Origin of the sequence: Mesorhizobium shangrilense (assembly GCF_040537815.1) — a bacterium.
GTDB lineage: Bacteria > Pseudomonadota > Alphaproteobacteria > Rhizobiales > Rhizobiaceae > Mesorhizobium > Mesorhizobium shangrilense.
This window is the reverse complement of the sequence record NZ_JBEWSZ010000001.1, coordinates 888,193-1,000,533: the sequence shown is the minus strand read 5'-3', so window position 1 is coordinate 1,000,533 and position 112,341 is coordinate 888,193. Positions and strand designations below refer to the sequence as shown.

Below are 112,341 nucleotides of genomic sequence, written 5' to 3'. Positions count from 1 at the left end.
CGTATCGGCCTTCGGCGATGACCCGTTCTCGCATGACCAGATCGGATTCTTCGCCCAGAACGGTATCGGCATCGGCGCCAGCCCGATCATCGCTGGCGCGCGTCCCGGCCTTTACGCCATCTCCCTGACCGGTGCCGAACGCTCCTTCACCTACTGGCGCGGCGATGCGGCCGCCAGGCAGCTTGCCTCCGACCCTGCCGCCCTGGCGAAAAGCCTGCAAAACCAGTCGGTTGTCTACTTTTCCGGAATCACCCTGGCAATTCTGGACGACACCGCGCGCAAGACCTTGCTTGCGGCTATCGCGATCGCGCGCGGCGCGGGCAGTCGGATCGCATTCGACCCCAACTACCGGCCACGGCTCTGGCGCAATCGCGAAGACGCGCAAGCCGCGATCCTCGAAGCGCTTGCCGTCACCGACATCGCGCTGCCGACCTTTCCCGACGAGCAGATGCTGTTTGGCGATACGACACCGGAGGCGACGGCGGAGCGGCTGGGACGGACCGTTGGCGAGATCGTCGTCAAGAATGGCGAGGAACCGGCGCTTGTCGTTTCAAACGGTGCGACCAAGCGCGTGCCGGCTGTCCATGTCGCCGCACCAGTCGACACGACGGGCGCCGGCGATTCCTTCAATGGCGGCTATCTCGCTGCCCGGCTGGCCGGCCACGCGCCGACCGAAGCCGCTGCACATGCGCATCGCGTCGCTGCCGCTGTCGTGCAGGTACGCGGCGCGTTGGCACCGTTCGAGGTTTTGCGCAACGCGTTTGCGGGATAGGTCGAAAGACCGACTTAAGGCAGCCTGAACCGGTATTCCGTCACCTGATGATAGATCGCGCCAGGCCATAGCGTCGCCTGTGGGAAATACGGACGGTTGGGTGCGTCCGGCCAGACCTGCGCTTCCAGGCAGAGGCCGGAGAACGCCCCGTAACGGCGCCCACCCAGCCCCAGGGAAACCGGCGCCACATACTGGCCAGTATAGAGCTGGACACCGGGCTCAGTGGTCCAGACCTCCATCTCGACGCCTGAGCTTGCGCCCTGCGCCCACGCCGCCTGCCTGAGCGGGCCGCGCGTTGGCGCCAGGCAGAAATTCTGGTCGTAAGGGAGCTGTTCGCCCTCGTTTTCCATGCGTATCGGCCGAGCCTGGCGAAAATCGAAGGCCGTACCGTCGACGGGCTTCACGACGCCGGTCGGGATCATGTCGCCGTCCACCGGCAGATAGGCGCCGGCATTCAGCATCAGCCGATGGTCGAGGATATCGCCCGCACCACCGTCATCCAGGTTGAAATAGGAGTGCTGGGCGAGATTGCACAGCGTCGGCTCCTCGCAGGTCGCCGTCAGCTCGACGCTGAGCGTGCCCGGGATCTTCAACCGATAGGTGCAGGTCACCTCGAGCGCGCCCGGAAATCCCATCGAGCCGTCAGGGTCATGCAACGTCAGCGTGACAAAATCCCGGCCGTGCAGAGAAACCGCCCAAGCCCGGCGGGAATAGCCCTGCGAGCCGCCATGCAGCGTATGCTTGTCGAGGAAATTGCGTTCGGTCTGGTAGCGATTGCCGGCAATCGTGAAGCGGCCGTCGCGGATGCGGTTGGCGAAGCGCCCGACAACCGCTCCGAAGAAGGCCGTGTCCGTTTCGTAGGCCTGGAAACGGTCGTAGCCGAGCACCAGCGGCGCATCATGGCCAGTCAGGCGCAGATCCTGGATAATCGCGCCCAGCCCGATGATGCTGGCGGTGAGGCCGCCGCCCTTGATGGTGAAGCGGCGGACGTCCTCGCCCGCCTGCGTCGTCCCGAAAACCTCGCCGTCCTTCATTGCCATGCCCGCAAACGCCAGTCGTTGATGGATGCCTGCCTGACCTTGCGGACCGGCTGGAGAATCAGAGGCCGAGGCCGCCAATGCAAACATACTTGGTGTCGAGGTAATCCTCGATACCCTGATGTCCGCCTTCCTTGCCGAGACCCGATTCCTTGACGCCGCCGAACGGCGCCTCGGGCGTGGTGATGAGGCCTTCATTGACGCCGACCATACCGTATTTCAGCCCTTCCATCACACGGAAGGCGCGGCCGAGGTCGCCGGTGTAGAAATAGCAGGCGAGACCGAATTCGGTGTCGTTGGCGAGTGCGATGGCCTCTTCCTCGGTCTCGAACTTGAACACGGGGGCTACTGGGCCAAAGATCTCTTCCTTCATGAAGCGCATCTTGGGCGTCGCGTTGGCAATGACCGTCGGCTGGAAGAACGAGCCGCCCAGCGCATGACGCTTGCCGCCAGCGACGACCTTGCCGCCCTTGGCGGTGGCGTCGGCGATCAGCTCCTCGACCTTCTCGACCGCCTTCTCGTCGATCAGCGGTCCCTGCTGCACGCCGTCCTCGAGGCCGGAACCGACCTTCAGCCCGTTACTGGCAGCGGCAAGCTTTTCGACGAACTTGTCGTAGACGCCGGCCTGAACCAGGAAGCGGTTGGTGCAGACGCAGGTCTGGCCGGAATTGCGGTACTTGGCGGTGATGGCGCCGGCTACGGCCCGCTCGAGATCAGCATCGTCGAAGACGATGAACGGGGCGTTGCCGCCAAGTTCCATCGAGACCTTCTTCACGGTGACGGACGACTTCTGGATGAGGATCTTGCCGACCTCGGTCGAGCCGGTGAAGGTGATCTTCGACACCAGCGGATTGGAGCAGATCTCGTCGCCGATCTCGCCGGCGGCACCGGTCAGGATGTTGATGACGCCCTTCGGGAAGCCGACTTCCTCGGCAAGCGCGCCCCAGGCGAGGCCGGAATAAGGCGTCTGCGAAGCCGGCTTGACCACTGCGGTGCAACCGGCGGCGAGTGCCGGACCGAGCTTGCGGGCCAGCATCGAGGACGGGAAATTCCACGGCGTGATGGCAGCGATGACGCCAACCGGCTCCTTGGTCACCAGGATGCGGCGGTCGGCCCACGGCGACGGAACGACGTCGCCATAGGTGCGGCGGCCCTCTTCGGCGAACCACAGGATGTAGGCCGCGGCCGAGCCGATCTCGCCTTTCGATTCAAACAGCGACTTGCCCTGCTCGATGGTGAGCAGTTCGGCCAGCACATCCTGGTTGTCCATGATCGCGTCATGCAGCTTGCGCAGCAGCTTCGAACGGTCGAGCGCGGTGGTCTTGCGCCATGACTTGAAGGCAGCGTCGGCGGCTTCGATGGCGCGGCGGGTCTCGGCCTTGCCCGACCTCGGCACTGTGCCGATCTTGAGACCAGTGGCCGGGTTGTTGACGTCGACGGTCTGGCCGCTGTCGGCCTGCACCCACTCGCCGTTGATGAGATTGGCCTGCCGCATGAAATGGCTGGTTTTCTGAAGCATGGTCTAGCCTCCGTTCGGCGCACTTACGGGCCGGTCTGTGGATTTCTTGTGAACGTCCTGACGGTACTGATGCCGGTACGTCAGATCGTGAGCCACTGCTCTTTACCGAGGGCAAGCCCGGCAAGCAATTGCAAGATGGCATATAGGCTTTGGGCCAGGGAAAAACTACCCGAACACGTATCCGACAACGGCCAGCCAGAAGGCGGTGGTGAAGGCCGCGCAAGCGGTGGCGATGGTCATCTGGTTCGACGCCAGCGCCTGGCCTGTGTTGAACTGCACGGCAATGAGGTAGGAATTGATGCCCGACGGCAGCGCCGCCACCACAACCGCCACCTTGGCCGTCAGAGGCGGCAGCCCGAACAGCCAGACAAGGACGAGAACCAGCGCCGGCATCAGGAACAGTTTCAGCACTGAGAGCGCCAGCGCCGGCCGGATGTTGCCGGAAATGCCGAAACGGCGCAGGCTGAGCCCCATCGCGAACAGCGCCACCGGACCAGCGGTACTGGCCAGCGCGTCGACCAGCCGAGAGACAAGCCCCGGCAGCGGCGTTCCGCTGATGCGCCATGCGAGGCCGGCCAGGATGCCGATGATCAGCGGATTGACGAGCAGTTTCCGCAGGAAACTCCTGGCGACGCGCAGGGGATGCATTGGTTCATTGCCGCCACGGCCAAACATCTCGAACAGGACAATCGAGGCCATCATCATGATCGGCAGGTGCACGGACACCAGCAGCGACAGCACCTCGAACCCGTTCGGCCCGAATATGCCAAGGATGAACGGGGCGCCGAGCAGGACGATATTGGAATAGGACGAGGACACGCCGCCAACGATCCCGGCGCGCGCATCGCGTCCAAAGATCCGTGTGGTGACCAGATGGCCGGCGGCCCATGTGAGCGCCACCGCGATGAAATAGGCTGACCACAACGACCACGGCGCCACGCCATGAAAATCGGCGTCGACCATGGTCTGGAACAGCAGCAGCGGCATCGCCACGCTGACCGCGAAGTCGGATATTCCCTCTCCGCTCGCCGGCTTCAGATAGCCGGTGAGCCCGGCGAGGTAGCCAAGCGCGACAAGGCTGAAGACGAAAAGGACTGTTTCAGTCAGCGGAGACATTTCCCTGGTGATAGGCGAGCCCTGATTGCAGCGCAATCGCCCCGCGCTGCGATCAGGCCTTGAAGCATGCTTGTCGCACGTGCCCCGGTCACTAGCTCACGCGGCCGTGCCTTGTCTTTCGGCAAACTTTACCGTCCCTATATACCGGTCTTCAGCAACCGCCTGCTGGCGACCTTTAAAGGATACTTGATGATTCGATTCGCCCTGGCGCTGTTCCTGCTTGTCATTCCCGCTTCTGCTCATGCGACCGACGCCGGCTGGGCGCTGCTGCGCGATGGCGGGCATGTCGTACTGCTTCGTCATGCGATGGTCACCGGCACCACCGATCCCGCGAATTTCGACATCGCCAACTGTTCCACCCAGATCAATCTGTCGGCGCGCGGCAAGCAGCAGGCGAGCAAGATCGGCGCACTGTTCGCCGCCCGCGCGGCGCCCGTCTCCCGCGTCTTGTCCAGCCGCTATTGCCGGTGCCTGGACACCGCCCGCACCGCCTTCGAGGCCGAGCCGGAACTCTTTGCGCCGCTCGACCTGCTGTCGACCGACGAGACGGAGAAGGCCGCACAGATCGCGGCGATCATGAAGGAGATCCGCGCCTATTCCGGCTCCGACAATCTGGTCATGGTCACGCATCTGGAAGACATCGTCGCGCTCACCGGCATCTCGCCGCGCGAAGGCGAAGCGGTGGTCGTCGAGCCGCAGGGCGAGGGCTTGCGCGTCCTCGGCCGCGTGACATTTTGACGACATCCGCAGCGCCCCTCCGCTGGCAACGCCATCATTTTGGCCGATTGCACCCCTGTATCCCATTCCCGCGCGGCGCATTCGGTCTTTTCCTGCCGGGAAAAACCGATTAGACAGCGCGCAACCACATGCGGACAGATTCCGCCCGCAAATGAAGGAAAAGCCCCTTGTCCACCACGTTCGACAAAGTCGCCAAGATCATTGCCGACACCAGCGAGATCGATATCGACACCATCACGCCCGAGAGCCACACGATCGACGATCTGGGCATCGACAGCCTCGACTTCCTCGACATCGTCTTTGCCATCGACAAGGAATTCGGCATCAAGGTGCCGCTGGAAAAGTGGACGCAGGAAGTCAATGACGGCAAGGCCTCCACCGACGACTATTTCGTCATGAAGAACCTGTGCGCCAAGATCGACGCGCTGGTCGCGGCCAAGACCGCCTGATGTGGTGCAAGCCGCGCAACCTTGACGCGCCCTGCAGCCTGACCCACAACGGCCGCCCATGAGCCCTCACGACGTCGTCATCACCGGCATTGGCCTTGTCTCTTCGCTGGGAGAGGGTCCGGATGCGCACTGGCAGAAACTCGCCCAGCCAGGTCTGAGCCCCGTGCTCGAATCCGGGCGGTTCGCGCCTTACACCGTCCACCCGCTGCCGGAGATCGACTGGAACCTGCAGATCGCCAAGCGCGGCGATCAGCGGCAGATGGAAACCTGGCAGCGGCTCGGCACCTATGCCGCCGGGCTCGCGCTGGACGATGCCGGCATCAAGGGCAATGACGAGCTCTGCACGACCATGGATATGGTCGTGGCCGCCGGCGGCGGCGAGCGCGACGAGACGGTCGACGCCGATATTCTGGCCGCTTCGGAAAGCCGCAACGACCGCGACGTGCTGCTCAACGAGAAGCTGACCACCGAACTGCGGCCAACCCTGTTCCTGGCCCAGCTTTCCAATCTGCTCGCTGGCAACATCTCCATCGTCCACAAGGTGACGGGATCGTCGCGCACCTTCATGGGAGAGGAAGGTGCGGGTGTCTCTGCCGTCGAGACGGCTGCCGCGCGCATCCGCTCGGGCCAGTCGACGCATATCCTCGTTGGCGGTGCCTTCCAGACTGAACATTCCGACATGCTGCTCGGCTATGAGCTGGCCGGCTATCTGCATCGTGGCCCATGGAAGCCGGTCTGGCAAAGACAGGGCGCGGAAGGCGGTGGCGTGGTGTCGGGATCCGGCGGCGCGTTCCTGGTGCTGGAGCAGCGCGAACACGCGACAAGCCGTGGACGGAAAATCTATGCCGAGCTGGGGTCGGTCGTCTCTGGCCGCGCCAGACGGCGGCGGGGCGAACTCGACGCGGAGATTGCCACGCTGCTCAGCCAAGCCGCGTTGCCGAACGGCAATTTGCTGGCTCTATCAGGTGCATCGGGCGCCCACGCGGCAACCACCGCCGAGAAGGCAGCGCTCGACGCCAATCCGGCGATCACCACGCGCGGCTTCTCGACGCTGACCGGACACATGAAGGAAGCGCAGTTTCCATTCGCCGTGGCGCTGGCGGCACTCGCTGTCGACCGCAAGGCCGCCTACCCAGTTTTTGACGCCGCAGTCGAAAAGCCGTTTGAAGGCATTCCGAAAAGTGTTCTTGCAACGGCGATCGGCTATCACCAATTCGAGGGCATGGCGCTCGTCAACGCCGCGTAAGGCGGCGTCGAAATTTCCGTGCCGCAACGATAAACGGTCGAGGGCTACCGCATGGCCAAACTGAATGATCACATGGGCAGGCCGATCGTCGCCGTCACCGGCATCGGCGTTGTGACCTCGCTTGGCGTCGGCAAGACCGACAATTGGGCGGCGCTGACATCAGGCAAATCCGGCATCCATCCGATCACCCGCTTTCCGGTCGACCACCTGAACACCCGCATCTCCGGCATGGTCGACTTCCTGCCGTCCAGTTCGAAGGGCGCCAGCCCCCTCACCTATGAGCTGGCCGAAACCGCCGCGCGTGAAGCCGTAGCGGAATCCGGTCTCGACTCCGGTGATTTCGGTGGCCCGCTCTTCCTTGCCTCGCCACCGGTCGAGCTCGACTGGCACGAACGCTTCTCGCTCTACAATTCCGACAGCCAGGACTCCGGCGCCGAAAGGCTGCTGCGGGTGGCGCGCGGGCTGAAGGAACTCGACATCTTCGAAACCACTCAGTTCGGCACGATCGCCGACCGCCTCGCCGACCTTTTCGGCACGCGCGGCCTGCCGATCACGCTGTCGACCGCCTGCGCCTCCGGCGCCACCGCGATCCAGCTCGGCGTCGAGGCGATCCGGCGCGGCGAATGCGACCGGGCGCTGTCGATCGGCGCCGACGGCTCTGCAACCGCCGAGGCGCTGATCCGTTTCTCGCTGTTGTCGGCGCTGTCGACCCACAATGACAATCCCGAGAAGGCGTCAAAACCGTTCTCCAAGGACCGCGACGGCTTCGTGCTGGCCGAAGGCTCCGGCGCGCTTGTGCTGGAATCGCTCGAGGCTGCCCTTGCACGCGGCGCGACCGTTCTCGGCATCCTCAGCGGCTGCGGTGAGAAAGCCGACGATTTCCATCGCACCCGGTCGAAGCCGGACGGTTCGCCGGCGATCGCCGCGGTTCGGGCCGCCCTTGCCGATGCTGGCCTGAGCGAGGTCGAGATCGACTACGTCAATGCCCACGGCACCTCGACGCCTGAAAACGACAAGATGGAGCATCTGTCGCTGTCGACCGTGTTCGGCGACCGCATCGGCTCGATGCCGATCTCGTCGAACAAGTCGATGATCGGCCACACACTGTCGGCTGCCGGCGCTGTCGAGGCCGCGTTCTCGCTGATGACGATGCGCGAAAGCGTTATTCCGCCGACCATCAACTACGACAATCCCGATCCCGCGATCGTGCTTGACGTGGTGCCCAACAAGAAGCGCAATGCCGAGGTTCGCAGCGTGCTTTCGAACTCCTTCGGCTTTGGCGGCCAGAACACTTGCCTTGTCATGGCGCGGGAACCGGTCTAAGCGAGCCCCTTCCGCTCAACAGAACCGACAGGCTCCATGCGCGCATTGCAACTTATCGAGGATCGCCGTTTAGCGACGGTGGACCTGCCGCCTCCCCCGCCGCCGTCGCTCGGCGAAGTGACCCTGCGCATCAAGGCCGTGGCGCTCAACCACATCGACGTGTGGGGCTGGCGCGGCATGGCCTTCGCCAAACGCAAGCTGCCGCTCGTTGTCGGCGCGGAAGCCTCCGGCGAAGTCGAAGCGGTCGGCCCCGGCGTTTCCAATCTCGTCCCCGGGCAGCTTGTGTCGATTTACGGAGCGCGCACCTGCGGGCTCTGCCGCGCCTGCCGTGAAGGCCGTGACAATCTCTGCGAGCATGTTTCTGGCGTGCACGGCTTCCATCTCGACGGCTTTGCCCAGGAAAAGATCAACCTGCCGGCGCGCCTGCTGGTGCCCGCTCCGCCCGGTGTAACGGATATCGGCGCGGCCGTGGCACCCGTGACCTTCGGCACGGTGGAGCACATGCTCTTCGACAATGCCAAGCTTCAACCGGGCGAAACGATCCTCATCCATGCCGGCGGCTCCGGCATCGGCTCCGCCGCGATTCAATTGGCGAAGCGGATGGGCTGCGCCATCATCACCACGGTTGGTTCGAACGACAAGATCGACAAGGCCAAGGCGCTAGGCGCCGACCATGTCATCAACTACCGCGATGACCGCTTCGAAGGCATCGTGCGCAAGCTGACGAAGAAGAAAGGGGTCGACGTGGTGTTCGAGCATGTTGGCACCGACACCTTTGCCGCCTCGATGCTGTGCCTGAAGCGTGGCGGACGCCTGGTCACCTGCGGTTCGACCTCGGGCGTGTCGACGCAGATCAACCTGATGCAGCTGTTCCAGCAGCAGTTGAAGCTGCTGGGATCCTTCGGCTGCCGCATGGAGAACATGGCCAATGCCATGCAGAAGATGGCGGCCGGCATCGTTGCTCCCGTTATCGATACCGAAGTCGGCTTTGACGACATCGACACGGCGCTGAAGCGCATGGAAGGCCGCGACGTGTTCGGCAAGATCATCCTGCGCGTCTAGGACCGGCCTTGACCAACATGTTCAAGAAGGCCCGCCGCGACCTGGCGTTTCGCTACGGCAGGCAGCTTCGCCAGCTCAACTACTGGCTGGTGGCGCGGGCTGCGATGCTGATTATCTCGGTGCTGCGCCTGCTGCCCGCCGACAGCGCGCTCAATTTTGCCGACCGGATCGCCCGGCGCATTGGCCCATGGGTGGGCCGCCATGACGTCGCCCTCGACAATCTGCGCAAGGCTTATCCTGAAAAGAGCGACGGCGAGATCCAGGCGATCGCATCGGACATGTGGGGCAACATGGCCCGCCTTGCCGCTGAATACATCTTTCTCGACGCCCTGTTCGACTATGACCCGGCCGCGACGAAGCCGGGCCGTGTCGAGGTCAAGGGTATCGAGCATTTCGTCGAGATCGCCGGCGAGCAGAAGCCGCATATCGTCTTCACCGGGCATCTCGGCAATTTCGAACTGCTGCCGGTGGCTGCCGCCACCTTCGGCATGAACATCACGGCGCTGTTTCGCCCACCCAACAACCCCTACCTCGCCGACTACATCCTCTCGACGCGGCGCTCGACAATGGGATCGCTGCTGCCATCTTCGACCGGCGCCTCCTTCGCGCTGGCGGGTGTGTTGGAAAACGGCGGCAATATCGGCGTCCTCGTCGACCAGAAATTCTCGAACGGTCTCGATACGACATTCTTCGGCCGTCCCTGCCAGAGCAACCGGGTGCTGGCCACCCTTGCCCGTCACTACGAGTGCGACGTCTACCCGGCGCGCTGCGTGAGGCTTCCAGGCAACCGTTTTCGGCTCGAGATCGAAGACAAGCTGTCATTGCCGCGCACAAGCAGCGGCAGCGTCGACGTCCACGCCACCACCCAGCTTCTCAACGACGTCGTCGAGCGCTGGGTGCGCGAGGATCCAGGCCAGTGGATGTGGTTCCACAAGAGGTGGGAAATTACTGGCGGCCGGCGCAAGCGGCGGGCCGAGGCAACCGAAGCAGGCTAAGTCAGCCGCGTCGTCTTGGCAGCCATCTTTTCCTGCCACTCACGCAATAACCCATGCATCAAATCAAAACGCCGCGAAGATCCCTCTTCGCGGCGTTTTGCATCCCCGCCTAAGCCTTCATCACCCAGCAAATGGCAGAATAAAGTTTGGCCGATACGTGTCCATCGTGGCGCCGTTGCGATCTTCATCAATCAACGTGTCCGAACCGAAGCTTGCCCGCAGCCCAATCACGTATTTGTGGATGTTAATGCTTCCGCTGCTGCCGCTAAAGGTCTCATGATCCAACTGGTAGCGTCCAAACACTGAAAGCGGCGTCCCGGAAAACCGGTACATGGCCTGGAGCGCGCCGCTGACGGTGTTGAGATGCTCGCCGGATATGGACAGGTTCGAAAAGCCCAGTTCCGCATCGAAACGAAGGTTGTCCCGGGCAAAGTAGCGAACGACGCCACGACCGCCCCAGTCGTCAAAATGGTCGGAGGAGCCGTTAGCGCGCAACTGCCCGTAATACACTTGGCCATAAAGGGTCACATTGCCCAGGTAGACTTGGGCTTCGGGGCCGGCCGTAAAGTTATAGATGCTTTCGCCGCCGATCCCGTCGCCGCCATAGCCGGTGATCGTCGCGAAGCCGCCCAGCGCATAGGCGCTCGGATCACGCCAATAGGCATGGACGGCGCCGCCATAGCCGTAAAGATTCTGACCCTGAAGCCAGAGAGAATCGACCATTGCGTCGGTCTGGATGTTCCAGCGGGGATCTATAGGGAAATTCACGCGGCCCGCGCCGCCTGCGGTGGTCGCCGTTGCATGGTCGCCAGGGACAGTCAGATACAATCCACCAAGGTAAGCCTCGACATAGCCGGAAATGTGCGGGGCGGCGATGGGCTGGTCCATGACGATCGGAGATACCGCGTCCGCAGCGAAGGCCGAGGTGGCTGTTGCCGCGATCGCCGCGCCCATAAGCAGTCTGTACATTAGAATCCCCTCAGGTTGCCTATCCGGGATGTACCACCAATAAGTGTTCAAGCAAGCCACCGGCGGGATCAGGCCAGGCGCAGCGCTGTGGTTTTCGGTACCATTGGGATATTCCTGCAACATTTCGGGTATCGGCAGACCCCGAAGGATACAGCGACGCCGATGAGCGCCTGAGCTCCTGGCAGAGCCCAAGTCGCTGGCTGTCTTGGTTCGTAATGAGGATCAGCGTATTGCCGAAACGGCCATCAAATCAAAACGCCGCGAAGACCCCCCTTCGCGGCGTTTTGCATCCCCCGGCTAAGGCCGTCGTCCCCCGGCAAATGTTAGAATGAAGTCTGGCCGATACATGCGCGCCAAAGCAAGCATCAACAGCTTCAAACCAGGCGCAGGGCCCTTGTTTTCGGTACCATTGCGCTATTCCTGCAACATTTCGACCCTCGATACAGCCGGAAGGGCACAGCAACAGTGCCCACAGCCCCGATTGGGACGGCAGTTTTTGACCGTCTTAGTTTGTGATGAGGATCCGCGTATTGCCGAAGCCGGCTTCCCGCACCATCGAATAGAAGGTCGCGGCATTGGCCGTCTGCAGTCGCACGCAGCCATGCGAAGCCGGGCGCCCCAACTGCCTGACCGCGCCGGTGCCGTGGATGGCGTAACCGCCGTGGAAGAACACGGAGTAAGGCATCGGCGACATCTCGTATTTGCGCGAGTACCACATCCGCTCCGTCCGTTGCGGCCGATACGTGCCGCGCGGCGTGAAATACCCCTTGCGGGCGGTGGATACGTTCCAGCGGTAAAGCACTTCGCCGTACCTGCTCACAGTCATCGTCTGTGATGACACATCGATGTTTGCAACCAGGCTGGCGGCCCAGCCTTGAACTGACGAGCCGAACAGCATCGCGACAAGCATTGCCGCCATGAGAACTGTCTTCTTCATGCGATCAAACCCCTTTGATTGCCCCTGCCTGCATGTTTTCACGTCGTTTTTCATTTTTTAAGAGGCAGATACGTGAAATAGCACACAGTTCTTGACGAATTGGGCAATCCAAAGCGGCGAATTTGAACGATTTCCCGCGATAGTTGCCGCAACGACACGCCGCACGGGCGTTGTCGGGAGCGGGCTTGCCAAACCAGGGCGATCACTGCTCAATCCTCCAGATGAACGAACGACTCCTCAAGGCAGTGGACGACCGGGTCGATGACCTCGTCGCACTGACCGCCGACCTGATCCGCTTTCCGACCATCAATCCGCCCGGCGAAGCCTATCGCCTATGCGCTGAGTACATCGGCGCGCGCCTGAAGAAGCAGGGTTTCGAAATCGAATTCATCCGCGCCGAAGGCACGCCCGGCGATACCGACCGCTATCCGCGCGTCAACGTCGTCGCCCGCTTCGACGGCCGCTCGCCCGGCGCCTGCGTGCATTTCAACTCGCATATCGACGTGGTCGAAGCCGGCGAAGGCTGGACCGTCGACCCCTTTGCCGGCGTCGTGAAGGACGGCAGGGTCTATGGCCGCGGCGCCTGCGACATGAAGGGCGGCCTCGCCGCCTCGATCATCGCCGCCGAAGCCTTCATGGAGGCCTATCCCGATTTTCCCGGCGCCATCGAGATTTCCGGCACGGTCGACGAGGAGTCCGGCGGCTTCGGCGGTGTCGCCCATCTGGCGAAACTCGGCTATTTCTCCGCCCCCAGGATCGATCATGTCATCATTCCCGAACCACTCAATAAGGACCGGATCTGCCTTGGCCATCGCGGCGTCTGGTGGGCGGAGATCGAGACCAAGGGCGAGATCGCGCATGGCTCCATGCCGTTCCTCGGCGACAATGCGGTGCGCCATATGGGCGCGGTGCTGCAGGCTTTCGAGGATGAGTTATTCCCGGCGCTCGATCGCAAGATGACGCGCATGCCCGTCGTGCCGGAAGGCGCCAGGCGTTCGACCATGAACATCAATTCCATCCATGGCGGCCAAACGGAGGATTTCCGGCCCGGCCTGCCCTCGCCCAACGTGCCCGATGCCTGCCGGCTGACCATCGACCGCCGCTTCCTCCTCGAGGAGGACCTCGGCACCGTCAAGAGCGAGGTGACTGACATACTCGATCGGCTGAAGCGCGAGCGCAAAAAGTTCGACTACGAGATCCGCGACATCATGGAAGTGCTGCCGCTGATGACGGAGCGCGATGCGCCGGTGGTGAAGGCGGTGGCCAAGGGCATCATGGAGATATTCGATCGCGAACCCGATTATGTGATTTCGCCCGGCACCTACGACCAGAAGCACATCGCCCGCATCGGCCACATCTATGACTGCATCGCCTACGGTCCGGGCATTCTCGACCTCGCCCACAGGCCCGACGAGTGGGTAGGCATCACCGACATGGTGGAATCGGCGAAGGTGATGGCGATCGGGCTCAACGTGCTGCTGCGAGGCAAGATCGCCGGGTGATACGGGCGACGACGACAACCGCTGGCGGAAAAAACATTCCTCCTTGCGATGCCGGACAGCACGAAACGCGATTTACTCCGCTGAAAAATCACGCTTCTATCCGCCGGGTTCGAGCCTATGGGGAGTTGCACGATGAAATTGTGGAAGATCATTCTGGCCGCCGCCGCCTTGTCACTGGCCGCCGGAACCTCGGCGTTCGCCACGCGAGCCGACCTGGTCATCGGCATTCCGCTCGAACCCCCGCATCTCGACCCGACCGCGGGTGCAGCCGCGGCGATCAAGGAGGTTCTCTATGCCAATGTGTTCGAGGGCCTGACCCGGATCGGACCGAACAGCGAAGTGCTGCCGGACCTGGCGGAAAGCTGGACCATTTCCGACGACGGCAAGGTCTACACCTTCAAGCTGCACACCGGCGTGAAATTCCATGACGGCGCCGACTTCAGCGCCGACGACGTGAAATTCTCGCTCGACCGCGCCCGCGCCGACAACTCGGTCAATGCGCAAAAGGGCCTGTTCGCCGCCATCGACACCGTCGAGGTGATTGATCCCGCGACTGTGAAGGTCACGCTCAAGCACCCGCAAGGCTCCTTCCTCTACAATATGGGCTGGGGCGACGCGGTGATGGTATCGCCCAAATCGGCGGACACCAACAAGGAGAAACCGATCGGTACCGGCCCGTTCAAGTTCCAGAACTGGGTCAAGGGGTCGTCGATCACGCTGGTGAAGTCCGACCATTACTGGGGTGCTCCGGTGTTCCTCGACAAGGTCGAGTTCCGCATTGTGCCCGATGCCGCCGCCTACGTGCCGGCCCTGCTTTCCGGCGACATCCAGGCCTTCCCCTTCTTCGATCCCGACAGCGTCGCGCAGATCAAGGACGATCCGCGCTTCAAGGTGGTGGTCGGCGCGACCGAAGGCGAAACCATCCTGTCGATCAACAACAAGAAGCCGCCATTCGACAAGCTGCAGGTTCGGCAGGCGATTTCCTACGCGCTCGATCGCAAGGCGATCATTGACGGCGCCTCGGCTGGGCTCGGTCTGCCGATCGGCTCGCACATGTCGCCGACCAACAAATATTATGTCGACCTCACGGGCCGGTATCCGCACGATGTCGCCAAGGCCAAGGCACTGTTGAAGGAGGCAGGCCTGGAAAACGGCTTCAGCGCGACGCTGAAACTGCCACCTCCCTCCTACGCACGGCTTGGCGGCGAGATCATCGCCTCGGAGCTTCGTGACGTCGGCATCAACCTGGAGATCATCCCGGTCGAATGGGCGCAGTGGCTGGATCAGGTGTTCACCAAGAAGGACTACGACCTGACCATCGTCTCGCACACAGAGCCCAACGACATCGATATCTATTCGCGCAAGGACTACTATTTCAATTACCAGAACCCGGCCTTCAACAAAGTCATCGCCGACCTGGACCTCAGCTCCGACGAGGCCAAGCGCAAGGAGCTTTACGCGCAGGCGCAGAAGATCCTGGCCGATGATGCCGTGGTCGGCTTCCTCTACGAACTGCCGAAGGTCGGCGTCTGGGATGCCAAGCTGCAGGGACTGTGGGAAAACGCGCCGATCCAGGCCAATGATTTGACGAAGGTGAAGTGGGCGGATTGAGGCAGTTGGCCCAAAGGCGACGCTTGCGCTCCTTCGCGCCCCCCTCTGTCCTGCCGGACATCTCCCCCATGAGGGGGGAGATCGGCAGTTTCAGCGCTTGCGACACAGCTTCGACAATTGGCGAAAGCAGCGGCGAGAGCGCAATCTCCCCCCTTGAGGGGGAGATGTCCGGCAGGACAGAGGGGGGCGTGACAGAACGCTGCCTTTGCCCGGTCATCGCACTTGGCAAAGCAGCGGTCCTTCCGCGATGACCGCCTATCTCCTCAAGCGCCTCGTTATCGCCGCGCTCACCCTGGTGCTGGCCTCCATGGTGGTGTTCGCCGTGCTGGAGATCCTTCCGGGAGATCCGGCGCGGCTGATGCTGGGCATGAATGCCAGCGCCGACCAGGTCGAGCTGCTGCGCGACCAGATGGGCCTCAACGCGCCCCTCATCCACCGTTACCTGCACTGGGCCGGCGGTTTGCTGAGCCTGGATTTCGGCCGCTCCTACACCTATTCGGTGCCGGTCATCGATCTCGTGCGCGAACGGCTCGTCGTCTCGCTGCCGCTGGCGCTGATCGCGCTCGCGCTCTCCACCATCATCGCCATTCCCGTCGGCCTGTTCTCCGCCGGCCGGCGTGGCCGGATCGGCGACACGATGACGATGGGCGCCGCGCAACTTGGCGTCGCCGTGCCGAACTTCTGGTTCGCGCTGATGCTGATCTATCTTTTCGCTGTCTGGCTGCGGCTGGTGCCGGCGGGTGGCTTTCCCGGCTGGAGCGCCGGGGCATGGCCGGCGCTGAAGGCACTGCTGCTGCCGGCGGTCGCGCTTGCACTGCCGCAGGCCGCGATTCTTGCCCGAGTGACCCGCTCGGCGCTGATCGAGGTGCTGAACGAGGATTATATCCGCACCGCCCGCGCCAAGGGCCTGCCCTACCGCGCCGTTCTTTGGAGCCATGCGCTGCGCAACGCGATGATCCCCGTGCTGACCATTCTTGGCCTGCAGTTCGCCTTCCTGCTTGCCGGCACCATCATCATCGAAAATGTCTTCTACCTGCCCGGGCTCGGCCGGCTGGTGTTCCAGGCGATCACCCAGCGTGACCTGATCGTGGTCGAAAGCGTCGTCATGCTGCTGGTTGCCGCGGTCATCGCCGTCAACCTGCTCGTCGACCTTTCCTACGCGGTCGTTGATCCGCGACTGAGAAGCCGCCAATGACACTGCACATCGACATCCCCGAGGAGACCTTCAGCGGCATCCTGGCCAAGGCATTCAAGAATACCGCGTTCGTTGCCGGCTTCGTCATCACCCTGCTGGTCCTGGCAATGGCTGTGGTCTCGTATGTCTGGACGCCATACGACGTCACCAGGCTGATCATCGCCGACAAGACGCAGGCGCCTTCGCTCGCGCACTGGTTCGGCACCGACCATTTCGGTCGTGACATCCTGTCGATGATCATGGTCGGCGCCCGCAACTCGATCGCCGTGGCGTTGGTCGCCGTCGGCATCGGCATGGGCGTCGGCGTGCCTCTCGGCGCCTTTGCCGCCGCGCGTGGCGGTCTTGTCGACGAAGCGCTGATGCGCATCAACGATCTCGTCTTCGCCTTCCCTGCCCTGCTCTCGGCCATCATGATCACCGCCATCTTCGGGCCGGGCGCGGTCAATGCGATCATTGCCATCGGCATCTTCAACATACCGGTGTTCGCGCGTGTCGCCCGCGCGGGCGCACTGGCGATCTGGCCACGCGAATTCATCCTTGCCGCGCGAGCCGCCGGCAAGGGCAGGACGCTCATCACCATCGATCATGTGCTGCCCAACATCGCCACGCTGTTGCTGGTACAGGGAACCATCCAGTTCGCGCTGGGCATTCTGGCCGAGGCCGGGCTTTCTTATGTGGGCCTAGGTGCCCAGCCGCCGATGCCGAGTTGGGGCCGCATGCTGTTCGACGCGCAGACACGCATGGTCATGGCGCCGTGGATGGCGATCTTTCCCGGCATGGCGATCGTCATCACCGTTCTCGGGCTGAATCTGCTGGGCGACGGCATCGCCGATATCATCGATCCGAAATCGCGGCGGCAGCGATGAGCCTGCTGGAAATCCAGGACCTGTCGCTCACCATCGGCGACACGCCGATCCTGAAGGGGATCGAACTTTCCGTGGCGCCCGGCGAAGTGATGGGGCTGGTCGGCGAATCCGGTTCCGGAAAATCGATGACCGCGCTGACGCTGATGCGGCTTCTGCCCCATGCCGCGCGCGCTAGCGGGCGCGTTACATTCGACGGGATCGACATACTTGCCGCGACCGAGGACCAGATGTGCGCGCTGCGCGGCGACGACATCGGCATGATCTTCCAGGAGCCGATGACGGCGCTCAATCCGGTCAAGACCATCGGAGAGCAGGTTGCCGAAGGCATACGCTGGCACACCAAGGCAAGCCGCGCCAGCGCCGAGGACCGCGCGCGAAAAATGCTCGACCGCGTCGGCCTGCCCGAAGCGCAATTCCCGCTGTCGCGCTACCCGCATGAACTGTCCGGCGGCCAGCGCCAGCGCGTCGTCATCGCCATCGCCTGTGCGTTGAAGCCGAAGCTGCTGATCGCCGATGAGCCGACCACGGCGCTGGACGTGGTGCTGCAGGCGCAGATCCTCGACCTCCTGCGCGACCTTGTCGCCGAAAACCATATGGGGCTGCTGCTGATCTCGCATGACCTGGCGGTCGTGACTGAAATGGCGGATCGCATCACCATCCTGCGTCGCGGCGAAGTGATGGAGGCAGGCGACACGGCGCGTACCCTGTCGGAACAACTTCATCCCTATACGCGCCAGCTGGCGCAGGCCTCGATGCATGTGCCGGCGCGCGCCCGGCCGCACAATGCCGGATCGACAACGCCTTTGCTGGACGTCGAAGGCGTCACGCGGGATTATCCTGGCCGACGCACATCCCTGTTCAGGCGCGCGGTGCCGATCCGCGCTGTCGACGACGTTTCCCTGTCGATAGCGCCGGGCCAATCGGTGGCGCTGGTCGGACGTTCCGGTTGCGGCAAGTCAACGCTTGCCCGCATCATCCTGGCGCTGGACCGGCCGACGTCCGGAGCGATCCACTTCAAAGGCCAGGGCATCACCGGCAAGAACGAGGCCGAACTCAAGCCGGCGCGGCGCGACATGCAGGTGGTGTTCCAGGATCCTTACGGCTCCTTCGACCCACGCCAGAAAGTCGAGAAACTGGTCTCCGAGCCACTGCACGTCCTGGACAGGAAGCCGACAAAGGCCGAACGCTGCGAAATGGTGGCGCATGCCCTCCACGAGGTCGGCCTCGACGTCTCCGACATGGACAAATATCCGCATGAATTCTCAGGCGGCCAGCGCCAGCGCCTGTCGATCGCCCGCGCCATCATCACGCGCCCGAAACTTGTCGTCGCCGACGAGCCGGTCTCCGCGCTCGACGTCTCGATCCGCGCCCAGATCCTCGACCTGTTCGCCGAGCTCAACCAGAAGCTCGGCATCGCCTATCTGTTCATCACCCATGACCTGACGGTCGCGCGCGCCATCACCGACGAGGTGCTGGTCATGCATGACGGCAAGATCGTCGAGCGCGGCAAGACCAACGAGGTGCTCGACCACCCGCAATCCGAGGCGGCCAAGGCGCTGGTCGCCGCCGCCCCCGATTTGCGCCGGGCTGTTGCGCGCCGAATGCAGGAACAGGGCTGAGCAGGGCTACTCGTTAGGCTTCACGACATCGACCGGGCTGATCTCCAGCAGGTCGAGCGTGCGGCGCAGGAGACGCACCTCGCTTTCGGCAAGCTGCGAATCCGCCTTGGCGATTTCCACCATGTGGCGGGCGAGCAGCTTGCGCCGCTCGATATCGAGCTCGCGAAACAGCGCGATGGCCTGCGAAGCATTGGTCTCGTAGCCGAAGTCGTTGAGATACTCGATGACCGCGTCGATGCTGGATTCGGGAATGTCGAAGGCGTCCTTGCAGATGCGCCTGAAGACATCCATTTCGCTTTCACTGACGGAACCGTCGGCAAGGATCATGCGAAACAGCATCAGCAATTCCGCCGACAGCACCGGATCGTCAGCCACCTTGCGCACGCCGGCGTCGCCGTCGAAGATCGAGCGTATCTGGTCCAGCAATGCGATCGCCATAAAGGTCCCTTTCGATTCGTCTGATGCATGTCGCTCAAAAGTGCGTAGCGGTTTTGAGACAACGACATGCATAAAAGCAAAGAATCCAAGCGCGCCGCCTGATTCCGTTCAGACGCGACGCGCTTGGAATAGGTAGCGCGGAATCGGCCTTGCGCAAACGGGGTCGGCGTGGTCGAACGCCTTCTGCCCTCAACGTCCGAACGCTCCCATCGATCCCATGTTCGATCTCGCCTCCCAGACCGTCGTCATGCTCGCCTTCGCGGCCTTTACCGCCGGCTTTGTCGATTCGATCGCCGGTGGCGGTGGCTTGATCACAGTGCCGGCGCTGCTGCTGGCCGGCTTCACCCCAGTCCAGGCGCTGGCCACCAACAAGCTGCAGGGCATGTTCGGTTCCGGCTCGGCGACAGTCCACTATGCTTCGAAGGGTCACGTCGACCTGCGCCGCCAACTTCCCTCGGCGCTGCTGGCCCTCATAGGAAGCGCGATCGGAGCCTTGCTGGCAACGATCGTGCCCGGCGATCTCCTGCGGGCTCTCCTGCCCATCGTCCTGATCGCCATCGCCATCTACTTCGCCGTCAAGCCCAACATGAACGACGTCGACCGCGCCGAGCGGCTCTCGCCGTTCCTGTTCGGGTTGACCATTGTACCGGTTGTGGGTTTCTACGACGGGCTGTTCGGACCGGGGGCCGGCTCCTTCTACATGCTCGCATTCGTTGCGCTGGCCGGCTACGGCGTGCTGAAGGCAACGGCGCACACCAAGCTGCTCAACTTCGCCTCCAACATCGGCGGCTTCATCGTCTTCGCGGCCTTTGGCGTTGTCTACTGGAAGATCGGCCTGATGATGGGTGTCGCCCAATTCCTCGGCGCCCGTCTCGGCGCGAGCCTTGCCATGCGCATTGGCGCGAAACTGATCAAGCCGCTGCTGGTAATCGTCTGCCTGGCATTGGCGGTCAAGCTGCTGGCCGATCCGACCAACCCATTGCGCGCTCTGATTGCTGGTATGTGAATGCGCCCCTGATAGAATGTGAGCGTACGAATCATGTCAGTCGGCGGTCTGACATGAGCTGATGGGGATCAGTTTCATCTATTGCATTGTGCCGGCTTCACCGCCGAGCACTCCAATCTCAGGCAACTCGGAGCGCCCGGCCAAAAGCCGGGCGCTTTTGATTCTGGTCGATGGTCTGCTAGATTCCAGATCATGCCAAGCGAGATGCAACGCCAGAAGGAACAGGACCGGTCCATCGCCGGTCGCTTCGAGATGCTGCGGCGGGTTCCTGACTCGAGGCTTGCGGGCGTTGTTACCGACATCTGCTTCTATCGCGAAACGGCGCCCGGCCATTTCCGCAACACCGAATACGCATCGCTGACGGTGCCGCTGGTGATCAGCTTTGCGGAGCCCTTCGCCATCGGGCTCGGCAAGAACCCCGGTGACAATGATCGCTTTGCCAGTTTTGCCGCCGGCCTCTATGCCGGACCGGTTGTGATCGAATCCTTCGGCGGCGCCTGCTGCGTCCAGGTCAATTTCACGCCGCTAGGCGCACGCCGTTTCTTCAGCCGGCCAATGAGCGAACTGACCGACAGCATGGTTGTGCTGGATGACGTACTCGGCACTGAGGGGATGGCGCTGCGCGAAAGGCTTGGCAATACGCCGGACTGGACGGCGCGTTTCGATCTGGCCGAAGCCTTCGTCACCAGTCGGCTAGCCAAAGCCAAGGAAATGCCGGCCGAAATTGCCTGGGCCTATGACAGCATCATCGCGTCTGGTGGCCGCACGCGCATTTCATCGATTGCCGACAATCTGGGCTGGAGCCGCAAACATCTCGCCGTCAGCTTTTCCGATGCGATCGGTGTCGGCCCCAAGACGCTGTCACGCATCGTCCGCTTCAACCGTGCGCTTGGCCTGTCGAGGCAGCAGTCAAGTGACTGGGCGGATATCGCCGCCGATTGCGGCTATGCCGACCAGGCGCATCTGGTGCGCGAATTCCGCGACCTCGCTGGCGAGACGCCAACCGCGCTCACGGTCCGGGCATAGATCGCCAGGTAACATTTCTTCAAGACGCCGGAACGGCCGTCGCTCAGAGTGGGTCATCGACCAACCAGATGAAGGAGGCAGTCATGCCCACAACCACCGAACCGCCCCGGCTCTACCCTGCGCTGCGCTACCGGAACGCGGCAAAAATGATCGACTGGCTCGGCGAAGCCTTTGGTTTCAGCGTGCGCGCCAATTATGGCGAAGGCAACGTCGTTCATCACGCCGAACTGGTCCTCGGCTCATCGATGATCATGCTGGGCACGATGCGCGACGACGACTACGGCAAGATGGTCGGCGAGCCCGGCACAGGCGGCGGCAAGTCGATCTACATTGCCGTCGAGGACGCCGACGCCGCCTATGCCCGCGCCAAGAAAGCCGGCGCCGTGATCATCCAGGAACTGGTCGACCGCGACTATGGCAGCCGCGAGTTCATCTGCCGCGACCCTGAAGGCAATGTCTGGTCCTTCGGCACTTATTGGCCGAAGGCGAGTGAGAACGCCTGAACCGACCGCACGGCACAAGGGGCTAGGATTGGCTGAAGCATCCCCAACTTCGTCATCCCTGGGCGAAGCAGGAGCGAAGCTCCGTCGCGGAGACCCTGGGATGACGAAGCGGTGGGCGATCTTGCTAAGCGCAAACGTATGTAGTTCGTCGACGCAAGTATCCAGCCGTCAAAACTTCTATACCGACGCTACCTGGCCAGGCCAAATATCGCGTCGCAGTCGAGATGAACCTCCAGCTCGGCGGCGACGTCGTCCAGCGCCCGTTCGACCTCGGCGCGGTAGTCGAGGCCACCGCCTTTGACGCCCAGGCTTTCGAGGAATTTGCCGCGAAAGGCGTCGGCGGAAAACAGGCCGTGCATATAGGTGCCCAGCACCTTGCCATCGGCGGAGGTCGCGCCGTCATCGGCGCCGTTGATGACAGCGGAAGGCCGAAGCGTGTCCGGGCCGGTGGTGCGGCCGAGGTGGATCTCGTAGCCTTCCAGCGGCAGGTCGAATGGCACTGAGCGCGCTGTGACGTTGCGCACGGTCTTCTCCGGCTCCATCACCGTTTCGATGTCGAGCAGGCCGAGCCCCTCGGCTTCGGTAACGCTGCCCTCGATGCCCTGCGGATCGCGCACGATCCGGCCCAGCATCTGGAAGCCGCCGCAGATACCGACGACATGGCCGCCGCGCTTGCGGTGTGCCAGCAAGTCTCGATCCCAGCCGTTCTCTCGAAACTTTATGAGGTCGCCGATCGTCGACTTGGAGCCGGGAATGACCACCAGTCCGGCATCTCCCGGCAGCGGCTTCCCGGGCGGCACGAACACCACCTCGACTTGCGGCTCGGCCTTGAGCGGGTCGAGATCGTCGAAATTGGCGATGCGGCCGAGCATCGGCACCGCCACCTTAAGTGCTCGCTTCTCGCCGGACGCCAACCGTTCGAGCACCACGGAATCCTCCGAAGGCAGCCGTGCCGCCGCCTTCAGCCAAGGCACGACGCCAAAACAGCGCCAGGCGGTGAAACGCTCGATCGCTTTGATGCCGTCATCGAACAGCGAGACGTCGCCCCGGAACTTGTTGATGAGATAGCCCACGATCATACGCCGGTCCTCCTCCGGGAGGATCAGATACGTGCCGGCGACCGAGGCGATGACGCCGCCGCGATCTATGTCGCCGACCAGCACCACCGGCACATTGGCCCGCGTCGCAAAGCCCATATTGGCGATGTCGTGGCTGCGCAGGTTGATCTCGGCTGGCGAGCCGGCGCCCTCGACGATGACGAGGTCGGCACCCTCGCCGACCTTCGCCCAAGAATCCAGCACGGCATCCATCAGCCGCCCCTTCAGCGCCTGATAGTCGCGCGCACGCGCCTCGCCAAACACCTTGCCCTGTACGATGACCTGCGCGCCGACATCCGTTTGCGGCTTGAGCAGCACCGGGTTCATGTGGACGGTCGGCGCCACGCCGCAGGCGATCGCCTGCAGCCATTGCGCGCGGCCGATCTCGCCGCCGCCATGGTTGTTGTCGCCGGGGATGTCGGCGACTGCGGCGTTGTTCGACATGTTCTGCGGCTTGAACGGCCGTACCTTGAGCCCGCGCTTTTTCGCGGCGCGACACAGGCCCGCGACCAGCACCGTCTTGCCGACATCGGAACCGGTGCCCTGTAGCATGATGGCCCTGGCCATTATGCCCTGCCCTGCGCGACGGTTCCGGTGATCGTCGATTTCGCGGCAAGCGGCCCACCGCGCCAGATATAGACAGCCAGCAGCGGCTCCCGTCCGGTGCGCATGGCGTGGTTGACGTTCGAGGCGTGGTGGACGACCTCTCCGGCCTCGCGAACGCGGAAATCGCCCTCGCCCATGCGCCACTCGGTGCCGCCGGTCAGTGGAATGTAGATTTCCTCGGCGACGTGATGATGGTCGGGATAGACGATGTCAGGTCCAAGGATGAGCAGACCGGCGGCGACTTCGGCATTGGCAAAGTGACCGCGCATGCCCATCACTTCCAGCCAGCCATAATTGTCGATGAACGCCTTGCCGAAATCCGCTTCGCTGTAGGTCTGGCCCCAGCGGAGATCGCCACGGTGGTCCGCTACAAATCGCACCAGCGGCTTCGCATCCTCCGGCGCCAGGTCGACAACGCGATCGAGATGGCTGACGCAGGCAAGCGGATGCGGCTCAAGCGCGCGAGCCGGCATATCCCAGGCGATTCGCGCCACGGCATCGCGCACCAACGCGCTGTCGACACCAGCGAGATAGTCGTGGAACGTCTCGAGCAGTTCGTTGAAATTTGTCGTCATGGTCTCTTCCGGGCATCCATCCGCGCACAGCCGCTCCGCGGAAGGTCGGGTTGCGCGGCGGCATCATTGGTCTAGATTGGTGCCCGCGCAAAGCCAAAAACGACGGGCCAGCAGACTGGCTGGCCTCAGACATCAGGGAGCACGCCATGGACGCCGCGGTCGATGCGAGCACCAGCCAGTTCGAACTCAATGAGGAGCAGCGCGCCATACAGGAAATGGCCGAAGCGTTCGCCGCCGACCGTGTCGCGCCGAATGCGCTCGACTGGGATCGCAGGAAACACTTTCCTGCCGATGTAATCCGCGAAACCGGGCCGCTCGGCCTCGGCGGCATCTATGTCCGCGACGATGTCGGCGGCTCGGCGCTCGGCCGGCTGGACGCCGTGTTGATCTTCGAGGCGCTTTCCCGCGCCGACCCGGCCTTTTCGTCCTTCATCTCGATCCACAACATGGTGGCGTCGATGATCGATCGTTTTGGCAATGACGAGCAGCGCCGACGCTTCCTGCCGAAACTGACCTCGATGGAATGGCTGGCCAGCTATTGCCTGACCGAGCCGGGTTCGGGCTCCGACGCCGCCGCATTGAAGACGCGCGCTGTGAAGAGCGGCGGCGACTATGTGCTGAACGGCACCAAGCAGTTCATCTCCGGCGCCGGCGACAGCGATGTCTACGCCGTCATGGTGCGCACCGGCGCCGACGGACCGAAGGGCATTTCCACCATCGTCGTGCCGAAGGACGCGCCCGGCCTTTCCTTCGGCGCCAATGAACACAAGATGGGCTGGCACATGCAGTCGACCCGCCAGGTCATCTTCGAGGACTGCAAGGTGCCCGCTGAAAACCTGCTCTCGACCGAGGGCGCCGGCTTCGGCATCGCCATGGCGGGGCTGGACGGCGGCCGGCTGAACATCGCTGCCTGTTCGCTGGGCGGCGCGCAATCGGCGCTCGACAAGGCGCTGTCCTACACGGCCGAGCGCAAGGCTTTCGGCTCGAAGATCAACCAGTTCCAGGCGCTGCAGTTCAGGCTCGCCGACATGGAGACAGAGCTGCAGGCGGCGCGCATCTTCCTCTATGCTGCCGCCTCAAAACTTGACCGCAAGGCGCCGGATGCCGGCAAATGGTCGGCCATGGCCAAGCGCTTTGTCACCGACACCGGCTTCAACGTCGCCAATGACGCGCTGCAACTGCTCGGCGGTTATGGCTACCTGCACGACTACGGCATCGAGAAACTGGTCCGGGATTTGCGCGTCCACCAGATTCTCGAAGGCACCAACGAGATCATGCGCGTCATCATCGCACGCGCCCTGATCGGCCGCTGAAGCCAGAAATTCCGGGAGAGAGACAATGACGACGATCGCCTTCATCGGCCTCGGCAATATGGGCAATCCAATGGCCGCCAACCTCGTCAAGGCGGGCCATACGGTGCACGGCTTCGACCTTATGCCTGAGAATCTGGCGGTCGCGCGCGACCAAGGCGTCGTCGTCATGGCCAACGCACTTGCAGCCGTGAAGGACGCCGATGTCGTCATCACCATGCTGCCGGCCGGCAAGCACGTGCTCTCTGTCTATGAGGATATCGCGCCCAAGGCGAAAAAAGGCGCGCTGTTCATCGACTCGTCGACAATCGACGTCGAATCGGCGCGCAAGGCGCACGCCGTCGCCAGCAAGCATGGGTTGCTGTCGATCGACGCGCCGGTTTCGGGCGGCACCGGCGGCGCGACCGCCGGCACGCTGACCTTCATGGCCGGCGGCTCGAAGGATGCTTTCGCCAGGGCCGAGCCGATCCTCAAGCCGATGGCCGGCCGCATCGTGCATTGCGGCGACGACGGCGCCGGCCAGGCTGCGAAAATCTGCAACAACATGATCCTCGGCATTTCGATGATCGGCGTCGCCGAAGCCTTCGTGCTGGCGGAAAAGCTCGGCCTCTCGCATCAGGCGCTGTTCGATGTCGCTTCGACCTCGTCGGGCCAATGCTGGTCGCTGACCACCTATTGCCCGGTGCCCGGCCCGGTGCCGACCTCGCCCGCCAACAAGGACTACAGACCGGGCTTTGCAGCGGCCTTGATGCTGAAGGATTTGAAGCTGGCGCAGGAAGCGGCGCAAGGCGCGGGCGCGGTGACGCCACTTGGGGCCGAGGCGGCGCAGCTCTATGCCCTGTTCAACGCCCAGGGACATGGCGGCGCCGATTTCTCCGGGATAATTAATTTTCTGCGCGGGAACCCAGCGTAACCAACGGATTTGACGGACTTTTTCCGGGTCCTTCCGGCAGAAAGACCGCAAATTTAGATTTGCTTAAGCTCTCGATAACCCCCCGGTAACGATGTCCCTATAAAACGGATGGCGAGGCGGACATATCGCATCCGCCCGGCGCTCCGGATCAGGTCTCGCGTACCGGAGCCCGTAAGTTTCGCCAAGTGTTCGAGTAGCGAAGCGCCATGCGTATCTGGCAAAGCCGCGTTCCCGCTGGAGCGCGGTTTTTGCATTTCCGCCACCTATACTGCCGCGCCTGGCCTATATCCCGATTGCCGCATTCGGAACCGGCACATGATCTTCGTTGATCAGGACGATCGGGGCATCGACGCCGTCCACCCTGACAACAAGCAGGCGCGTGCTCCATTTGCCAGCGGTGCGGACGGCGTTTGAGAATACGGTGCCTTTGCCTTTGCTGCCATGGATCGGAATGCTGAACTGAGCGTCACCGGAGCCGTTCACGTTGACGTTGATATGGCCGCCGACCCAGAAATTATCTGCCAGATCATCACCTATGGCGGCCTTGACCCGATCGTCGGCCCGGACGGCGTCCATGGTCATGTGATAGGCGTCGCTGCCTTTCAGGATGTAGGGAACGCTGCCGACCGTGGCCGCGCAGCCCCCGATCCCGACCACCCAGACGACCAGTCCGGCAATTGCCCAATTGCGTTGCGTCTTGCGGAACTGCTCGGCATCGCGCCACGCACGGTTCCGCCAGGCCCAGCGGCTCCCGCGTGAGCCCAGCACGATGATCATGATGATGTTGACGACGGGTATCAACGCGAGCAGCGCGATGAAGGTGCTGTTGCCGACACCCCAGATCCAGTTGAGGAAGAAAGCGCCCCAGTTTCAGCGGTCAAGCTCGGCCGGAATTTCGGCGGGCTCGTTGAGCGGTTGTCCGGCCATGATGTCCCCCAGCGGCGAATGTGCCTTGGCGGGGTTCTAGCGCATGACCACGAAAAACTGGAATCGGTTTTTATTCTATCGACCTTGGTTTTCAGGTCTTTGTCGACAGCCGGCGAAAATTCGCTTTCACGGCAACGCTTGCCGGCTTCAGCGCGGCGTTGAAGGATCGCTCCGCCGCAATACCGTTGAACAGCGACGGCGTGCGTCCGGAAAACACTTCCGGCCAGAAGCGCGATGCCGAATGAAGCAGCGACATCTGCGCCGCGAATGCGCCTTCGGCCATCGCGACGGTCTTCTCGTTCACCGCGCGGGCGGTCTCCGTGCCCCACGGCCGGCTACTGCCTGCATCCATGGCCATCATCGGCAGGCGCATCATCGCCACCAGCGGCGCCAGCATCAGGTCACCGCCGATGCTGGCTGCTTCTTGCACGCGTCGGCTCTTGCCGGTCTTTCTCATGGAAACGAACCCCTTGTCGCAGCCGATATGGCCACTGCGTATCACACTACGCGCGGAAGACAGCATCGTTCCCAGTTGCGACAGTATGGGACTCAAGACCGGGCGTCCTGACGGAGAACGCCCGGTCGAGGTTCACTGTCTAGCGCTTGCGCAGATCCGCCTGCGCCAGGTCGAGCGCCTTGGAGATGCGATCGCAGGCCATGTCGATCGTGTCGCGGGTCCAGATCAGCGGCGGCGACAGGATCATCGTGTCGCCGGTGGCGCGCAGCATCATGCCCTGCGCGATCGCATGATCACGCACGACGACCGCCGCGCTGCCCGACGGCAGGAAACGCTCTTTCGTCGCCTTGTCCTTGACGATCTCGATCGCCCCCATCAGACCGATCGAACGGACCTCGCCGACCAAGTCATGCCCGGCGATACGCTCCTGCAATGCATGGGCGAAATACGGACCGGTGTCGTCCCGGACGCGGTCGACCAGCCCTTCCCGCTCGATGATCTCGAGGTTCTTCAGCGCCACGGCACAGGCCACCGGGTGTCCGGAATAGGTGTAGCCGTGGTTGAACTCGCCGCCCTTCTCGACCAGCGTCCGAGCGATGCGGTCACCGACCAGCAGCGCCGACAGCGGCTGGTAGCCGGAGGTCAGCGCCTTGGCCGTGGTGATGGTGTCCGCCTCGACGCCGAAGGTCTGCGCCGCGAACCATTCGCCGGTGCGGCCGTAACCGGTGATGACTTCGTCCAGCATCAGCAGGACATCATATTTGCGGCAGATGCGCTGCACTTCCGGCCAGTAGCTCAACGGCGGTATCTTCACCCCGCCTGCCCCCATCACCGGCTCGCCGATGAAGGCGGCAACCTTGTCGGCGCCGGCTTCCAGGATAGCATCCTCGACGGCCTTTGCCGCGCGCAGGCCGAAATCATGATCGCTCTCGCCCGGTAGAGCCAGCTCATAGGCGTAGGGCATCATCACATGGACGATGTTGGGGACCTCGCCGCCGAGCTGCTTGTGCATGGAATCCATGCCGCCGAGGGAAGTGCCAGCAACCGTCGAGCCGTGATAGCCCATCTTGCGCGAGATGATGCGGTTCTTTTCCGCCTTGCCTTCCAGTGCCCAGTAGTGGCGGACCAGACGCAGCGCCGTGTCGTTCGCCTCTGAGCCGGAGGAACCATAAAACACCTGGTTGATGTTCTTCGGCGCGATCTCGGCCAGTTTCTTGGACAACAGTACCGGTGTCGGGGTCGAGCATTTGAAGAAGGAGTTGTAGTAGGGCAGCTCCTTCATCTGCGCGTAGGCGGCGTCGGCCAGTTCGTCGCGGCCATAGCCGATGTTGACGCACCACAGGCCGGCCATGCCGTCGAGGATTTCAGCCCCTTCGGAATCGTAGATGAACGGGCCGTTGGCGTGGGTGATGATGCGCGAGCCGGCTTCACGCAGTTCCTTGTGGTCGGTGAACGGGTGGAGATGGTGCGCGGCGTCGATCTGCTGAAGCTGCTTCAGCGAATAGTTCTGATAGGTCATGGAAATCTTTCCTCTTGGAATCAATCCGGCTGAGCCGGGGCGGATTCGTCAGAGGCAGGCGGGAGGCGAATAGCCGATGCGGGCGCACAGCCGCAGAAGCTCGGCGCGCAGCGTCCGCGGTGACGGTGTCACCGCGACCCTAAACGTCCGAGCCCCAATGAGGCTGGCCAATACCACGACAGGAGCCATGAGGACCACCTTAGAGCAAAGGACGCTCGAGGTGAACATCCTTTGCTCGAATCGTCTGCGTCACGAGCTCAAGTTTTTGCGGTCAGCGCCCTCTGCAGGAATACATACTTCATCGCGGTCTGCGCCGCCTGCGGTCGGCGGTCGCCGCGTCCGCCATGTCCGCCCTCGGTCTCCTCGAAGAACAGCGTCTTGTCATGCCCGGCTTCCTGCAGGCGGGCGGCCATCTTGCGCGCATGACCGGGATGCACCCGGTCATCAGCGGTCGATGTCGTCAGCAGAACCGGCGGATAGTCGGCATCGGCATTGACATGCTGGTAGGGCGAATAGGCGGAAAGCCACTTCGCGTCTTCCGGTTTTGAAGGATCGCCATACTCAGCCATCCAGGAGGCCCCTGGCGGCAATTCGGTGTAGCGCAGCATGTCGAGCAGCGGCACCTCGATGATAACAGCGCCGAAAAGCTCGGGATGCTGCGTCAGCGAAGCACCGGTCAGCAGACCGCCATTCGAACCACCCTGGATGCCAAGCGAAGCCGCCGTGGCAATGCCGCGTTTCACGACATCCTGCGCGACCGCCGCGAAATCGTCGAACGCGTTCTGGCGCTTGCCCTTGAGCGCGGCCTGATGCCAGGCCGGGCCGAACTCGCCGCCGCCGCGAATGCAGGCCTGCACATAGGCATTGCCCTTCTCCAGCCACAGCCTGCCGCGCACACCGGCATAGCCGGGCAGCAGCGGCACTTCGAAGCCGCCATAACCATAGAGCAGCGTCGGCACCGGGCCTTTCTGGTCGCGCCGCCGGACGACGAAGTACGGGATCATCGTGCCGTCCTTCGAGCGCGCCTCGAACTGCTCGGAGATCAGCGGCGAGGCATCGAAACGCGCCGGCTGCGACTTTACGGTGGCCAGCGTCTCGCCATTGTCATCCGACCAGATGATCGAGCTTGGCGTCAGGAAATCGGTGAACGAGAACGAAACGCTGGAGCCGAAATGTTCGGCATGGCTGATGCCGACATTGCCGTTTTCGGGCAACGCGACCGGCCGCAGCGACCAGGCGTCGTCCTTGCGCTCGCAGACGATGACCTTGCCGCGCACATTGTCCATCATGTTGATGAACAGCCGGTCCTGGGTTCGCGCAAGGCCGGCGATCGAGACGCGATATGCCGGCGCGAACAGGGTTTCGATGGCGCCTAGCTCACCGGTTTCGATCCAATTCACGAAATCGAGCGAATAAAGCCCGTCGGGCTGGCACGCCGTGCCATCCGGCGCCGTCCATGGAGTGCGCACCCCAAACACCAGCTGGTCCTTGAACAGCGCCGTGTCGGTGACGTCGTCGGGCAGTGGAATGCGCCTGTTTTCGCCTGACGGGAGATGCAGGAAACTGTGCGACGCGAAGAAATCGAGCGTTCGCGCCAGGAACACATGGCGCCTGTCGCCATCGAACTCGACCCCGGCACCGACGGCAAGATCCTCTTTCTGTGCCTCGAAGATCGACGTGGCGTCTTCCAGCTTCGTGCCACGCTTCCACAGCTTGATGACGCGCGGATAACCGGACTGCGTCTTGTCATCCTCCTCGAAGGCCGCCGAGACGATGACCGTGTCCTCGTCCAGCCAGCCAAAACCCGACTTCGAGGCAGGAGCGCGAAACCCATTCTCGACAAACGCCTTTGTCTCGATGTCGAATTCGCGCATCTCGCTGGCATCGCCGCCGTCCGGCGACATCGACAGCAGGCACCGGTTGAAGTCCGGATAGAGCCGGCTGGCACCGCTGAACACCCACTTTATCCCCTCCTTCGACGCAAGCTGGTCGAAGTCGATGATCGTTTCCCAATCGGGCTTTTCGGTCTTGTAGGAAGCAACCGTCGTGCGGCGCCACAGGCCAAGCGCATTGGTCTTGTCCTGCCAGAAATTATAGACATGGCCCTTGAGCGCGGCTCCGACGGCGATGTTGTCTTCGGCCGTCATCAGGTCCAGCGCCGTCTCGAACGACGCCTGATAGGACGGATCGCCCTGCAACTGACCGACCGTGACCTCGTTCTGGCGATGCACCCAGTCGAGCGACGGCGTGGCTGTCCTGTCCTCCAGCCAGAGGAACGGGTCTTCAATGCTGGATTCTGGCTTGGCGATGGGCTTGGTCATGGAATCTCCGATAGGCAAGGCTTCGGCATGCAACATCGACATGCCCGGTCCGATATTCAATAGCCGCGGCACCTCGGCCGAGGAATCAGGCTTTCCTGCGACCAACCACACTCGCAACCGCCAGCGCCAGGCACAGCAGGCCAAGCGTGAGCGGCAGGCCACCGGCGCCCAGCACATCCATCGTGCTTCCCGTCAGTGGCGGCACAGAAATGCCGCCGACGCCCCACATCAGCGCGAAGGCGGCGTTGCCTGCGATCAATGTCGAACCGGTGAAACGGTCGCCGAGCTCGATGATCGACATCGTGTAGATGCCGTAGGATACCGCTCCCCAGACAAAGACCATCGGCCAGATCAGCGGTGTTTCGATCAGAACCGGCAGGAGAGCGCATCCGAGCACCGTAATTGCTATGCAGATCAGCCGTACAAGCCGCGCCGTCAGCCTTTCCGCCAACAAACCGAGCGGCACCTGCATGGCGATATTGCCGGCAATCATCACCGAAAGCAGTGCCGACATACGGGTCTCGGTGATGCCGTAATGCGTGCCATAGACCGGCAACAGTGCCAGCACCCCTTGTTCGAAACCGGCGGCAACCACGACCGAAAACAATAAAAGCCAGGCCAGCGGAACGAACCCCAGGACGGAAACCCGGTGTCCTGCCTCGCCCACCTTGGGCAAGCGCGGCAGCACCGAGACCAGGCAGATGCCGCAGAGCACGAAGGCGGAAATGCCGACAAGAAATGGCGGCCAGCCCTCGGTGCCGACGGCGAGCAGGCAAAGCGGTCCTGCCGCGAAACCGGCTGAAATGATCGTCGAATAGACGCCCATCAGGCGACCGCGCCGCGCCGGCGGCGCCAGCGCGATCACCCATATTTCGCTGAGCACGTAGAGCGGATTGGTCACCATCCCGATCAGGAAGCGCAGGGGAAACCACAGATAGACATTCTGCGTCCAGCCGATCAGCGCCAGCACGATTGCCGAAAGCACCGCACAGGTGAGCGCCGTTCGCCCTGCCCCGAACCGCCGCGCCAATGCCGGGATCAGCGGCGACGAGACGATGAAGCCGATCGGCGTCATCGCCGCCGACAGTCCGATCATGGCGGGCGATTCGCCCTGGCGCTGCAGGATGAAGCTCAACAGCGGATAGGAGAGCCCCTGTGCGATGGCGAACACCGACACCGTCGCGATCACGCCGGTGATCGCGGCCCATTGCATTCCCGCCTCGCTGTCGCTCGAACCGGCCGCTACCATCTCGTCATCCACTGTGAATTGCCGCTCTCCCTCGGCGAATCATCCAGCTATCTCTAGGATTTAGAGAACGAAAGGGCCGCGCGGCGAAATCCGCTTGCGCCACGGGCTCAGGACTTGCGTCGCACCGAAGACCGGTAAAGCGCGAAGACCACCAGGAGCACATCGAGCCCGACGATCACCGCGGGCAGGCCGAGCGGGCCGATCGCCTGCATGAGCGCGCCGGCGGTTGGCGGTCCGACAATGCCGCCGGCGCCCCACATCAGGGCGAACGCCGCATTGCCGGAGACAAGTGCCGATCCCTTGAACCGGCTGCCCAGCTCGACCAGCGCCATCGTGTAGACGCCGTAGCCGACCGCGCCCATGACCAGCAGCACGACCCATATCAACGGCGTCGTGATCAGCAAGGGCAGCAGGACTGCGCAGACGGCTGTCGCGACCGCGCAGGCGATGATCATCGCCCGGCCGCCAAAACGCTCCGCCAGCAGGCCGAGCGGGATCTGCAGGAAGATGTTGCCCAGCGACAGCACCATGACCAGCGCGGCGAGTACCGCTTCAGGCAGACCATAGCCGGAGCCGAAGACCGGGATCAGCGCATAGGTGCTCTGCTGGACTGCGGCTGAAACCAGCACCGCGAACAGCAGCGCCGGCGCCAGCCTGGCGAAGCCGACAATGCCGCCGGAGGGCTGGCCATCGTCCTCGAAGCCGGCAAGGCTCGCCGAGACAGCGCGCAGGATCACCGCGCAGAGCACGAACCCGGCGATCCCGACGATGAAGGGAACCCATCCCGACGTCCCGACCGCGGTCAAGACCAGCGGCCCTGTCGCGTATCCGACCCCCAGCACGGAATTGAAGATGCCCATGACCCTGCCGCGCCGCGAGGGCGGCGCCAGTGACAACGCCCAGACCTCGCCAAGGATATAGAGCGGATTGATGATGACGCCGACAATGAAGCGGATGACGAACCACGCGACCCAGTCCTGCAGATAGCCGATGGCGAAGAAACAGAGCGCGCCGATCAGCGAGCAGCTGACGGCCAGCGTGCGGGCGCCGACGAGCCGGACCGCGGCCGGCACCAATGACGCCGAAAGAACCAGGCCGAGCGGCATCATCGCGGCGGAAAGACCGATCAGTGCCGGCGACATGCCCTGCTTCTGCATCAGCAGCGTGAACAGCGGCGAGCTCAGGCCTTGTGCCGCGCCGAACATGGCCAGCGCCGCTGTAACGCCGGCAAGGGCCGCCCATTGCAAGGGTGGTTCGGCTGTGTCGGTGGAAGAGGTCATTGCTGCTCGCGGTTGGAGATCGCAACAACCTACAGATCGAAAGCTGCCTGCGTAAGTTTCAGCACCGTCAAATCGGCGATCCAGCCACCTGCCCCACGGGCATGTCGCTTCCCTCGCCCTAGTGGTCGCCGCCTCCGCAATGGCCGGACAGCCGCCGGTCCATTATGCCGCCCACTATCGCATCGTACGAGGACCATCATGACCGCCGCCCTACAACCTGCAGAACCGGCACTGGCACCCGACCGCGCCCGCCGTGGCGGCCGCGCCGGAAAGCGCGCCGGCGGCTCGTCCGCATTCGAACAGCCGGCTTTCCGCCAGCTGAAAAACCCGCTCGCGCCGACCAAGCTGGTCTCGGAAGACGAGTTGGAATCGATCCACCTCGCCTCCTTGCGCGTGCTGCGCGAAATCGGCGTCGACGTGCTGCATGACGAGGCTCGCCGCATCATGAAGGCGCATGGCGCCGATGTGCGCGAGGGCAGCGAACGCGTGCGCTTCGACAGCGACATGATCCTCGAACTGGTCTCGCACTGCCCGTCCGAATTCACCATGCATGCCCGCAACCCCGCGCACAATGTGCGCTTCGGCGGCAACAACCTGATCATCTCGATGATGGCTTCGGCGCCCAACTGCTCCGACATCGATCGCGGCCGCCGGCCGGGCAACCAAGCGGACTACCGCAACTTCCTGCGCCTGGCGCAGATGCACAACATCCTGAACTGCACCGGCGGCTATCCGGTCGAGCCGACCGACATCCACCCGTCCGTCCGCCACCTCGAATGCATCCGTGACCTGGCGACGCTGACCGACAAGGTGTTCCACATTTATTCGCTGGGCAAAGAGCGCAACGTCGACGGCATCGAGATCACCCGCATCGCGCGCGGCATCAGCCACGAGCAGCTGCTGGAAGAGCCGTCCGTCTTCACCATCATCAACACCAACTCGCCGCTCAAGCTCGACGTGCCGATGATGGAAGGCATCATCCAGATGTCGAGCAAGGGCCAGGTCGTCATCGTCACGCCCTTCACCCTGTCGGGCGCCATGGCGCCTGTCACCATCGCCGGCGCGCTGGTGCAGCAGAATGCCGAGGCGCTGTCCGGCATCGCCTTTGCCCAGATGGTCAGGAAAGGCGCGCCGGTCGGCTATGGCGGCTTCACCTCCAATGTCGACATGAAATCTGGTTCCCCGGCCTTCGGCACGCCCGAGTATATGAAGGCGCAGCTCGTCGGCGGCCAGCTCGCCCGCCGTTACAACATCCCCTACCGCACCTCCAACACCTGCGCCGCCAACACGGTCGACGCGCAGGCGGCTTATGAGAGCGTGTTCTCGCTATGGGGCGCCGTGCAAGGCGGCGGCAATCTGATGATGCACGCCGCCGGCTGGCTCGAAGGTGGCCTGCGCTGCTCCTACGAAAAGACCATCCTGGACATCGACCTGCTGCAGATGGTGGCGGAGTTCCTCACCCCGCTGGACCTGTCCGAGGAGGCGCTCGGTTTCGACGCCATCCAGTCGGTCGGCCCCGGCGGACATTTCTTCGGCACCCAGCACACGCAGGACCGCTACAAGACCGCCTTCTATTCGCCGATCCTCTCCGACTGGCGCAATTTCGAGACCTGGGCGGAAGCCGGATCGCCGACGGCGATGGAAAAGGCCAACAAGATTTGGAAGGAACGGCTGGCCTCCTACGAAGAGCCCTACATGGACCCGGCCATCCGCGAAGAACTCAACGCCTTTGTCCAAAAGCGCACGGCCGAAGGCGGCGCGCCGACCGATTTTTGATCGTCCGTGTTGGCGATGAACGGTCGACCCCCACTCCGTCGAGCTTCGCTCGACACCTCTCCCCCGGTCGACGGGGTAGAGGAAGCGCGCGAGCCTATCCCGGCTGGCGCCCTTCCTCTCCCTCCGGAGGGGGGAGAGGTGGCGCCGCGAAGCAGCGACGGAGTGAGGGAAGCCGCTCATCAAACCCGCAGTCGCCGCAAAACAGGCACGACCCAGCGCGCGCGAAACCTTAGGCAAGCGGGCAATCAGGCGGAAGCATTGCTTTGGCTTGAACTGAAGGCACGCAAGCTTGGCGGCCATAGCTTCACACGTCAGCTTTCGATCGGCCCATTTTTCGCGGACTTCGCTTGCCGCGAAAATTGGGTTGTCGTTGAAGTCGACGGCTCACAACACGCCAACAGTTCCCATGATCGCCGCCGCGATGATTTCATGCACGCCCAGGGCTATTCGATCCTGCGTCTCTGGAGCCATGACGTCCTGGAACATCGTAGTTCCGTCTGTGAAACCATCCTTGCCGCGCTTGATGGCAGGCTGACCGAAAACATCGCCGTATCCGACCTCCGCTTTGTTTTCACACCGCGCTCTCTCGATTCAATCCCTTCAAAAACGGACCTATCTTCATGAAATCCCACGTAAAAGCGGTTGTTATCGGCGGCGGCGTCGTTGGCTGCTCGGTTCTCTACCACCTGGCCAAGGCCGGCTGGACCGACATCATGCTGATCGAGCGCTCGGAGCTCACATCCGGCTCGTCCTGGCATGCTGCCGGCGGCTTCCATACGCTGAACGGCGACCCCAACGTCGCCAAGCTGCAGGCCTACACGGTGCAGCTCTACAAGGAGATCGAGGAGATTTCCGGCCAGTCCTGCTCGCTGCACCTGACCGGCGGCGTGATGATGGCCGATACGCCGGAGCGTATGGACTTCCTGCGCCTTGCCCACGCCAAGGGTCGCTATCTTGGCATGGACACCGAGTTGATCACGCCGTCCGAAGCCAAGGCGATGTTCCCGCTGATGGACGAAACCAATTTCGTCGGCGCCATGTGGGATCCGGTCGAGGGCCATCTTGATCCGTCCGGCACCACCATCGCCTATTCCAAGGCGGCGAAAAAGCTCGGCGCCGAGATCGTGCTGCGCAACCGCGTCGTCGAACTGACGCAGGAAGTCGACGGCACCTGGAACGTCGTCACCGAACAAGGCACGGTGAAAGCCGAGCATGTCGTCAACTGCGGTGGTCTGTGGGCGCGCGAGATCGGTCGCATGGTCGGCGTCGAACTGCCGGTGCTGGCCATGGAGCACATGTATCTGCTCACCGAGCCGATGCCGGAGGTCGAGGAATTCAACAAGTCGACCGGCCGCGAGATGATCGGCGTGCTCGATTTCAAGGGCGAGATCTACACCCGCCAGGAGCGCAACGGCATCCTGCTCGGCACCTATGAAAAGGCCTGCAAGCCGTGGTCGCCGGTCAACACGCCGTGGGATTTCGGCCATGAGTTGCTGCCGCCGGACCTTGACCGCATCGCGCCGTCGCTGGAAATCGGCTTCAAGCATTTCCCCGGCATCGAGAAGGCCGGCATCAAGCAGATCATCAACGGCCCCTTCACCTTCGCGCTCGACGGCAATCCGCTGGTCGGCCCGGTGCAGGGCCTGACGAATTTCTGGTGCGCCTGCGCCGTCATGGCCGGCTTCAGCCAGGGCGGCGGCGTCGGCCTCGCTCTGTCCAACTGGATGGTTCACGGCGATCCGGGCTTCGACGTCTGGGGCATGGATGTCACCCGCTTTGGCGAATATGCCGGCCTGCGCTACACCAACGCCAAGGTGCGCGAAAACTACTCGCGCCGCTTCTCGATCCGCTTCCCCAATGAGGAACTGCCGGCCGCTCGCCCGGCGCAGACGACGCCGCTCTACGACACGATGCTCGCCAACAATGCCGTCATGGGCGACTCGTGGGGTCTTGAAACCCCGCTGTGGTTCGCTCCGAAGGGCACGGAGCCGAAGGATATCGTCTCCTTCCACCGCTCCAACGACTTCGGTCCGATCGGCGAGGAAGTACGCGCCACGCGCGAGCGCGTCGGCGTCACCGAGATCGCCAACTTCGCCAAATACGAAGTGTCGGGACCGGCAGCGGAGGATTTCCTCAACCGGCTGATGACCAACCGCATGCCGAAGACCGGCCGCATCGTACTGACCCCGATGCTCAACGAATTCGGCAAGCTGATCGGCGACTTCACCATCGCCAAGGCCGGCGAGGACCGCTTCATGATCTGGGGCTCTTCCGCCGCGCAGAAATACCACATGCGCTGGTTCGAGAAGCACCTGCCCAAGGACGGTTCGGTGCGCATCCATCGCTTCGACCAGACCCTGGTCGGTCTCTCGATCGCTGGGCCGAAATCGCGTGACCTCTTGCAGAAGCTGGTCGACGTCGACATCTCGACCAAGGCGTTCCGTTTCATGGACTTCCGCGAGATGGCGGTCGGCGGCGCGCCCTGCTTGGTCAATCGCATCACCTATACCGGCGATCTCGGCTACGAGATCTGGATGGCGCCGGCCTACCAGCGCCTCGTCTACAAGGCGATAAAGGACGCCGGCGGGGAATTCGGCCTCGTCGATTTCGGCATGCGCGCGCTGCTGTCGATGCGCCTGGAAAAGAACTTCCCGACCTGGTTCCGCGAATTGCGGCCGATCTACGGGCCGTTCGAAGGCGCGATGGACCGCTTCATCAAGCTCGAGAAGAACGACTTCATCGGTCGTGAAGCAGCCGCCAAGGAACAGGCCGAAGGGCCAAAGCTGCGCCGCGTCTCCTTCATCGTCGACGCGGACGGCGCCGACGTGATGGGCGACGAGCCGATCTGGGCCAAGGTCAGCAAGGACTACGGCACGGTGGAAAAGCCGCATGGCTACGGCGCCCCGCGCTTCGACAAGGCCGGCAAGGAGATACGCGGTTCCAAGGCTGCTGAAGGCGCTTCCGCCGTACGCGGCATCGTCGACGGCGACTGGCGCGTGGTCGGCTGGGTCACATCGGGCGGCTATGCCCACTATGTGCAGAAGTCGATGGCGCAGGGCTACGTGCCGGCAGCGCTGGCCGAGGACGAAAGCGCTGGCTTGTTCGAGATCGAGATCCTCGGGCATCGCCGTCCAGCCCGCATCAATGTCGAGGCGCCGTTCGACCCGAGCGGCGAGAAAATGCGGACCTGAGGTTCGACGATGGACAGCGCGGCGCCCAAGGGCAGCTTCGGCCGCCACCGCAAGATCATGCCGTTCGAGCCAGGCTCGACCGAGGCGCTGCGCGAAGCCTCCCGTGAGAAGGCGGCTTCAATCAACCAGCATGTGCTGGGCTATGGCGCCCAGGCTGAAACCGAATGGGCGGCGGCAGGCATTGCCGCCCCCGATCTGCCGGCGATGCGCAAATATCGGCTCGACCGCATCCGCGCCGAGTTGAAGCGCCGCGGCTATGCCGGCGCCCTGCTCTACGATCCCGTCAACATCCGCTACGCGACCGACAGCACCAACATGCAGCTGTGGGTGGCGCACAACCCGACGCGGCATTGTTTCGTCGCCACCGAAGGCCCGGTGGTGCTGTTCGACTATTTTTCCTGCGAGCACCTGTCCGATCATTCCGGCGTCGTCGACGAGGTGCGTCCGGCCATATCGTGGATGTACCTCTATGGCGGCGAACTGACCGACCAGAAAGTCCGTCGCTGGGCCGCCGGCATCGCCGACCTGGTCAGGGAACATGGCGGCGGCAACAACCGCATCGCCGTCGACCACATCAATCCGGAAGGCGTCGAGGAACTGGCGCGCCTGGGTGTTTCCATCGGCAATGGCGAAGCGGTGATGGAAAGCGCCCGACTGATCAAGTCACCAGACGAGATCCTTGCCATGCGCCGGTCCATCGTCGCCTGCGAGGCGGCGATGGGCGAGATGGAACAGGCGTTGAAGCCTGGCATCTCCGAGAACGAATTGTGGGCCGAACTGCATCGCGGCAACATTGCGCGCGGCGGCGAATGGATCGAGACGCGGCTGCTGGCGTCGGGACCACGCACCAATCCGTGGTTCCAGGAATGTTCGTCGCGCGTCATCGAAGCCGGCGACCTCGTCGCCTTCGACACCGACCTGATCGGCCCCTACGGATTCTGCGCCGACCTGTCGCGCACATGGCTGTGCGGCGATACAAAGCCGACCAACGAACAGCGCGACCTGTTCCGGATCGCGGCCGACCAGATCATCAACAACACTGAATTGATGCAGCCGGGCATCTCGTTTCGCGACCTTGTCGAACGCTCCGCGGTGCCGCCGGGAGACTGTTTCCCGACGCGCTACGGCGTGCTCTATCACGGCGTTGGGCTGGCCGACGAGTACCCGACCCTGCCACATGCCAGCGACTGGACATCAGACACGCCGGACGGGGTAATCGAACCCGGCATGGTGCTATGCGTGGAAAGCTATATCGGACGGCTTGGCGGGCGCGAAGGCGTCAAGATCGAGGAGCAGATCCTCATCACCGAAGCCGGCAACGAGCAGCTTTCAACCTACCCGTTGGATGCGCGGCTGCTCGGCTAATCCGGCGAGTGCTTCGCGCATCGCGAGGACCGTCTTTTCAGGCGTCGTCCTGGCGGTGATGAATGGCAGGCCCTTGCGCCGTGCCGTCCAGCCGACGATCGCTACCTTGCGCGCCGCCGGTTCGAAACGCTGCGCAAGCGCCCAGCTTTCGCAGTCGATCGCGGCTATATCCGCCTTGCCCTCGGCGACAGCGACGATCGAGCCGCGATGGCCTCCGCTCTGGCTGCGTGACGCAAAGATGTCCAGGCTTTCGCCTTGCGCTTCAAGGTCGCGCGTCAGCCCAATGGTGCCCGACATCGAATCGAGGCTGTTGAAGGTGAAGCGCTTGCCACGGATCAGATCAAGCGGGAGGAAGGCCTTGCCGTCGGCGGGCGATCGAGCCTCCGGACCCTCGCCTGTGCGCATCACCAGCGCGCTGGAATAGAGTTCGCCTTGCCCGCCCTCGTAGGCGTCATAGCTTGGTTGACCCACGACCTGGACGTGTTTGGACAAGCCGAGTTCCATCGGCCCCCAGCAGGTCTGCGCAAACAACAGCGCCGGGTGCAGCCAAAGCTTGTGATAATCGAGTTCGTCGGGCGGCAACGTCGCCGGATCGGGCGCGATCAGCTTGCCATTGGTATCGTGGATACCACCGGGCACCGGTGGCAGGTCGCCATTGCGCCGCACAATGGTTTCCGGCGCATTGATGCCCCGTTGCCTAAAGGCGTCGCGCAGCCGCACCCATTGGGCGTCGACTTCATCGTGCACCTCAGGCCAGTCATACATCGGCAACGCCGCAACCAATTCGCTCATGCCAATCCCAGACCGTTACATGGAAGAGTTGAAGGGAGTCACCGACCAAGGCCAGCCTAGCAGGCCGGGCCTGCCTGCCGCAAAAGCTTATTCCTTGGGCGGCTCAGCGGGAACCGGCGCGGTACCCAGCCCATTGACGTTGCGCGCCCTGATGCGCGGCTTGAATGCCCTGCCCGGCTCCGGCGCACGCCGCAGCACCGGGTGGACGAGCGGCTCTTTTGCCCTGAAGGCATAGGATTTGATCAGCGCGAAATAGTTCGGATAGGCATAGCCATTGTTCATCCGCAACCACTCCTCACGACGGTCGCGGAACAGCTTCGGCAGATTGTACCAAGCCACGGTCGGGCTCTTGTGGTGGACGAAATGCAGATTGTTGTTGAGGAACAGGAAGGACAGCGGCGAGCGCTCGATGATCACCGTGCGGCCTTCCGGATGTTCCGACCACTGATGCTCGGCGAAAGTGCGGATCGCAATCAGCGACTGACCGAGCCACACCGGCACCAGAATGTAGAGCCACAGCGGGATGCCGAAGCCGAACTGCACGATCGGGACAACGACCGCAAGGCCGATCGCATGCAGCAGCCAGGCTTTGCGAATAACCTTGTCGCCGGCCATCGCATGCTTGGCTTCGTCGATGAAGAAGCCGATGCACGATAGCCAGGGACCAAGGAAGAAACGGCCTGCCATCGTGTTGTTGATCTTCAGCAGGAACTTCATCGTCGGCGGCAGGTCTTCATGCTGCCACAGCGCCTGATAATAGCTTTCGGGATCATCCAGCGGATCGGTCAGCCGCTCGTCGGCATGGTGGCGCAAGTGCAGCGTCTTGAAGCGGCGGAACGGCCAGACCAGACCGGTCGGCAGGAACACGAAAGTCTCATTGATCACCGCATTGCGTGTCGGATGGCCATGCAGCACTTCGTGCATGATCGATGACTGCAACGCCAGGATGAAGCCGAGGATGGCGAGAGCCAGGATGGGATAGGACGGCCAGAGCAGGAAGCCGGTGGCGAGCCATGTTCCGTAACAGAAGAAAGCGAGGAATACGGTCGGCCACTCGATGGCTGGTGTGCTGCTTCGTCTGATACTCTTGCCTGCCATGCTATCGACCACTGTCCTCAGTCGCCGGAACCCCAATTGGTTCCTGACAGCATTGTGTCAGGAGAAGTGATTCCACTCAACGAGACAAAGTGTACAAAATGTTGCGATTGCGCATTTTTGACCGCACATGTTACACATTGTAAACAGCCTTAGAGATTCATTTACGCCTAAGCCGCCCTGTCGACTGGCTCTGGCGCAAGTTTTTCCTCAGGATTCGCGGAGAACAGCGATGGACAAACGGGATCTGTCAGCAATCTTCCGGGAGCGTCTGAAGCTGCTCCTGACACGCTCCGACCTCAACCAGTCGGCATTCGCCACTGCTGTCGGCATCGATCGGTCGGCACTGTCGCAACTGCTCTCCGGCGCCTCGACACGCTTGCCGCGCGCCGAAACGCTGCTCAATATCGCCGCCGAGTTCAAGGTGTCGCTGGACTGGCTGCTTGGTCTCAGCCAGGACGAAGGCCTGACCGGTGAAATCCGCGAGAGCCTGGAGATCGAGGAAGCGCCGGACGGCTTCGACCGCACGTTGCTGGCCAAATGGTTCGCTGAAGCCGCGGGCACCAAGATCCGCTATGTCCCGGCCGGCATTCCCGACCTTCTGCGAACGCACGCGCTCGTCGACTACGAAGCCAACATCACCAACAGGAGCCGCCAGGCGCAGGCCATCGAGACCCAATACCGCATCGAATACAACCGGCGCCCGGAAACCGACATGGAAGTCTGCATGCCGCGCCATACGCTGGAGATCTTTGCCCGTGGCCTCGGCGTCTGGGATCGTTTTCCCGAGGCCGACCGCAAGCAGCAACTCGCCCATATGGCGACACTGCTCGACGACCTCTACCCGACCTTCCGACTGTTTCTCTATGACGGCCGCATGCGATATTCGATCCCGCTCACCATCTTCGGCCCTTATCGGGCAGCCATCTATGTCGGCGACATGTATGTGGTGCTGAACGCCACCCAGCCGATCCAGGCCCTGACCCGCCATTTCGACAATCTGATCCGCGTCGCCGATGTCAACCCGCACGAGGCCGCCGCCTTCGCGCGCAATCTGGCTGGCATGTCGTTCCCATCAGGCTCTGTCTGATCGACGGCGGTCGTGCTCATTCAACCGCCCTTGGCCATCGACATGGGTCGAGGTCCAGCCAATTTCATTTCCAAGGACAGCCCATGCCAGACCCGCGCCGCATCGTCGTTCCTCCACAATCGGGCCGCTCCTTCCGCGTCTCGCGCGGAGACCTCGTTCGCATCGTCGACCCCAAGGGACAGCAGGTTTCGGATCTCTGGGCCTTCACCACCGAACCGACGCTGGACTGGCTCAGCACCTCGCAGACCCGCGACATCACCGAGCGGCTGTTTCCTGGCACCGGCGACCATTTCTACAGCGCCGCCGCCAAGCCGATGCTGACACTGGTCGAGGATGCCTCACCGGGCCCGCATGACATGCTTTACCCCGCTTGCGACAGCGCGCTCTACGAGCGGGCCGGCTTTCCCAACCACCCGAACTGCCGGGACAATCTGATGCAGGCGCTGGCCGCCGAGGGCATATCGCTGCCCTTCGCTCCCGATCCGGTCGATCTCTTCCAGAACTCCCTGCCGCAGCCGGACGGCAGGCTGGTGGTCGAGGCGTCGATCAATCCGCCCGGCGGCTCCGTGACGTTGCGCGCCGAACAGGACCTGCTGTTGGTGGTTACCGCCTGCTCGGTCGATTACTACCCGACCAATGGTGGAGTCTGCACCGAGATCGAGGTCGAGATCACCGCCGGATCGTGAGGAACGGCGGTCGCACCCATACTTGAAAGGCCGCAATTTCATTGACTGCACATAAAGACTTCTTTATATCCTTATCTAACTCCGAAACATGAAAGCCAATTCGATGACGACGACCAACCCCATTGACGCGCTGCTGGCTGAAAAGGGCGTGCTGCTGGCCGATGGCGCCACCGGCACCAACCTGTTCGCCATGGGGCTGGAAGCCGGCGAGGCGCCCGAACTGCTGAACGAGACGGCGCCCGACACGATCTCCAGCCTGCACCAGAATTTCGTCGATGCCGGCGCCGACATCATCCTGACCAACTCCTTCGGTGGCACCCGCCACCGGCTGAAACTGCACCATGCGCAGGACCGCGTGCATGCGCTGAACAAGCGCGCCGCCGAGATCGCGCGGGCTGTCGCCGACAAGGCCGGCCGCAAGGTGATCGTCGCCGGCTCGGTCGGCCCGACGGGTGAACTTCTGGTGCCGCTCGGCGCCATGACCTATGACGAGGCGGTCGACGCCTTTGCGGAGCAGATCGAGGGTCTCAAGGAAGGTGGCGCCGAAGTCGCCTGGATCGAGACCATGTCGGCGCCGGACGAAATTCGTGCTGCGGCCGAAGCCGCCATCCGCGTCGGCCTGCCCTACACCTATACCGGTTCCTTCGACACCGCCGGCCGCACCATGATGGGGTTGCTGCCCAAGGATATCCACGGCGTCGTTGATGGCCTGTCAGAGGCCCCGCTCGGCGTCGGCGCCAATTGCGGCGTCGGTGCCTCCGACATCCTGGCATCGCTGCTCGACATGACCGAGGCGAAGCCGCAGGCAACCGTGATCGTCAAGGGCAATTGCGGCATTCCCGAATTCCGCGGCACCGAGATCCACTATTCCGGCACGCCGGAACTGATGGCTGATTATGTGCGGCTCGCGGTCGATGCCGGCGCGAAAATCGTCGGTGGCTGCTGCGGCACCTCGTTCCAGCACCTTGCCGCCATGCGCAAGGCGCTTGACGCGCACAAGAAGTCTCAGCGCCCGACGGTTGCCGCGATCGTCGAGCGCATCGGCCCGATGCGCAACAAGGTGGCGACGGAAAACACGGCCGAGACCAGCGAAGCCCGTCGCGAGCGTCGTCGCAGCCGCGCCTGAAGCGATATCTTTTCCGGTCAACCGTTGTTGTCGGCGTAGCTTGACTGCGCCGACCTGAAATCGACGACGTTGTCGCCGCGCATCGTCATCAGCGCGCCTGATGAAACCGGATCGCTTATCTGCTCCAGCATGATGCGGAAGCGGTCGTTGGTCAGCGCCGACATGGCGGTGTGCCGCGCCTGCTGGACGTCGTCGCTGATGCGCCTGGATTCGGCTGATGGAACCCTCGAAGCGTCCCGCGCCGACGGTGTCGAGTTGGCGATAGTACTGATCCGCAATTCCGGCTCCCTCAAGCCCCGTAGACATGGCCGGTGTAACAAGTGGGAGTTGCGATCCGGTACCGCAAATCTCTCGCAATTTAACGATCCCCGCACATAGGTCTAAACCTACGCTACCACCTTTGTCGGAGGCGGCTAAATCAAAGGCGGAAACAGTTTCCGCAGGAATCCGTTGAACCAGGCGGCTTGCCCGGCATCATGCAGACTCATGAGACGGTCCTGCTCCTCGCGCGTCTGTGCGCCCGGCTTGTCATAGTTCGCGCCAGGGCGGGTCTGCACGCGCCTGAAACCGATCGGCGTGGCTTCCGCGTGGAACTGCAGGCCGTAGACCTTGTCGCCGATACGGAAAGCCTGGTTGGGAAACAGGTCGCTCGAGGCAAGGTGCTGGGCGCCTTCCGGCAATTCGAAGCCATGCCAGTGTGACTGCGTCACATGGATCGGCACGGACAGGAAATCTGCCGCTCCCACGGTCGGATAGAGTGGATAATAGCCAAATTCATGCATGCCGCTCGCCGGCGGACCGACATGCGCACCGCGATGCCAGGCGATCTGCTGGGCGCCCTGGCAGATACCGAGCAACGGGATATCCGAATTCATGCAGAAGTCGATAAATCGGTACTCATCCAGCAAGAATGGATGCCGCAACGTATCGTAGACGTTGTACATGCCGCCATAGACGACGCCGCCCGCGACACCGTCATCCGCATCCAGCGCCTCTCCGGCATAGGCTCGACGCAAGACCGGCTCGTAGCCGTTTTGCCGGAGATAGGTGAACACGCGGTCGTCAGCAGGCTCGTCGCTGTGGCGCAGCAGAACAATACGTTTCTTCATGGCTCTGCCCTTTCCCGGCAGAATGGTTGGCGCAAGATCGCGGCGCAACGAAAAAAGGCCGGCAAGGAAAAGATCCCTCGCCGGCCTGCCTCATCCGCCCGCTGGTCGGCTTCCCCTGTCAGAACGATCCCGCCTGAAAGAAGCCGCCCGTCATCACCGTTACTTGTTGTCGCCCAGCGCCGAGGCCAGCCGTACAAGCGACAGGAACTCGGACCTGTACCCGAACGGGTCGGCGCCCCGGGCGGCATTGGCGATCTGCATGATCTTGTCGTAGCCGAACTTCGCGGTCGCATCCTCGTCGCGCAGTTTCTGGCCAAAGGCCGCGACCGCGACCGAGAAACGCTGGTCGGTGCTGGCCTGGTCGAAGGACGATACCTCATTGGCTGATGTCACCGGCGTGGTGATCAGCTTCGAGACGTCTTCATTGGGCAGCTTGTAGCGGATCTTGACGAAGGCATATTCGTCGGCATTGGCCACGCCGCCATTGTCCACCGACGCCTGGCCATAGCGTAGCGGATCGACCTGCTCGCCGCCGCTGCCCTTGGGCGTGATCTCGTAGATGGCGGTGACCGAATGACCGGAGCCGATATCGCCGGCATCGACACGATCGTTGTTGAAATCCTCGCGCTTCAACGCGCGCGTCTCGTAGCCGATCAGCCGGTATTCCGAGACCTTTTGCGGGTTGAACTCGACCTGGATCTTCACATCCTTGGCGATGGGAAACAGCGTCGAGGACGCATCCTCGACCAGCACCTTCTCGGCCTCGGCCAGCGTGTCGATATAGGCGGCGGTGCCATTGCCGTTCTGGGCGATGGTCTGCATCATCTGGTCGTTCAGATTGTCGTGGCCGAAGCCGAACACCGACAGGAACACGCCGGTCTGGCGCTCCTTTTCGATCAGGCGCCTCAGATCGTCATCGTCCGACTGGCCGACATTGAAATCGCCATCGGTAGCCAGCATCACGCGATTGACGCCATCCTTGATGAAGGATTGCTGGGCAAGCTTGTAGGCTTGCCTGATGCCGGCTTCGCCGGCCGTCGATCCGCCCGGCTGCAGGCTGCCGATCGCCGCCAGGATCTTGTCCTTCTCGGCAACCTTGGTCGGCATCAGCACCGTACCGGCCTCTCCGGCATAAGTGACGATGGAAACCGTGTCATCGGGCTGCAGCCTGTTGACCAGCAGGCGGAAGGCCGACCGCAGCAGCGGCAGCTTGTCCGGCTCATCCATCGAGCCCGAAACGTCGATCAGGAAGACCAGATTGGCCTTGGGCTGCTCGGCCGGCTTGATGTCGAATCCCTTGATGGCGACATGCATCAGCTTGGTGTGTTCGTTCCACGGCGTCGGCATGACGCTGACGGTCGAGTTGAACGGCGTCAACGCGGACTCCGGTCCCTTCCAGTCATAGGGGAAATAATTGATCATCTCCTCGACGCGGACCGTATCGGCCTGCGGTACGGACCCTTCCTTCAGCGAACGCCGCACGAAGGAATAGGAGGCGGTGTCGACGTCGATCGAGAAGGTCGAGACCGGATCCTCGAGTGCCGCATGCACCGGATTGGTCTTGAAATCCTCGACGCGATTGCGGTTTTCCGCTTGGGGCGGCACTTGATCGACCAGAGCTGGCGCGGGCTGCCGCATCATCAGCTTCGACTCGGCGGACATGCGGGCGACTGGCGACATTCCGGGCATGCTCCTGGCGCCATCCAGCGCGAATTCATCCGCTGGGGCTGGCGCAGGAGGTGCAACATTCAACGTTGTCCTTCCAGCGTTGGCGGCATCCTGGTTGGGAACGCTCGCCGCCGATTCCTGCGCTGCACCAACAGCAACGGGCGCTTCGGACTTCGGCGGCACGGCCGGCGCCTCGGCTGCATCGCGGCTTTCCATGTCCACCTTCTTGTCCTTCGTCGGGGCGTTGGCCGCAAGCGGCTCATTGATCGCCGGGGCCTCAGGCGCCTGCTTGGCCAGCGGCCTCAACGTAGCCGGCTTGTCGGCAAGTGTTTCCGTGATCTTCTCGCTCCCGCCCAATATTGGTGGCTGTTCCCGCAGCAGGTGAAAAGTGGCGTATCCGGCGATAGGCAAGGCGACGAGCCCGGCAATGGCCGGCGTGGCAATCAATTTCTTTTGCATGATTTCGCTCCAGAGCTTTTGTGCTCGCTCTGTGAGACGAAGTCCCGAGATCGATCCTTGGGGCGCGGTGGAAGTTTTTTCATTTAGGTCGTAGGCGCGCAAGGCAGCCTCGAAGGCGCGTGCCTTCGCGCTCTCGCCCGGCGCGGGCGCCGCGATATCACGCAGTTTTCCGAGTTCGTTGTCGTCGACCATGGTCACACTTCCCCGGTTGAGCGCATGAGCGTCTTCAACCGTTTCTTCGCTTCATGGATGTGCCAGGAAACCGTCGCCTCCGAGATTGTCATCACCTCGGCCGCCGCCGCGTGACTGAGCCCTTCGCCGTAGACAAGCAGCACCGCATCGCGCTGCTTGTCCGGCAGCATCCGCACCGCCGCCCAAAGCGCCTCGGCCGGATCTTCCACCTCGATCGAAGCTTCGCCCGAGATCAGCGCATGAACGCCATAGGCCTCGGTCTTGACCGCCTCACGGGCGGTCTTGCGCATTCTGTCGCGCACGGCATTCAGCGTCATGGCGTAGAGCCATGTCGTGAACGCGCCGCCGCCATGATAGTCGCGGATCGCACGGCCAAGCCGGACGCAGACGTCCTGGGCAACGTCTTCCGCGTCGGCCTTCCTTCCGCACCAGCGGTAGGCGGCGCGATAGACGAAGTCGTAGTGACGCTCCAGCAATATGCCGAAGGCCCCCCTGTCTCCGCCCTTCGCCCGCCCGATCAGTTCGGCGTCGGAGGCTGCGCTTTCATCCAGCATCATCGCCATCATTGTCTCTTTGACGAAGGCTAGTGGCGATTCCTTGGGGCGATGGAAAGAAAAAGTTCGAACTGATCCGCGATAGCGGCCAATGGGGCCTCATTGGCCTGGACAGACAAGACGCACCGTGACCGTGTTCTTGCCACTGAGAGACATGCCGCCCTGAGCGACAATTTTGGCGAAGGGCATGGTTCTGACGTCCTGCGACACATCCGAATCGTTGGCCAGGCGTTCCTCGGCAAAGACTTCGCCGCTGCCGACCTCACCCTTCGGGCGCATCGACATGCCGTGCCCACCCATGCATCGAACCTTGACATCGCCAGGCTTACCCGTGGACCTGTTTCGGAGGCTCATGGGGAAACCATCCGTGTCCAGAACCATGTCGATATCGTCGTTCAGCTGGCCGCTCGATTTGCAGGTCATGCCGCCGACTTTCATGTTCTTGATCTTGCCGGACCGCTTGCCTTTTCCGTTCAACGTCCAGCTGTCGGATCCCGGCGAGCTCTTGCCCTCCATCTTCACCGACGGCGTGACATAGGAATAGGTGACATCGAATTGCGGACCGGTAAAGCGAGGTTCCATCTTCGCCTCGACAGTCATGGTGCCCTCATCGACGACGCGCTTCAGCACTGCCCGCATGGCCTTGGCCTGCTCTGCGTAGCGTTCCGCCTCCTCGGCGGCGATAAGGCTTGGCAGCCTGTCCCAATAAACGGATGCCGTTTCTCTCGAACAGCGCTCGCGATGCGCCGCTTCATGGGCAAGCGTGATGTCCGCTATGTCCTTGCATGGCGAGCCGGCCCGCAATTTCTCCAGTTCCTCGGGCTTCTGCTCACAGCTGCCAAACCGCATGTCGACGGTCGCCGGGCCGGTGTAGCCATGCGCCGGGCTGTAAGGCAGCTTGAATTTGATCATGATTTCGGTGCGTTTCAAGGACGAGCGATGGCCGATATTGACGTCCGAATCGGGATCGATCGGGTTCTTGTGCGCCTCGATCAGCGGATCCTCCACCGCCTTCAGCTTTTTTGCCATATCCGAGAAGAATTGAGCTTCATATTCCGCATTCTTCAGTTCCTCTTGAATGCTCTGCAAATCCTGGCAGGAACATTGCTTTTGCTCGGCAATGGCTGGCATCGCCGGGCAACCCGTCAACAGTGCAAGGGCCAAAGCCCTGCCAGTGGTGAAAAACCGCATCTCGCCTCCTGATTGCATCGACGTCGCCGATATTCAGGAGGTGTGTTTCGAGATTGTGTCGCCTGGCCGCACAGCAAGGCGTCGTTCCGGATACAGCGCGGGTCGGCGTCTTGCTGGAAGGGAATGTTGTCCGCCGCGGCATGGCGGACGCATTAAGTTGACTGTCCCGCCACCCAGTCGAACGGCCACGCCTGTCGAGTTGGGTGTCGAAAAACGAGGGGCCTTCACGGCAGGCGCCAAAAAGAGGACCTGTTGCCGGCAAGCATGGCCCTGGCAATTCCGGCTCGAGTCGGGTCTCTGGTTCTCTTGCTAGGGCATGATCCCGAAAGGTGGGAACCGGTTTTCTCGGACAAACGGTTTTCATTTGTCCAGGGATCACGCTCCAACAAAGAGATGGCCGCGGCCAGAACGTTGAACATGTCGACACCGGAAACACCATCCGCCCCTAGCTGCTCACAGCTGTTCTGGGTTTTCACACGCATCGCCCTGACGAGTTTCGGCGGCGGATTGAGCGGCTGGCTGTTGCGGGAGTTTGTTCAAAACCGCAAATGGATGACGCAGGAAGAATTCCTCAACGGGCTTTCCATTTCCCAGGCGCTCCCTGGTGTGAACGTCAAGAACATGGCTGTCTGGATCGGCTACCGGCTTCTTGGCTGGCGTGGCGCCATTATTGGCTTTGTCGGCATCATCGTCCCGCCCGCCATCGTCATTGTTCTGCTGGAAGCGGTATTCTCCTCGTTGTCGGGGTATCCGCTGACGCATGTGGCATTGACCGGAGCCGCAGCGGCCGCTGTTGGCCTTTCGCTGTCGATGGGCATCACGGCCGCGCGAGCGGTGCCTCGAAACGCCATTCCCATGATAATCATGGCCGGCACATTCGTTGCCGTCGCAATCCTGCACTGGCCGCTTTTCTGGGTCGTTCTCGTCGCTGGGTTCGTGAGCGTGGCCTATGCCTATGTTAAGGGGCGAGTCGATGAGTGAAACCCCGCACACCTCGTTGCTGCTGGGCTTGCTGGCGGTATTTGCTCCGCTCTCCCTCGTCACCATTGGTGGCGGACAGAGCGCCATTGCCGATATCAACCGGCAGGTTGTCGACGTCCATCAATGGATGAGCCAGTCACAATTTGTCGACGCCTTCGCCATCTCGCGCATGGCCCCAGGGCCGGGATCCCTGTTGGTCACGTTGATTGGATGGCAAGTCGCGGGCTTCTGGGGCGCCATCGTTTCAACCCTGGCAATTTTTGGCCCGACGACCTTTCTGATCTACGCGGTTGCCCACATGTGGTCCCGCAATGGCGGCGCGCGCTGGAAGCGAGCGCTAGAGACAGGGCTCCGGCCAGTCGCTGCCGGCATGATCCTTGCGGCGACCTACGTGCTGCTGCAGGCCATCGACGGCGGCTGGTTCGCACGCGCCGTGGCATTTGCATCGACAGCAACACTTCTTTTCACCAAGGTGAATCCGCTTCTTTTGATCGGCGCAGGCGTGGCTATTTTCGTCGGGCTTCATGCAATGAGCCTTGTCTAGGCAATCGTCCTAGACGGCCTGCCCGGCCACCCAGCCAGATGACCATGCCCACTGGAAATTATAGCCGCCGAGCCAGCCGGTGACATCAACGACCTCGCCGATGAAGAACAGGCCGGGCACGGATTTCGCCTGCATCGTCTTCTGGTCGAGCGCGTTCGTATCGACCCCGCCAAGCGTCACCTCGGCGGTGCGGTAGCCCTCCGATCCGGCAGGCTTGATGCGCCAGTCATTGACGGCGGCATCGACGGTTTTCATCTGAGCGTCGGTCATATCAGCGAGATTGCCATTGATTCCGGTGCGCTCGGCCACAGCCTGCGCAAGACGCTTCGGCAGGTGGTTTGCCAGCACCGTCTGAACTGCTTGCCGTCCGTTGAGACGCCTGGCGTCGCGAAGCAGCTCGGCCACATCCGTTCCCGGCAGCATGGCGATGCGGATCTCGTCGCCCTCGCGCCAGTAGGACGATATCTGCAGGATGGCGGGCCCGCTGACGCCGCGATGCGTGAACAGCATCGCTTCCGAAAACCGCGTCTTGCCGCAGGAAACTTCGGCGTCGACGGCATTGCCGGCCAGCGGCGCAAGCCGTTCCAGCGTCCTTGCGTCGAATGTCAGCGGCACCAGCGCAGGGCGCGTTTCGACAACGGCAACGCCAAACCGGTCGGCAATCTCATAGCCGAAACCTGTCGCCCCCATCTTGGGAATGGACTTGCCGCCGCAAGCCACGACCACGGATTGGCAGGAGACCGTGCCGGTCGACAGCGTCACGACGAACCCGTCCGCGCTCCTGCTGATGTCCTCGACGCTGGTCGACAGTGCCAGTTGCACGCCCCTGCCCTGCATTTCGCCGACCAGCATGTCGATGATCTGGCGCGCCGAGCCATCGCAGAACAGCTGCCCCAGCGTCTTCTCGTGATAGGCGATGCGGTGACGTTCGACGAGCGCGATGAAATCGCGCTGCGTGTAACGGCTGAGCGCCGAGATGCAGAAATGCGGATTCCCTGAAAGAAAGTTCTTCGGGCTCGCATGGGTGTTGGTGAAGTTGCAGCGGCCGCCGCCGGAGATGCGGATTTTTTCGCCGGGCATCGCCGCGTGATCGAGGATCAGCACCGAGCGGGCGCGCTTGGCGGCCTCCACGGCGCACATCATTCCAGCGGCGCCGGCGCCGATGATCACGACATCATAGGATTGCATCAGGCTATTCGTTCCCGCTCGACCCGCTCACCTTGGGGCCGCGCCACTTGGCTGCCTGATACCGCGAACGGACCAGACAGCCAACAGGCAAGAATAGCCTGACGAAGGCTCAGGCGAGCGTCTCGGCGAAAAGCGTCGTCAGCCGTTCCCAGTGGCGCTCGGCGCCAGCAGCGTCATAGACACCGTGATCGGACACGCACCAGCCATGCGCCATGCCGACATAGTTCTCGATGGCGTGGTCGATCTCCGCAACGCGCAATGCCTCGGCCAGCCGCGTCGACTGTTCCGGCGGGAAGCTCCTGTCGACACCCGCCATGCCGATATAGACGCGCGCCTTGATGGCAGCAGCCTTGTGATGTGGGCTGTCGGCGGCATCGCTGGCGAGATTGCCGCCATGGAAGCTGGCGGCTGCCTTTATCCTGTCGGGATATACAGCGGCGGCGTTGAGAGCCCGTGCGCCGCCCATGCAGTAGCCGACGGTGCCGATCGGTCCGGTAACACCTTCAGCGGCCAGCGCATCGAGGAAAGCGCCGCTGTCGCTGATGGTCATCTCCTGCGTCGTGCCGCCTACCATGGCCATGAGCGCCGCCTTGCTCTTTTCCTCGGTGAATGCCGTCTTGGCGTCGAACGGGCCGTAGGCGCCAAATCGATAGAAAAGATCGGGAACCAGCACCGCGTAGCCGTCGCCGGCCAGCCGTTCCGCCATGGCATCGAGCGCGGGTCGCGGGCCAAAGGCGTCCATGTAGAGAATGACACCGGCCTTGGCCGAGGAGGCGGCAGCCGGGCGGAATAGCCCCGCCTTTGCCACGCCATCCTTGGTTTTGATCTGAATGTCCTGCTTGGCCATAGTCCGCTCCGTTAATTTGTCGTGCGATACATATCCGCGTCGGCAGGTTGGGCAAGGCGTTACCGGAACGCCATGGTCAACATTTCGTGCGGCGTTTGTTCGACGACCAGGGACCCAAGAAGGTCGCCTCAGCCCTGGCCATCAGTGCGCACGGTCCGCGCGCCGACATGCAATGCACGGCCGGCGCCAAATCCCATGATGGCCACGCCAACTCCGAGCGCGACAAACAGGAAGGCTGTCCCCGAAAAGCTGCCGGTCCAGCCACGGATCAGCCCGACCAGCAGCGGGCCGAATGCCGCCAGCACATAGCCCACGCCCTGCGCCATGCCCGAGAGATGCGCCGCGACATGCGAATCCGGCGAACGCAGCACGATCAAGGTCATCGCGGCCGCGATCAGACCGCCTTGCCCGATGCCTTGCAGGACGGCCCAGAAAAGCACGGTCGAGGTCGGTGCGAACAGAATGCCGAGCAGCGCGATCACCGCCACGATGACGAGCGCCACGTTGATGACGCGCTGATCCTTGAGGCGCACCGCGAAGGCTGGCACCGCAAGGCAAGTGACGACCTGCGTCATCACCGAGACCGAAACGATGGCGCCGGCGGTGGCGCCATCGAAGCCGCGCTCGCGCAGGATCGGCGCCAGCCAGCCGAAGATGCAATAGGCAAGTGCTGACTGCAGCCCCATGAACAGCGTCACCTGCCAGGCCAGGCGATCGCGCCAGAGGCCGACGACGCGGAAGCCGCGATGGCTCACCTGCTGTCGGCTGCCCAGCGCCTGCGGTATCCAGATCAGCAATACGACCAGTACCGGAACCGCCCAGGCCGCCAGCGCCCCCGACCATGAACCCGTGACAAGATGCTCGATCGGCAGCGTGAGGCCGGCGGCGGCGGCAGAACCGGCGCACAGGGCCATCGTGTACAGCCCGGTCATCAAGGCGACCTTGTCGGCGAAATCGCGCTTCACCAGGCCCGGCAGCAGCACATTGCCGATGGCGATGGCGGCGCCGGCAAGGAAAGTGGCCACAAACAGCAGCGGAACCGATTCGAACAACCGCAATCCTGTCCCCAGTGCCAGCAGCACGAGTGCCCCAAGCAAGGTGCGTTCGGCGCCAAAACGCTGGGCAAGCCCGGGCGCAAACGGCGCAAACAGACCCAGGCACAAAACCGGCAGCGTCGTCAGCAGGCTGGCGCCCGTCGCCGAAAGCCCGGTTGCCTGCATCACCTCGGGCAGCAGCACCGACAGACTGGAGAACAGCGACCGCAAATTGAAGGCGATCAACACAAGGCTGGCACCAAGCACGATGCGCGCGGCGCGGCTGCGCAGTTCAGGTGGCCGCGGCGCAGGCAGGCTGTCGGCCTCCGCATCGATGAGTTCCAGACCTGTGGTGGCCTTGGATGACGCCTTTGGGACGGGCTGGTGAAACGGCTGGTTCATGGGGAAAGCAGTCTTTCGAGTTGGGCAAGCACCGGCGCCATGAAAGCGCGCACGGCGCCAACCGCACGATCGGGATCGCGCGAGGCGATGGCGTCGACGATCGCGGCATGCGCCAACTGATCGGGTTCGGGCAAATCGCCATCGAGGGTGGCATGGATGGTTTCGGTGATCGCGGCAGTGAAGAAGTCGTAGAGTTCCATCATCGCCTTGTTGCCGGAGGCCGCGACAACCGACTTGTGGAAGGCGAGGTCGCGACGGATGAAGGCTTCGCTTCCGTCGTCCGCTATTGAGCCGCGCACGGCAAGCAACTGCCTCATAAGGTCGAGGTCGGCAGACGTGTGGCGCAAGGCGGCCAGCCGAGCAGCCTCCAGATCCAGCGCTGCCCGCGCCTCCCATTGATCGCGCAGCCCGGTGCGTTTGACGCGGTCGAGCGCGGCCGACGAATCGACGGTGGAGCGCACGTAAGTGCCCGAGCCCTGGCGCGTGTCCAGAAACCCTTGCGAGACCAGCACCCGTACCGCTTCACGCACCGTGCCGCGACTGACCGACAAAAGCTCGGCAAGTCCTGCCTCATTGGGAATACGCTCGCCCACGCCCCAGCGCCCACCGATGATTTCGGCACGCAGGCTGTCGGCGGCGCTGTCGGTGAGATTGGTTCTGAGGGCTGGCTGCATCGACAAACTCATCAAGTCATCTGATGACTTTGAATAAGCCCGCTTCTGCTTGCAGTCAAGCTGCCGGTCAGGAACGCGGCAGACTCGACCCCGCAAAACTATCGGGGACAAGGAGATTCGATCAGCCGACCATCGGCGCAAAGCTTGCCATGTGAAAGGCCTGCACCTCGGCCGGATAGCGGTAGGCAGTGCCGTACGGACAGGCGTTGCGATCGAGGCAGCCACCGCTGCGGCACGGTTCGCCAGTGGCCCCACGCACATGCGCCAGGCACGACTGATAGGCGAATCCTTCCGCCGAATAGGCATCGACCGGACAGGCTTTCATGCAGGGTTTTCCAACACATGCGTCGCAAAGATGAATCGCTGCCTGAGGCACCTCGATCGGCAACTCGTCCTCGAACAGCAACGCGCCACGATAGGCATGCCAGAGCCCATAGCGCGGATGCATGAGGATGCCCAACGGCGACGGTTTCAGACCCTCCGCCCGCATCGCCCATTGCTGGAACGGCAGATATGGCTTGTCGGACGGAGACACCGCACGCGCGCCAAACGCATCGGCCACGGCGCCGATAACCTGCCGCGACCACGTATCGAGTGGATTGGCTACTGCCTGTGGCTGCTTTTCGCGCCAACGCAGGAAATGCGGCCATGGCGCCGCCCCCGCCTGCCCCACGAGCAGGGCGGATTTGGCCAAAGCGCCCGACAGGCCGATTGGCGACGCATCGCCTGCGGTGAAATTGAAGCCGCCGCGAACAATGAGCCCGTCAGCGGAAAGCGCCGCGGCGATGGCTTCAACGCTGCCGGACGTCATTCCTTCTTGACCGGATCGGAGAAAGCACTCCGCCAGACTTCCTTGTGGATGATGTTGGCGACTTTAGCCCCGCCTGACTCGGGCTCCTTTCAAGTGAAGGCGTCGGGCATCGATCCCTTCTTCTTGGCGATGAACTCTTTCAGGGCTTCGTCGATGCTCGGATCGAGATGCGGTGCCTCATAGCTTTCCAGCCAGCGGCGGGCGAGGTCGTTGGCGCGCTGCGGTGCGGTCTTCTCGCCTTCGGCCAGCCACTGCTCGTAGGAATTGTTGTCGGCGATGTTGGAGCGGTAGAACGCCGTCTGGAAATTGGCCTGGGTGTGGTCGCAACCAAGATAGTGGCTGCCCGGACCAACCTGGCGGATGGCATCCATGGCCTGGCCATTTTCCGACAGGTCGACGCCCTCGCAGAATTTCTGCTGCATGCCGAGCTGGTCGATATCCATCATGAATTTCTCATAGCAGGACGCCAGCCCACCCTCCAGCCAACCGGCCGAATGCAGCACGAAATTGGTGCCGGCGAGGATGGTCGAGTTCAGCGTGTTGGCGCTTTCATAAGCGGCCTGTGCATCAGGGACCTTCGAAGCGCAGAGCGAGCCACCGGTACGGAACGGCAGGCCGAGACGGCGCGCAAGCTGGGCGGCGCCGTAGGAGACCAGCGAAGGCTCGGGCGTGCCGAAGGTCGGCGCGCCCGACTGCATCGAGATCGACGAGGCAAAGGTGCCGAACAGCACCGGCGCGCCCGGCCGGATCAACTGCGTGAACGACGCGCCGGCCAGCACTTCGGCCAGGACCTGCGTCAGCGTGCCGGCGACCGTCACCGGGCTCATCGCGCCGGCCAGGATGAACGGCGTGACGATGCAGGCCTGGTTGTGGCGCGCATAGACTTTCAGCGCGCCGAGCATGGTCTCGTCGAACACCATCGGCGAATTGGCGTTGATCAGGCTGGTCAGCACCGTGTTGTTTTCGACGAAATCATCGCCGAACAGGATCTTGGCCATGGCGACCGTGTCCTCGGCGCGCTCCGGCGCGGTCACCGAACCCATGAACGGCTTGTCCGAATATTTTATGTGGCTGTAGATCATGTCGAGATGGCGCTTGTTGACCGGCACGTCGACCGGCTCGCACACCGTGCCACCCGAATGATGGATCGACGGCGCCATATAGGCGAGCTTCACGAAATTCTGGAAATCCTCGATCGTCGCGTAACGGCGGTTGCCGTCGAGGTCGCGCACGAAGGGAGGACCATAGACCGGCGCGAACACCGTGGCGTTGCCGCCGATCTGCACCGAGCGTTCGGAATTGCGGGCATGCTGGGTGTAGACGGACGGCGCCGTCTTGAGCAGCGAGCGGCAGAGCCCCTTGGGGAAGTGCACGCGCTCGCCCTTGACGTCGGCGCCTGCCTCTTTCCACAGCTGCAGCGCTTCCGCATCGTCGCGGAAGATGATGCCGGTCTCCTCGAGCACCGTGTCCGTGTTCTTCTCGATCAGCGCCAGGCCTTCCTCGTCCAGCACCTCGTAGACGTTGATCTTGCGCTTGATGTAGGTGAGCTGTGTGCCGGGACCGCCGCCGGAGCGCGCGGCCCTGCGAGCAGCCGCACCGCCGCTGGCAGCGCGCCCTCGCCGCGCGTTTGACGCTTCCTGGTCGATTGCCGCGTGATCGCTCATGGTGGTTCTTCCCTGAATCTGTTCTTGTCTGAAATCCGCCGCGGCCGCCGATCGCCGCTCCTCCCCGGATCGTAGCCATGCACCCTATTCGAAACGGCCCGCCAGCGCCAACGGCTGTCGCAAAATCGACAAGAAAAGCAATAGATTTTCCAGTCGCTTTCCTTTTGCGGGAAGTCGCAAATCAGCTATGGATACACGCCCCCAGCGGGTTAGGTATGAACGCGAATATTTTGTGCCTTGCGACACAGTCGCGATGCCGGCAGGAGCTTGATACAAATGGCCGACGACGAGATCATCCTTTCCGAACTCTCCGACGACGAGTTGGTGCAGCAGATGCACGACGATCTCTATGACGGGCTGAAGGAAGAGATCGAGGAAGGCACCAACATACTCCTCGAGCGCGGCTGGGTACCTTACAAGGTACTGACCGAAGCGCTGGTCGAAGGCATGCGCATCGTCGGCGAGGATTTTCGCGACGGCATCCTGTTCGTCCCCGAAGTGCTGCTGTCCGCCAACGCGATGAAGGCCGGCATGTTCATCCTGCGTCCGCTGCTTGCCGCCACCGGCGCGCCGAAGCAGGGCAAGATGGTCATCGGCACTGTCAAGGGCGACATCCACGACATCGGCAAGAACCTCGTCGGCATGATGATGGAAGGCGCCGGCTTCGACGTCATCGATCTCGGCATCAACAATGCGGTCGAAAAATATCTCGATGCGATCGAGCAGCATCAGCCCGACATCATCGGCATGTCGGCACTGCTGACCACGACCATGCCCTACATGAAGGTCGTCATCGACACGATGAAGGAAAAGGGCATCCGCGACGACTATGTCGTTCTGGTCGGCGGCGCGCCGCTGAACGAGGAATTCGGCAAGGCCGTTGGCGCCGACGCCTATTGCCGCGATGCCGCGGTGGCGGTGGAAACCGCCAAGGACTTCATGAAGCGCAAGCACAACGTGCGCGCTTCCGCCTGAACCAAGGCATCAGGATGGACCGACAAGAAAAGCCGCGCCTTGCAGCGCGGCTTTTTTGTTCCCAGATGAAGGACGAGGCTGCCGATCAGTTGGCGACAGTGTCTTTGACCGCCCTTGCCGTTGATTTGACATCCTTGCCGACACCCCGAATGGTGTTGGCGCAGGCCGTGAGTGCAAGCGCGCAGGCAAGGATGGCCATCGGCGCAATGCGTAGCAGTTTCATGGACGGTGTCTCCCTCGACAGGTAAATTGGCCCCGCAATGAAAGCCGGCTCGACTTGGTCAAGACGCAAAAAACGAAACCGAATCAAACAGACAGGTTGCTCATCATCGCCTGCGGGATGATTGCGCGCGAGGTATTGGCCGTCAAGGAACAGCTCGGGCTGAATCACCTCGAACTGACCTGTTTGCCGGCAGAGTTTCATTTCTATCCCGACCGCATCGCCCCCGCCATGGACAAGGCGATCGAGAAGGCCAAGGCGGAGGGTTACGAGCACATCTTCGTCGGCTATGCCGATTGCGGCACCGGCGGCCGGCTCGACCGGATCTGCGAGAAGCACGGCGTCGAGCGCATGGCGGGTCCGCATTGCTTTGCCTTCTACCAAGGCATGGATGAATACGCGAAGGTCGCCGACGACGACATGATGTCGTTCTACATGACAGACTTCCTGTGCCGCCAGTTCGACGCTTTCTTCATGAAGCCGCTCGGCCTCGACAAGCACCCCGAGCTGATCAAGGACTATTTCGGCAACTACGAGAAGCTGATCTATCTGGCCCAGACCAACGATCCTGAGCTCGACAAGGTCGCCGAAAGCGCGGCGAAAATGCTCGGCCTCGCCTACGAGCGCCGCGCGACCGGCTTTGGCGACCTGACGCCGGGGCTGGCGCAAGCAGCGGCTCGCGCCTGAGCGCAGAATCAGTCAGCGCTGTTCCACCGCAAGTCCGGCAAGCACATCGGCGAAGCTCGTCTTGCAGACGAAACCCAGCCTCTTCCTCGCCCGCGACGCGTCGTAGACCCGATCAATCGAGGAAAACATCGTCCAGCCCCTTTGGGCATACAGGGCGGGGAATTCAGGAAAATAGCGTGTGACGACGGATGGCGCGTCGGCTATCAGCGCCGCGCAATCGTCAGGCCGGAACGGCGTCGGCGCGCAGACAATGAAAATGTCGAAGCCGAGCTGCGGCGCCTTCTCCAATGCGGCGGCATGAGCCTCAGCCGCATCCTCCACAGTCAATCTTCGGAACAGCAATTCGTTCGCCTTGGTGTTGGCATCCGACTGTTCGATTGTATCAGCCATGTCATCGGCTTCGGGAAAGAAGCGGGCCGTGCGCAGCACCACCACCGGCAGGCGATGCTGGATATGATACAGGCGGCAGAGATGTTCGGCTGAAAGCTTGGTGACGCCATAGATATTGCGCGGCTCGGGCGACATGTCCTCGGTTAGCCAGGCGGCTTTACGCGCGCCGCCCTGAAAGCCGGCGCGAATAGCCTGGGATATCATCAGCGACGTTGTCGAGGTGAAGACGAAACGATCGACACCACATGCCACCGCGGCGTCGAGCAGGTTCAGTGTCCCCTGAACGTTCGTCGCGACGAAATCCGTATTCTCACAATGTTCGATGTTCGGTTTGTGCAGCGCGCCACTGTGGATGATCGCCTCGATCCGCTTGTCGCGCACGGTCTGCACGACAAGTTCACGATCCGCGATCGAGCCGACAATATGGGTCGCGGTCGATGGGACAGGATCGATGCCGATCACCTCGTGACCAAGGCCGCGCAGCCGCGGCTCGAGCGCGCTGCCCAACCAGCCCGACGATCCCGTGAGCAAGATTCGCATCGTCTACACCATGATTTTTGACCCGTGGGCTGTTAAGCACGGATGATGGGCCGCCGCGAACCGGTAAATTGTGCGCCAGGCCGGCAAACACGCTGCTCCAGCCACGTGCTGACAGTCCAAAACAAGTCACGCAGGAGAAATATCCCGATGTTTGTTCGTCCGTTGCTTCTATCCCTGTGCCTCGGCATCTGTGCGGCGCTCCCCGCACTTGCCGATGGCGAAATCCAGAAGCTGATCACGCCCGCCGACAAGGCGCGGCTCGACAAATATGACGAGACGCGCAAGGCGGCTCTTGCCGAGGCGAAGGCCGGCAATCCCGTGGACGTCAAGCAACTCGACGCCTTGCTGGCGAAGCCGCTGATGTCCTTCTCCGACAAGGACCTGACCGGCAACTGGAAGTGCCGCACCATCAAGGCCGGCGGACTGTCCCCGCTCGTCATCTACGGCTGGTTCAAATGCAAGGTCACCGACGACGGTTCGGGCTGGAGGCTGGAAAAGGTCAGCGGCTCGCAGCGCACCAAGGGCCGCTTCTTCGACGACGGCGAAAAGCGGGCGATCTATCTTGGCTCCGCCTATGTCAACAACGACCCGGCAAAGCCCTATGGCAGCGGCCCGCAAAGCGATCAGGTCGGCTACGCCTTCCGCAGCGGCGCCAGCGAATGGCGCATCGAATTCCCCGCGCCCTATTACGAATCGAAGCTCGACATCGTCGAGTTCAAGCGCTGAAGGGCCGCACTTCTGGTCATCAACATTTAACCGAGTCGACAGAGAATTGAGCCGGGAGTGCGCGGACAGGTGGCGCGCCGGGCAAGAAAGCGCGCCATGGCTTCAGCGATTGAGAAGAGAGCCGCGATCGTTGTGGTCACCGAAGGCGGCCCGCATATCTGGGCCATCGTCAACGCCATAGCCGATCGGCTGGGGCCCGTCAGCGTCATCCTCGAAACGCCTGAATCTAAAAAGCAATTGCTGGTCAGGCGCGCCCGCCGTCAGGGCTGGGTGTCAGTGATCGGGCAGCTTGGAACGATGGTGCTGACCCGGCTCGGCAAGCGCTTCCTTGCCGGGCACGCGGCACGCATGATCGCCGAACAGAAGCTGCGGACCGAGCCGCAAACCGGGCAATCGATCATCCAAATTGCCTCGGCCAATTCCGCGGAATGCCTGCAGGCGATCGACGGCATCGGCCCGGGCGTCGTGCTGCTCGCCGGTTGCCGGCTGCTGTCCAGGGAAATCCTGGCGAAAATGCCCTGCCCGGTTCTCAACTACCATGCCGGCATCGCTCCGAAATATCGCGGCATGAATGGCGGCTATTGGGCGCTGGCGAGCGGAGACGCTGAGAATTTCGGCTCAACCGTGCATCTGGTCGATGCTGGCGTCGACACAGGTGGCGTGCTGCGGCAGGCGCGCGGCAAGCCGCAACCCGGTGATACAATTTCCAGCCATGCGCTGCGGCAGGCGGCGTTTTCGCGCGACATCTGTATCGATGCCGTCACCGACGCGCTGGCAGGCCGTCTCACCACAATCGATCCCCGCCTGCCCTCAAAGCAATGGTATCATCCGACGGTCTGGTTCTACCTCTGGACCGGGATCAAACGCGGCGTCTGGTAGCACAGGATTTGCCCAGGCGACCGGTCGATACTCCGCCTCCGTTGCAAGCTTTTCGCCGAGCTCGACCTGCCGGCTGACGGGCCTGTTCGCACTGTCAGGACCGAAGATTCCGCGCTTTCATTTTGCGACATCCAAATGCGTCGCTTTTGAATGCGCGGGCGTCGTCCCATAACAAGCGGGCCATCGGCGCATACGGCAATGCTCGAAACCACGAGGAGTAAGAATTCATGGCCGATCTGATCGTCGTCTACTGGCGCGACATTCCCGCCCAGGTCATCGTCAAGAAGGGCCGGCAGAACGCCAAGCGCGAACTGCCGCTGCGCTTCACCGAGGCCATCGACATGTGCGCCATGCGTACCGGCGCGGGCGGCACGGACGACTATCTGGCCGAGTGGCGCAAGGCCGATCCCATCCCGGTCGGCGATGATCTCGAAGCCGAGGTCGAGAAGGCCTTTCAGGATCTCGACACGAAATACGACCGTGAGCGGCTGGTCGCTCTGGTGAAGGCGGGCGGCAAAGAAAATGTCTGAGACTCAGCCGGCGGTTACCCAGGCCACTCTGGTCAAGAAGGCAGCGCCGAAATCCGACTACAAGCCGGCCGACGTGTCGCCGCAGCGGCGCGTGCAGCGCTCTTTCGCGATCCGGCTGTGGTCGATCAGGCATTCGCGTCTGCTGGAATGGTTCTATGCCAAATTCGCCGACATGTTCCTGTTGCTCCACCCCCTGTGGAAAGGCATCGGCTATGGCCGTGTCGAAGCTCCGGTGAAGTTCGTCGAGAAGCGCGTCAAGGGCTTCATGTTCGACTGCCGCATGTGCGGCCAGTGCATCCTGTCCTCGACCGGCATGTCGTGCCCGATGAACTGCCCCAAGCAGTTGCGCAACGGCCCTTGCGGCGGCGTGCGCGCCAACGGCAATTGCGAAGTCGAGCCTGATATGCCCTGCGTCTGGGTCAAGGCCTGGGAAGGTTCGCAGAACATGGTCAACAGCGACAAGATCCTGACCGTGCAGAAGCCGGTCGACCAGTCGCTGCGCGAAACCTCGGCCTGGCTGCGGGTGACCGCTCAGTCTGCAGCCGCCCGCGAGGCGGCCCAGGCTCCCAAGACCGGAGCATCGGCATGATCGGCCACCAACGCGACGAGAACCCGGCCGGCATCCATCTGCCGCTCGATCCCCTGCCCGGCCATACCTCGCGCGGCCGGCTCGAGCGCGTGCTGCGGCGCGGCGAATTCGCTGTCACCACCGAGCTTAATCCGCCCGACAGCGCTGATCCCGAAGATGTCTACAACCGTGCAAAAATCTTTGACGGCTGGGTCGACGCCATCAACGCGGTCGATGCCTCCGGCGCCAACTGCCACATGTCGTCGGTCGGCATCTGTGCGCTTCTGACTCGCATGGGTTATGCGCCGATCATGCAGATCGCCTGCCGCGACAAGAACCGCATCGCCATCCAGGGCGACGTTCTGGGAGGGGCTGCGATGGGCGTTGCCAACATGCTGTGCCTGACCGGCGATGGCGTGCAAGCCGGCGACCAGCCCGGCGCCAAGCCGGTGTTCGACCTCGATTCCATGTCGCTGCTCGAAACCTGCCGCATCATGCGTGACAACGGCAAGTTCCTGTCCGGCCGCAAGCTCACCACGCCGCCGCAACTGTTCCTGGGTGCGGCCGTCAACCCGTTCGCGCCGCCCTTCGATTTTCGCCCGATCCATCTCGGCAAGAAGATCGCCGCCGGCGCCCAGTTCGTGCAGACGCAGTACTGTTTCGACGTGCCCATGTTCAAAACCTTCATGCAGAAGGCGCGTGACCTCGGCCACACCGAAAAGGTGTTCATCCTCGTTGGCGTCGGGCCACTCGCCTCCGCCAAGACGGCCAAATGGATCCGCTCCAACGTGCCGGGCATCCATATCCCCGACGCTGTCATCAAGCGGCTGGAAGGCGCCCAGGACCAGAAGAAGGAAGGCAAGCAGCTCTGCATCGACATCATCAACGAGGTGAAGGAAATCGCCGGCGTTTCAGGCATCCATGTGATGGCCTACCGCCAGGAAGAATTCGTCGCCGAGATCGTCGATGAATCGGGCGTGCTGAGGGGCCGCCAGCCGTGGAAGCGCGAAATCCGCCGCGACGACCAGATGGTTGCCGACCGGCTCGACCGCATACTGCACGACGAGATTACAGAAACGCAGGTGGACATGGTGAAGACCGCGCATTGACGGCGCGGACGACCACCCATTCGCTTGAATGAGAACAGACAACGATATAAAGAAATCTTTATATCCCGACGGAGAAATTTCATGACCCGGACCATCGTTGCCTCGGCGACACGAGAAATCATCATCGGCTTCGACCAGCCCTTCTGCGTGATCGGCGAGCGCATCAACCCGACCGGCCGCAAGAAGTTGGCCGCCGAGATGATCGCCGGCAATTTCGACACAGTGATCAGGGACGCGCTGGAACAGGCCGCCTGCGGCGCGACCATGCTCGACGTCAACGCCGGCGTCACCTCGGTCAACCCGAATGAGACCGAGCCGGGCCTGCTGGTTCAGACATTGGAAATCGTGCAGGGACTGGTCGACCTGCCGCTGTCGATCGACTCGTCCGTGACGGCCGCGATCGAAGCGGCGCTGAAGGTCGCCAAGGGCCGCCCGCTGGTCAACTCCGTCACCGGCGAGGAAGAAAAGCTCGAAGCCATCCTGCCGCTGGTCAAGAAATACAATGTTCCGGTCGTCGCCATTTCCAACGACGAGACCGGCATTTCGATGGATCCGGACGTGCGCTTCGCCGTCGCCAAGAAGATCGTGCAGCGCTGCGCCGATTTCGGCATCCCCGCGCATGACGTCGTCGTCGATCCGCTGGTCATGCCGATCGGCGCGCTGGGCGATGCCGGCCGCCAGGTGTTCGCGCTGCTGCGCCGGCTGCGCGAAGAGCTGAAGGTCAACACCACCTGCGGCCTCTCCAACATCTCGTTCGGCCTGCCGCACCGCCATGGCATCAACGCCGCCTTCATCCCGATGGTGATCGGCGCCGGCATGACCTCGGCGATCATGAACCCGGTACGTCCGCAGGAGATGGAAGCCGTGCGCGGCGCCAATGTGCTCAACGGCACCGATGAGAACTGCACCAACTGGATCAGGACCTACAAGGACTACAAGCCGGCCGAAGGCGGCCAGGCGGTCGCGGCTCCGACCGCGGTCAACGCACCGGGCGAAGGCGCCAACAATGGCGGCCGCCGCCGTGGTGGACGTGAAGCACGGATGGGTCGGGGGTAAGCGCGCAATCGTGAAATCTTCCGCCAACCTCACTGGTCCGATCGTGCTGTTGATGCCGTCGGACCGGTGTGTGTTGCGGTCAGGTCGGCATGCTGTGCGGTCAGGCCATGCCCAGAATGGTGTCGAAGACAGCCATTCCCGCCCACGAGCCGAAAATGCCGGTCACGCCGCCGACGATGAAGTCGTCGTCGGCCGCCGGCCAGAACCCGTGCAGCAGCAAGATGCCGGCAATTGCTCCGACGATGCCGGACGCCAGATATTGCGGATTTCGCAGCCATGGGCCCCTCAGCAGGCGTACCATGGTGAAAGTCGTGAGTATGGCGGACAGGAGGAGATCGGACATGATTGGCCTCTGGACCAGAAGACACTCCGCCCAATAGTGAAACGATCCGTTAAACGGCATCGACAATTGTTATCGAGACCTGCAGCATGAATTCTCCCGCCAACATCACCGATCCGCTCGTGCTGTTCATGCCGTCGGGCAAGCGCGGGCGGTTCCCGGTCGGCACGCCGGTGCTGGATGCCGCGCGCCAGCTTGGCGTCTATGTCGAGAGCGTGTGCGGCGGACGCGCCACCTGCGGACGCTGCCAGATCGAGGTGCAGGAAGGCAATTTCGCCAAACACAAGATTGTCTCCTCCAACGAGCACATTTCGCCCAAGGGCCCGAAGGAAGAGCGCTACGAGCGCGTGCGCGGCCTGCCCGAGCGGCGCCGCCTGTCCTGCTCGGCGCAGATCCTCGGCGACCTCGTCATCGACGTGCCGCAGGACACCGTCATCAACGCGCAGACCATCCGCAAGGATGCCGACACCAGGGTGATCGCGCGCGATGCGGCCATCCGTATGTGCTACGTCGAGATCGAAGAGCCCGACATGCACAAGCCGCTGGGCGATCTCGACCGCCTGAAGATCGCCTTGATGAAGGACTGGAACCTCAAGAGCCTGGACTTCGACTTCTATCTGCTGCCGCAGGTTCAGGGCATTTTGCGCAAGGGCAACTGGACCGCCACCGCCGCCATCTACAAGGATGCCGATAGCGAGACCGCAAGGGTCATCGCCCTGTGGCCCGGCCTCAAGAACGAAGCCTATGGGCTCGCCTGCGATATCGGCTCGACCACCATCGCCATGCATCTGGTGTCGCTGCTGTCGGGCCGCGTCGCCGCGTCCTCGGGCACGTCCAACCCGCAGATCCGCTTCGGCGAGGATCTGATGAGCCGCGTCTCCTATGTGATGATGAACCCGGATGGCCGCGAAGGCATGACGGTTGCCGTGCGCGAGGCGATCTCCAGCCTCGTCGACAAGGTTTGCGCCGAAGGCAATGTCCAGCGCAACGACATTCTGGATTCCGTCTTCGTCGGCAATCCGATCATGCATCATCTGTTCCTCGGCATCGATCCGACCGAGCTCGGCGGCGCGCCCTTTGCGCTGGCTGTCTCCGGCGCCGTGCACATCAAGGCCTCCGATATCGGCCTGAAGCTCAACCAGGGTGCCCGACTCTACATGCTGCCTTGCATCGCCGGCCATGTCGGCGCCGATGCGGCGGCCGTCACCTTGTCGGAAGGCCCGCACCGCCAGGACGAGATGATGCTGATCGTCGACGTCGGTACCAATGCCGAGATCGTGCTCGGCAATCGTGCCCGCGTCGTGGCGGCCTCGTCGCCCACCGGTCCGGCCTTCGAAGGTGCTGAAATCTCCGGCGGCCAGCGCGCGGCCCCAGGCGCCATCGAGCGCGTGCGCATCGATCCAGACACGCTGGAGCCAAAATACCGCGTCATCGGTTCGGAACTGTGGTCCGACGAGCCTGGCTTCCTCGACAGCGTGCAGGCAACCGGCGTCACCGGCATCTGCGGCTCCGGCATCATCGAAGTCGTCGCGGAAATGTATCTCGCCGGCGTCATCTCCGAGGATGGCGTCGTGGACGGCTCCCTTGCGGCACGATCGCCGCGCGTTGTCGCCAACGGCCGCACCTTCTCCTATGTGCTGAAGGAAGGCGAGCCGAAGATCACCATCACGCAGACCGACGTGCGCGCCATCCAGCTTGCCAAGGCGGCCCTTTATGCCGGAACCAAGCTGCTGATGGAGAAACAGCACACCGAGCATGTCGACCGCATCCATTTCGCCGGTGCCTTCGGCTCCTTCATCGATCCGAAATACGCCATGGTGCTGGGCCTGATCCCCGACTGCGACCTCGACAAGGTCATGGCCGTCGGCAACGCCGCCGGTGCCGGCGCGCGCATGGCCTTGCTCAATCGCGGCTATCGTCGCGAAATCGAGGAAACCGTCAGCCAGATCGAGAAGATCGAGACCGCGCTGGAGCCTAAGTTCCAAGAGCATTTCGTCTACGCCATGGCGCTGCCGAACAAAGTCGATCCGTTCCCGAAACTGTCGGCGGCGGTGAAACTGCCGCCGCGCAAGACCGTGAGTGAAGACGGTGTCGCCGGAGATGCCGCGCCGCGGCGGCGTTCGCGCGAAGGTCACGCAGCGAGACGCAGCCGGGAATAGTAAGGGCATGTTGGAAGAATGATGCGCGTCATCTGACGTTCTGTTTTCCTCCAATCTCGGCGCCGCCCCTCATCGCCCTGCCGGGCACTTCTCCCCGTATAGTGACGGGGAGAAGGACGCCATCGCCAAGGATTTCGCCAATCTCCAGCGTTGCGGAAGGCGCAGGGGCGCGCCGCAGTTCCCTTCTCCCCGTCACTATACGGGGAGAAGGTGCCGGCAGGCGGATGAGGGGCAGCGCTGCCGCCAGTCAATTTCATTTGCATGCAAATGTTTCAAGATCGAACCGATCTCGAAACTCAAACGCGCTTTCGCGAAATCCACTGGATACATAGGCGGGGCATTTAACCGGCATCGAACGGCAGGCACGAAATGTCTTCGGCCGCCGCAAGACTCCAAGGGAGATGAAGATGTCGATGTTTGAAAGCCTCGGTCGCTATGGCGCGGCCATCAAGAAAGCGCATGACCGCAACAAGGCAAGGCGCATCCTGAACAGCCTGCCGCCGGAAATCCAGAAGGACATTGGCTGGCCGGTGTCGCCGCGATCGAGCGAGAGAGCGAGCCTGACCGGCGCGATCTGGAGCGCCGCGCGCTGATGACATTCGCCGACAAGTGCAAACTGCTCGGCGCACGCCGGGGCCGTCATCCGGCCTCGGCTCCCACCGACAACCGAATTCGCGCAGCACTGCTGCGCCTCCGTCCCCGGCGGAAGTGAGGCTGGTCCCCAGCGCTGTCACACAATCGTGGGCGGCATAAATCTTGACATTCCTGGCGAAGGCACGATCTTCGGAAAAGAGGGGGAATTCTCTTAGTCGGCTCTGCCGAAGTTCGTGTATCCGCATGCCAAGTTTCAAAAGCCACTTCGTGTCCTTCGTCCTCAGGCACAGCCGCAAGCAGGCCTTTTCGAGCCCGGAAAGCCTGCAGCGATGGATCGCCAACGCGCGCAAGACGGAGGACCATCAGCCACCCGCATCGTTGCGTTCGCGCCTCGACATAACGACGCGCACTGTGAACAACTTTCCGGTCTACGAAATCGCACCCAGAGGCGGCGAACAGAGGCGGATTCTCTACTTGCACGGTGGCGCCTATGTCTTTGAAATCACGTCCTATCATTGGAATCTGATCGCCGAGATGGCCGATCGGCTAGGCTTCGGCATCACCGTGCCGATCTATCCCATCGCGCCCGAGCATGATTTCCATGACATGTTCGGAATGGTCGGCGAGGTCTACAGCCAGATGCTCGAAGAGACCGCGGCTGAAGACATCATCTTCATGGGCGACTCGGCCGGTGGCAACATGGCTGTCGTGCTGACCATGATGGCTGCCGAGGAGGGCCTGCCCCTGCCATCGCGCCATGTGCTGATTTCGCCGGGCCTCGACATGTCGCTTTCCAATCCAGAACTGTTCGAGGCGGAACGCAACGATCCGTGGCTTGGCATTCCAGGCGGCCTGGAAGCGATCCGGATGTACAGTGCGGGCATCGACCGCAACGACTGGCACATCAGCCCGCTCTACGGCGACCTCTCGGTGCTGCCGAGAACGCTGCTGTTGATCGGCTCACGCGATCTCCTGACGCCCGACAATCTGATCTTCGCCGAAAAGGCGCGCGCCGCCGGCGTCGAGGTCGATGTCATCCATGAAGAAGGCATGTTCCATGTCTGGCCACTGATCGACATGCCGGAATCACGCCGCGCACGCCAACACATCGTTGAATTTCTGAGCGAGAGCCAGGCACCGGTCAGGCAAAGTGCGAGAGCACAATTCGAAGCGCCCTCCGCCCAAGCGGCGGAGTAGCGCTCCTCCTGCTTTCCGACGCGATTGGCGGATCAGAACTTGCCGGTTTCCCTGAACACTTCGAACGTGTCGCGGATGTGATCGGCGACCGCATTGACCGGCGCGCTGGCGTCCGGCGCCACGACCATGGCGAGGTTGTAGGTGCCGATGTCGGGCATGCCGTCCTTCGGGCTGAGCTCGACCATCTCATTGCCGAGGAACGATCTCGGCAGCGGTGCGACCGCGAGGTCGGCCATGATGGCGGCGCGCTGGCCGGCCGTATGCGCGCTCATGTAGGCAACGCGATAGTTGCGGCCTTCGCGGCCAAGCGCATCGAGCGCCCCTGCCCGCCAGGCGCAGCCTTCTTCCCACAATGAAACCGGCAGCGGTTCGCGCAGATGCGCGCAGCCACCCTTGGCGCCGGCCCAGACGATCGGTTCGGTGAGCAGCACCTCAGCGCCGAGCGCGCTGGTCTTGTAGGAATTGGTCAGAAGCGTGATGTCGAGCGCCCTGTCGTCCATCCGCCGGCGCAGATTGATGCTCTGGTCGATGGTGACGTCGACGGCGATCGAGGGATGCGACTGCGCGAAGCGCTTCAGCACATGCGGCAGCACGCGCTCGCCGTAATCATCCGGCGATCCCAGCCGCACAACACCGACAATATCGGGAATGATGAACTTCGACACGACCTCGCGATTGATCGACAACAGCCGGCGCGCGTAGCCCAGCAGCACCTCGCCATCGGTGGTCAGCGTCACCGAACGCGCGTCGCGCGCGAAGACGGAGCGGCCGAGAATGTCCTCCAGCTTCTTGATCTGCATGGAGACGGCCGAGGGCGTGCGGAACACCGCATTGGCCGCGGTGGTGAAGCTGCCGGTTTCGGCAATCGCCACGAAAGTGCGCAAAACGTCGAGGTCGAGCAGCGGCAGCGGATGATTGAGCGGGGCGTTCATGGGAACCAGCCTTCAATTTTTCTGATACAAAGCATCATTCCATTTCGTTTGATTGAACATCAGTTTGGGAGGATAGTCAATCTTGTCGAAGCAGGATGCTGCCATATGCAGTCATGAAACGACCGCGATACAGACCTGCAATCGACATGAAATGAAGCTGAAACACAACTGACGTAATCAGCCACTGTCCTGGCACTCCCAACCGGGCACAAAAGGAGAAGGTAATGTCTATCCTGTCGTCCATCGGTCGCATTGCGACCGAATTCAACGCGGCACGCGCCCGTTACCAGACGGAACGGGCCATCCGCTCGCTGCCTATCGAACTTCAGAAGGACATTGGCTGGCCTGAAGCCGCCGACACCAAGACCGGCATTCGCAATGGCGTCGGGTCCTGGGCTGGAGCAAAGTAAATCGTGTGTATCAAATGCTGAAGGCCTGCCGCGCACTCGCCGGCAGGCCTTCTCCGTTTTATTTGTATTCAAATGAGTTTTAGAGCCATGTCGCCAGCGCATGGCGCATATGAGCAAGCCGCATAGCAGCCCATTTTCCAGCTAATGCCTTGTAAGAAATCATAAATTTCAGGCACGGTGCCCAAACATGTCGCATCCGGTGTCGCTTTTCATATCAAGCGCTTCGCATTTGCGATTTAGTTTTTGCTTACACAAGCCTATATCACCGTCAGCAAACGAGCTGCCCCACTCCATAAAGCGAAGGCGACCCGTCTGAGCAACCGAATGGAGATGAATCATGAAGCTTTTTGCCCGCCTCTTTGCCCGCCGCGAAATGAACCTGACGACCGCTCTTGAGCGTCAGCGCCTTGCCAACACCATGCCCGGCCAGACCGGTGCGATGAATGCGGCGCGCCTCGGCTTCGTCGCCTGATACCAGAAGCTGCGGGTCTTCTGGACCCACAGCTGACCTCCAGCGCCGCGCTTCCCTGCCGCGGCCTGGGAATTGACTGCCGCCGCTTCGGTTTGCCGAGGCGGCGTTTTTGTTTGCGGATTGCCCTCCCATGCCATCCCACAACCTGACGATGGTAACCGTTTAGGCGTCACCGCACAGTGATTGCCCATTTGCGACCCATGTCGCAAATTTAATGTTCTCCTTGCCGCCTAGCCAATTGACAGGAATGGTTTTTCCTGATGTCGCTATGCTATTCGCGACATCCTGTTCGCGTCATGGCCAGATGAGGTTCCCTTGAACGCCGTCAAGCATCCGATCAAGCGATCGTTTGTATTCTTCCTCGTCCCCGATTTCACCATGATCGCCTTTGCGACCGCGCTTGATCCGCTTCGCTCGGCCAACCGGATGCTCGGCTACGAGGCCTATCGCTGGCGTCTGGCCAGTATCGACGGCAAGCCGGTGCGTGCCTCGAACGGCGTCGAATGCGCGGTCAACACCTCGCTGGAGGAAGAGCGCAAGAAGATGGCCGGCCCCGAGCGCCCGAACATGGCGATCGTCTGCAGCGGCATCAATGTCGAGCGCTACCAGAACAAGTCGGCCTTCGCCTGGCTGCGCGAGGAATACAATCGCGGTGTCGCCGTCGGCGGCCTGTGCACCGGCGCGCACATCCTTGCCGCCGCCGGTCTCTTGTCCAACAAGCGCTGCGCCATCCATTGGGAGAACCTGCCGGGCTTCTCCGAGGCCTTCCCGAAGGCCAACGTCTTTGCCGATCTCTTTGAGATTGACCAGAACATCTACACCTGCGCCGGCGGCACCGCCGCGCTCGACATGATGCTGAAGCTGATCGGCGACGATTTCGACGAGAACCTCGTCAACCGGGTCTGCGAGCAGGTGCTGACCGACCGCGTGCGCAGCCCGACCGACCGCCAGCGCCTGCCGCTGCGTGCCCGCCTCGGCGTGCAGAACTCGAAAGTGCTGACCATCATAGAACTGATGGAGGGCAATTTGTCCGAGCCGCTGTCGCTGATCGAGATCGCCGATCATGTCGACCTGTCGCGTCGCCAGATCGAGCGCCTGTTCCGCACCGAGATGGGCAGGTCCCCTGCCCGCTACTACCTCGAGATCCGCCTCGATCGCGCAAGGCACCTGCTGATCCAGTCGTCCATGCCGGTGGTCGAGGTTGCGGTTGCCTGCGGCTTCGTCTCGGCCTCGCATTTTTCCAAATGCTACCGCGAACTCTACGCACGCTCGCCGCAGCAGGAACGCGTCGACCGCAAGCAGTTGCTGGCGGCATAGGCTGGCACCGCGATCCGGTGGACGTCACGTAGATCTATAACCAGGGCCTAGCGGGCGGCTGGCGTCACGCATCGGACGACCTATAAAGCCGTTCGATGGCGCGTCGCGCATCGCAGAATGTTTCGTATAAGAGAATTGGTCTCGTTCCAGGGGACGATCGGCCTTCACGTCCCATATGAGGAAGCGATCAGCAGAGTCTCGCAGGAACTCGTATGCCCTCTCGCCGAAGCGGAAGACGTTTGCCCAGGTGTCTTCGACTTCACCTCACGCACGCTCGTCATTGGCGACCGCACCCATGTCCGATGCTTCTCCCAGGATCATGAGACAGCCATCATGTCGGCCCCCTTGGCGTCTCGATCATTGATGCGCGTGACTAAACCACAGTGGCGGATTGTGTCTGCGCCGTCCGTATCGCCTCGACGCGAAGATCCTCCGTCAGCCGCGCCTTCAGCGCCGAGAATTCCGGGCTGGTCTTCAGCGTGTAATGACGCGGATGCGGCAGATCGACGGCGACATCCGATTTGATCTGGCCGGGCCGCGCCGTCATCACGATCACGCGCGAGGCCATGAAGATGGCCTCCTCGATGTCGTGGGTCACGAACAGCACCGTCTTCTTGCGGCGCTCCCAGATGCCAAGCAGCAGTTCCTGCATCAGCCCGCGGGTCTGATTGTCAAGCGCGCCGAACGGCTCGTCCAGCAACAGGATCTCAGGGTCATTGGCCAAGGCGCGCGCGATTGCCGTGCGCTGCTGCATGCCGCCGGAAAGCTGTTTTGGCCAATGGTTCTCGAACCCCTTGAGGCCGACGAGGTCGATATAGGATGCCACGATGCCGGCCCGCTCACGTTCAGGCATACCGCGTTCGCGCAGGCCGAAGGCGATGTTCTCGGCCACCGTCAGCCACGGGAACAGCGTGTAGGACTGGAAGACCATGCCGCGATCGGGTCCAGGCCGGCTCACCGCCTTGCCGTCGAGCAGCACGCGGCCTGTGCTGGGCTCCTCCAGGCCGGCGACGATGCGCAGCAGCGTCGACTTTCCGCAGCCGGAGGGTCCGAGGATGGTGATGAAGTCATTGGCGGTCACGACCATGTCGATCGGCATCAGGGCCCTGACCGGTTGCCCGCCGCGCACGCCCGCAAAAGTTCGCGAAACGCCCTCGATCAGAAGCTTGCTCACGCCAGGCTCCATGGAAAGAGCCAGCGGTTGAACGCCTTGAAGGCGAAATCGGACAACAGCCCGATCAGGCCGATGACGATGATGCCGAAGATGATCTGCCCCGTCGCCAGACGCGATTGGCTGTTGATGATCATGTAGCCTATGCCCGAGGACGAGCCGATCAGCTCGGCGACGATGACATAGGTCCAGGCCCAGCCCAGCACCAGCCGCAGCGTTTCGGCGATCTCCGGCGCATTGGCCGGCATGATCACCCGCCGCACGATGCCATTGTCCGTGGAGCCCAGCGTGTAGGCCGCCTCGACCAGGTCGCGCCGCGTAGCGCCAACCTTGACGGCGATGATCAGGATGACCTGGAACACCGAGCCGACGAAGATGACCAGCAGCTTCTCCAGCTCACCAATGCCGGCCCACAGGATGAGCAGCGGAATGAAGGCCGAGGCCGGCAGGTAGCGGGCGAACGAGACGAACGGCTCGAGGAATGCCTCCACCGGCTTCCAGGCGCCCATCATGATGCCGATCGGCACCGCCACGATCGCCGCCAGCAGGAAGCCGCCGAAGACGCGCCACATGGTGATGAGGATATCCAGCCAGAAGCGGTCCTCGACCAGCAGACGCCAGCCGTCCTTGAGCATCGAGAGCGGATCGGCCAGGAAGATGCGGTTGACGTGGCCGCCGAGCGTGATCCACGCCCAGAACGCCACGAACAGCACGAAGAAGGAAATGCCGAGCATCGTTCGGATGCCCGGCGGGACCGGATGCAGGGGGCGCGGCATCTAGAGTGTCCTTGAAAAAGGGAATACGGCGGCGCCAGGCGCCGCCGCGAGGCGATGCAATCCGCCGCTCAGTTGGCTACAGCGCTGGTGTCGGCCAGCGTTGTGACATCCGGCGCCTGTTTGATCAGCCCCATCTGCAGCAGAAGGTCGCCGGCGGTCTTGGAAAAATCCTGGAACTCCTTGGTGAAGAACTGCTTGTTCTCCGCCTTGTCGGCCCATTTCAGGTATTTCGCCGAATCCTCGAACTCCTTGGCCGACTGTTTCACGTCCGCGCCCATGATCTCATAAGATTTCTGCGGGTCCTTCTTGATCAGGTCGAGCGCGTCGAAATAGCTGTCGGCCAGCGCCTTGGCGGCGTCCGGATTGGCCTTGAGGAATTCCGGCGTGCAGCCGACCGTGTCGAGCACCATCGGGTAGTCGAGCGTGGTCGCCAGGATATGGCCCTGGTCGGACTTGTCGCGCACCGCCGAGATGAAGGGCTCATAGGTCACCGCCGCATCGTTCTGGCCAGCGAGGAAGGCCTGGGCCGCTGCGTCCGGCTCCAGGTTGACGACCGTCACATCCTTGGTCGACATGCCGTTCTTGTTCAGAACCCAGGCGAGCAGGAAATAGGGTGACGTGCCCGGCGCCGACGACGCCACGGTCTTGCCCTTGAGATCGGCGACCTTCTTGATGTCGTTGCGCACGACGATGCCGTCGGCGCCATAGGACTTGTCGAGCTGGAAGATCTGCTTGGTGTTGACGCCGCTGGCGTTCCACACAAGCCATGTCTCGACGGTAGTGGCCGCGCATTGCAGGTCGCCGCTGGCGATAGCGAGCGGGCGGCTCGCCTGCGGCACCTTCTTCAAGGTGACGTCGAGGCCATGCTTCTCGAAGATGCCGGCCTGCTTGGCGAGTGTGAGCGGGGCGAAGCCCGTCCACCCGCTGATGCCGATGGTGACCGCCGTGGCGGCCATGACCGGCGCGGACAATCCGGCGGCAAGCGTCAACGTTGCTGCAAAAACGGCGATCCTGTTCATGTCAGTTCCCCTTTTGTTTTCTTAATGGGGAATTGTTCACAGACGCCGGGAAGCTTGTCAATGAACAGGAATGTGTATGGCACCACGGCCGGAGGCGACCCCGTATCAGGCAGGGATTCGTTGTCCGCGAAGGGCAGCGAATCCGAACGTTCTGGCCTCAGTACGCGTCGCAATAACACTCGGCCGAGGAGATGCGATCGTTCCAGCCGCCGTCGTCTAAATTTCGGACCCTGCGGGTTATGGTGATCGAGCGGCCGCCCATGTCCGAATCCTCATAGGCGACAAGGGTGCAGCCCCGGCGCACCATCACCGACGAAACGCGGTCGTTCCAGAATTGGCCGTTGCGGAAATTGACGGCGTCATCAGAGCTCATTTCCAACGCACGCCCACGAAAATTCGCATGCTCGAACATCACGCAGGCCGGCCGGCTGTCATATTGAGCATTGGCCGTGCTGGCGCAGAGCACCGTCGCAAGAATCGTCAACATTGAAAGACGCTTCATTTGGAATTTCCCTGTTTTGGCCCGCGTCAAGCGGCGGCATATCTTGCCCCGGCGCCCTCGCGTCAGTCTGCCATTGCCTCGCATGGAGAAGCAAGTGGGCGTCGCCTGCTCTACGGCCGGTTCTGCAACCAGTTGCGGTTGCGCCACATCTTTTCACCGAGCTGGCAGTCGGCGGGGGGCTTGTCGTCAACGAGAACCACCGGCGGATGCTCGGCCTCCTCTGCCGCCCATCGCGGCGATGCCGGGCCGGCAAGTTCCAGCACCAGCTTGCGGCGAATGGCTTCGGGAAACTGCGTCCAGTCATTGACCGGGATCATGAAGGCGCCGGGACCGCCGATCACGCAGTCGCTGTAGTAGCGATCCAGATGATCGACGTCGTAGGCGTCGGTGAAGCCGCTGCTGGTCATCAGCGGCAGGCCGTTGATGATGATGCCCTGCCCGACCAGTTCGTCACGCACGCCGTCGACCGGCGCGCCCTGGTTGTTGGGACCATCGCCCGAAATGTCGATGACCCGCTTGTCGCCCCGGAAGCCGCTTTCGGCGAAGAGATCGCTGCCGAATTGCAGGGCGCCGGAAATCGAGGTGCGCCGGGCGCTGTCGGGCGGCTGGGCGGAAAGCCTCTCGACAACCCGCTCGGCGTCGGCGCGGTTGGCGATCACCGTCCACGGCACGATGACGCGCTGCCAGGTCGTGCCGGCCCATTCGACATAGGTGACGGCGATCTTGCCGCGCGCGCCATCGGCGATGGCTTGCAGGACATGGTCGTGGGTCAATGCAGCCGCATAGCCGTGGCGTTGGATTTCGAGCTCTTCCGGCGACATGGACAGCGACACATCGACGGCCAGCACCAACTCGACATCGACAGGCTCGTCGGCACGCGAAACACTGGCCGGCGGCAGGATAGCCGCGGATACCGCCAGCAGCACCGTCAATGTCCGAACCATGCCGGGATAATGCGCGAAGGGGGGCGGCAGGTGAAGTGGCTGCCCGCATTTTCTCGGCCGCTCCGCTCAACGGTGTCCGCCACGACCGCCGCACTTCTACGTGGGCTCGACTTGGATTATCATTCACCTCGGAGCTGTGGGGAAACCGATGTCGCAGCAGGCGGAAGATCCAGTCCACCAACTTGCCGACGCACAAAAGCAGGCCATCGAACAGCTAGGCGTGCTGACCGCAGAATTGTCGAGGTTCAGGCCTTTGGCGGCCGAGACCACCGATCTCGAGCCGATCGTACGCGCGCTGGCGCTGGCAACGCGGCTTTTGACATTCCATGCCGCTTCGCCCCCCGGCGACAATCCAAAGTCGATCTCCACGTTCGAATTGACGGATGCCATCACCGCGCTGGACAGGAGCCGGGAGACAATCTTGCCGACCGGCCCGGCGGAACCGCTGGTCCGGGCTCTCTTCGAAAGCGTGAAGCTGCTCACCGCGCTCGCCGCGACCAACGAATGCCAGATGGCCGTGCCCTTCGCCCCGATGCAGCAGGTGCGCAAGCCGAATGGGAGCATCGTCTGGCAGTGCAGTCACGACCCCATGCACGAAACCTGACCGTCATGTTCGGCAAGCTATGGTCGGAACTGAAGGATCTTTTCGGAGACCTTCGCGGCCCCGCGAAAGCCCTGATCGTCGTCCTGATCGGCATGGCCTTCGCATGGATGCTGATCAACCACCAATGGGCTGAGGCGCTCAAGCTGGTGCTGGCGGCGATCGTGGCCGGTTATCTGCTGGAACTGATCGGCAACCTGTTCCTTCCAAAAATGCCGCGCGCCGGGCTGTTCTTCCTTGAAGGCTGGGTGCTGGGACCGGCGGCCATAGCGGCATTCGTCTCCGGCCTGATCGTTGTGGTGGTCATCGACCTCGCTCCGCCGAAAGACACATTGATCCGGCAACCGAGGAGTTGATGAAAACGCTTGCCGCCGGCCTGTCGACATTCCTGTCGGCTGCCTTCGTGTCCTGGATCGGCGAACAGGACAACACCAGGATCAGCAATCGCATCCGCGACCAGTTCTACAAGAAGTACAAACGCGCGGCTGTTTACCCACCTCCGGCAGACGGGATCATGTATTTCACGCCGGGCTCAAGGGGCGAAACCACCGTCTATTCGAGCATCCAGATTGGTGGATGGAACTTCGCCGACCGCTGGGAGCGGGCAAGCAAATTGAGCGCCGAGATCGCCACCCGCAACAGCCTTCCAAAAAGCCAGGCTGAAATAGACGCGGCATTGCCGCATTAGGGCCATCCGGCCCGCAACTACCTGTTGATGGGCCAACCACCCTTGCCGCGCCATTCCACCTCATCTTCGGGTTCGGCCACGGGGCGCGGCGGATCAGACTTTTTCCTGCCGGCGCCGAGAAACATCCGCCAGTTCGGGTTGAAGGACGGCGGAATCCACAACAGGACCCCAGCGATCACGGCGGGCAAAATAATTGCAAAACGCAAGATCGAGAGCACGACACCGCAGAAACCGACGATCCGCGCGGCTCTGCTGGCGCCGAAGTGCTGTGTGAGCAAATGTCGCGCGATCGTCCCGCCATCGAGGGGGTAGGCCGGCAAAAGATTGAGGACGGCCAGCGCTACGTTCAGCAACGCGCCGACCCAGAGCGCCCACTGCAGCAGCATAACCGGCTGTGGAGGCGGCGAATTGAAGAGACTATCCCGCTCGACAGGCAAAGATGGCCCTGCGATCAGATAGTAGGAAGCAGCGAAACCCGCCGCCAAGACGATATTTGTCAAAGGGCCCGCGAATGCGATCCATGCCCAGCCACGCGCCGAGGTTGCGCCCCGCTTGAACCAGGCAAGCCCGCCAAAGAGATAGAGCTCTATCCTGTCGGTGCCGATACCCTTCCGACTCGCTGCCCGGACATGGGCAAGCTCATGCAGAAGCACCGACATGAAGAAAAGAGCGGCAAAGATGGCAGTATGGATCAGGGCGCTCGTCGGTCGCGCCGGCCATTCATGCAGAAACGGCAGGATAATCGGAACGGCAAAGGTCCAGCTGACATGAACGGGAACATTTCCGTTCATGCTGAACACAAAAGCATTGTTCTTCTTGTCCCAGCCGAACCGTCGCAAATGCCCTACTCCGCCCGGCGCGACCGTAAGCGAGAATCATCAGGGTAAAAAGACCAAACCCCGGCCGACGGCCGGGGTTTGGCGATCATTTGCGTTGTTTCGTCCCGCAATCAGCTGCGCGGCTTGAGGTTCTCCGGGTCGTAGAGCGGCTTGTAGCCGACAGCGGCCACTTCGACCGGATATGTCTCGCCGAAATACTCGATCGTGAGCTTGCGGCCTTCGTGGGCATAGGCCCACGGCAGATAAGCGAGACCGATGTTCTTGCCGATGGTGGGGCCATAGGCCATCGAGGTCGTGAACGACCGGCGCCCGAGTTCATCGACCAGCGTTTCGCCGGTCTTGGGGTCCATAACCGGCATGATGCCAACGGGATAACGGGCAACACCCTTCGCATCGATATTGTCGGTCATCACCAGCGTGCACAGCATGGCCGGCTGGTGCTCGCGGGCGCGGTACTCCACGTGCTTCGCCTTACCGCAGAAATCGTTCTCCTTGACCTTCGGGCGGGCAAGATCGGCTTCCAGCAGATTGTACTCGGTCAGGAGGTCGGCGTTCTGCAGGCGCAGGCTCTTTTCCATGCGGCGCGTGTTGGCATAGGTCTCGACGCCGAACGGCATCACGCCGGTCGAGCGCAGCGCATCCCAGACGGCGAGGCCGTCCTCGTAGCGCATATGCAATTCCCAGCCCTGCTCACCGACATAGGAGATGCGGAAAGCGGTGACATCCTTGCCGCCGATCTTGACTGGCTTGATCGCCGCGAACGGGAAGTTTTCCAGCGACAGCCCATCCGGATTCTCAACCACCTTCTGCAAGGTGGTGCGGGCATTCGGACCCCAGATGCCGATGGTGACGTATTTTTCCGTCACATCGGTGATGGTGACGTCAAAACCTTTGTCCTGCGCGGTGCGCTGCATGTAGCGGAAGTCGCGTGGGCCGGCGTCGGCACCGTCGATCACGCGACAGCGGTCGGCCATGCGGATGACGGTGAAGTCGGCGCGCACCATGCCTTCCTCGTCGAGGAAGTGGGTGTAGATGCCCTTGCCGATGTTGTTGTCGCCACCGATCTTGGCCGCGCAGAGCCATTCCAGCAACGCGACATGGTCAGGGCCTTCGACGTCGTACATCGAGAAATGCGACAGGTTGACGATGCCGCAATCCTCGCTCATGGCGAGGTGTTCGGCATTGGACACCCGCCAGAAATGGCGGTTGTCCCACTCGTTCTCGCGCACCGGGACGCGGTTGCCGTATTTCTCCAGCAGATGCTCGTTGGCGGCGTAGCCGTGGGCACGCTCCCAGCCGCCGAGTTCCATGAAGTAGCCGCCGAGTTCCTTCTCGCGCTCCCAGAACGGCGAGCGGCGGATGTTGCGACCCTTGGAGAACGGCTCGCGCGGATGCACCGCCGGATTGTAGACCTTCATCGCGGTCTCGGTGCAGCGATCCCAGATGAACTGCTCCTTGGTCTGGTGCGGATAGAAGCGTGCATAGTCGATGGCGTGATGGTCGATCGAGGTGCGGCCGTCCGTCATCCAGTCGGCGATCAGCTTGCCCATGCCGGGGCCGTCCTTGACCCAGATGGCGACGGCATACCACAGGCCCCTGACCTTCTGGCTTTCGCCCATGGACGGGCCGCCATCGGCCGTCACCTGCAGCAGGCCATTGAAGGAATGGCTTTCATTGTAGCCGAGTTCGCCCAGGATCGGCGTCAGTTCCATGGCGCGCTCGAGCGGCGCCAGGATCTGCTCCATGTCGAGGTCGCGCTGCGAAGGCGAAAGCCGCGCTTCATGCTTTTCCAGGAGATCGCGCGGATGGCAAAGGCGGGGATTGGTCTCTTCGTAGTAACCCCATTCGATCTGTCCGCCCTCGGCGGTCTTGGGGTCGCCGGTGTCGCGCATATAGGCCGAATTGCCCTGGTCACGCAGCAGCGGCCAGCCGATCTCCTTGCCCGTTCCCGCGAACTCATTGTACGGCCCGAAGAAGGTCAGCGGATGGTCGATCGGCATGACCGGCAGATCCTCGCCGACCATTTCCGCGATCAGCCGACCCCAGATGCCGGCGCAGACGATGACATAGTCGGCCTCGATGGTGCCGCGATCGGTCACGACGCCGGTGATGCGGCCATCCTTGACGATCAGCGACCTGGCCGGCGTGTTGGCGAAGGATTTGAGCTTGCCCGAAGCTTCCGCCTGGTCGACCAGCTTGCCCGCGACAGTTTGCGAGCGCGGGATGACCAGACCGGCATCGGGATCCCAGAGGCCGCCTTGTACAAGATGCTCCTCGATCAGTGGAAACTTTTCCTTGATCTCGGCCGGTTCGATCAGCCGTGCGCGCGTGCCAAAAGCCTTCGCCGAGGCGATCTTGCGCTTGATCTCATCCATGCGGCCGTCGTCACCGACGCGAGCGACTTCGAGGCCGCCCACGCGGGCGTAATGGCCCATCTTCTCGTAGAAATCGATGGAATAGAGCGTCGTCCAGCAGGACAGGAAATCATGGCTGGTCGTGTAGCAGAAGTCGGAGGCATGCGCGGTCGAGCCGATGTCGGTCGGGATGCCCGATTTGTCGATGCCGACGATGTCATCCCAGCCGCGCTCGATCAGGTGGTGGGCGATCGATGCGCCGACGATACCACCCAGGCCGATGATGACGACCTTCGCCTTTTCCGGAAACCCTGCCATTGCCCACGACTCCAAAGCGGTTTTGCGGGCGGACTATAGGGCGGAGCGGTGGGGCGATTGAAGCCTGTTTGCGACATTGGCAAAAAGCCGAGCGACCAGATGGAGGAATGGCCCATAGTCAGCACTTCGACCGCCCCCTTCTGCCGGGAACAGATATCGGACCTAGGCAAAGGCCCAGATGTCCTCGGCCTGGAAGCCGACCTGGTAGCCGGCGGTCTTGAGCTCGACCACGACCTGACCGATCTCGGCAGCCGGCAGCGCGCCGACCTCGACCTTGATCATGCCCGGACGGTAGCGTTTCAAGTCGAGCTGTTCGAAGACGATCCAGTCGGCACCTTCGCAATCCACCAGGAAGGCGTCGATGTGGTTGATGCCGTTGCGGTCGAGCAGCGTCTGCAATGTCTCCGAAGGCACTTCGATGTCCTTCAGATGCGGCGCGAACTTGTTGAAGTTGGCGTCTTCCTCGCCCCATGCATTCTTGCCCGACATCAGGTTGGTGTCGGTGACCGACGAGCAGCCGATGAACTCGATCGGCAACGTGCCCGCCTCGAGCGCGGCGGCATCGAAGGTGTGGACGGTGATCGTTCCTTTTGTCCTGGTCACGGCCACCGGCTCGATAATGAACCGGCTCGTGTCGGGATAGTTGGCGCGCAGCCGCTTCTGATTGTAGGGGATGGGCTCGACCAGCATAGCGCGGGCGCCCTTTATGCGATGCAGCCATGGCGTCACATCGTCGAACAGCGCGCCATCGCAGGCGCCGACATTGACCATCTGGAACGGCTGCCCTCCCCCACTGAGCCGCGCCTTCAACGCTGCCCTTGCCAAGAATTTCGTACCGCGCAGCGACGGGCCGCGATCGATGATCCCCTTCGGGAGACCGAGCGACAGGGCAATGCGCGCCAGGCTGGAAACGGAACTCATTGCTTGTCTCCGGGAATGACGTGCAAGCCAACGCGGCGTTCGCCGTGCCCCAGGGATGACCACAGCGCCATCAGGGGACCGACCAGCAGCAGGAAGGGCGGGATCAGGTTCGGAAAATAGATGCGCGTGTCGTGGATCGGAAAAACGGTGAACTTGGCCAGCACACCGAGCACCAGCGCCGCGAACAAAATGCCGGCGCGGCGGTCGAGCCGAAAGCCCGCGCGGCTGGCCGCGTACCATCCCGCCAGCGCCAGCACTAACACACCAACCCAGCTGTTCATGCTGACGGCACGCAGCGCAGCGGTGGCAAAGGCCCTGAGATAGGCGGTGGCCGAGAATGCCGGGTGGAAGTCATCCATATTGTAGTGCTGCTCGATGCTGGAGAACCACAGATGCGGCCACCAGCCCGGATGATGCGCCCAGTGCGAGATGGCGAAATAGGCCACGAAGGAGGCGGCAAAGCCGGCCAGCGCGCCCCAAGCCTTCTGCCGGTACGCAATGAGCAGAACGGCGAAAATCGCAAGAAAGACAATGTTGTCCGGCCGCGCCATGAAGGCGAGGAAAAGCAGGATCGCCGTCGCCACCTCGCGACCGCGGACATAGGCATAGAGTCCACCGAGAAACAGTGCCGAGCACAGCAGATCCGGCGTCGAGGCCCGCGCCGCATCGCCGAATTCGGCCATGATCAGCACAGCGCCAACGACCGGCGCCAGCGCCAGCGCGCCCTCGGAGCGCAACCAGAGAAGCGTGATCGCGCCGAACAGCAGTACGGAGAACACCGAGACAATCCGCATCGCCTCGACCGGCGACATCACCGAGCTCAGCGTCGACAGGATCTCGGCATAGAGGAATTTGACCCGGTACATGCCGAGCAGCGAATGGAAATCGGCGGCATTCGCCGTCATATGACTGCGGTAGCCGCCGCCATCGTCGGTCAGCGCCGCATAGTCGCCAGCCGAAACACCGGCCTTGACGGTACTGTAGGCGTAATCATGCAAGGCCTGCACATCGGGATAGGTGCCCTCCTCGGCGACGGCGAGATAGGGCAGCATGTCCCAGTTGGCGTCGGGCAGAACCCACGCCGTGAATGCCGTCAAGAGAATGTAGAGCGCGAAGGCCGCCGCACCGATCGGGGCGGCCAGCCGCGCATAGGTCCCCTCGCCCCACGCCAGGCCGGCACCGGTGAGCCGGTCGAGTGGATTCCTGGGAGCGGGAGGCTTGGTCAGCATGGTCTTGCTCAGCGTACTCGGCCTTAACGGACTTGGCTTTTGACGAAATCCTTCACGATCGCCACGATGCCGCGCGACAACAGGCTGTCGAAGGCATCGACGAAACGATCGACATGTTCGCGCTGGCAGATCAGTGGCGGTTCGAGACGGATGACGTTACGGTTGTATTCGGTGAAGGCGACGAGCACGTCGTAATCGCGCAGCAGCAGCGCTCCGACGAAGCCGGACAGCGAGCCCTTCAGCTTGTCGTCGAGCACGCTGACGATGGGCCGCAGCACCATCGGCAAGGTCTGCGAGAAGTCGTGGAACTCCAGCCCGACCATAAAGCCCTTGCCGCGAACATCCTTGATAATCTTCGGATACTTCTCCTTGAGCGCCCGCAGGCGCTGCAGCAGGTAGTCGCCGGTGACGGCGGCGTTGTCGATCAGCCCCTCGTCATAGAGCACGTTGAGCGCTTCGATCGAGGTGACGCAGGCCTCGCCCATGCCACCAAAGGTCGCCATGGCGTGGATCATCGCCGTCTTCGGCGTGCCGTAAGCCTTCATGTAGACCTCGCGGCGGGCGATCATCGCGCCGACCGCCGCCTTGCCGCCGCCGAGCGACTTGGCCAGCGCGGTCACGTCTGGCACGACGCCATAGTGCTCGAAGGCATAGAAGCGGCCCGAGCGGCCATAGCCGCACTGGACCTCGTCGGCCACCCACAGCACGCCATACTGGTCGCACAGCGCGCGCAGGTCCTGCCAATATTCCGCCGGCGCCTGGATGATGCCACCGCCGCCCTGGATGGTTTCGAGCACGATGACGCCGATCTCCGGGTCAGAGCGAAACAGGCGCTCGACCGCGCCGATGTCGGCGAAGGGAATGCGGACTGTATTGTCGGCCATCTTGAAATCAGCGCGGTAGAGCTGGCCGTCGGTGATGCCCAGCACGCCCTTGGTCTTGCCGTGGAAGGAATTCTCGGCATAGACGATTTTCGGCCGCTTCGGGCCGGCGGCACGCTCGGCGAGCTTCACCGCGGCTTCCATGGCTTCCGAGCCTGACGAGCCGAGGAACACCATGTCGAGATCGCCGGGCGAGCACTTCGCGAGGTTGTGCGCCAATGCAGCCGCATATTGCGACATGAAGGCGATGGCGATTTCCTGGCGCTTTTCTTCTTGGAATTTTTTCCGCGCTTCGAGGATACGCGGGTGGTTGTGGCCGAAGGCCAGCGATCCGAAGCCGCCGAAGAAGTCGAGGATCTTGCGGCCGTTCTGGTCGATGTAGAACATCCCCTCGGCGCGCTCGATCTTGATCTTGTGAAAGCCGAGCAGCTTCATGAAATGCAGCTGGCCGGGGTTGAGATGCGCCTTGAACAGGTCGGTCATCGCAGCGACATCCATCGCCTTCGCCTGCTCGACGCTGATCAGGTCAGGCTTTGCGATGGTGGCGGGTGACAGCGACGGCGCGCTGACGATGGTGCGTGCGCTTGTGTGATCGGGTTTGGCCATGACGGTCATTTCAAAATCTCCAATTGGCCTGTATTCGGCCGTCCCATTATTCGGCGGGTACGTGTTTGGCGGCGACAGCGTGACCGGCCTTCTTGGCGCGGTATTCGCTGTAGGCGGCGATCAGCATGTCCTCGTCGCGATATTGCGGCACCCAGCCAAGCTGGCGCCCGGCCTTGGACACGTCGAGCACGCATTCCTCGTCGGCGATCAGATATTGTTCCGGATCCATGATCGGCATGTTCATGAGATCGAGCAGGTCGAGCGTCCGCTTGACCGCCCAGCCCGGAGTCGGGATCAGGATCGACTTCGAACCAGCATGCTTGATCAGGTCTCCCAGCAATTTCTTCACCGGCGGCGGATTGAGCGAACCGAGATTATAGGCCTCGTTGGGGACTCCCGCCTTCCAGGCGGCGCGCGCGGCCTCGGCGCAGTCGAACACCGAGATGAACTGGTAGGGGTTCCTGCCCGAACCGATCATCGGCACGGGAAGACTCCAGTCGATCAGCTTGAACAGTTTTTCGAGGATGCCGAGCCGACCGGGCCCGATGATGAGGCGCGGACGAAACAGCGAGATCGACATGCCGCGCTTGCGCCATTCGGCGGCCAGTTCCTCGGTCTTCTGCTTCGACCAGCCATATTCGCCGAGCGGCGCGACCGGGTGCTCCTCGGTCATCGGCTGCGTCACTGTATGACCGTAGATCATGTCGGTCGTATAGTGGACGAGTTTCGATGCACCGGCTCTGTCCATGGCCTGCATGATATGCTCGGTGCCGCGGAAATTGACAGGAAAGAAGAAGTCGTGCCGCTTGGCGCGCACCTGGATCGGCGACAGCATTTTTGCCGACAGGTTATAGACCATGTCGTCGGCCTTCAGTCCGACCGAGGCGACCGCGGCCGGATCGGTGACGTCGCACTGAACGAAGCGGACGTTGCGGTAATGCGGCAGGTCGCTCTTGACGATATCGGCGACGACCACGTCCTCGCCGTCGGCCAGCAGTTTGGGAGCCAGATGGCGGCCGACGAAACCGTCGCCGCCGAAAATCACATGTCTCATCGAATGATCTCGCTGTGAATCTTGTCGGACGAAAGAGAAGCCGTTTCCTGGCCATGGCCGCTCAGGTCGCGGCCGCTCTGGGCGATCAGCACCGTGCCAACGCAGATGAAAGCGATGCCGGCGATGCGCCAGGCGTTGAGGTCCTCGCGGAAGACGAAATAGGCGACGATGGCGACGGCGACATAGGCAAGGCTGAGGAACGGATAGGCGAAAGAGAGCTCGACCTTGGACAGCACATAAAGATGCGATGCCATCGAGATGACGAAAGTGCAGAGCCCGAGGAAAACCCAAGGGTTGAACACGATCTGCAACAGCTTCACGATGGGGTTGACGCCCTCGAAGGAAATCGGCCCGAGCGACATCATGCCCTGCTTGAGCATCACCTGCGCGGCGGCGTTGGTCATGACCGTAAAAAGAATGAAGACAATGTATTTCATATTTTCCCACTCATCCCTTCACCGTCATACTGCAAACCCGCAAACATTTCGTGAAATAACAAGAACATTTTTAATGAACCATTGAGTTAGCAATGCACTAACCAAATCTAAGCCGAATTTTATCTATTCCGCAGCCTCGGCGGTGGCGCGCCGCCCATCGAGCTCTTTTTTCGCCGTCCGCGCCCAGAAGCTCGACATGAAGGCGGGATCGCGCAGCGCTTCCAGGCGTTGCCAGTCTGGAAAGGATGCGGTGAATATCTCGGCGCCCATGCGGGCATCCTTGTACGGATTGACCGCGCCGCCACCTTCCACGGTGATGCGGTCGAGTTCCGACAGCAAAGCAAGCGTTGATGCGCCCCGGTTGGGGAAGTCGAGCGTCAGCGTGAACCCTGGTCGGGGAAACGACAGCAGCGCCGGCGAACGGATCGAGCCGAAGCGTTTCAGCACGGTCAGGAACGAGCCCTGCCCGGCCTCTCGTGCCGCGGCGAGCAGTGCCGGCACGACCTGGCGCGCTGTGTCTTCAGGCACGACGCTCTGGTGCTGGAACAACCCTTTCGGTCCATAAAGCCGGTTCCAGTCGCGGACCCCGTCGAGCGGAAAGAAGAAACCCTGGTAGCCGACATGGCATGGCGCTGAAGACCGGCCTTTCTTCCACCGGTACGCAGCATTGAAAGCGGTGAGGAACGGCCGGTTGAGTACATTGAACGGCGGCTGGACCGGTACCGACAATGCCCCAGTTGCGTGCGAGGCCACGTGCGAGCCATGCTCGGCATGATTGCCAGTGAACAACAGGCCGCGCCCGCTGCTGCGGCCGCCGGCAAGCTGGTCGATCCAGGCGACGGCATATTCATTGGCCTGGTCGGCGGCCTCGGCAAGGCCGAAGAATTCACCGAGATCGCGAAATGGTGTCGCCTTCTCGACGATGTCGAGCGAAGGCACCCGCATCAGGCGGACCGAGGCCGAGAGGATCAGGCCGGTCAGGCCCATGCCGCCGATCGTCGCGCGGAACAGGCGCGCATTGTCGGTGGCCGAGCAGCGATATGTTCGGCCGTCCGAACGCAGCAGCAGGAACGATTCGACGTGACAGCCAAACGTGCCGCGCCGGTGGTGGTTCTTGCCGTGAACGTCGTTGGCGATGGCGCCGCCAAGCGTGACGAACTGCGTGCCCGGGACAACAGCTGGAAAGAAGCCATAAGGTGCCGCATGCGCGATGATGTCGGACAGGAGAACCCCGGCCTCGGCCTCGATGACGCCGGTTTCGGCATTGAAGGCGCGGATGCGGTTCAGCGAGCGCATGTCGACGACCGCGCCAGCCGCGTTCTGGCAAGAATCGCCGTAGGAGCGGCCATTGCCATAGGCGAGCAGGCCGTCCTTCTTCGCCTCCCGGGCCTTCAGCATCGCTACGCCGTCATCGGCGGTGATTGCGCGTGCTGCCGGTGACGTGGCGAGGCCGAAGCTTTGGTAACGCTCGGCCATGCCTACCAGCCCCCGATGACCAGTAGCACGGCGCCGATGAACACCACGATCTGGCTGCGCCAATCGCGGATGATGAACACCACCGGGTCGTCATGCATCTCGTCGCGACGCGCGAGGATCCAGACGCGCATGGTCAGATAGAGCACGATCGGCGCCAATGGCCAGATCAGCCAGGGGTGCGGGTAAAGTTCGCGGACCGCGACGCTGTCCATGTAGAGCGCCAGCACCAGCGCGGACGAAAAAGCCGAGGCCATGCCCGCCTGCGCGACGATCTCCTGGTCTTCGGTGCGATAGCCACGGCCGGCAATGCGCTCGCCCGCGGGAATGGCGGTGGTGCGCAATTCGACGTAGCGCTTCACCAGCGCCAGCGACAGGAAGAAGAAGATGGAGAATGCCAGCAGCCAGAACGACACGGCGACCCCCGTTGCCGCTGCGCCCGCCAGGACACGGATCGAGTAGAGCCCCGCCAGCGTCAGCACGTCGACCAGCAACATGCGCTTGAACGACAGCGAGTAGGCGGTCGTGACCACGATGTAGCCGCCGAGCACGGCGAGGAAGTCGATGGACAGTGCGAGGCTGGTGCCGACGCCGATCGCCAGCAGCACCACTATCGCGCCGATCCCGAACGGTATCGAAAGAGCGCCGCTGGCGAACGGCCGGTTGCGCTTGGTGGCGTGTTTGCGGTCGAGTTCGAGATCGAAAAAATCATTGAGGATGTAGATGGCCGACGCCACCGCGCTGAACGAGATGAACGCCAGCATGCATTCCCAGATCATGTTGGGGCTGAAATACTGGTGCGCCAGCACCATCGGCACCGCGATCAGCGAGTTCTTCAACCACTGATGCACGCGCAGCATCTTGACGATGGTCCGGAATGTCGGCTTTGGCGCCGGCACCATCTCGGCGCTATTCGCGGCCTGCCAGCGCGCGGCGTGGCGGTCCGGCGCCACGACAATCGCGGTGCGGGCGGCATCGAAGACCTTGAGGTCGTGCCGGCTGTTGCCGGCATAGTCGAACCCGCCATCGCCATAGGCCTCAACAAGCGAGGTGCGCTTCTTGCCAGCGGTCAGATTGTCGAGGCCGTCGGTCGCCAGCACCCGGTCGAAAATGCCCAGATGGTTTGCGATGGCCTCGGCGAATTTGCGTGGCGTGCCTGTCGCCAGCACGATCTTGCGGCCTTCGGCATGCTCGGCGCGAAGGCGCTCAAGCAGCACGTCGCGGTAGGGCAACGAGGCCGGATTTATGTCTATGCGCTGGGCAATAGCCTGCTTCAGGCGCGCTGGGCCGCCGGCAGCCCAGAAGGGCACGAGGAAGATGTAGAGCGGATTCTTCTTGAGAAGGATGAACAGCCCTTCCCACAAGAGGTCGGTCGCGATCAGCGTGCCGTCGAGATCGACCGCAAGCGGAATTGCGTTCCTGTCCGATCGCGCGTCCATGTCCCGTCCTGCCCTGCTAGATCCGCCATGCGCCGTGGTTGGGCGTCTTGTTCCGGATATAGCGAGGATCGGCGCACTGAACGTTAAAGTTGTCGGCCCGGTTGCGTCCTAAGACCGGTATTTCCCCCGCCATCGTTAAGCAGCTATGACCACAAACAATAAAAGGCCGGGCAAACGCCCGGCCTTCCACAACCCATGCGGTCGAGACTACTTGATGCGGGCGACGCCACCCGAAATCTCGATGGTCTCCGAACCTGTAAGGGCCTCAAGGTCGCCATTGGGCAAGGTGACGAAACAGCCGCTGGAGCAGAACTCCACGGTTTCGCCGGCGGCCAACGCCAGATCGGACTTGCTGCCGCCTTCGGTTACGACAAGCGTGCGGGTCTGCGCGTCCTTGTTGACCGCGCTGGCGGCATAGGAAGAACCGCCCGCGGCGAGCAAGGCAACGGCAGCGACGAGAGACTTCCACATGTGCAATACCGGTGTTCCCACCGCCTCTGTTGCATTTCGCAAGGCATTTTCGCCCTTTGCATGCGAACTTATATGAGATGGAAGCTGAACCGCAACTGAATGCCGCATTCATGCCGCAATTCATGCGCGTGACTTCGAAAGGCTCAGGTTCAATCGCCCCGAAACATCTAACTGGGGTCGGGCTTCTTGCGGCGCGATTTGGCGAGGCGCCGCTTTTCGGCATCGGCTTCGGCCTTTGCCAGCTGCTGTTCGGCGAAATCGACCTCGATCTTGTCGTCGTCGATTGGCCATGCCGCATGCTTCTTGACCTCGACGACGGCGCGTGGCGTCGAGGGGATTTCGATGTGCTCGTTGTCGAAAGCATCGAGAACGGCAAAGCGAATATCGTTTTGCACGGAGCTGCCGTTCATGATGTCGGCCAGGAAGACGCGGATCTCGAATTCCAGCGCGGCGGCGCCGAAGTTCGAGAACAGCACGAAGGGTTCCGGATTCTTCAACACCAGAGGATGACCGCGTGCAATTTCCAGCAGGATCGCATGGACCCGCTTGACGTCGCTGCCATAGGCGACGCCGACCTTGACTTCGACGCGGCCGAGCTTGTTGCGGTGTGTCCAGTTGCCGACCGCATTGTTGATCAGGTTCGAATTGGGCAAAATGACCGATTGGCGCTGGAAGGTCTCTATTTCGGTGGCGCGCACGCTGATCTTCTTGACAGTGCCGCTGACGTCGCCGGCGACGATCCAGTCGCCGACCTTGAACGGCCGCTCGGCCAAAAGGATCAGGCCCGAGACGAAATTGGACACGACATTCTGCAGGCCAAAGCCGATGCCCAGCGAAAGAGCGCCGGCCACCAGTGCCAGGCTGGACAGGTCGATGCCCGCCGCCGATACACCGACGAGCCCTGCAAGCGCCACACCAGCATAGCCGACGGCCAGCCGGATCGAGTTTCGTACACCCGTATCGACCTTGCCGCGCGCCATGACGGAGCCATCGAGCCAGCCCTGAAACCAGCGCGTCAGGAAATAGCCGATGATAAAGACGACGATGCCACTGAGGATGCCGGTAACGGAGATCGTCACCGAGCCGATGCTGATCCCGGTCGCCAGCTTGTAGCCCCAGGCCTGGATATCACCCGGCTGGAAGCCCCACATCAGCAGGATCAGCGGCAGGAATACCAGCACAATCATCAGGTTGATGGCGACGCTGACCACGAGGCCGAGCTGATCCAGCGCGGTGTCCTCGTAACTCGAATTGGCCGACAGCCAGCGCCCCACCGACGTGTCGGCGAAAGCGCCCTCCTCGCCGATCGCCCGCGCTGACAGGAAGCCGATATAGGCGGTGACCAGAACGGTGCCTGTGACAACCACTTGCAGCGAGACGAAGAGGGCAAGGCCGATATAGCCGAGCAAGGCCGCCACGACGGTAAACAGGCCAAGCGCAAGCGACAGGTAGCGAAGCCATGCCGGCCAGGGGCGCCAGCTTCCATCGGCTGCCTTGAATGGCCTCAGCAGCGCCATCAGGATCAGAATGACGCCGACGATGATGGTGGCGCCAAAACTGCGGGCGATGGTCAGAGACAGTGGCGAGCCCATCTTGTCGTTGATCACCGAAAGGAAGGTGTTGACGCTGATGACCACGGCCATGGCAGTGCTCAAGCGCACCAGCCAGCGCGCCGGCCCGGTTTCGACTGGGATCAGGCGCCAGTTCGGCAACCGCGGCGACAGCGCCGCATTGGCAAGGCGGTTGACGCAGAACACCACCGCGATGACGACCGCCAGCGCATTCAGGAAGATACCAATGTCGCCGCGCAAGACGTTGTAATAATTGAAAAAGAAAATGGTCGAGACAAGGAAGGCGCTAACCGCGAGCGTCGGCAGCAAGGTCGACCAGAAGGCCACCGACAAGCGGCTGAGATAGGACGGGTCTTCGACGGTGGGGTCGGGTTCGAATACCCGCCCGAACAGGCGGCGCCCGCCGACCAGCAGCACCAGCGCAAGCCCGAGCGCCACGAAGGTCGCCGCCAGTACGGCCTGGAACTTGAACTTGAAGGCAAACGTCAACCATGACGATACCGCCTTGTAGAAGCTGGAAAACTCGTCATTGGCGTCGGAAAAGACCTGCGGGCTCAGCGCATCGGTCAACACGTAGCGTTTGGTGAGCAGGTTGCGGAAAAGCGCGCTGCGCATGTTACCGATCTTGTCGATCAGCCCGCTGATGCGGATCGACAAGGTCTGCGCCGCGGCGATGACCGCGTTGATCTCGGCCTTCTCCGACGTCAGCGCCTGGCGTTCGGCGGCCACGATGTCGGGCTCCGCCGGCTGACCCGCGGCGGGCACCGGGCCAAGTTGCTGGATCCTGGCGTTGATCTCGGCAAGGCGCGGACGGAAGGCAAGCGCGGTGTTCAGCGACTGGTGAGACAGTTCTTCGAGCTGCAGGCGGATGTCGACGAGGCTGGAATCGTCCTCCCCGTCCGCTTGAATTTTCTTCTCAAGCCCATCGGTCTTCGCCGTCAGGTCCTGGATCATCTTCTGCTGATCGGCGATCAATCCAATGGGAGACTGGCTGACCGCTGGGGCAGCCGGCGTCTGACTGGCTGTTGGCGTTGCTGAAGGTTGACTGACCGCTGGCGCTGCAGGCGCCTGACCGACTGCCGGCGCAGCTGGAGCCTGGTTGGCCGCTGGTGCTGCAGGCGGCTGGGTGGTCCCCACTGCTGCGGGAGGTTGCCCTGCCGCTGGCGCGGCGGGCGCCTGGCCCGCCACCTGCGCGAAGGCGCTGGACGACAGGTCAGCCGATACGGCCAGCGTCAGCATCAGAATCAGGCGGAGCAATCGGAAAAGCATGATTTTGTTTGGCGACTCGGCAAGCGGCAAATGCATTAAAAGGAGCCCGTCCTTGATAAAGACGGCTGTATCATGGAGCAAGCCGTCGCAGCCGCCATCCTGTTTCCCGTTCGATCGTCTGGCCTGGCGTCGGCCAGTTGAAAAGCGATGGCGCAATATTGGCTTTGCGCCCGCCGCCTGCTGTATAGTCTGCCGCATCGCCCGAACCGGACAAACATGCACATGGCAGAGTACTCGGCCTTTTCGCTGCTCGCGAACGCGCTCAAGGGAAACAAGGACTGGAAGCCGGCCTGGCGCAAGCCGGACCCGAAAGCGTCCTATGATGTCATCATCATCGGCGGCGGCGGCCACGGGCTGGCGACCGCCTACTATCTGGCCAAGGAACACGGCATCACCAATGTCGCGGTACTGGAGAAAGGCTGGCTCGGTTCGGGAAATGTCGGGCGCAACACCACGGCTGTCCGCTCCAACTATCTGCTGCCCGCCAATACCCGCTTCTACGAACATTCGATGAAGCTGTGGGAGAACCTGTCGCACGACCTCAACTACAACGTCATGTTCTCGCAGCGCGGCTGTCTCAACCTCGCGCACACGCCGGCCCAGTTCGATGACTACGCAAGGCGCGGCAATGCCATGCGCCACCTCGGCGTCGATGCCGAATTGATGACGCCGGCCGAGATCAAGCGCCTGATCCCGGCGCTGGATGTGTCTGATGCGGCGCGTTTCCCGGTTCTCGGTGGACTGATGCAGCGTCGCGCCGGCACCGCCCGCCACGATGCGGTGGCCTGGGGCTATGCGCGTGGCGCCGACCGTCGCGGCGTCGACATCGTCGAGAACTGCGAGGTCACCGGATTCCTGCGCGATGGTGATCGCATCACCGGCGTCACGACCTCGCGTGGCGATATCCGCGCCAAGAAGGTTGCGGTCGCCGTGGCCGGCAGCACCGGCCGCGTCATGCAGTTGGCCGGCGTCGAGACAATGCCGATCGAGAGCCATGTGCTCCAGGCCTTCGTCACCGAATCGCTGAAACCGTTCATCGACACGGTGGTGACCTTCGGCATGGGCCACTTCTACATGTCGCAGTCCGACAAGGGCGGCCTTGTCTATGGCGGCGATATCGACGGCTATAACAGCTACGCCCAGCGCGGCAATTTGCCTGTCGTCGACGAGGTGATGAGCGAGATGCTGGCCTTGTTCCCCGGCCTTGCCCGCGTGCGCATGCTGCGCTCCTGGGGCGGCGTCTGCGACATGTCGATGGACGGCTCGCCGATCATCACCACCGGCCCCCTGCCCGGCATGTATCTCAACTGCGGCTGGTGCTACGGCGGCTTCAAGGCGACGCCGGCTTCCGGCTGGTGCTTCGCCTGGACCATCGCCAAGGATCAGCCGCACGAGTTCAACGCGCCGTTCACGCTCGACCGCTTCCACCGCGGCCTCGTCATCGACGACAAGGGCCAGGGCGCGAACCCACGGCTTCACTAAGCAAGGCTGCATTAGACCATGATCCGGAAAAGTGGAAACCGGTTTTCCGACCAGATCATGGTCAAACAAGAAGATTGAATCCGATGTTGATTACCTGTCCCTATTGCGGCCCCCGCGACGTCATCGAGTTCACCTACCAGGGTGACGCCAACCGCGAACGCCCCAACCCGGCCTCGCAGAACCTCGATGCCTGGAACGCCTATGTCTACGACCGGCTGAACCCGGCTGGCGACCACAATGAGTTCTGGCAGCATTCCGGCGGCTGCCGCTCCCATCTCAAGGTTGTCAGGAACACGCTGACGCACGAGATTTCCAGCGTTGCCTTCGCGCGCGGCGATCACGCCTCGACTTCCCGTCGCAAGGCGGAGGGCAAGTCATGAGCCCGCGCCGCACCGATACCGGCGGCCGGATCGACCGGCTGCGGACCATCCGTTTCACGTTCGACGGCGCGCACTACACCGGCCATGCTGGCGACACGCTGGCTTCCGCCCTGCTGGCCAACGGCGTCACGCTGTTCGGACGCTCGTTCAAGTACCACCGCCCGCGCGGCGTGCTGACCGCCGGCGTCGAGGAGCCCAACGCCCTGGTCACCGTGCTGAAGGGCGAGGTTCGCGAACCGAACGTCCCGGCCACCATGGTCGAGATCCATGACGGGCTGACGGCGCTGAGCCAGAACCGCTTTCCGTCGCTGGCCTGGGACGTCAACGCCGTCAACCAGCTGGGCGGCAAGATCCTCTCCGCCGGCTTCTACTACAAGACCTTCATGGGGCCGGTCGTCGGCCCGCTGAAAGGCACGCGCTTCTGGATGTTCTGCGAGCATTTCATCCGCCGCGCCGCCGGCCTCGGCCATGCCGGCTCGGCCGGCGACGCGGCGCGCTACGAGCGCATGAATGCGTTCTGCGACGTGCTCGTGGTCGGCTCCGGGCCGGCCGGACTGATGGCCGCCAGGGCCGCGGCCGATCAGGGCGCGCGCGTCATCCTCGCCGAACTTGATCCACAGTTCGGCGGCTCCGCCAAATGGTCGGGCGAGACGATCGACGACATGCCGGCAGCGGATTGGGCAAAGCGTGCAGCCGCCCAGCTCGAAGGCTATGAAAATGTACGCCTGCTGCCGCGCACGACCGTCTGGGGCTACTATGACGGCAACACGATCGCGGCATTGGAGCGGGTCACCGACCACAAGGAGAGGGCCGCCAAGGGTGAGCCGCGCCACCGCTACTGGGCGATCCGCGCCAGGTCGGTGGTGCTCGCCACCGGTTCCTTCGAGCGGCCACTGGTGTTTCCGGGCAACGATCGCCCGGGCGTGATGCTGGCGCATGCCGCCGAGCGCTACGTCAATGAGTACGGCGTGCTGCCGGGCAGCAGGATCGCACTGTTCACCAACAATGACAGCGCCTATCGCGCGGCCCTTGCGCTGAAGAAAGCGGGCGCCGCGATCGTAGCCATCATCGACGTGCGGCCGGAGCTGTCGAGCGCGATGCGCACCCTGGCCGGCGAAGCCGAGGCCGAGATCCTGTCCGGCCACGCCGTGGTCGCCACGGAAGGCAGCAAGGCGTTGTCCGGCATCAAGGTGCAACGCTTCGACATGGCCAATGGCGCTCTGAGCGGTGAAGCGCGCAGCATCCACGCCGATTGCCTGCTGATGTCCGGAGGCTGGTCTCCGACCATCCATCTGGCCAGCCAGGCCGGCGCCAAGGCCGAATGGAACGCCGCCCGGCAAGCCTTCCTGCCGCCGAAACCAACGCAGAAATGGATCGGCGCCGGCGCCTTCACCGGCAGCTTTTCAACGGCCGAGGCAATCGCCGAAGGCCGCGCCGCCGGCATTTCCGCCGCCGGCGGAACCGCTACGCCGCTTGCATTACCCGATGTCGAGGCGGTAGCGGGCGATCCCGATCCGGCGCCGGTGTTCGAGATCAGGGCCAAGGGCAAGAGCTTTGTCGATTTCCAGCATGACGTGACAGCCGAGGACGTGCGGCTTGCGCATCGCGAAGGCTTCGTCTCAGTCGAGCATCTGAAGCGCTACACCACGCTGGGCATGGCGACGGACCAGGGCAAGAGCTCCAACATCCCCGGCCTCGCCATCATGGCCGAGGCGCTGGGCAAGCCGATCCCGGAGGTTGGCACGACCCGCTTCCGGCCGCCCTTCGCGCCGGTATCGATCGGCTCGCTGGCGGCGGAGCGTTTTGGCGACCTGAAGCCAGAACGGCTGACGCCGATGCATGACTGGCACGTCGACAATGGCGCGACGATGTATTCGGCCGGCCTCTGGTACCGGCCGATGATCTACGGCCATGCCGGCGAAACCATCGAGCAGGCCTATGTGCGCGAAGCCAAGGCGACGCGCGAAAGCGCCGGCATTGTCGATGTCTCGACACTCGGCAAGATCGCCGTGCAAGGTCCGGACGCGGCGGAATTCCTCGACCGCGTCTACACCAACATGTTTTCGACGCTGGCCGTCGGCAAGGCGCGCTACGGGCTGATGCTGCGCGAGGACGGACTTGCCTTCGACGACGGCACCACTTGGCGGCTGGGCGAACAGGATTTCCTGATGACCACCACCACAGCCAATGCAGGCAAGGTGATGCAGCATCTGGAGTATTTCCTCGATGTCATCTGGCCGGAGCTGAAGGTCCATGTCACCTCGGTGACCGACGAGTGGGCAGGCGCAGCGATCGGCGGGCCGAAGGCAAGGCAGATCCTCGCCGCTTGTGTCACCGGCACCGCCGTCGACAACGCCACCCTGCCCTTCATGGGCATCGTGCGTGGTGAGATCGCCAGTGTGCCGGTGATGATTTGCCGACTTTCTTTCTCCGGTGAAATGGCCTTCGAAGTCTATTCCGGCGCCGGCTACGGCACCCATGTCTGGGAAGCGCTGCTCGAAGCCGGCAAACCGTTCGGGCAGGTGACCTACGGGCTTGAAGCACTCGGCACGATGCGCATCGAGAAGGGTCACGTCACCGGCGCCGAGATCGACGGCCGCACCACGGCGCGCGACCTGCATCTCGACTGGATGCTGTCGAAGAAGAAGCCGTTCATCGGCTCGGCGATGATGGACCGCGAGGGCCTGATCGCCTCCGACCGCCTGGAACTCGTCGGCCTGGTCTCGCTCGACAACAAGCCGCTCAATGGCGGCTCGCATATCGTCGAGGAGCTTGACGAGGCTAACCCGCACGGTTCCATCGGCCACATCACCGCCTGCTGTTATTCGCCGGCGCTGGGCAAGCATATCGCGCTGGCGCTGGTCGAGGGTGGCAAGGCACGCCATGGCACGCGCGCCTACGTCTCCGACCCGCTGCGTGATCGCTTCGGGCCAATCGAAATCGTCTCCAACCACTTCTTTGATCCGGACGGGAGCCGCATGCATGGTTGATCGTCAATCCCCGCTGGAGCCGGAACTGCGCCCCGGCTCGCACGGCAATTTCGAGAATGGCATCGATGTCATTCTCTCCGAAACGAGTCCGGGCTCTATCGTGCAACTCGCCGCATGGCCGGGCGAGGAAAAGACGCTGATGGCCGGCATCCGCGCGGTTACCGGCCTTGCCTTGCCCGATGGCGCCGGCGGCGGAAGCACCGATGGGGTGAGATCAGTGTTCGGCTTCGCGCCGGGAAAATTCACCGTGGTTGACGAGGCCGAGGGCCTGGCCGCGGCCTTTGCCAAGGTCGTGACTTCAGCCATCGGCACGGTGACTGATCTTTCGCACGGCCGCACCGCCATCCGCATCGCGGGACCGAAAGCCGAATGGGTGCTGGCGAAATTCTTCGCCATCGACTTCGCGCTGCCGGCTTTCCCCGTCGGCGCGGGCCGCTCGACCGTTCATCACGATGTCTTCGCGCAGATCCAGCGCACCGGCGCCGACCAGTTCGACATTTATGTCTTCCGCTCGTTCGCCCGGTCCTTCTGGAAAGCGCTGTGTCACGCCGCCGACGAGGTCGGCTACGAGGTGGTCTAGGGCGGCGTCATCCCTGGCGGCGTGCAAGAAAATCGCCGTCCATGTCACATCGGCGGTTTCTCACTCGTCATGATCTCGCAACCAACAGAAGGATGCCGATCATGACCGCCAAACTTGATTTTCTTACCGCCGCCCCCGCACTGATGAAGGAATGGCAGCGCGCGGCCTTTGCCATTTCCTCCAGCCTCGAGCCGAGCCTGAGCGAGCTTGTGAAGATCAGGGCCTCGCAGATCAACGGCTGCGCCAACTGCCTCAATATGCATACGGTGTTTGCGCGCGAAAACGGAGAAACCGAGCAGCGCATCTATCTGGTGTCGGCCTGGCGCGAGGCGCCCTGCTACACCGATCGTGAACGCGCCGCCCTGAGTTGGACCGAGGCGATGACACGGCTCTCCGAAGGGCATACGCACGAAAGTGCCTATAGCGCCTTGAAAGCCGAGTTCACGGATGAGGAGCAGGTGAAGCTCACATTGATGATCAATGTCATCAACGGCTACAACCGCCTCGCGGTTGGTTTCGGTGCCTGGACCGATCCGGCGGCGGTAAAGTCCGCGGCCAAGGCGGCGGCCGCCTGATGACGAGCCCACTGCCAGAGGATGCAGCGGCGGCCTTCGAGCCGCTGCGTCCGAAGCTGATGCGGGTCGCCTACCGCATGCTCGGCTCCGTGGCCGACGCCGAGGATATGGTGCAGGAGGCCTTCATCCGCTGGATGAGGGCCGACCGCGGCGATGTGCGCGAACCCGAGGCGTTCCTGCGCCGCACGGTGACGCGGCTTTGCCTCGATCAGCTCAAATCCGCGCGACACCAGCGTGAGACCTATATCGGGCCCTGGCTTCCCGATCCTCTCGTCGAGGACAACGAAGAGGAAGACGTCACCTTGCCGCTGATGCTTGCGCTGGAGCGCCTTTCTCCGCTCGAGCGGGCAGCCTTTCTGCTGCACGATGTGTTCGGGCTGGGATTCGAGGAAGTCGCGGACACCCTCCAGCGTGACCCCGCGACCTGCCGCCAGCTCGCTGGCCGCGCACGTGCCCATGTCCGTGAGACGCGACCTCGTTTCCAGATGGAAAAACAGCGCGGCCTCGCGCTCGCCGAGGCCTTTTTCGCCGCCTCGCGCAGCGGTGACATGAAGGCGCTTGGTGCGATGCTGGCGGCTGACGTCAGCCTTCATGCCGACGGCGGCGGCAAGCGTCCGGCAGCAGGAAAACCGATCTTAGGCTTCGATGCCGTCATGAAGGTCCACGAATATCTGGCGACCGTTTTCCGCGAGAACAGCTCGAACCTTGTTCGCGTCGGTTTCATCAACGGACTGCCCGGCTTCATCACGCTGGAGCCCGATGGCGAGTTTTCCACGACCGCGCTCGAAATCGAGGACGGAAAGGTCGCGGCAATCTATGTGGTGAGGAACCCCGACAAGCTTAGGCATCTGCACTAGGCAGGCGTCTCAAGCCGATCAGGTCTTCTGCACAACTGTGCGCCAATCCGCATTCTGCAGGACAACGCGATAACCGTCGCAATCCTCGAAGGTGACGCCTTGCCTGTCCCAATAGGGATTGAAGGACACCACCGGGGCATAGCCATGGTCCTTCATCCGTCGCACGGCTGTTTCCCACGCGTCACGATCCGGCATGTAGAGGACGACCAGATTGTCGGCGGTAGGCGCCCTGCCCGCATCGTGACCGTGGGCGTGGGTGAATTCGAAATGATAGGCATCGCCCGGCTGCCCGAGTATGACGCCGTCGAAGCCATCATGGCCGTCGAAGCGAAACAGCTCCTGGAGACCGAGACCGTCGCGATAGAAGCGGATGACCGACGCGAGATCGTTCGTCGGCCGCGCGACGCGCAAGACGAGATGAGGCTTCATTTTTAGTCTCCAATCTGGGTCGGATTTGAAACGGGTTGGGTTGCCGGCGCAACGGCGCTTGCCCATTGCGTCACCACGAGCCCTGCGATGATGAACGCAAGTCCCGCGAAACGGGCGATATTCACGGGCCGGTGGGCAAAACTCATCATCTGGCCGGCGATGACGGCAACGATGAAGCTCGCGGCGCCGAGCTTCGGCGCCAGGAGCAATGCGGCGGTAATGTAGACCACGCCTGCCGCGCCGCCGATCCAGATCCACCACGGACCCTTGAGCGCCATCCCGAAAGACGGAAGCGGCAGCCTGAAGGCGATCATCACCGGGACGATCAGCACGAGGCTGACACCCAGCGAAACGAAGGTCGCCCAAAGCGGGTGGCCGAGCAGACGGCCAAGCGTGGCGTTCGTCCCTGCCTGGAAAGGGACGGCAGCGCCCGCCAGCAAGGCGGCGAAAAGAAAGGAAAAGGAACCGGGTATGAGATCGTCTCCATATCGATCAGCCGGGTTAGATCATCACACTTGCGTATGGAAATTCGATAATCGTACAAGTAATATGCATGGCATGAATAGTCTTGCCGGTGTCGATCTCAATCTGCTCGTCGTGCTGGAGGCCCTGCTTGCCGAACGCCACGTCTCGCGCACGGCAATACGGCTGAACAAGAGCCAGCCCGCCGTCAGCCATGCGCTCGCCAGGTTGCGCCACCTTCTCGATGACCCGCTGCTGGTCAGGCGGTCGGGAGGCTTGGAGCCGACGGCGCGCGCGATGGAAATCGCCCCCGCGCTTGCCGAGGCGCTCGACCGGATGCGACACCTCCTAGCGCCAGCCGGCTTCGACCCGGCGATGGAGCGCCGGACGTTTCGCCTTGCCATGTCGGATTATGGCGCCGCCGTCATGCTGCCGGCTTTGTTGCCACTCATGCGGGCACAGGCGCCGCATGTCGACCTCGTCGTCAGCCAGGCGAGCCGCGACGTTATGATCTCGCAGATCATCGACGGCGAGATCGATCTTGCCTTTGGTGTCTTTCCCGACCTCGATCGGTCTGTGCGCTCGCAGCGGCTGTTCGACGAGCGCTTTGCATGTCTCGCCGACGCGGCAAGCCTTGGCGGCAGGTCGCCGATGGATCTGGCTGCCTATCTGGAGCGGCCGCACGCACTCGTCCATTTGCGGGCCGATCGCCCCAGCGAGATCGACATCGCCCTGGCCGAATTGGGCCACAAGCGGCGGCTCTGCCTGATCATTCCGCATTGGGGCGTGGCGTCCCACCTGATCGCCGGCACCGACCTGGTGCTGACCGTAGCCAGCCGGATATTGCCGGCGCCAGGCAACGGGCTTTGCGTGTTTGCGCCGCCCTTTGAAATTCCAGCCTTTCAATTCACCCAGATCTGGCACAAGCGGCGCGACGGCGATCCCGCGCACCAATGGCTGCGGGCACAGCTTCAACACCTGCTTGGTTGAATGCCGACGTTTGGCGAAGCAGAAAGAGCATCTGGCCTCAATGCCAGCCGGCTCTGCCGCTAGAGAAATCCAATCCGGGCGAGCATGATCGACAAAATGGCCGCAAAGCCGGTCCAAAGGGTAGAAAACCCGTCTCTGAGTCGGCACATTCGTTTGGTTCGAACATCCCCATGACTGCAGAAGCATCCGCCGGCGCCGCCGATCGCGCCGACTTTTCGGCAAGGGCCATGCTCCTGCTGCCGCTGACGGTTGCCTGCGGCGTGTTCATGACCAGCCTCGACCAGAATGTCGTGGTGACGGCGCTGCCTGGAATCGGCGAAAGCCTCGCCCGACCACCCAGCCAGCTCGGCCTGCTGATCACCGTCTATGTCGCCAGCCTTATCATCTCCATGCCGCTCGGCGGTTGGGCGGCCGACCGCTTCGGCCTACGCAACGTCTATTGTTTTGCCTTGTTGGTATTTGCCGCCTCATCGGCGCTTTGCGGGTTGTCGAATGACATATGGATGTTGGTCGGCGCCCGCGCCCTGCAGGGTTTCGGTGGCGCCTTGATGGGCACGCTCGGCCAGGTCGTCATCCTGTCGAGCTTTCCGCGCAACCGCACGTTGAAGATCAACATGTATATCTCCGTGGCCAGCCAAACCGGGCCTTTGATCGGTCCGCTCGTCGGCGGCGCGCTGACCACCTACATTTCCTGGCGCTGGATTTTCTTCATCAATGTGCCGTTCGCGCTGGCGGCGGCAATTCTCGCCGCCTCGCTATTCCCGACGGTGACCAAGCCCGTACGCACCCCGTTCGATTTTCCGGGCTTTCTGCTGGTCGGCAGCGGCATGATCCTGCTGGTCTTCGGCATGGATTCACTGGCGGCGAAGGACGTCGCCGGCGGCATGATCGCCGGTGAACTGGCATTGGCGGTCATCATCCTGTCGATTGCCTCGTTTTACTGCCTGCGCGTGCGCAATCCCTTGCTCGACCTCAAGCTTCTGCGCATCCGCACCTTCCGTGTCTCGTTTCTCACCGGTGGCGGGCTGGACACGATCGGCCTTAGCTCCGTCGCCTTCCTGCTGCCGCTGATGTTCCAGCTCGGCTTCGGCATGAGCGCGGTGCAGGCGGGATCGTTGACCTTTGTCGCCGCTGTCGGTTCGGTGGTGATGCGCTTCTTCATGCCGCGCCTCCTCAACCGCTTCGGCTTTCGCCGCGTGCTGGTCTTCAACACACCGATCGTTGCCGCCATGGTGGCTGGTTTCGCCTTGATGCAGGCGACAACCCCAGTGTGGATCGTCCTAGCCTACATCTTCGTCTTCGGCGTTTTCCGCTCGGTGCAGTGGGCCTCGACTGGAAACCTTGCCTACTCCGACATTGCGCCCGAACAGCTCGCCCGCTTCAGCGCGCTCTACTATATTCTCTGGCAATTGGCAGTGGCGATCAGCGTCGGCTTGGCCGCGGCGACGCTGTCATTTCTGGCAGGCGGCGGCCCCGCCATGACCGGCGACTTCCGGATCTTGTTCTTGATCGAGGGCGTCATCACGCTTTGCGCGCTGTTCGCCTATCTCAGGCTGACGCCACAGGACGGCGCCCATGTCAGCGGCCACGGCATGCAGATGAACACCGAATGAAGCTGCCGTCAGGCCGCTTCATTCGCTGAACGTCACCCATTCTTCCAGCGGCACGCGGTCGGTGCGGAAGTCGTTCTCGGGCTTGGACGTGTCCTCATGGCCAAGCGCCATGCCGCAGACGACGATCTCCTCGTCGGGGATGTTGAGCACCGGCCTGATCTGCCGGTGATAGGGTGCGAAAGCCGCCTGCGGACAGGTGTGCAGACCCCTGCCCCGCGCCGCGACCATGATGTTCTGCAGGAACATGCCGTAGTCGATCCACGAGCCCTGGTTCAGCCGCCGGTCGATGGTGAAGATCATGCCGACGGGCGCGTCGAAGAAGACGAAGTTGCGGTCGTGCTGGGCGCGCATCTTGTCCACTTCGCGGCGGCCGATGCCGAGTGCGCCATAGAGCCCGAAGCCATTGGCCCGCCGCCGTGTCAGATAAGGTTCGAAGAACTGTGTCGGATAGTACTGATACTCATCCCACTCGACCTTTTCGGCCCGAATGCCGGAATTGAGGATGGCGTCGGTGATCCGCTGCTTGACCTCGCCCTTGGTGACGTAGACCTTCCACGGCTGCATGTTGGTGCCCGATGGCGCACGGGCGGCAACCGCCAGGATGGCGCGGATCGTATCGTCATCGACCATATCGGGCAGGAAGGCACGCACGGAGCGGCGCGAGATGATCGCCTCGTCGACGATCTCGGCTTCATCCGCAATCCGGGGGTTGTTTTCCAGCATGGGCCGTCCCTTAGCCTTTGTCTCGACCGGACGTCCCCACTCGCCGCTCGTGGCCGAGCCTTTGCATGATCAGCCAAAATCGCGCAAGCAAATCTTGTGAGTGCATGAAAATCCACTTGATTTTTTCACGAGCCTGCTCTCTCATGAAATTCGAGTAGATTTTTTCATGAAGCGACCGATTTTGCCTCCAACTACAGCCCAGACATTGCAGGGACCTGACGAAAGGCTGCTGGCCGGTGACATTCGTGCGCTGCGCAAGGCGCGCGGGCTGACGCTTGCCGAGACCGGGTTGAAGCTTGGCCGCTCGGTCGGCTGGGTCAGCCAGGTCGAGCGCGGCCTGTCGACGCCCTCGCTCAGCGACATCAGGGCTCTTGCCGAGCTGTTCGGTGTCCCTATCAGCCTGTTCTTCAGCCATGACGTGCCCCAGGAAAGCGAGCGCGGCGTGGTCGTGCGCGCCGGCAGGCGTCGCGCGCTTGGCACAAACGAATCGGGTCTGGTGGAAGAGCTTCTGTCGCCCGATCTCGGCGGCAGCTTCGAGATGGTGCGTTCGGTCTTCGCTCCGGGCGCCGAGTTGAAGACCGAGGCGCGGCGGCCGACCGAGGAAGCCGGATATGTCGCGTCCGGACTGTTCGACATTCAAATATCCGGCGTCTGGCACCGGCTTGGCGAAGGCGACTCCTTTCGCTTCGAGGGCAAGCCTTACCGCTGGCGTAATCCGGGGTCCGAGCCGGCGGTTGTCATCTGGGTGGTTTCGCCACCGGTTTATTGAAATGGATGTCGCCCAAAACCGTGCAGCGGCCCTTGGGATGACGACATGCATCAGAAACAAAAATAGAAGCGCAATGCGCTAGGAATTTGGGAGAAGAACATGGCGGGTTTGCCGAGCACGGCGCGCGTGGTCATCATCGGAGGGGGTGCCGTCGGCGCCTCGTCGCTCTACCATCTCGCCAAGGCGGGCTGGACCGACTGCGTGCTCCTGGAGAAGAACGAGCTGACCTCCGGCTCGACATGGCATGCCGCCGGCAACGTGCCGACCTTCTCCTCGTCCTGGTCGCTGATGAACATGCAGCGCTATTCCACCGAGCTCTATCGCGGGCTGGCCGACGCGGTCGACTATCCCATGAACTACCACGTCACCGGCTCGCTGCGGCTGGCGCACTCGGCCGAGCGCATGCAGGAATTCCAGCGCGCCAAGGGCATGGGTCTCTATCAGGGCATGAATATCGACGTGATCGGCGTCGACGAGATCAAGCGCCGCTACCCGTTCATCGAAACGCATGAGCTGAAGGGCGCGCTCTACGATCCCAGCGACGGCGATATCGATCCGGCGCAGTTGACCCAGGCGCTGGCCAAGGGCGCACGCGATTTGGGCGCCAAGATCATCCGCTTCTGCCCGGTCACTGGCGTGCGCCGCGACAAGGACGAGTGGGTGGTTGAAACCGCGCAAGGCGAGATCCGCTGCGAGATCGTCGTCAACGCCGCCGGCTACCGCGCCGCCGAAGTGGGCAAGATGTTCGGCCGCGACGTGCCGATGATGGTGATGAGCCATCAGTACATATTGTTCGAGGAGATTCCGGAACTCGCTGCATGGTCGAAGGAAAACGGCTCGAAGCTGCCGCTGCTGCGCGACGTCGACACCTCCTACTATCTGCGCCAGGAAAAGAACGGCATGAATCTCGGCCCCTATGAGCGCAACTGCCGCGCGCATTGGGTCGGCCATAACGATCCGATGCCCGATGATTTCTCGTTCCAGCTCTTCCCCGACGATCTCGACCGTCTCGAGCATTATCTGGCCGATGCCGTCGCCCGCGTACCGATCCTGGGTACCGCGGGCCTGTCCAAGGTCATCAACGGCCCGATCCCCTACACGCCGGACGGCAATCCGCTGATCGGTCCGATGCCCGGCGTTCCCAATGCCTTCGAAGCCTGCGTCTTCACCTTCGGCATCGCCCAGGGCGGCGGCGCCGGCAAGGTGCTGGCCGAGTGGATCACGCAAGGCCAGACCGAATGGGACATGTGGTCGTGCGACCCGCGCCGCTTCACCTCTTTCGCGTCCGCGCCCGACTATTGCGTCTCCAAGGGCATGGAAATCTACGGCAACGAATACGCCATCCAGTTCCCGCGCCACCCCTGGCCGGAAGGCCGAGACAGAAAACTGTCGCCGATCCATGACCGCGTCAAGGCGCTCGGCGCCTGCTTCGACGCCTACAATGGCTGGGAGCGCGCCACCTGGTACGCGCAGGACGGCGACGACGTGTCGGAGGAAGCCACGCTGACCTTTCGCCGTGAAGGCCCTTGGTACCAGCGCGTGCGCGAGGAATGCCTCGCCGTGCGCGACGCAGCCGGCATCCTCGACCTGCCTGGCTTCTCGCGCTTCAACCTCGAAGGTCCCGGTGCCGCCGAGTGGCTGAGCCTGCAGGTCACCGGACTGGTGCCGAAACCCGGCCGCATCGGTCTTATCTATTTTGCCGACGACAAGGGACGCATCGTCACCGAAATGTCCGTCGTTCGTCATGACGAGAACCTGATGACGCTGATAACGGCGGCGGTCGCGCAATGGCACGATTTCGAATGGCTGAAGTCGCGCATGCCCAGGGATGCGACCTTCACGCTGAGCGACCGGACCGAGGAATACTCCACGCAGATCCTTGCCGGACCCAATTCGCGAAAGATCCTCACCGATGTCTGTGCCGCCGACCTTACGCTGCCGTGGCTGACGCATCAGGAAACCAGCATCGCCGGACGTTGGGCGCGGCTGGTGCGCGTCTCCTTCGCCGGTGAACTCGGCTGGGAAATCCACACCAGGGTCGACGACACCGCCGCGATCTTCGATGCAATCTGGGCGGCCGGCCAGAAGCACGGCCTGAAGCCGTTCGGCATGTATGCGCTGGATTCGCTGCGGCTCGAAAAAGGCTACCGCACCTGGAAGGGCGACCTTTCGACCGACTATTCGGTCCTGCAGGGCGGACTGGAGCGCTTCGTCAAATGGGACAAACCCGACTTCCGCGGCAAGGCGGCGTTGCTCAGCGAAAAGCAGCAGGGCGTGAAGAAGCGTTTCGTCACGCTGGTCGTCGAAAATCCCGGCGACTGCGACGCCCCTTCCGTGTCGACGCTCTGGCATGGCGGCAAGATCGTCGGCGAGACAACGTCGGGAGGCTTTGGCCACAGGGTCGACAAGTCGATCGCGCTGGGCATGCTGCGCACAGACCTGGCTGAACCCGGCACCGAAATCGAGATCGAGATCTTCGGCGACCGCTTCAAGGCTGTCGTGCAGAAGGACGAACCGCTGTGGGATCCCAAGAACGAGAGGCTGCGCGCATGAAGTCGGTCGTCCTCACAGACGGCGGCATGGGACAGGAACTGGTGCGCCGCAGCCGCTCCGAACCGACGCCGCTGTGGTCGGCCAGGGTGCTGATCGACGAACCGGATCTGGTGCGCGACCTGCATGCGGAGTTCATCCGAGCCGGCGCCCGCGTCATCACCATCAACACCTATTCCGCGACACCGGAGCGCCTGGCGCGTGAGGGCGCGGAGGACCTGTTCAAGCCATTGCAGAAGCGCGGTATCGAACTTGCAAGGCAGGCTTGCGAACAAGCCGGCGAGGCAACCATTGCCGGCTGCCTGTCGCCGCTTTTCGGCAGCTATGCGCAGGCACTGACCATCTCATTCCAGGACACGCTCGACATCTACCGCCGCATCGTCGCCGAGCAGGCCGATGGCGTCGACCTGTTCCTGTGCGAGACCATGGCGTCCGCCGAGGAGGCACGCGCGGCTGTCACGGCGGCATCGGAAAGCGGCAAGCCGGTATGGGTGTCCTGGACGTTGGCCGACCACGGCAAGCCGTGCCTGCGCAGCGGCGAGACGATTGCTGCGGCTGCAAACGCGCTCGACGGCCTGCCGGTCGCCGCACGGCTGGTCAATTGCTGCCGGCCCGAAGCGGTCAGCGCGGCGCTATCCGAACTCATCGACCTCGGCGGGCCGGTCGGTGCCTACGCCAACGGCTTCACCTCGATCGACGCACTGAAGCATGGCGGCACCGTGGATGTGCTGCACGCCCGCCATGACCTTGATCCAGAAGCCTATGCCGACCAGGCCATGGGCTGGGTGGAGACCGGCGCCGGCATCGTCGGCGGCTGCTGCGAAGTCGGACCGGCGCATATCGCCGCTCTGCGGGAACGGCTCGACACGGCCGGCTATGACATTTCGGGAGGTATACATGCCTAGGCCATCATCGCGTATTTCCGGCATCGTGCCCTCGGGCAAGGATGGCTGGGAAGTCCATTCGGCCGCCTGGGCCCGCAAGGAAGCCGGCGAGGACATCATCATGCTGTCGGTCGGCGACCATGACTTCGACACGCCTTCGGAAACAATCGAAGCCTGTGTTACAGCGGTTCGCGGCAGCCACCACCACTACACCCCGCTTCCCGGCCTGCCGCGCCTGCGCAAGGCGATGGCGGCAGCCTCGAGCGCCTGCACTGGCGTCGAGACGACACCGAACCAGGTCATCGCCACGCCGGGCGGCCAGGCGGCACTCTACGCATCCGTGCAGGCCGTGCTTGACCAGGGCGATCATGCCATCGTGGTTGCCCCGTACTACGCGACCTACCCCAACACGTTCAGCGCCGCCGGCGCCAGTTTCACCGTGGTCGAAACGCCGGCGGAAGATGGTTTTCAGCCACGCGCGGACATGATCCGCGCGGCACTTCGGCCGAACACCCGCGCCATCCTGATCAACACGCCGAACAACCCGACCGGTGCAGTCTATTCCCCCGAGCGTCTGGAACAGCTGGCCGAGATTTGCAGGGAGCATGACCTCTGGCTGCTCTCCGACGAGGTCTACTGGACACTGGGCGGCGGCGAGCATGTCTCGCCGCGCTCGCTGCCCGGCATGGCCGAGCGCACGCTGGTGATCAACTCCATGTCCAAGAGCCACGGCATGACCGGTTGGCGCATGGGCTGGCTGACCGGTCCGGAGGAGATGATCACGCTGTTGACCAATCTCAATCTGGTGACGACCTACGGCCTGCCGGCCTTCATCTCGATCGCCTGCGCGGAGGCGCTTGAGAACCGCTATGGCGTCAAGGAAATCGCCGAGCGGTACGCGGCGCGGCGCACCGTCTTCCTCGATGCTGTCAGCGGCATGAACGATGTCACCGTGCGCGGCTCCGAGGGCGGCATGTATGTCATGCTCGACATATCGGACATCGAACCGGACGACGAGAAATTCGCCTTCGCCTTCCTCGACAGGGAGAATGTCGGCGTGATGCCCGGCTCCAGCTTCGGCGAAGCCGCCGCCGGCCATATCCGCATCAGCCTCTGCCAGCCCGAGCCCGTTCTGCAGGAAGCAGCACTCCGGCTGCGCCGTTTTGTTTCCAGCTATCGCCGAGAGGCCGCATGACCGCCAAAACCATCCCTACCAAAGCAAGGGCCGTCATCATCGGCGGCGGCGTCTCCGGCTGCTCGGTCGCCTATCATCTGGCCAAGCTCGGCTGGACCGACATCGTGCTGCTTGAGCGCAAGCAGCTGACATCGGGCACGACATGGCACGCCGCCGGCCTGATCGGCCAGTTGCGCGGCTCGCAGAACATGACGCGGCTGGCGAAATATTCGGCCGACCTCTACGTCAAGCTTGAGGCCGAAACCGAAGTCGGCACCGGCATGCGCCAGGTCGGCTCGATCACCGTGGCGCTGACCGAGGAGCGCAAGCACGAGATCTACCGCCAGGCTTCGCTTGCCCGCGCCTTCGATGTCGACGTGCGCGAGATTTCACCCAATGAAGTCAAGCAGATGTACCCGCATCTCAATGTCTCCGATGTGGTCGGCGCCGTTCACCTGCCGCTCGACGGCCAGTGCGACCCCGCCAACATCGCCATGGCGCTGGCCAAAGGCGCCCGCCAGCGCGGCGCCACCATCGTCGAGAACGTGAAGGTGACCAAGGTCCACACCAGGGACGGCCGCGTCACCGGCGTATCCTGGGCGCAGGGCGAGGAACAGGGCACGATCGAGGCCGACATCGTCGTCAACTGTGCCGGCATGTGGGCGCGCGAACTGGGTGCGCAGAACGGCGTCACCATCCCGCTGCACGCCTGCGAACACTTCTATCTCGTCACCGAGCCCATCCCCGGCCTCAGCCGGCTGCCGGTGCTGCGCGTTCCCGACGAATGCGCCTACTACAAGGAAGACGCCGGCAAGATGATGCTGGGCGCCTTCGAGCCGGTGGCCAAGCCATGGGGCATGGAAGGGATTCGCGAGGATTTCTGCTTCGACCAGTTGCCGGAGGACATGGACCATTTCGAGCCGATCCTCGAAATGGGCGTCAACCGCATGCCGATGCTGGCGACCGCCGGCATCCACACCTTCTTCAACGGCCCGGAGAGTTTCACGCCCGACGACCGCTACTATCTCGGCGAAGCGCCGGAGCTTTCTGGCTATTGGATGGCGACCGGCTACAATTCGATCGGCATCGTCTCTTCCGGCGGCGCCGGCATGGCGCTGGCGCAGTGGATCAACGATGGCGAAGCGCCCTTCGACCTGTGGGAAGTCGACATCCGCCGCGCCCAGCCGTTCCAGAAGAACCGCCGCTACCTGAAGGAACGCGTCTCGGAAACGCTCGGCCTGCTCTATGCCGACCATTTCCCCTATCGCCAGATGGCGACCTCACGCAACGTTCGCCGTTCGCCGCTGCATGAGCATCTCAAGGCACGCGGCGCCGTGTTCGGCGAAGTCGCCGGCTGGGAGCGTGCCAACTGGTTCGCCCGTGAAGGGCAAGAGCGCGAATACCGCTATTCCTGGAAGCGCCAAAACTGGTTCGACAACCAGCGCGAGGAACATCTGGCGGTCCGCAACAAGGTCGGTCTGTTCGACATGACCTCGTTCGGCAAGATCCGCGTCGAGGGCCGCGACGCTTGCGCTTTCCTGCAAAGGCTGTGCGCCAATGACATGGACGTCGCACCGGGCAAGATCGTCTACACGCA

At 62.8% G+C, this 112,341-nt stretch carries 106 protein-coding genes (2 of these 106 cut by a window edge); 56 read left to right on the top strand and 50 right to left on the bottom strand.

Annotated elements, in window-relative coordinates; all coding sequences use genetic code 11:
• Positions 1–772, top strand: partial view of a sugar kinase gene (locus tag ABVQ20_RS05150; RefSeq protein WP_354458473.1) — the 3' portion only. It extends 149 nt beyond the left edge of the window; only the last 772 of its 921 coding nucleotides appear in the window; its start codon lies beyond the left edge, outside the window; its stop codon occupies positions 770–772.
• 14 nt (positions 773–786) lie between these two features.
• On the opposite strand, the gene ABVQ20_RS05145 is transcribed toward ABVQ20_RS05150, so the two are convergent.
• The 3 genes from ABVQ20_RS05145 to ABVQ20_RS05135 all read right to left on the bottom strand — a co-directional run bounded on the left by ABVQ20_RS05145 (position 787) and on the right by ABVQ20_RS05135 (position 4,444).
• A complete protein-coding gene (locus ABVQ20_RS05145; protein WP_354458471.1) occupies positions 787–1,812 on the bottom strand; it encodes an aldose epimerase family protein in 1,026 nt (341 codons plus the stop codon).
• Positions 1,813–1,870: 58 nt separating this feature from the next.
• Positions 1,871–3,328 carry an NAD-dependent succinate-semialdehyde dehydrogenase gene (locus ABVQ20_RS05140; protein WP_354458469.1) on the bottom strand — a complete coding sequence of 486 codons (1,458 nt, stop codon included), beginning with the start codon at positions 3,326–3,328 and terminating at the stop codon, positions 1,871–1,873.
• Between the two features lie 165 nt (positions 3,329–3,493).
• The gene (locus ABVQ20_RS05135; protein ID WP_354458467.1) at positions 3,494–4,444 is read right to left on the bottom strand and encodes an AEC family transporter; all 951 of its coding nucleotides are present in this window, start codon (positions 4,442–4,444) and stop codon (positions 3,494–3,496) included.
• A 189-nt stretch (positions 4,445–4,633) separates the two neighbouring features.
• On the opposite strand from ABVQ20_RS05135, the gene ABVQ20_RS05130 reads away from it, so the two are divergent.
• The 6 genes from ABVQ20_RS05130 to ABVQ20_RS05105 all read left to right on the top strand — a co-directional run bounded on the left by ABVQ20_RS05130 (position 4,634) and on the right by ABVQ20_RS05105 (position 10,257).
• Positions 4,634–5,182 carry a histidine phosphatase family protein gene (locus tag ABVQ20_RS05130; RefSeq protein ID WP_354458465.1) on the top strand — a complete coding sequence of 183 codons (549 nt, stop codon included), beginning with the start codon at positions 4,634–4,636 and terminating at the stop codon, positions 5,180–5,182.
• Positions 5,183–5,349: 167 nt separating this feature from the next.
• The gene (locus tag ABVQ20_RS05125; RefSeq protein WP_010909964.1) at positions 5,350–5,631 is read left to right on the top strand and encodes an acyl carrier protein; all 282 of its coding nucleotides are present in this window, start codon (positions 5,350–5,352) and stop codon (positions 5,629–5,631) included.
• A gap of 58 nt (positions 5,632–5,689) precedes the next feature.
• On the top strand, positions 5,690–6,877 hold the full coding sequence (locus ABVQ20_RS05120) for a beta-ketoacyl-ACP synthase (RefSeq protein WP_354458461.1): 1,188 nt from the start codon (positions 5,690–5,692) through the stop codon (positions 6,875–6,877).
• A gap of 51 nt (positions 6,878–6,928) precedes the next feature.
• Positions 6,929–8,200 (top strand): beta-ketoacyl-ACP synthase, encoded by a 1,272-nt coding sequence (locus ABVQ20_RS05115; protein ID WP_354458460.1) that lies wholly within the window; start codon positions 6,929–6,931, stop codon positions 8,198–8,200.
• Positions 8,201–8,236: 36 nt separating this feature from the next.
• Positions 8,237–9,262 (top strand): zinc-binding dehydrogenase, encoded by a 1,026-nt coding sequence (locus ABVQ20_RS05110; protein WP_354458459.1) that lies wholly within the window; start codon positions 8,237–8,239, stop codon positions 9,260–9,262.
• A gap of 17 nt (positions 9,263–9,279) precedes the next feature.
• The gene (locus tag ABVQ20_RS05105) at positions 9,280–10,257 is read left to right on the top strand and encodes a lipid A biosynthesis lauroyl acyltransferase (protein ID WP_354462129.1); all 978 of its coding nucleotides are present in this window, start codon (positions 9,280–9,282) and stop codon (positions 10,255–10,257) included.
• A gap of 120 nt (positions 10,258–10,377) precedes the next feature.
• Here ABVQ20_RS05105 and ABVQ20_RS05100 read toward each other — a convergent pair whose 3' ends face one another.
• Both ABVQ20_RS05100 and ABVQ20_RS05095 read right to left on the bottom strand, forming a co-directional pair.
• Complete coding sequence (locus tag ABVQ20_RS05100) at positions 10,378–11,226, bottom strand: hypothetical protein (RefSeq protein ID WP_354458457.1); 849 nt, start codon at positions 11,224–11,226, stop codon at positions 10,378–10,380.
• Positions 11,227–11,731: 505 nt separating this feature from the next.
• Positions 11,732–12,163: a L,D-transpeptidase gene (locus ABVQ20_RS05095; RefSeq protein ID WP_354458455.1), complete on the bottom strand. Its 432-nt coding sequence runs from the start codon at positions 12,161–12,163 to the stop codon at positions 11,732–11,734.
• A gap of 221 nt (positions 12,164–12,384) precedes the next feature.
• On the opposite strand from ABVQ20_RS05095, the gene ABVQ20_RS05090 reads away from it, so the two are divergent.
• The 5 genes from ABVQ20_RS05090 (at position 12,385) to ABVQ20_RS05070 (ending at position 18,956) form a co-directional block, all read left to right on the top strand.
• Positions 12,385–13,665: an acetylornithine deacetylase/succinyl-diaminopimelate desuccinylase family protein gene (locus tag ABVQ20_RS05090; protein ID WP_354458454.1), complete on the top strand. Its 1,281-nt coding sequence runs from the start codon at positions 12,385–12,387 to the stop codon at positions 13,663–13,665.
• 132 nt (positions 13,666–13,797) lie between these two features.
• Positions 13,798–15,276: an ABC transporter substrate-binding protein gene (locus ABVQ20_RS05085; protein ID WP_354458452.1), complete on the top strand. Its 1,479-nt coding sequence runs from the start codon at positions 13,798–13,800 to the stop codon at positions 15,274–15,276.
• Positions 15,277–15,523: 247 nt separating this feature from the next.
• Positions 15,524–16,471, top strand: coding sequence for an ABC transporter permease (locus tag ABVQ20_RS05080; RefSeq protein ID WP_354458450.1), 948 nt, complete (start codon positions 15,524–15,526; stop codon positions 16,469–16,471).
• Entirely contained in the window at positions 16,468–17,337 is an 870-nt protein-coding gene (locus ABVQ20_RS05075; RefSeq protein WP_354458449.1) for an ABC transporter permease, read from the top strand. The genes ABVQ20_RS05080 and ABVQ20_RS05075 overlap by 4 nt, the downstream gene beginning before the upstream one ends.
• Positions 17,334–18,956 carry an ABC transporter ATP-binding protein gene (locus ABVQ20_RS05070; protein ID WP_354458447.1) on the top strand — a complete coding sequence of 541 codons (1,623 nt, stop codon included), beginning with the start codon at positions 17,334–17,336 and terminating at the stop codon, positions 18,954–18,956. The genes ABVQ20_RS05075 and ABVQ20_RS05070 overlap by 4 nt, the downstream gene beginning before the upstream one ends.
• Positions 18,957–18,962: 6 nt before the next feature.
• On the opposite strand, the gene ABVQ20_RS05065 is transcribed toward ABVQ20_RS05070, so the two are convergent.
• On the bottom strand, positions 18,963–19,394 hold the full coding sequence (locus ABVQ20_RS05065; RefSeq protein ID WP_354458446.1) for a TerB family tellurite resistance protein: 432 nt from the start codon (positions 19,392–19,394) through the stop codon (positions 18,963–18,965).
• Positions 19,395–19,611: 217 nt separating this feature from the next.
• On the opposite strand from ABVQ20_RS05065, the gene ABVQ20_RS05060 reads away from it, so the two are divergent.
• The 3 genes from ABVQ20_RS05060 (at position 19,612) to ABVQ20_RS05050 (ending at position 21,929) form a co-directional block, all read left to right on the top strand.
• Entirely contained in the window at positions 19,612–20,400 is a 789-nt protein-coding gene (locus ABVQ20_RS05060) for a TSUP family transporter (RefSeq protein WP_354458444.1), read from the top strand.
• Positions 20,401–20,592: 192 nt separating this feature from the next.
• Entirely contained in the window at positions 20,593–21,426 is an 834-nt protein-coding gene (locus tag ABVQ20_RS05055; RefSeq protein ID WP_354458443.1) for a helix-turn-helix domain-containing protein, read from the top strand.
• Positions 21,427–21,509: 83 nt separating this feature from the next.
• Positions 21,510–21,929, top strand: coding sequence for a VOC family protein (locus ABVQ20_RS05050; protein ID WP_354458441.1), 420 nt, complete (start codon positions 21,510–21,512; stop codon positions 21,927–21,929).
• A 188-nt stretch (positions 21,930–22,117) separates the two neighbouring features.
• Here ABVQ20_RS05050 and ABVQ20_RS05045 read toward each other — a convergent pair whose 3' ends face one another.
• A complete protein-coding gene (locus ABVQ20_RS05045) occupies positions 22,118–23,593 on the bottom strand; it encodes a cobyric acid synthase (protein ID WP_354458439.1) in 1,476 nt (491 codons plus the stop codon).
• Positions 23,593–24,207 carry a dimethylsulfonioproprionate lyase family protein gene (locus ABVQ20_RS05040; RefSeq protein WP_354458438.1) on the bottom strand — a complete coding sequence of 205 codons (615 nt, stop codon included), beginning with the start codon at positions 24,205–24,207 and terminating at the stop codon, positions 23,593–23,595. The genes ABVQ20_RS05045 and ABVQ20_RS05040 overlap by 1 nt, the downstream gene beginning before the upstream one ends.
• 146 nt (positions 24,208–24,353) lie before the next feature.
• Between ABVQ20_RS05040 and ABVQ20_RS05035 the strand changes: the two genes are divergently transcribed.
• On the top strand, positions 24,354–25,520 hold the full coding sequence (locus ABVQ20_RS05035) for an isobutyryl-CoA dehydrogenase (RefSeq protein ID WP_354458436.1): 1,167 nt from the start codon (positions 24,354–24,356) through the stop codon (positions 25,518–25,520).
• 25 nt (positions 25,521–25,545) lie between these two features.
• Positions 25,546–26,430: a 3-hydroxyisobutyrate dehydrogenase gene (gene mmsB, locus ABVQ20_RS05030; RefSeq protein ID WP_354458434.1), complete on the top strand. Its 885-nt coding sequence runs from the start codon at positions 25,546–25,548 to the stop codon at positions 26,428–26,430.
• A gap of 282 nt (positions 26,431–26,712) precedes the next feature.
• Here the strand turns inward: mmsB and ABVQ20_RS05025 are convergent, their stop codons facing one another.
• The 6 genes from ABVQ20_RS05025 to ABVQ20_RS05000 all read right to left on the bottom strand — a co-directional run bounded on the left by ABVQ20_RS05025 (position 26,713) and on the right by ABVQ20_RS05000 (position 34,183).
• On the bottom strand, positions 26,713–27,207 hold the full coding sequence (locus ABVQ20_RS05025) for a cytochrome c oxidase assembly factor Coa1 family protein (protein WP_354458432.1): 495 nt from the start codon (positions 27,205–27,207) through the stop codon (positions 26,713–26,715).
• 241 nt (positions 27,208–27,448) lie between these two features.
• Complete coding sequence (locus ABVQ20_RS05020) at positions 27,449–27,814, bottom strand: hypothetical protein (protein WP_354458431.1); 366 nt, start codon at positions 27,812–27,814, stop codon at positions 27,449–27,451.
• Positions 27,815–27,953: 139 nt separating this feature from the next.
• Positions 27,954–29,333: an aspartate aminotransferase family protein gene (locus ABVQ20_RS05015; RefSeq protein WP_354458429.1), complete on the bottom strand. Its 1,380-nt coding sequence runs from the start codon at positions 29,331–29,333 to the stop codon at positions 27,954–27,956.
• A 257-nt stretch (positions 29,334–29,590) separates the two neighbouring features.
• Entirely contained in the window at positions 29,591–31,654 is a 2,064-nt protein-coding gene (locus ABVQ20_RS05010) for a prolyl oligopeptidase family serine peptidase (RefSeq protein WP_354458427.1), read from the bottom strand.
• An 85-nt stretch (positions 31,655–31,739) separates the two neighbouring features.
• Positions 31,740–32,903 carry an MFS transporter gene (locus ABVQ20_RS05005; protein ID WP_354462128.1) on the bottom strand — a complete coding sequence of 388 codons (1,164 nt, stop codon included), beginning with the start codon at positions 32,901–32,903 and terminating at the stop codon, positions 31,740–31,742.
• Positions 32,904–33,010: 107 nt separating this feature from the next.
• The gene (locus tag ABVQ20_RS05000) at positions 33,011–34,183 is read right to left on the bottom strand and encodes an MFS transporter (protein ID WP_354458425.1); all 1,173 of its coding nucleotides are present in this window, start codon (positions 34,181–34,183) and stop codon (positions 33,011–33,013) included.
• Positions 34,184–34,381: 198 nt separating this feature from the next.
• Here ABVQ20_RS05000 and ABVQ20_RS04995 point away from each other — a divergent pair, with 198 nt between their 5' ends.
• The 4 genes from ABVQ20_RS04995 (at position 34,382) to ABVQ20_RS04980 (ending at position 40,515) form a co-directional block, all read left to right on the top strand.
• Positions 34,382–35,959 (top strand): trimethylamine methyltransferase family protein, encoded by a 1,578-nt coding sequence (locus ABVQ20_RS04995; RefSeq protein ID WP_354458423.1) that lies wholly within the window; start codon positions 34,382–34,384, stop codon positions 35,957–35,959.
• Positions 35,960–36,121: 162 nt separating this feature from the next.
• Positions 36,122–36,583, top strand: coding sequence for an endonuclease domain-containing protein (locus ABVQ20_RS04990; RefSeq protein ID WP_354458422.1), 462 nt, complete (start codon positions 36,122–36,124; stop codon positions 36,581–36,583).
• Positions 36,580–39,150 (top strand): GcvT family protein, encoded by a 2,571-nt coding sequence (locus tag ABVQ20_RS04985; protein ID WP_354458420.1) that lies wholly within the window; start codon positions 36,580–36,582, stop codon positions 39,148–39,150. The genes ABVQ20_RS04990 and ABVQ20_RS04985 overlap by 4 nt, the downstream gene beginning before the upstream one ends.
• Before the next feature lie 9 nt (positions 39,151–39,159).
• Entirely contained in the window at positions 39,160–40,515 is a 1,356-nt protein-coding gene (locus tag ABVQ20_RS04980; RefSeq protein ID WP_354458419.1) for a M24 family metallopeptidase, read from the top strand.
• Here the strand turns inward: ABVQ20_RS04980 and ABVQ20_RS04975 are convergent.
• Positions 40,480–41,307 carry a phosphate/phosphite/phosphonate ABC transporter substrate-binding protein gene (locus tag ABVQ20_RS04975; RefSeq protein ID WP_354458418.1) on the bottom strand — a complete coding sequence of 276 codons (828 nt, stop codon included), beginning with the start codon at positions 41,305–41,307 and terminating at the stop codon, positions 40,480–40,482. The two genes, ABVQ20_RS04980 and ABVQ20_RS04975, sit on opposite strands and share 36 nt — an antisense overlap.
• 87 nt (positions 41,308–41,394) lie before the next feature.
• Positions 41,395–42,405, bottom strand: a complete 1,011-nt coding sequence (locus ABVQ20_RS04970) for a fatty acid desaturase (protein WP_354458417.1) — start codon at positions 42,403–42,405, stop codon at positions 41,395–41,397.
• A gap of 229 nt (positions 42,406–42,634) precedes the next feature.
• Between ABVQ20_RS04970 and ABVQ20_RS04965 the strand changes: the two genes are divergently transcribed.
• The 3 genes from ABVQ20_RS04965 (at position 42,635) to bmt (ending at position 45,304) form a co-directional block, all read left to right on the top strand.
• Positions 42,635–43,492 (top strand): helix-turn-helix domain-containing protein, encoded by an 858-nt coding sequence (locus ABVQ20_RS04965; RefSeq protein ID WP_354458416.1) that lies wholly within the window; start codon positions 42,635–42,637, stop codon positions 43,490–43,492.
• A gap of 83 nt (positions 43,493–43,575) precedes the next feature.
• Complete coding sequence (locus ABVQ20_RS04960; RefSeq protein WP_354458414.1) at positions 43,576–44,178, top strand: DUF1989 domain-containing protein; 603 nt, start codon at positions 43,576–43,578, stop codon at positions 44,176–44,178.
• Between the two features lie 103 nt (positions 44,179–44,281).
• A complete protein-coding gene (gene bmt, locus ABVQ20_RS04955) occupies positions 44,282–45,304 on the top strand; it encodes a betaine--homocysteine S-methyltransferase (RefSeq protein WP_354458413.1) in 1,023 nt (340 codons plus the stop codon).
• Between the two features lie 17 nt (positions 45,305–45,321).
• Here bmt and ABVQ20_RS04950 read toward each other — a convergent pair whose 3' ends face one another.
• The 5 genes from ABVQ20_RS04950 to ABVQ20_RS04930 all read right to left on the bottom strand — a co-directional run bounded on the left by ABVQ20_RS04950 (position 45,322) and on the right by ABVQ20_RS04930 (position 50,477).
• Entirely contained in the window at positions 45,322–45,582 is a 261-nt protein-coding gene (locus tag ABVQ20_RS04950) for a hypothetical protein (RefSeq protein ID WP_354458411.1), read from the bottom strand.
• 135 nt (positions 45,583–45,717) lie between these two features.
• Complete coding sequence (locus ABVQ20_RS04945; protein ID WP_354458410.1) at positions 45,718–46,413, bottom strand: glutamine amidotransferase-related protein; 696 nt, start codon at positions 46,411–46,413, stop codon at positions 45,718–45,720.
• 159 nt (positions 46,414–46,572) lie between these two features.
• Positions 46,573–48,732 carry a YfbK domain-containing protein gene (locus ABVQ20_RS04940; protein WP_354458409.1) on the bottom strand — a complete coding sequence of 720 codons (2,160 nt, stop codon included), beginning with the start codon at positions 48,730–48,732 and terminating at the stop codon, positions 46,573–46,575.
• Positions 48,733–48,734: 2 nt separating this feature from the next.
• Positions 48,735–49,295, bottom strand: a complete 561-nt coding sequence (locus ABVQ20_RS04935; protein ID WP_354458408.1) for an RNA polymerase sigma factor — start codon at positions 49,293–49,295, stop codon at positions 48,735–48,737.
• 90 nt (positions 49,296–49,385) lie between these two features.
• The gene (locus ABVQ20_RS04930; protein ID WP_354458406.1) at positions 49,386–50,477 is read right to left on the bottom strand and encodes a hypothetical protein; all 1,092 of its coding nucleotides are present in this window, start codon (positions 50,475–50,477) and stop codon (positions 49,386–49,388) included.
• A gap of 417 nt (positions 50,478–50,894) precedes the next feature.
• Between ABVQ20_RS04930 and ABVQ20_RS04925 the strand changes: the two genes are divergently transcribed.
• Positions 50,895–51,458: a chromate transporter gene (locus tag ABVQ20_RS04925; protein ID WP_354458405.1), complete on the top strand. Its 564-nt coding sequence runs from the start codon at positions 50,895–50,897 to the stop codon at positions 51,456–51,458.
• Entirely contained in the window at positions 51,451–52,002 is a 552-nt protein-coding gene (locus tag ABVQ20_RS04920) for a chromate transporter (protein ID WP_354458403.1), read from the top strand. The genes ABVQ20_RS04925 and ABVQ20_RS04920 overlap by 8 nt, the downstream gene beginning before the upstream one ends.
• A 9-nt stretch (positions 52,003–52,011) precedes the next feature.
• On the opposite strand, the gene ABVQ20_RS04915 is transcribed toward ABVQ20_RS04920, so the two are convergent.
• The 6 genes from ABVQ20_RS04915 to ABVQ20_RS04890 all read right to left on the bottom strand — a co-directional run bounded on the left by ABVQ20_RS04915 (position 52,012) and on the right by ABVQ20_RS04890 (position 58,622).
• Positions 52,012–53,190 (bottom strand): BaiN/RdsA family NAD(P)/FAD-dependent oxidoreductase, encoded by a 1,179-nt coding sequence (locus ABVQ20_RS04915; protein ID WP_354458402.1) that lies wholly within the window; start codon positions 53,188–53,190, stop codon positions 52,012–52,014.
• A 109-nt stretch (positions 53,191–53,299) separates the two neighbouring features.
• Positions 53,300–54,037, bottom strand: coding sequence for a dienelactone hydrolase family protein (locus ABVQ20_RS04910; RefSeq protein WP_354458401.1), 738 nt, complete (start codon positions 54,035–54,037; stop codon positions 53,300–53,302).
• Between the two features lie 128 nt (positions 54,038–54,165).
• Entirely contained in the window at positions 54,166–55,473 is a 1,308-nt protein-coding gene (locus ABVQ20_RS04905) for a CynX/NimT family MFS transporter (RefSeq protein ID WP_354458400.1), read from the bottom strand.
• On the bottom strand, positions 55,470–56,147 hold the full coding sequence (locus tag ABVQ20_RS04900) for a FadR/GntR family transcriptional regulator (protein WP_354458398.1): 678 nt from the start codon (positions 56,145–56,147) through the stop codon (positions 55,470–55,472). The genes ABVQ20_RS04905 and ABVQ20_RS04900 overlap by 4 nt, the downstream gene beginning before the upstream one ends.
• Before the next feature lie 121 nt (positions 56,148–56,268).
• On the bottom strand, positions 56,269–56,958 hold the full coding sequence (locus tag ABVQ20_RS04895; RefSeq protein ID WP_354458396.1) for a 4Fe-4S dicluster domain-containing protein: 690 nt from the start codon (positions 56,956–56,958) through the stop codon (positions 56,269–56,271).
• 89 nt (positions 56,959–57,047) lie between these two features.
• Complete coding sequence (locus ABVQ20_RS04890; RefSeq protein WP_354458394.1) at positions 57,048–58,622, bottom strand: trimethylamine methyltransferase family protein; 1,575 nt, start codon at positions 58,620–58,622, stop codon at positions 57,048–57,050.
• Positions 58,623–58,898: 276 nt separating this feature from the next.
• Here ABVQ20_RS04890 and ABVQ20_RS04885 point away from each other — a divergent pair, with 276 nt between their 5' ends.
• Positions 58,899–59,597 (top strand): corrinoid protein, encoded by a 699-nt coding sequence (locus ABVQ20_RS04885; protein WP_023688118.1) that lies wholly within the window; start codon positions 58,899–58,901, stop codon positions 59,595–59,597.
• 85 nt (positions 59,598–59,682) lie between these two features.
• Here the strand turns inward: ABVQ20_RS04885 and ABVQ20_RS04880 are convergent, their stop codons facing one another.
• Complete coding sequence (locus ABVQ20_RS04880) at positions 59,683–59,820, bottom strand: entericidin A/B family lipoprotein (RefSeq protein WP_081296086.1); 138 nt, start codon at positions 59,818–59,820, stop codon at positions 59,683–59,685.
• A 54-nt stretch (positions 59,821–59,874) separates the two neighbouring features.
• Between ABVQ20_RS04880 and ABVQ20_RS04875 the strand changes: the two genes are divergently transcribed.
• Complete coding sequence (locus ABVQ20_RS04875; RefSeq protein WP_354458393.1) at positions 59,875–60,504, top strand: DUF1638 domain-containing protein; 630 nt, start codon at positions 59,875–59,877, stop codon at positions 60,502–60,504.
• Between the two features lie 12 nt (positions 60,505–60,516).
• On the opposite strand, the gene ABVQ20_RS04870 is transcribed toward ABVQ20_RS04875, so the two are convergent.
• Positions 60,517–61,434, bottom strand: a complete 918-nt coding sequence (locus ABVQ20_RS04870; protein WP_354458392.1) for an NAD-dependent epimerase/dehydratase family protein — start codon at positions 61,432–61,434, stop codon at positions 60,517–60,519.
• A gap of 147 nt (positions 61,435–61,581) precedes the next feature.
• Here ABVQ20_RS04870 and ABVQ20_RS04865 point away from each other — a divergent pair, with 147 nt between their 5' ends.
• The 6 genes from ABVQ20_RS04865 (at position 61,582) to ABVQ20_RS04840 (ending at position 66,302) form a co-directional block, all read left to right on the top strand.
• A complete protein-coding gene (locus tag ABVQ20_RS04865; protein WP_354458391.1) occupies positions 61,582–62,160 on the top strand; it encodes a DUF4893 domain-containing protein in 579 nt (192 codons plus the stop codon).
• A gap of 96 nt (positions 62,161–62,256) precedes the next feature.
• On the top strand, positions 62,257–63,039 hold the full coding sequence (locus ABVQ20_RS04860) for a formyl transferase (RefSeq protein WP_354458390.1): 783 nt from the start codon (positions 62,257–62,259) through the stop codon (positions 63,037–63,039).
• Positions 63,040–63,266: 227 nt separating this feature from the next.
• Complete coding sequence (locus tag ABVQ20_RS04855; RefSeq protein WP_227346844.1) at positions 63,267–63,569, top strand: virulence factor; 303 nt, start codon at positions 63,267–63,269, stop codon at positions 63,567–63,569.
• The gene (locus ABVQ20_RS04850) at positions 63,562–64,158 is read left to right on the top strand and encodes a methylenetetrahydrofolate reductase C-terminal domain-containing protein (RefSeq protein WP_354458388.1); all 597 of its coding nucleotides are present in this window, start codon (positions 63,562–63,564) and stop codon (positions 64,156–64,158) included. The genes ABVQ20_RS04855 and ABVQ20_RS04850 overlap by 8 nt, the downstream gene beginning before the upstream one ends.
• Complete coding sequence (locus ABVQ20_RS04845; protein WP_354458387.1) at positions 64,155–65,246, top strand: methylenetetrahydrofolate reductase; 1,092 nt, start codon at positions 64,155–64,157, stop codon at positions 65,244–65,246. The genes ABVQ20_RS04850 and ABVQ20_RS04845 overlap by 4 nt, the downstream gene beginning before the upstream one ends.
• An 81-nt stretch (positions 65,247–65,327) precedes the next feature.
• Entirely contained in the window at positions 65,328–66,302 is a 975-nt protein-coding gene (locus ABVQ20_RS04840; protein ID WP_354458386.1) for a methyltetrahydrofolate cobalamin methyltransferase, read from the top strand.
• Positions 66,303–66,402: 100 nt separating this feature from the next.
• On the opposite strand, the gene ABVQ20_RS04835 is transcribed toward ABVQ20_RS04840, so the two are convergent.
• Positions 66,403–66,645, bottom strand: a complete 243-nt coding sequence (locus ABVQ20_RS04835) for a hypothetical protein (RefSeq protein WP_354458384.1) — start codon at positions 66,643–66,645, stop codon at positions 66,403–66,405.
• A gap of 86 nt (positions 66,646–66,731) precedes the next feature.
• On the opposite strand from ABVQ20_RS04835, the gene ABVQ20_RS04830 reads away from it, so the two are divergent.
• From ABVQ20_RS04830 to ABVQ20_RS04820, 3 genes are all read left to right on the top strand, one after another.
• The gene (locus ABVQ20_RS04830; RefSeq protein ID WP_354458383.1) at positions 66,732–68,801 is read left to right on the top strand and encodes an ASKHA domain-containing protein; all 2,070 of its coding nucleotides are present in this window, start codon (positions 66,732–66,734) and stop codon (positions 68,799–68,801) included.
• Positions 68,802–69,208: 407 nt separating this feature from the next.
• A complete protein-coding gene (locus ABVQ20_RS04825; protein WP_227346838.1) occupies positions 69,209–69,394 on the top strand; it encodes a hypothetical protein in 186 nt (61 codons plus the stop codon).
• A 244-nt stretch (positions 69,395–69,638) separates the two neighbouring features.
• On the top strand, positions 69,639–70,592 hold the full coding sequence (locus tag ABVQ20_RS04820; protein ID WP_354458381.1) for an alpha/beta hydrolase: 954 nt from the start codon (positions 69,639–69,641) through the stop codon (positions 70,590–70,592).
• Positions 70,593–70,624: 32 nt separating this feature from the next.
• Here ABVQ20_RS04820 and ABVQ20_RS04815 read toward each other — a convergent pair whose 3' ends face one another.
• Entirely contained in the window at positions 70,625–71,524 is a 900-nt protein-coding gene (locus ABVQ20_RS04815; RefSeq protein WP_354458379.1) for a LysR substrate-binding domain-containing protein, read from the bottom strand.
• 224 nt (positions 71,525–71,748) lie between these two features.
• Here ABVQ20_RS04815 and ABVQ20_RS04810 point away from each other — a divergent pair, with 224 nt between their 5' ends.
• The 3 genes from ABVQ20_RS04810 to ABVQ20_RS04800 all read left to right on the top strand — a co-directional run bounded on the left by ABVQ20_RS04810 (position 71,749) and on the right by ABVQ20_RS04800 (position 73,723).
• On the top strand, positions 71,749–71,934 hold the full coding sequence (locus ABVQ20_RS04810; protein ID WP_354458377.1) for a hypothetical protein: 186 nt from the start codon (positions 71,749–71,751) through the stop codon (positions 71,932–71,934).
• 337 nt (positions 71,935–72,271) lie between these two features.
• A complete protein-coding gene (locus ABVQ20_RS04805) occupies positions 72,272–72,406 on the top strand; it encodes a hypothetical protein (RefSeq protein WP_013531161.1) in 135 nt (44 codons plus the stop codon).
• Positions 72,407–72,784: 378 nt separating this feature from the next.
• Positions 72,785–73,723, top strand: coding sequence for a GlxA family transcriptional regulator (locus tag ABVQ20_RS04800; RefSeq protein WP_354462127.1), 939 nt, complete (start codon positions 72,785–72,787; stop codon positions 73,721–73,723).
• A gap of 373 nt (positions 73,724–74,096) precedes the next feature.
• Here ABVQ20_RS04800 and ABVQ20_RS04795 read toward each other — a convergent pair whose 3' ends face one another.
• From ABVQ20_RS04795 to ABVQ20_RS04775, 5 genes are all read right to left on the bottom strand, one after another.
• Positions 74,097–74,897 (bottom strand): ABC transporter ATP-binding protein, encoded by an 801-nt coding sequence (locus tag ABVQ20_RS04795; RefSeq protein ID WP_354458375.1) that lies wholly within the window; start codon positions 74,895–74,897, stop codon positions 74,097–74,099.
• Positions 74,894–75,670 carry an ABC transporter permease gene (locus ABVQ20_RS04790; protein ID WP_354458373.1) on the bottom strand — a complete coding sequence of 259 codons (777 nt, stop codon included), beginning with the start codon at positions 75,668–75,670 and terminating at the stop codon, positions 74,894–74,896. Before ABVQ20_RS04790 ends, ABVQ20_RS04795 begins: the two co-directional genes overlap by 4 nt.
• A gap of 68 nt (positions 75,671–75,738) precedes the next feature.
• Positions 75,739–76,689 (bottom strand): ABC transporter substrate-binding protein, encoded by a 951-nt coding sequence (locus ABVQ20_RS04785; protein WP_354458372.1) that lies wholly within the window; start codon positions 76,687–76,689, stop codon positions 75,739–75,741.
• Positions 76,690–76,846: 157 nt separating this feature from the next.
• Complete coding sequence (locus tag ABVQ20_RS04780; protein ID WP_354458370.1) at positions 76,847–77,221, bottom strand: peptidase inhibitor family I36 protein; 375 nt, start codon at positions 77,219–77,221, stop codon at positions 76,847–76,849.
• Positions 77,222–77,301: 80 nt separating this feature from the next.
• Positions 77,302–78,135 carry a DUF1194 domain-containing protein gene (locus ABVQ20_RS04775; protein WP_354458369.1) on the bottom strand — a complete coding sequence of 278 codons (834 nt, stop codon included), beginning with the start codon at positions 78,133–78,135 and terminating at the stop codon, positions 77,302–77,304.
• Positions 78,136–78,283: 148 nt separating this feature from the next.
• On the opposite strand from ABVQ20_RS04775, the gene ABVQ20_RS04770 reads away from it, so the two are divergent.
• The 3 genes from ABVQ20_RS04770 to ABVQ20_RS04760 are packed head-to-tail and all read left to right on the top strand — an operon-like array spanning position 78,284 to position 79,424.
• Positions 78,284–78,739, top strand: coding sequence for a hypothetical protein (locus ABVQ20_RS04770; protein ID WP_354458368.1), 456 nt, complete (start codon positions 78,284–78,286; stop codon positions 78,737–78,739).
• The gene (locus tag ABVQ20_RS04765; protein ID WP_354458367.1) at positions 78,709–79,092 is read left to right on the top strand and encodes a hypothetical protein; all 384 of its coding nucleotides are present in this window, start codon (positions 78,709–78,711) and stop codon (positions 79,090–79,092) included. Before ABVQ20_RS04770 ends, ABVQ20_RS04765 begins: the two co-directional genes overlap by 31 nt.
• The gene (locus tag ABVQ20_RS04760; protein ID WP_354458366.1) at positions 79,092–79,424 is read left to right on the top strand and encodes a hypothetical protein; all 333 of its coding nucleotides are present in this window, start codon (positions 79,092–79,094) and stop codon (positions 79,422–79,424) included. Before ABVQ20_RS04765 ends, ABVQ20_RS04760 begins: the two co-directional genes overlap by 1 nt.
• A gap of 17 nt (positions 79,425–79,441) precedes the next feature.
• Here ABVQ20_RS04760 and ABVQ20_RS04755 read toward each other — a convergent pair whose 3' ends face one another.
• The 11 genes from ABVQ20_RS04755 to ABVQ20_RS04705 form a co-directional block, all read right to left on the bottom strand.
• Positions 79,442–80,263 carry a site-2 protease family protein gene (locus ABVQ20_RS04755; RefSeq protein ID WP_354458365.1) on the bottom strand — a complete coding sequence of 274 codons (822 nt, stop codon included), beginning with the start codon at positions 80,261–80,263 and terminating at the stop codon, positions 79,442–79,444.
• Positions 80,264–80,373: 110 nt separating this feature from the next.
• The gene (locus ABVQ20_RS04750) at positions 80,374–82,935 is read right to left on the bottom strand and encodes a GcvT family protein (RefSeq protein ID WP_354458363.1); all 2,562 of its coding nucleotides are present in this window, start codon (positions 82,933–82,935) and stop codon (positions 80,374–80,376) included.
• 162 nt (positions 82,936–83,097) lie between these two features.
• Positions 83,098–83,856, bottom strand: a complete 759-nt coding sequence (locus ABVQ20_RS04745) for an FkbM family methyltransferase (RefSeq protein ID WP_354458362.1) — start codon at positions 83,854–83,856, stop codon at positions 83,098–83,100.
• On the bottom strand, positions 83,853–85,085 hold the full coding sequence (locus ABVQ20_RS04740; RefSeq protein ID WP_354458360.1) for a hypothetical protein: 1,233 nt from the start codon (positions 85,083–85,085) through the stop codon (positions 83,853–83,855). The genes ABVQ20_RS04745 and ABVQ20_RS04740 overlap by 4 nt, the downstream gene beginning before the upstream one ends.
• 23 nt (positions 85,086–85,108) lie before the next feature.
• Positions 85,109–86,581 (bottom strand): aspartate aminotransferase family protein, encoded by a 1,473-nt coding sequence (locus ABVQ20_RS04735; RefSeq protein WP_435528323.1) that lies wholly within the window; start codon positions 86,579–86,581, stop codon positions 85,109–85,111.
• Between the two features lie 37 nt (positions 86,582–86,618).
• The gene (locus ABVQ20_RS04730) at positions 86,619–87,626 is read right to left on the bottom strand and encodes an NAD-dependent epimerase/dehydratase family protein (RefSeq protein WP_354458359.1); all 1,008 of its coding nucleotides are present in this window, start codon (positions 87,624–87,626) and stop codon (positions 86,619–86,621) included.
• The gene (locus ABVQ20_RS04725; RefSeq protein ID WP_354458358.1) at positions 87,623–88,063 is read right to left on the bottom strand and encodes a DMT family transporter; all 441 of its coding nucleotides are present in this window, start codon (positions 88,061–88,063) and stop codon (positions 87,623–87,625) included. The genes ABVQ20_RS04730 and ABVQ20_RS04725 overlap by 4 nt, the downstream gene beginning before the upstream one ends.
• A 123-nt stretch (positions 88,064–88,186) precedes the next feature.
• Positions 88,187–89,539, bottom strand: coding sequence for an FAD-binding oxidoreductase (locus tag ABVQ20_RS04720; RefSeq protein WP_354458356.1), 1,353 nt, complete (start codon positions 89,537–89,539; stop codon positions 88,187–88,189).
• A 2-nt stretch (positions 89,540–89,541) separates the two neighbouring features.
• Complete coding sequence (locus ABVQ20_RS04715) at positions 89,542–90,975, bottom strand: UbiA family prenyltransferase (protein WP_354458355.1); 1,434 nt, start codon at positions 90,973–90,975, stop codon at positions 89,542–89,544.
• 207 nt (positions 90,976–91,182) lie between these two features.
• Positions 91,183–91,446, bottom strand: a complete 264-nt coding sequence (locus ABVQ20_RS04710; RefSeq protein WP_354462125.1) for a hypothetical protein — start codon at positions 91,444–91,446, stop codon at positions 91,183–91,185.
• 167 nt (positions 91,447–91,613) lie between these two features.
• Positions 91,614–93,971: a mechanosensitive ion channel family protein gene (locus tag ABVQ20_RS04705; protein ID WP_354458353.1), complete on the bottom strand. Its 2,358-nt coding sequence runs from the start codon at positions 93,969–93,971 to the stop codon at positions 91,614–91,616.
• Positions 93,972–94,508: 537 nt separating this feature from the next.
• On the opposite strand from ABVQ20_RS04705, the gene ABVQ20_RS04700 reads away from it, so the two are divergent.
• The 6 genes from ABVQ20_RS04700 (at position 94,509) to ABVQ20_RS04675 (ending at position 101,150) form a co-directional block, all read left to right on the top strand.
• Entirely contained in the window at positions 94,509–95,768 is a 1,260-nt protein-coding gene (locus ABVQ20_RS04700; RefSeq protein WP_354458352.1) for a sarcosine oxidase subunit beta, read from the top strand.
• Positions 95,769–95,851: 83 nt separating this feature from the next.
• The gene (locus ABVQ20_RS04695; RefSeq protein ID WP_354458350.1) at positions 95,852–96,148 is read left to right on the top strand and encodes a sarcosine oxidase subunit delta; all 297 of its coding nucleotides are present in this window, start codon (positions 95,852–95,854) and stop codon (positions 96,146–96,148) included.
• Positions 96,145–99,138: a sarcosine oxidase subunit alpha gene (locus ABVQ20_RS04690; protein ID WP_354458348.1), complete on the top strand. Its 2,994-nt coding sequence runs from the start codon at positions 96,145–96,147 to the stop codon at positions 99,136–99,138. Before ABVQ20_RS04695 ends, ABVQ20_RS04690 begins: the two co-directional genes overlap by 4 nt.
• Positions 99,131–99,718, top strand: coding sequence for a sarcosine oxidase subunit gamma (locus ABVQ20_RS04685; protein ID WP_354458347.1), 588 nt, complete (start codon positions 99,131–99,133; stop codon positions 99,716–99,718). The genes ABVQ20_RS04690 and ABVQ20_RS04685 overlap by 8 nt, the downstream gene beginning before the upstream one ends.
• A 101-nt stretch (positions 99,719–99,819) precedes the next feature.
• On the top strand, positions 99,820–100,293 hold the full coding sequence (locus ABVQ20_RS04680) for a carboxymuconolactone decarboxylase family protein (RefSeq protein WP_354458346.1): 474 nt from the start codon (positions 99,820–99,822) through the stop codon (positions 100,291–100,293).
• On the top strand, positions 100,293–101,150 hold the full coding sequence (locus tag ABVQ20_RS04675) for a sigma-70 family RNA polymerase sigma factor (protein WP_354458345.1): 858 nt from the start codon (positions 100,293–100,295) through the stop codon (positions 101,148–101,150). The genes ABVQ20_RS04680 and ABVQ20_RS04675 overlap by 1 nt, the downstream gene beginning before the upstream one ends.
• An 18-nt stretch (positions 101,151–101,168) precedes the next feature.
• Here the strand turns inward: ABVQ20_RS04675 and ABVQ20_RS04670 are convergent, their stop codons facing one another.
• Together ABVQ20_RS04670 and ABVQ20_RS04665 are read right to left on the bottom strand one after the other, a co-directional pair.
• Positions 101,169–101,579: a VOC family protein gene (locus ABVQ20_RS04670; RefSeq protein ID WP_354458343.1), complete on the bottom strand. Its 411-nt coding sequence runs from the start codon at positions 101,577–101,579 to the stop codon at positions 101,169–101,171.
• Positions 101,580–101,581: 2 nt separating this feature from the next.
• On the bottom strand, positions 101,582–102,019 hold the full coding sequence (locus ABVQ20_RS04665; RefSeq protein ID WP_435528322.1) for a DMT family transporter: 438 nt from the start codon (positions 102,017–102,019) through the stop codon (positions 101,582–101,584).
• Between the two features lie 118 nt (positions 102,020–102,137).
• On the opposite strand from ABVQ20_RS04665, the gene ABVQ20_RS04660 reads away from it, so the two are divergent.
• On the top strand, positions 102,138–103,031 hold the full coding sequence (locus tag ABVQ20_RS04660; protein WP_354458341.1) for a LysR family transcriptional regulator: 894 nt from the start codon (positions 102,138–102,140) through the stop codon (positions 103,029–103,031).
• 170 nt (positions 103,032–103,201) lie between these two features.
• Positions 103,202–104,644: an MFS transporter gene (locus tag ABVQ20_RS04655; protein ID WP_354458340.1), complete on the top strand. Its 1,443-nt coding sequence runs from the start codon at positions 103,202–103,204 to the stop codon at positions 104,642–104,644.
• Between the two features lie 18 nt (positions 104,645–104,662).
• On the opposite strand, the gene ABVQ20_RS04650 is transcribed toward ABVQ20_RS04655, so the two are convergent.
• Positions 104,663–105,367 (bottom strand): nitroreductase, encoded by a 705-nt coding sequence (locus ABVQ20_RS04650; protein WP_354458339.1) that lies wholly within the window; start codon positions 105,365–105,367, stop codon positions 104,663–104,665.
• Between the two features lie 166 nt (positions 105,368–105,533).
• Between ABVQ20_RS04650 and ABVQ20_RS04645 the strand changes: the two genes are divergently transcribed.
• The 5 genes from ABVQ20_RS04645 to ABVQ20_RS04625 all read left to right on the top strand — a co-directional run.
• Complete coding sequence (locus ABVQ20_RS04645) at positions 105,534–106,136, top strand: helix-turn-helix domain-containing protein (protein WP_354458338.1); 603 nt, start codon at positions 105,534–105,536, stop codon at positions 106,134–106,136.
• Positions 106,137–106,235: 99 nt separating this feature from the next.
• Entirely contained in the window at positions 106,236–108,689 is a 2,454-nt protein-coding gene (locus tag ABVQ20_RS04640; RefSeq protein ID WP_354458337.1) for a GcvT family protein, read from the top strand.
• Positions 108,686–109,591, top strand: a complete 906-nt coding sequence (locus ABVQ20_RS04635; protein WP_354458336.1) for a homocysteine S-methyltransferase family protein — start codon at positions 108,686–108,688, stop codon at positions 109,589–109,591. Before ABVQ20_RS04640 ends, ABVQ20_RS04635 begins: the two co-directional genes overlap by 4 nt.
• Positions 109,584–110,765, top strand: a complete 1,182-nt coding sequence (locus ABVQ20_RS04630) for a pyridoxal phosphate-dependent aminotransferase (RefSeq protein WP_354458335.1) — start codon at positions 109,584–109,586, stop codon at positions 110,763–110,765. The genes ABVQ20_RS04635 and ABVQ20_RS04630 overlap by 8 nt, the downstream gene beginning before the upstream one ends.
• A protein-coding gene (locus ABVQ20_RS04625) for a GcvT family protein (RefSeq protein WP_354458334.1) crosses the window boundary here: on the top strand, positions 110,762–112,341 show its 5' portion. Its footprint extends 871 nt past the window's final position; the window shows 1,580 of its 2,451 coding nt (coding positions 1–1,580); its start codon is at positions 110,762–110,764; its stop codon lies beyond the right edge, outside the window. Before ABVQ20_RS04630 ends, ABVQ20_RS04625 begins: the two co-directional genes overlap by 4 nt.

What these genes read in the sequence shown, in the direction of transcription:
- ABVQ20_RS04835 (WP_354458384.1), bottom strand. Translation starts at nt 66,645, where the DNA reads ATGTCCGATCTCCTCCTGTCCGCCATACTCACGACTTTCACCATGGTA.
- ABVQ20_RS04980 (WP_354458419.1), top strand. Translation starts at nt 39,160, where the DNA reads ATGGACAGCGCGGCGCCCAAGGGCAGCTTCGGCCGCCACCGCAAGATC.
- ABVQ20_RS04645 (WP_354458338.1), top strand. Translation starts at nt 105,534, where the DNA reads ATGAAGCGACCGATTTTGCCTCCAACTACAGCCCAGACATTGCAGGGA.
- ABVQ20_RS05080 (WP_354458450.1), top strand. Translation starts at nt 15,524, where the DNA reads ATGACCGCCTATCTCCTCAAGCGCCTCGTTATCGCCGCGCTCACCCTG.
- ABVQ20_RS04750 (WP_354458363.1), bottom strand. Translation starts at nt 82,935, where the DNA reads ATGGCAGGGTTTCCGGAAAAGGCGAAGGTCGTCATCATCGGCCTGGGT.
- ABVQ20_RS05035 (WP_354458436.1), top strand. Translation starts at nt 24,354, where the DNA reads ATGGACGCCGCGGTCGATGCGAGCACCAGCCAGTTCGAACTCAATGAG.
- ABVQ20_RS05050 (WP_354458441.1), top strand. Translation starts at nt 21,510, where the DNA reads ATGCCCACAACCACCGAACCGCCCCGGCTCTACCCTGCGCTGCGCTAC.
- ABVQ20_RS05100 (WP_354458457.1), bottom strand. Translation starts at nt 11,226, where the DNA reads ATGTACAGACTGCTTATGGGCGCGGCGATCGCGGCAACAGCCACCTCG.
- ABVQ20_RS04660 (WP_354458341.1), top strand. Translation starts at nt 102,138, where the DNA reads ATGAATAGTCTTGCCGGTGTCGATCTCAATCTGCTCGTCGTGCTGGAG.
- ABVQ20_RS05085 (WP_354458452.1), top strand. Translation starts at nt 13,798, where the DNA reads ATGAAATTGTGGAAGATCATTCTGGCCGCCGCCGCCTTGTCACTGGCC.
- ABVQ20_RS04650 (WP_354458339.1), bottom strand. Translation starts at nt 105,367, where the DNA reads ATGCTGGAAAACAACCCCCGGATTGCGGATGAAGCCGAGATCGTCGAC.
- ABVQ20_RS04845 (WP_354458387.1), top strand. Translation starts at nt 64,155, where the DNA reads ATGATCGGCCACCAACGCGACGAGAACCCGGCCGGCATCCATCTGCCG.
- ABVQ20_RS04985 (WP_354458420.1), top strand. Translation starts at nt 36,580, where the DNA reads ATGAAATCCCACGTAAAAGCGGTTGTTATCGGCGGCGGCGTCGTTGGC.
- ABVQ20_RS04820 (WP_354458381.1), top strand. Translation starts at nt 69,639, where the DNA reads ATGCCAAGTTTCAAAAGCCACTTCGTGTCCTTCGTCCTCAGGCACAGC.
- ABVQ20_RS04700 (WP_354458352.1), top strand. Translation starts at nt 94,509, where the DNA reads ATGGCAGAGTACTCGGCCTTTTCGCTGCTCGCGAACGCGCTCAAGGGA.
- ABVQ20_RS04675 (WP_354458345.1), top strand. Translation starts at nt 100,293, where the DNA reads ATGACGAGCCCACTGCCAGAGGATGCAGCGGCGGCCTTCGAGCCGCTG.
- ABVQ20_RS05070 (WP_354458447.1), top strand. Translation starts at nt 17,334, where the DNA reads ATGAGCCTGCTGGAAATCCAGGACCTGTCGCTCACCATCGGCGACACG.
- ABVQ20_RS05135 (WP_354458467.1), bottom strand. Translation starts at nt 4,444, where the DNA reads ATGTCTCCGCTGACTGAAACAGTCCTTTTCGTCTTCAGCCTTGTCGCG.
- ABVQ20_RS05110 (WP_354458459.1), top strand. Translation starts at nt 8,237, where the DNA reads ATGCGCGCATTGCAACTTATCGAGGATCGCCGTTTAGCGACGGTGGAC.
- ABVQ20_RS04695 (WP_354458350.1), top strand. Translation starts at nt 95,852, where the DNA reads ATGTTGATTACCTGTCCCTATTGCGGCCCCCGCGACGTCATCGAGTTC.
- ABVQ20_RS04995 (WP_354458423.1), top strand. Translation starts at nt 34,382, where the DNA reads ATGACCGCCGCCCTACAACCTGCAGAACCGGCACTGGCACCCGACCGC.
- ABVQ20_RS04720 (WP_354458356.1), bottom strand. Translation starts at nt 89,539, where the DNA reads ATGGCCGAGCGTTACCAAAGCTTCGGCCTCGCCACGTCACCGGCAGCA.
- ABVQ20_RS05130 (WP_354458465.1), top strand. Translation starts at nt 4,634, where the DNA reads ATGATTCGATTCGCCCTGGCGCTGTTCCTGCTTGTCATTCCCGCTTCT.
- ABVQ20_RS04710 (WP_354462125.1), bottom strand. Translation starts at nt 91,446, where the DNA reads ATGTGGAAGTCTCTCGTCGCTGCCGTTGCCTTGCTCGCCGCGGGCGGT.
- ABVQ20_RS04810 (WP_354458377.1), top strand. Translation starts at nt 71,749, where the DNA reads ATGTCTATCCTGTCGTCCATCGGTCGCATTGCGACCGAATTCAACGCG.
- ABVQ20_RS05145 (WP_354458471.1), bottom strand. Translation starts at nt 1,812, where the DNA reads ATGGCAATGAAGGACGGCGAGGTTTTCGGGACGACGCAGGCGGGCGAG.
- ABVQ20_RS04770 (WP_354458368.1), top strand. Translation starts at nt 78,284, where the DNA reads ATGTCGCAGCAGGCGGAAGATCCAGTCCACCAACTTGCCGACGCACAA.
- ABVQ20_RS04890 (WP_354458394.1), bottom strand. Translation starts at nt 58,622, where the DNA reads ATGAGCGATCACGCGGCAATCGACCAGGAAGCGTCAAACGCGCGGCGA.
- ABVQ20_RS05060 (WP_354458444.1), top strand. Translation starts at nt 19,612, where the DNA reads ATGTTCGATCTCGCCTCCCAGACCGTCGTCATGCTCGCCTTCGCGGCC.
- ABVQ20_RS04640 (WP_354458337.1), top strand. Translation starts at nt 106,236, where the DNA reads ATGGCGGGTTTGCCGAGCACGGCGCGCGTGGTCATCATCGGAGGGGGT.
- ABVQ20_RS04680 (WP_354458346.1), top strand. Translation starts at nt 99,820, where the DNA reads ATGACCGCCAAACTTGATTTTCTTACCGCCGCCCCCGCACTGATGAAG.
- ABVQ20_RS05090 (WP_354458454.1), top strand. Translation starts at nt 12,385, where the DNA reads ATGAACGAACGACTCCTCAAGGCAGTGGACGACCGGGTCGATGACCTC.
- ABVQ20_RS04815 (WP_354458379.1), bottom strand. Translation starts at nt 71,524, where the DNA reads ATGAACGCCCCGCTCAATCATCCGCTGCCGCTGCTCGACCTCGACGTT.
- ABVQ20_RS05105 (WP_354462129.1), top strand. Translation starts at nt 9,280, where the DNA reads ATGTTCAAGAAGGCCCGCCGCGACCTGGCGTTTCGCTACGGCAGGCAG.
- ABVQ20_RS04920 (WP_354458403.1), top strand. Translation starts at nt 51,451, where the DNA reads ATGAGTGAAACCCCGCACACCTCGTTGCTGCTGGGCTTGCTGGCGGTA.
- ABVQ20_RS04940 (WP_354458409.1), bottom strand. Translation starts at nt 48,732, where the DNA reads ATGGTCGACGACAACGAACTCGGAAAACTGCGTGATATCGCGGCGCCC.
- ABVQ20_RS05115 (WP_354458460.1), top strand. Translation starts at nt 6,929, where the DNA reads ATGGCCAAACTGAATGATCACATGGGCAGGCCGATCGTCGCCGTCACC.
- ABVQ20_RS04825 (WP_227346838.1), top strand. Translation starts at nt 69,209, where the DNA reads ATGTCGATGTTTGAAAGCCTCGGTCGCTATGGCGCGGCCATCAAGAAA.
- ABVQ20_RS05015 (WP_354458429.1), bottom strand. Translation starts at nt 29,333, where the DNA reads ATGACCTATCAGAACTATTCGCTGAAGCAGCTTCAGCAGATCGACGCC.
- ABVQ20_RS04685 (WP_354458347.1), top strand. Translation starts at nt 99,131, where the DNA reads ATGGTTGATCGTCAATCCCCGCTGGAGCCGGAACTGCGCCCCGGCTCG.
- ABVQ20_RS04705 (WP_354458353.1), bottom strand. Translation starts at nt 93,971, where the DNA reads ATGATCCAGGACCTGACGGCGAAGACCGATGGGCTTGAGAAGAAAATT.
- ABVQ20_RS05140 (WP_354458469.1), bottom strand. Translation starts at nt 3,328, where the DNA reads ATGCTTCAGAAAACCAGCCATTTCATGCGGCAGGCCAATCTCATCAAC.
- bmt (WP_354458413.1), top strand. Translation starts at nt 44,282, where the DNA reads ATGACGACGACCAACCCCATTGACGCGCTGCTGGCTGAAAAGGGCGTG.
- ABVQ20_RS04910 (WP_354458401.1), bottom strand. Translation starts at nt 54,037, where the DNA reads ATGGCCAAGCAGGACATTCAGATCAAAACCAAGGATGGCGTGGCAAAG.
- ABVQ20_RS04905 (WP_354458400.1), bottom strand. Translation starts at nt 55,473, where the DNA reads ATGAACCAGCCGTTTCACCAGCCCGTCCCAAAGGCGTCATCCAAGGCC.
- ABVQ20_RS04830 (WP_354458383.1), top strand. Translation starts at nt 66,732, where the DNA reads ATGAATTCTCCCGCCAACATCACCGATCCGCTCGTGCTGTTCATGCCG.
- ABVQ20_RS04895 (WP_354458396.1), bottom strand. Translation starts at nt 56,958, where the DNA reads ATGACGTCCGGCAGCGTTGAAGCCATCGCCGCGGCGCTTTCCGCTGAC.
- ABVQ20_RS05000 (WP_354458425.1), bottom strand. Translation starts at nt 34,183, where the DNA reads ATGACCTCTTCCACCGACACAGCCGAACCACCCTTGCAATGGGCGGCC.
- ABVQ20_RS04945 (WP_354458410.1), bottom strand. Translation starts at nt 46,413, where the DNA reads ATGAAGAAACGTATTGTTCTGCTGCGCCACAGCGACGAGCCTGCTGAC.
- ABVQ20_RS04630 (WP_354458335.1), top strand. Translation starts at nt 109,584, where the DNA reads ATGCCTAGGCCATCATCGCGTATTTCCGGCATCGTGCCCTCGGGCAAG.
- ABVQ20_RS05095 (WP_354458455.1), bottom strand. Translation starts at nt 12,163, where the DNA reads ATGAAGAAGACAGTTCTCATGGCGGCAATGCTTGTCGCGATGCTGTTC.
- ABVQ20_RS05020 (WP_354458431.1), bottom strand. Translation starts at nt 27,814, where the DNA reads ATGAGAAAGACCGGCAAGAGCCGACGCGTGCAAGAAGCAGCCAGCATC.
- ABVQ20_RS05005 (WP_354462128.1), bottom strand. Translation starts at nt 32,903, where the DNA reads ATGGTAGCGGCCGGTTCGAGCGACAGCGAGGCGGGAATGCAATGGGCC.
- ABVQ20_RS04965 (WP_354458416.1), top strand. Translation starts at nt 42,635, where the DNA reads ATGGACAAACGGGATCTGTCAGCAATCTTCCGGGAGCGTCTGAAGCTG.
- ABVQ20_RS04790 (WP_354458373.1), bottom strand. Translation starts at nt 75,670, where the DNA reads ATGCCGCGCCCCCTGCATCCGGTCCCGCCGGGCATCCGAACGATGCTC.
- ABVQ20_RS04855 (WP_227346844.1), top strand. Translation starts at nt 63,267, where the DNA reads ATGGCCGATCTGATCGTCGTCTACTGGCGCGACATTCCCGCCCAGGTC.
- ABVQ20_RS04740 (WP_354458360.1), bottom strand. Translation starts at nt 85,085, where the DNA reads ATGCTGACCAAGCCTCCCGCTCCCAGGAATCCACTCGACCGGCTCACC.
- ABVQ20_RS04635 (WP_354458336.1), top strand. Translation starts at nt 108,686, where the DNA reads ATGAAGTCGGTCGTCCTCACAGACGGCGGCATGGGACAGGAACTGGTG.
- ABVQ20_RS04865 (WP_354458391.1), top strand. Translation starts at nt 61,582, where the DNA reads ATGTTTGTTCGTCCGTTGCTTCTATCCCTGTGCCTCGGCATCTGTGCG.
- ABVQ20_RS04960 (WP_354458414.1), top strand. Translation starts at nt 43,576, where the DNA reads ATGCCAGACCCGCGCCGCATCGTCGTTCCTCCACAATCGGGCCGCTCC.
- ABVQ20_RS04775 (WP_354458369.1), bottom strand. Translation starts at nt 78,135, where the DNA reads ATGGTTCGGACATTGACGGTGCTGCTGGCGGTATCCGCGGCTATCCTG.
- ABVQ20_RS05010 (WP_354458427.1), bottom strand. Translation starts at nt 31,654, where the DNA reads ATGACCAAGCCCATCGCCAAGCCAGAATCCAGCATTGAAGACCCGTTC.
- ABVQ20_RS04805 (WP_013531161.1), top strand. Translation starts at nt 72,272, where the DNA reads ATGAAGCTTTTTGCCCGCCTCTTTGCCCGCCGCGAAATGAACCTGACG.
- ABVQ20_RS04935 (WP_354458408.1), bottom strand. Translation starts at nt 49,295, where the DNA reads ATGGCGATGATGCTGGATGAAAGCGCAGCCTCCGACGCCGAACTGATC.
- ABVQ20_RS04785 (WP_354458372.1), bottom strand. Translation starts at nt 76,689, where the DNA reads ATGAACAGGATCGCCGTTTTTGCAGCAACGTTGACGCTTGCCGCCGGA.
- ABVQ20_RS05025 (WP_354458432.1), bottom strand. Translation starts at nt 27,207, where the DNA reads ATGATCATCGTGCTGGGCTCACGCGGGAGCCGCTGGGCCTGGCGGAAC.
- ABVQ20_RS04725 (WP_354458358.1), bottom strand. Translation starts at nt 88,063, where the DNA reads ATGAAATACATTGTCTTCATTCTTTTTACGGTCATGACCAACGCCGCC.
- ABVQ20_RS04880 (WP_081296086.1), bottom strand. Translation starts at nt 59,820, where the DNA reads ATGAAACTGCTACGCATTGCGCCGATGGCCATCCTTGCCTGCGCGCTT.
- ABVQ20_RS04900 (WP_354458398.1), bottom strand. Translation starts at nt 56,147, where the DNA reads ATGCAGCCAGCCCTCAGAACCAATCTCACCGACAGCGCCGCCGACAGC.
- ABVQ20_RS05120 (WP_354458461.1), top strand. Translation starts at nt 5,690, where the DNA reads ATGAGCCCTCACGACGTCGTCATCACCGGCATTGGCCTTGTCTCTTCG.
- ABVQ20_RS04800 (WP_354462127.1), top strand. Translation starts at nt 72,785, where the DNA reads ATGATCGCCTTTGCGACCGCGCTTGATCCGCTTCGCTCGGCCAACCGG.
- ABVQ20_RS05045 (WP_354458439.1), bottom strand. Translation starts at nt 23,593, where the DNA reads ATGGCCAGGGCCATCATGCTACAGGGCACCGGTTCCGATGTCGGCAAG.
- ABVQ20_RS04925 (WP_354458405.1), top strand. Translation starts at nt 50,895, where the DNA reads ATGTCGACACCGGAAACACCATCCGCCCCTAGCTGCTCACAGCTGTTC.
- ABVQ20_RS04655 (WP_354458340.1), top strand. Translation starts at nt 103,202, where the DNA reads ATGACTGCAGAAGCATCCGCCGGCGCCGCCGATCGCGCCGACTTTTCG.
- mmsB (WP_354458434.1), top strand. Translation starts at nt 25,546, where the DNA reads ATGACGACGATCGCCTTCATCGGCCTCGGCAATATGGGCAATCCAATG.
- ABVQ20_RS04975 (WP_354458418.1), bottom strand. Translation starts at nt 41,307, where the DNA reads ATGAGCGAATTGGTTGCGGCGTTGCCGATGTATGACTGGCCTGAGGTG.
- ABVQ20_RS04730 (WP_354458359.1), bottom strand. Translation starts at nt 87,626, where the DNA reads ATGAGACATGTGATTTTCGGCGGCGACGGTTTCGTCGGCCGCCATCTG.
- ABVQ20_RS05040 (WP_354458438.1), bottom strand. Translation starts at nt 24,207, where the DNA reads ATGACGACAAATTTCAACGAACTGCTCGAGACGTTCCACGACTATCTC.
- ABVQ20_RS04690 (WP_354458348.1), top strand. Translation starts at nt 96,145, where the DNA reads ATGAGCCCGCGCCGCACCGATACCGGCGGCCGGATCGACCGGCTGCGG.
- ABVQ20_RS04840 (WP_354458386.1), top strand. Translation starts at nt 65,328, where the DNA reads ATGACCCGGACCATCGTTGCCTCGGCGACACGAGAAATCATCATCGGC.
- ABVQ20_RS04885 (WP_023688118.1), top strand. Translation starts at nt 58,899, where the DNA reads ATGGCCGACGACGAGATCATCCTTTCCGAACTCTCCGACGACGAGTTG.
- ABVQ20_RS04760 (WP_354458366.1), top strand. Translation starts at nt 79,092, where the DNA reads ATGAAAACGCTTGCCGCCGGCCTGTCGACATTCCTGTCGGCTGCCTTC.
- ABVQ20_RS04715 (WP_354458355.1), bottom strand. Translation starts at nt 90,975, where the DNA reads ATGGACGCGCGATCGGACAGGAACGCAATTCCGCTTGCGGTCGATCTC.
- ABVQ20_RS04930 (WP_354458406.1), bottom strand. Translation starts at nt 50,477, where the DNA reads ATGCGGTTTTTCACCACTGGCAGGGCTTTGGCCCTTGCACTGTTGACG.
- ABVQ20_RS05055 (WP_354458443.1), top strand. Translation starts at nt 20,593, where the DNA reads ATGCCAAGCGAGATGCAACGCCAGAAGGAACAGGACCGGTCCATCGCC.
- ABVQ20_RS04970 (WP_354458417.1), bottom strand. Translation starts at nt 42,405, where the DNA reads ATGGCAGGCAAGAGTATCAGACGAAGCAGCACACCAGCCATCGAGTGG.
- ABVQ20_RS05075 (WP_354458449.1), top strand. Translation starts at nt 16,468, where the DNA reads ATGACACTGCACATCGACATCCCCGAGGAGACCTTCAGCGGCATCCTG.
- ABVQ20_RS04735 (WP_435528323.1), bottom strand. Translation starts at nt 86,581, where the DNA reads ATGACCGTCATGGCCAAACCCGATCACACAAGCGCACGCACCATCGTC.
- ABVQ20_RS04860 (WP_354458390.1), top strand. Translation starts at nt 62,257, where the DNA reads ATGGCTTCAGCGATTGAGAAGAGAGCCGCGATCGTTGTGGTCACCGAA.
- ABVQ20_RS04670 (WP_354458343.1), bottom strand. Translation starts at nt 101,579, where the DNA reads ATGAAGCCTCATCTCGTCTTGCGCGTCGCGCGGCCGACGAACGATCTC.
- ABVQ20_RS05065 (WP_354458446.1), bottom strand. Translation starts at nt 19,394, where the DNA reads ATGGCGATCGCATTGCTGGACCAGATACGCTCGATCTTCGACGGCGAC.
- ABVQ20_RS04915 (WP_354458402.1), bottom strand. Translation starts at nt 53,190, where the DNA reads ATGCAATCCTATGATGTCGTGATCATCGGCGCCGGCGCCGCTGGAATG.
- ABVQ20_RS04870 (WP_354458392.1), bottom strand. Translation starts at nt 61,434, where the DNA reads ATGCGAATCTTGCTCACGGGATCGTCGGGCTGGTTGGGCAGCGCGCTC.
- ABVQ20_RS04850 (WP_354458388.1), top strand. Translation starts at nt 63,562, where the DNA reads ATGTCTGAGACTCAGCCGGCGGTTACCCAGGCCACTCTGGTCAAGAAG.
- ABVQ20_RS04745 (WP_354458362.1), bottom strand. Translation starts at nt 83,856, where the DNA reads ATGAGTTCCGTTTCCAGCCTGGCGCGCATTGCCCTGTCGCTCGGTCTC.